This window comes from Streptomyces drozdowiczii (assembly GCF_026167665.1).
Classification (GTDB): Bacteria; Actinomycetota; Actinomycetes; order Streptomycetales; family Streptomycetaceae; genus Streptomyces; species Streptomyces drozdowiczii_A.
This window is the reverse complement of sequence record NZ_CP098740.1, coordinates 3,149,006-3,260,312: the sequence shown is the minus strand read 5'-3', so window position 1 is coordinate 3,260,312 and position 111,307 is coordinate 3,149,006. Positions and strand designations below refer to the sequence as shown.

Annotated in this window: 105 protein-coding genes, 1 tRNA gene, 11 pseudogenes and 1 riboswitch (2 of these 118 cut by a window edge); of the genes and pseudogenes, 63 read left to right on the top strand and 54 right to left on the bottom strand. The window is 71.7% G+C overall.

Going from position 1 to position 111,307, the window contains the following annotated elements; all coding sequences use genetic code 11:
- The 5 genes and pseudogenes from NEH16_RS14785 to NEH16_RS14765 form a co-directional block, all read left to right on the top strand.
- Positions 1-1,178, top strand: the 3' portion of a protein-coding gene (locus tag NEH16_RS14785; protein ID WP_265542770.1) for a hypothetical protein. Its footprint begins 580 nt before the window's first position; only the last 1,178 of its 1,758 coding nucleotides appear in the window; its start codon lies beyond the left edge, outside the window; the stop codon is at positions 1,176-1,178.
- Between the two features lie 165 nt (positions 1,179-1,343).
- The gene (locus NEH16_RS14780) at positions 1,344-1,730 is read left to right on the top strand and encodes a hypothetical protein (protein ID WP_265542768.1); all 387 of its coding nucleotides are present in this window, start codon (positions 1,344-1,346) and stop codon (positions 1,728-1,730) included.
- On the top strand, positions 1,727-3,604 hold the full coding sequence (locus NEH16_RS14775; RefSeq protein WP_265542766.1) for an alpha/beta hydrolase: 1,878 nt from the start codon (positions 1,727-1,729) through the stop codon (positions 3,602-3,604). Before NEH16_RS14780 ends, NEH16_RS14775 begins: the two co-directional genes overlap by 4 nt.
- 646 nt (positions 3,605-4,250) lie before the next feature.
- A pseudogene (locus NEH16_RS14770) lies at positions 4,251-5,239 on the top strand (NlpC/P60 family protein).
- A 244-nt stretch (positions 5,240-5,483) separates the two neighbouring features.
- Positions 5,484-6,211, top strand: a pseudogene (locus tag NEH16_RS14765) (phosphatase PAP2 family protein).
- 72 nt (positions 6,212-6,283) lie between these two features.
- Here the strand turns inward: NEH16_RS14765 and NEH16_RS14760 are convergent.
- Positions 6,284-7,879, bottom strand: a complete 1,596-nt coding sequence (locus NEH16_RS14760; protein ID WP_265542764.1) for an FAD-binding oxidoreductase — start codon at positions 7,877-7,879, stop codon at positions 6,284-6,286.
- A 40-nt stretch (positions 7,880-7,919) separates the two neighbouring features.
- A complete protein-coding gene (locus tag NEH16_RS14755; protein WP_199879033.1) occupies positions 7,920-8,093 on the bottom strand; it encodes a hypothetical protein in 174 nt (57 codons plus the stop codon).
- 167 nt (positions 8,094-8,260) lie between these two features.
- On the opposite strand from NEH16_RS14755, the gene NEH16_RS14750 reads away from it, so the two are divergent.
- On the top strand, positions 8,261-9,121 hold the full coding sequence (locus NEH16_RS14750) for a hypothetical protein (RefSeq protein WP_073964813.1): 861 nt from the start codon (positions 8,261-8,263) through the stop codon (positions 9,119-9,121).
- 115 nt (positions 9,122-9,236) lie between these two features.
- On the top strand, positions 9,237-9,428 hold the full coding sequence (locus NEH16_RS14745) for a hypothetical protein (protein WP_018101681.1): 192 nt from the start codon (positions 9,237-9,239) through the stop codon (positions 9,426-9,428).
- A gap of 15 nt (positions 9,429-9,443) precedes the next feature.
- Here NEH16_RS14745 and NEH16_RS14740 read toward each other — a convergent pair whose 3' ends face one another.
- Entirely contained in the window at positions 9,444-9,821 is a 378-nt protein-coding gene (locus NEH16_RS14740) for a metal-sensitive transcriptional regulator (protein WP_073964812.1), read from the bottom strand.
- Positions 9,822-10,022: 201 nt separating this feature from the next.
- Between NEH16_RS14740 and NEH16_RS14735 the strand changes: the two genes are divergently transcribed.
- Positions 10,023-10,643: a DUF47 domain-containing protein gene (locus NEH16_RS14735; RefSeq protein ID WP_026171331.1), complete on the top strand. Its 621-nt coding sequence runs from the start codon at positions 10,023-10,025 to the stop codon at positions 10,641-10,643.
- A gap of 6 nt (positions 10,644-10,649) precedes the next feature.
- Positions 10,650-11,648: an inorganic phosphate transporter gene (locus NEH16_RS14730; RefSeq protein ID WP_073964811.1), complete on the top strand. Its 999-nt coding sequence runs from the start codon at positions 10,650-10,652 to the stop codon at positions 11,646-11,648.
- A gap of 122 nt (positions 11,649-11,770) precedes the next feature.
- Here NEH16_RS14730 and pstB read toward each other — a convergent pair whose 3' ends face one another.
- From pstB to mshD, 11 genes and pseudogenes are all read right to left on the bottom strand, one after another.
- Complete coding sequence (gene pstB, locus NEH16_RS14725) at positions 11,771-12,547, bottom strand: phosphate ABC transporter ATP-binding protein PstB (protein WP_073964810.1); 777 nt, start codon at positions 12,545-12,547, stop codon at positions 11,771-11,773.
- A gap of 27 nt (positions 12,548-12,574) precedes the next feature.
- The gene (gene pstA / locus NEH16_RS14720) at positions 12,575-13,663 is read right to left on the bottom strand and encodes a phosphate ABC transporter permease PstA (protein WP_265542761.1); all 1,089 of its coding nucleotides are present in this window, start codon (positions 13,661-13,663) and stop codon (positions 12,575-12,577) included.
- On the bottom strand, positions 13,660-14,646 hold the full coding sequence (gene pstC / locus NEH16_RS14715; RefSeq protein ID WP_073964808.1) for a phosphate ABC transporter permease subunit PstC: 987 nt from the start codon (positions 14,644-14,646) through the stop codon (positions 13,660-13,662). Before pstC ends, pstA begins: the two co-directional genes overlap by 4 nt.
- A gap of 126 nt (positions 14,647-14,772) precedes the next feature.
- Positions 14,773-15,909, bottom strand: a complete 1,137-nt coding sequence (pstS, locus tag NEH16_RS14710) for a phosphate ABC transporter substrate-binding protein PstS (RefSeq protein ID WP_073964807.1) — start codon at positions 15,907-15,909, stop codon at positions 14,773-14,775.
- A gap of 175 nt (positions 15,910-16,084) precedes the next feature.
- On the bottom strand, positions 16,085-16,498 hold the full coding sequence (locus NEH16_RS14705; RefSeq protein WP_073964806.1) for an NUDIX hydrolase: 414 nt from the start codon (positions 16,496-16,498) through the stop codon (positions 16,085-16,087).
- The gene (locus NEH16_RS14700; protein WP_265542759.1) at positions 16,495-17,532 is read right to left on the bottom strand and encodes a CHAD domain-containing protein; all 1,038 of its coding nucleotides are present in this window, start codon (positions 17,530-17,532) and stop codon (positions 16,495-16,497) included. Before NEH16_RS14700 ends, NEH16_RS14705 begins: the two co-directional genes overlap by 4 nt.
- Positions 17,498-19,750, bottom strand: coding sequence for an RNA degradosome polyphosphate kinase (locus tag NEH16_RS14695; RefSeq protein WP_073964804.1), 2,253 nt, complete (start codon positions 19,748-19,750; stop codon positions 17,498-17,500). The genes NEH16_RS14700 and NEH16_RS14695 overlap by 35 nt, the downstream gene beginning before the upstream one ends.
- Positions 19,751-20,001: 251 nt before the next feature.
- Positions 20,002-21,018 carry a hypothetical protein gene (locus NEH16_RS14690; protein ID WP_265547499.1) on the bottom strand — a complete coding sequence of 339 codons (1,017 nt, stop codon included), beginning with the start codon at positions 21,016-21,018 and terminating at the stop codon, positions 20,002-20,004.
- On the bottom strand, positions 21,015-21,905 hold the full coding sequence (locus tag NEH16_RS14685) for an ABC transporter ATP-binding protein (protein ID WP_265542757.1): 891 nt from the start codon (positions 21,903-21,905) through the stop codon (positions 21,015-21,017). The genes NEH16_RS14690 and NEH16_RS14685 overlap by 4 nt, the downstream gene beginning before the upstream one ends.
- Before the next feature lie 10 nt (positions 21,906-21,915).
- Positions 21,916-22,311: pseudogene (locus tag NEH16_RS14680) on the bottom strand (GntR family transcriptional regulator); the annotation flags it as partial.
- 90 nt (positions 22,312-22,401) lie between these two features.
- Positions 22,402-23,340 carry a mycothiol synthase gene (gene mshD / locus NEH16_RS14675; protein WP_265542754.1) on the bottom strand — a complete coding sequence of 313 codons (939 nt, stop codon included), beginning with the start codon at positions 23,338-23,340 and terminating at the stop codon, positions 22,402-22,404.
- 131 nt (positions 23,341-23,471) lie between these two features.
- On the opposite strand from mshD, the gene NEH16_RS14670 reads away from it, so the two are divergent.
- On the top strand, positions 23,472-25,355 hold the full coding sequence (locus NEH16_RS14670; protein WP_265542752.1) for a bifunctional metallophosphatase/5'-nucleotidase: 1,884 nt from the start codon (positions 23,472-23,474) through the stop codon (positions 25,353-25,355).
- An 87-nt stretch (positions 25,356-25,442) separates the two neighbouring features.
- On the opposite strand, the gene NEH16_RS14665 is transcribed toward NEH16_RS14670, so the two are convergent.
- The 5 genes and pseudogenes from NEH16_RS14665 to NEH16_RS14645 form a co-directional block, all read right to left on the bottom strand.
- Positions 25,443-26,858: a sensor histidine kinase gene (locus NEH16_RS14665; RefSeq protein WP_265542750.1), complete on the bottom strand. Its 1,416-nt coding sequence runs from the start codon at positions 26,856-26,858 to the stop codon at positions 25,443-25,445.
- The gene (locus NEH16_RS14660) at positions 26,855-27,586 is read right to left on the bottom strand and encodes a response regulator transcription factor (RefSeq protein ID WP_265542748.1); all 732 of its coding nucleotides are present in this window, start codon (positions 27,584-27,586) and stop codon (positions 26,855-26,857) included. Before NEH16_RS14660 ends, NEH16_RS14665 begins: the two co-directional genes overlap by 4 nt.
- A gap of 70 nt (positions 27,587-27,656) precedes the next feature.
- A pseudogene (locus NEH16_RS33575) lies at positions 27,657-28,723 on the bottom strand (S1C family serine protease).
- A gap of 112 nt (positions 28,724-28,835) precedes the next feature.
- Positions 28,836-29,876, bottom strand: a complete 1,041-nt coding sequence (locus tag NEH16_RS14650; protein WP_073964795.1) for a LacI family DNA-binding transcriptional regulator — start codon at positions 29,874-29,876, stop codon at positions 28,836-28,838.
- Positions 29,877-29,900: 24 nt separating this feature from the next.
- Complete coding sequence (locus NEH16_RS14645; protein ID WP_265542746.1) at positions 29,901-30,686, bottom strand: response regulator transcription factor; 786 nt, start codon at positions 30,684-30,686, stop codon at positions 29,901-29,903.
- A gap of 239 nt (positions 30,687-30,925) precedes the next feature.
- On the opposite strand from NEH16_RS14645, the gene NEH16_RS14640 reads away from it, so the two are divergent.
- From NEH16_RS14640 to NEH16_RS14610, 8 genes are all read left to right on the top strand, one after another.
- A complete protein-coding gene (locus tag NEH16_RS14640; protein ID WP_374215654.1) occupies positions 30,926-31,810 on the top strand; it encodes an alpha/beta hydrolase family protein in 885 nt (294 codons plus the stop codon).
- A 63-nt stretch (positions 31,811-31,873) separates the two neighbouring features.
- Complete coding sequence (locus NEH16_RS14635) at positions 31,874-32,128, top strand: MoaD/ThiS family protein (RefSeq protein WP_073964792.1); 255 nt, start codon at positions 31,874-31,876, stop codon at positions 32,126-32,128.
- Between the two features lie 10 nt (positions 32,129-32,138).
- A complete protein-coding gene (locus NEH16_RS14630; protein ID WP_265542744.1) occupies positions 32,139-33,326 on the top strand; it encodes a hypothetical protein in 1,188 nt (395 codons plus the stop codon).
- 121 nt (positions 33,327-33,447) lie between these two features.
- Entirely contained in the window at positions 33,448-34,137 is a 690-nt protein-coding gene (locus NEH16_RS14625; protein ID WP_265542742.1) for an LmeA family phospholipid-binding protein, read from the top strand.
- A gap of 207 nt (positions 34,138-34,344) precedes the next feature.
- On the top strand, positions 34,345-34,452 hold the full coding sequence (locus NEH16_RS33905; RefSeq protein WP_365679305.1) for a putative leader peptide: 108 nt from the start codon (positions 34,345-34,347) through the stop codon (positions 34,450-34,452).
- Positions 34,453-34,612: 160 nt separating this feature from the next.
- Entirely contained in the window at positions 34,613-35,458 is an 846-nt protein-coding gene (locus tag NEH16_RS14620) for a sulfurtransferase (RefSeq protein ID WP_073964789.1), read from the top strand.
- Between the two features lie 48 nt (positions 35,459-35,506).
- Positions 35,507-35,794, top strand: coding sequence for a DUF1416 domain-containing protein (locus NEH16_RS14615; RefSeq protein ID WP_018101653.1), 288 nt, complete (start codon positions 35,507-35,509; stop codon positions 35,792-35,794).
- Between the two features lie 158 nt (positions 35,795-35,952).
- The gene (locus tag NEH16_RS14610; protein ID WP_073964788.1) at positions 35,953-36,279 is read left to right on the top strand and encodes a DUF3099 domain-containing protein; all 327 of its coding nucleotides are present in this window, start codon (positions 35,953-35,955) and stop codon (positions 36,277-36,279) included.
- Positions 36,280-36,303: 24 nt separating this feature from the next.
- On the opposite strand, the gene NEH16_RS14605 is transcribed toward NEH16_RS14610, so the two are convergent.
- Positions 36,304-36,666, bottom strand: coding sequence for a DsrE family protein (locus NEH16_RS14605; RefSeq protein WP_018101651.1), 363 nt, complete (start codon positions 36,664-36,666; stop codon positions 36,304-36,306).
- A gap of 106 nt (positions 36,667-36,772) precedes the next feature.
- On the opposite strand from NEH16_RS14605, the gene NEH16_RS14600 reads away from it, so the two are divergent.
- From NEH16_RS14600 to NEH16_RS14575, 6 genes and pseudogenes are all read left to right on the top strand, one after another.
- Entirely contained in the window at positions 36,773-37,639 is an 867-nt protein-coding gene (locus tag NEH16_RS14600; RefSeq protein ID WP_265542737.1) for a hypothetical protein, read from the top strand.
- A complete protein-coding gene (locus NEH16_RS14595) occupies positions 37,636-38,421 on the top strand; it encodes a hypothetical protein (protein WP_073964786.1) in 786 nt (261 codons plus the stop codon). The genes NEH16_RS14600 and NEH16_RS14595 overlap by 4 nt, the downstream gene beginning before the upstream one ends.
- Positions 38,418-39,292: pseudogene (locus tag NEH16_RS14590) on the top strand (hypothetical protein). The gene NEH16_RS14595 and the pseudogene NEH16_RS14590 overlap by 4 nt, the downstream one beginning before the upstream one ends.
- A 259-nt stretch (positions 39,293-39,551) precedes the next feature.
- Positions 39,552-40,124, top strand: a complete 573-nt coding sequence (locus tag NEH16_RS14585; protein ID WP_073964783.1) for an FABP family protein — start codon at positions 39,552-39,554, stop codon at positions 40,122-40,124.
- Positions 40,125-40,172: 48 nt separating this feature from the next.
- Positions 40,173-40,643 (top strand): Fur family transcriptional regulator, encoded by a 471-nt coding sequence (locus tag NEH16_RS14580; RefSeq protein ID WP_265542732.1) that lies wholly within the window; start codon positions 40,173-40,175, stop codon positions 40,641-40,643.
- 68 nt (positions 40,644-40,711) lie between these two features.
- On the top strand, positions 40,712-41,677 hold the full coding sequence (locus NEH16_RS14575; protein ID WP_265542730.1) for a YgfZ/GcvT domain-containing protein: 966 nt from the start codon (positions 40,712-40,714) through the stop codon (positions 41,675-41,677).
- A 19-nt stretch (positions 41,678-41,696) separates the two neighbouring features.
- Here NEH16_RS14575 and dtd read toward each other — a convergent pair whose 3' ends face one another.
- Positions 41,697-42,146, bottom strand: a complete 450-nt coding sequence (gene dtd / locus NEH16_RS14570; protein WP_265542729.1) for a D-aminoacyl-tRNA deacylase — start codon at positions 42,144-42,146, stop codon at positions 41,697-41,699.
- Between the two features lie 118 nt (positions 42,147-42,264).
- Between dtd and NEH16_RS14565 the strand changes: the two genes are divergently transcribed.
- The 3 genes from NEH16_RS14565 to NEH16_RS14555 all read left to right on the top strand — a co-directional run bounded on the left by NEH16_RS14565 (position 42,265) and on the right by NEH16_RS14555 (position 45,255).
- The gene (locus NEH16_RS14565; protein WP_199879032.1) at positions 42,265-42,894 is read left to right on the top strand and encodes an ABC transporter substrate-binding protein; all 630 of its coding nucleotides are present in this window, start codon (positions 42,265-42,267) and stop codon (positions 42,892-42,894) included.
- A 45-nt stretch (positions 42,895-42,939) separates the two neighbouring features.
- Positions 42,940-43,926 carry an asparaginase gene (locus NEH16_RS14560; RefSeq protein WP_265542727.1) on the top strand — a complete coding sequence of 329 codons (987 nt, stop codon included), beginning with the start codon at positions 42,940-42,942 and terminating at the stop codon, positions 43,924-43,926.
- Positions 43,927-44,001: 75 nt separating this feature from the next.
- Positions 44,002-45,255, top strand: a complete 1,254-nt coding sequence (locus NEH16_RS14555; protein WP_265542725.1) for a GNAT family N-acetyltransferase — start codon at positions 44,002-44,004, stop codon at positions 45,253-45,255.
- 83 nt (positions 45,256-45,338) lie between these two features.
- On the opposite strand, the gene NEH16_RS14550 is transcribed toward NEH16_RS14555, so the two are convergent.
- Entirely contained in the window at positions 45,339-45,965 is a 627-nt protein-coding gene (locus tag NEH16_RS14550; RefSeq protein WP_265542722.1) for a sigma-70 family RNA polymerase sigma factor, read from the bottom strand.
- A gap of 68 nt (positions 45,966-46,033) precedes the next feature.
- Between NEH16_RS14550 and NEH16_RS14545 the strand changes: the two genes are divergently transcribed.
- Positions 46,034-46,882: an alpha/beta fold hydrolase gene (locus NEH16_RS14545; protein WP_265542720.1), complete on the top strand. Its 849-nt coding sequence runs from the start codon at positions 46,034-46,036 to the stop codon at positions 46,880-46,882.
- A gap of 92 nt (positions 46,883-46,974) precedes the next feature.
- Here NEH16_RS14545 and NEH16_RS14540 read toward each other — a convergent pair.
- Positions 46,975-47,675, bottom strand: a pseudogene (locus NEH16_RS14540) (N-acyl homoserine lactonase family protein).
- A gap of 196 nt (positions 47,676-47,871) precedes the next feature.
- Entirely contained in the window at positions 47,872-48,561 is a 690-nt protein-coding gene (locus tag NEH16_RS14535; RefSeq protein ID WP_265542718.1) for an SMI1/KNR4 family protein, read from the bottom strand.
- 125 nt (positions 48,562-48,686) lie between these two features.
- Between NEH16_RS14535 and NEH16_RS14530 the strand changes: the two genes are divergently transcribed.
- The 3 genes and pseudogenes from NEH16_RS14530 to NEH16_RS14520 all read left to right on the top strand — a co-directional run bounded on the left by NEH16_RS14530 (position 48,687) and on the right by NEH16_RS14520 (position 50,264).
- Entirely contained in the window at positions 48,687-49,094 is a 408-nt protein-coding gene (locus tag NEH16_RS14530) for a helix-turn-helix domain-containing protein (protein WP_073964772.1), read from the top strand.
- 50 nt (positions 49,095-49,144) lie between these two features.
- A pseudogene (locus NEH16_RS14525) lies at positions 49,145-49,812 on the top strand (hypothetical protein).
- Positions 49,813-49,928: 116 nt separating this feature from the next.
- Positions 49,929-50,264 carry a DUF2516 family protein gene (locus tag NEH16_RS14520; protein WP_073964919.1) on the top strand — a complete coding sequence of 112 codons (336 nt, stop codon included), beginning with the start codon at positions 49,929-49,931 and terminating at the stop codon, positions 50,262-50,264.
- Here NEH16_RS14520 and NEH16_RS14515 read toward each other — a convergent pair.
- The 3 genes from NEH16_RS14515 to NEH16_RS14505 form a co-directional block, all read right to left on the bottom strand.
- Positions 50,246-51,583, bottom strand: coding sequence for a PP2C family protein-serine/threonine phosphatase (locus tag NEH16_RS14515; RefSeq protein ID WP_265542716.1), 1,338 nt, complete (start codon positions 51,581-51,583; stop codon positions 50,246-50,248). The genes NEH16_RS14520 and NEH16_RS14515 overlap by 19 nt on opposite strands.
- Before the next feature lie 319 nt (positions 51,584-51,902).
- Positions 51,903-52,955 carry a C40 family peptidase gene (locus NEH16_RS14510; protein ID WP_265542714.1) on the bottom strand — a complete coding sequence of 351 codons (1,053 nt, stop codon included), beginning with the start codon at positions 52,953-52,955 and terminating at the stop codon, positions 51,903-51,905.
- A 300-nt stretch (positions 52,956-53,255) separates the two neighbouring features.
- Complete coding sequence (locus NEH16_RS14505) at positions 53,256-54,035, bottom strand: class I SAM-dependent methyltransferase (RefSeq protein WP_265542712.1); 780 nt, start codon at positions 54,033-54,035, stop codon at positions 53,256-53,258.
- Positions 54,036-54,245: 210 nt separating this feature from the next.
- Here NEH16_RS14505 and mshA point away from each other — a divergent pair, with 210 nt between their 5' ends.
- From mshA to NEH16_RS14490, 3 genes and pseudogenes are all read left to right on the top strand, one after another.
- Entirely contained in the window at positions 54,246-55,607 is a 1,362-nt protein-coding gene (gene mshA, locus NEH16_RS14500) for a D-inositol-3-phosphate glycosyltransferase (protein ID WP_265542710.1), read from the top strand.
- Positions 55,608-55,658: 51 nt separating this feature from the next.
- A complete protein-coding gene (locus NEH16_RS14495; RefSeq protein WP_265542708.1) occupies positions 55,659-56,183 on the top strand; it encodes a YbjN domain-containing protein in 525 nt (174 codons plus the stop codon).
- A gap of 294 nt (positions 56,184-56,477) precedes the next feature.
- Positions 56,478-57,277, top strand: a pseudogene (locus tag NEH16_RS14490) (hypothetical protein).
- A 7-nt stretch (positions 57,278-57,284) separates the two neighbouring features.
- On the opposite strand, the gene NEH16_RS14485 reads toward NEH16_RS14490, so the two are convergent.
- The 3 genes from NEH16_RS14485 to NEH16_RS14475 form a co-directional block, all read right to left on the bottom strand.
- Positions 57,285-57,527 (bottom strand): hypothetical protein, encoded by a 243-nt coding sequence (locus NEH16_RS14485; RefSeq protein WP_073964764.1) that lies wholly within the window; start codon positions 57,525-57,527, stop codon positions 57,285-57,287.
- Positions 57,524-57,772 (bottom strand): hypothetical protein, encoded by a 249-nt coding sequence (locus NEH16_RS14480; RefSeq protein WP_073964763.1) that lies wholly within the window; start codon positions 57,770-57,772, stop codon positions 57,524-57,526. The genes NEH16_RS14485 and NEH16_RS14480 overlap by 4 nt, the downstream gene beginning before the upstream one ends.
- A gap of 136 nt (positions 57,773-57,908) precedes the next feature.
- Positions 57,909-58,667, bottom strand: a complete 759-nt coding sequence (locus NEH16_RS14475; protein WP_265542705.1) for a phosphoglyceromutase — start codon at positions 58,665-58,667, stop codon at positions 57,909-57,911.
- Between the two features lie 184 nt (positions 58,668-58,851).
- On the opposite strand from NEH16_RS14475, the gene NEH16_RS14470 reads away from it, so the two are divergent.
- The gene (locus tag NEH16_RS14470; RefSeq protein ID WP_265542703.1) at positions 58,852-60,156 is read left to right on the top strand and encodes an MDR family MFS transporter; all 1,305 of its coding nucleotides are present in this window, start codon (positions 58,852-58,854) and stop codon (positions 60,154-60,156) included.
- Positions 60,157-60,182: 26 nt separating this feature from the next.
- On the opposite strand, the gene NEH16_RS14465 is transcribed toward NEH16_RS14470, so the two are convergent.
- Both NEH16_RS14465 and phoU read right to left on the bottom strand, forming a co-directional pair.
- Positions 60,183-60,332 carry a hypothetical protein gene (locus NEH16_RS14465; RefSeq protein WP_199879031.1) on the bottom strand — a complete coding sequence of 50 codons (150 nt, stop codon included), beginning with the start codon at positions 60,330-60,332 and terminating at the stop codon, positions 60,183-60,185.
- Positions 60,333-60,542: 210 nt separating this feature from the next.
- Positions 60,543-61,220: a phosphate signaling complex protein PhoU gene (gene phoU, locus NEH16_RS14460; RefSeq protein ID WP_073964760.1), complete on the bottom strand. Its 678-nt coding sequence runs from the start codon at positions 61,218-61,220 to the stop codon at positions 60,543-60,545.
- Between the two features lie 208 nt (positions 61,221-61,428).
- Here phoU and NEH16_RS14455 point away from each other — a divergent pair, with 208 nt between their 5' ends.
- Positions 61,429-62,703, top strand: a complete 1,275-nt coding sequence (locus NEH16_RS14455) for a sensor histidine kinase (protein ID WP_265542697.1) — start codon at positions 61,429-61,431, stop codon at positions 62,701-62,703.
- Positions 62,700-63,380, top strand: coding sequence for a response regulator transcription factor (locus NEH16_RS14450; protein ID WP_018519642.1), 681 nt, complete (start codon positions 62,700-62,702; stop codon positions 63,378-63,380). The genes NEH16_RS14455 and NEH16_RS14450 overlap by 4 nt, the downstream gene beginning before the upstream one ends.
- Before the next feature lie 82 nt (positions 63,381-63,462).
- Here NEH16_RS14450 and NEH16_RS14445 read toward each other — a convergent pair whose 3' ends face one another.
- On the bottom strand, positions 63,463-64,125 hold the full coding sequence (locus tag NEH16_RS14445; protein WP_073964758.1) for a DUF461 domain-containing protein: 663 nt from the start codon (positions 64,123-64,125) through the stop codon (positions 63,463-63,465).
- 610 nt (positions 64,126-64,735) lie between these two features.
- Between NEH16_RS14445 and NEH16_RS14440 the strand changes: the two genes are divergently transcribed.
- The 6 genes and pseudogenes from NEH16_RS14440 to NEH16_RS14415 all read left to right on the top strand — a co-directional run bounded on the left by NEH16_RS14440 (position 64,736) and on the right by NEH16_RS14415 (position 71,179).
- Entirely contained in the window at positions 64,736-65,218 is a 483-nt protein-coding gene (locus NEH16_RS14440) for a CarD family transcriptional regulator (protein WP_006380568.1), read from the top strand.
- A 367-nt stretch (positions 65,219-65,585) separates the two neighbouring features.
- On the top strand, positions 65,586-66,332 hold the full coding sequence (gene ispD / locus NEH16_RS14435) for a 2-C-methyl-D-erythritol 4-phosphate cytidylyltransferase (protein ID WP_265542684.1): 747 nt from the start codon (positions 65,586-65,588) through the stop codon (positions 66,330-66,332).
- On the top strand, positions 66,322-66,840 hold the full coding sequence (ispF, locus tag NEH16_RS14430) for a 2-C-methyl-D-erythritol 2,4-cyclodiphosphate synthase (protein WP_265542682.1): 519 nt from the start codon (positions 66,322-66,324) through the stop codon (positions 66,838-66,840). The genes ispD and ispF overlap by 11 nt, the downstream gene beginning before the upstream one ends.
- Positions 66,841-66,938: 98 nt before the next feature.
- A complete protein-coding gene (cysS, locus tag NEH16_RS14425) occupies positions 66,939-68,342 on the top strand; it encodes a cysteine--tRNA ligase (RefSeq protein WP_073964754.1) in 1,404 nt (467 codons plus the stop codon).
- A gap of 80 nt (positions 68,343-68,422) precedes the next feature.
- A complete protein-coding gene (rlmB, locus tag NEH16_RS14420; protein WP_073964753.1) occupies positions 68,423-69,379 on the top strand; it encodes a 23S rRNA (guanosine(2251)-2'-O)-methyltransferase RlmB in 957 nt (318 codons plus the stop codon).
- A gap of 178 nt (positions 69,380-69,557) precedes the next feature.
- A pseudogene (locus tag NEH16_RS14415) lies at positions 69,558-71,179 on the top strand (DoxX family membrane protein).
- Between the two features lie 71 nt (positions 71,180-71,250).
- Here the strand turns inward: NEH16_RS14415 and NEH16_RS14410 are convergent.
- The 3 genes and pseudogenes from NEH16_RS14410 to NEH16_RS14400 all read right to left on the bottom strand — a co-directional run bounded on the left by NEH16_RS14410 (position 71,251) and on the right by NEH16_RS14400 (position 73,794).
- A complete protein-coding gene (locus tag NEH16_RS14410) occupies positions 71,251-71,961 on the bottom strand; it encodes a nucleotidyltransferase family protein (protein WP_164638746.1) in 711 nt (236 codons plus the stop codon).
- Between the two features lie 58 nt (positions 71,962-72,019).
- On the bottom strand, positions 72,020-72,451 hold the full coding sequence (locus tag NEH16_RS14405) for a hypothetical protein (RefSeq protein WP_073964750.1): 432 nt from the start codon (positions 72,449-72,451) through the stop codon (positions 72,020-72,022).
- A gap of 207 nt (positions 72,452-72,658) precedes the next feature.
- Positions 72,659-73,794, bottom strand: a pseudogene (locus NEH16_RS14400) (ABC transporter ATP-binding protein).
- Positions 73,795-73,974: 180 nt separating this feature from the next.
- Here NEH16_RS14400 and NEH16_RS14395 point away from each other — a divergent pair.
- Positions 73,975-74,051 (top strand) — tRNA-Thr (locus NEH16_RS14395).
- Positions 74,052-74,084: 33 nt separating this feature from the next.
- Here NEH16_RS14395 and NEH16_RS14390 read toward each other — a convergent pair.
- Complete coding sequence (locus tag NEH16_RS14390) at positions 74,085-74,744, bottom strand: rhomboid-like protein (RefSeq protein ID WP_265547191.1); 660 nt, start codon at positions 74,742-74,744, stop codon at positions 74,085-74,087.
- 33 nt (positions 74,745-74,777) lie between these two features.
- On the opposite strand from NEH16_RS14390, the gene NEH16_RS14385 reads away from it, so the two are divergent.
- Both NEH16_RS14385 and NEH16_RS14380 read left to right on the top strand, forming a co-directional pair.
- The gene (locus NEH16_RS14385) at positions 74,778-75,755 is read left to right on the top strand and encodes an aminoglycoside phosphotransferase family protein (RefSeq protein ID WP_265542679.1); all 978 of its coding nucleotides are present in this window, start codon (positions 74,778-74,780) and stop codon (positions 75,753-75,755) included.
- A gap of 31 nt (positions 75,756-75,786) precedes the next feature.
- Positions 75,787-76,263, top strand: coding sequence for a GNAT family N-acetyltransferase (locus NEH16_RS14380; RefSeq protein ID WP_265542677.1), 477 nt, complete (start codon positions 75,787-75,789; stop codon positions 76,261-76,263).
- 42 nt (positions 76,264-76,305) lie between these two features.
- On the opposite strand, the gene NEH16_RS14375 is transcribed toward NEH16_RS14380, so the two are convergent.
- Positions 76,306-77,295, bottom strand: coding sequence for a zinc-binding dehydrogenase (locus NEH16_RS14375; protein ID WP_265542675.1), 990 nt, complete (start codon positions 77,293-77,295; stop codon positions 76,306-76,308).
- A gap of 112 nt (positions 77,296-77,407) precedes the next feature.
- Here NEH16_RS14375 and NEH16_RS14370 point away from each other — a divergent pair, with 112 nt between their 5' ends.
- Positions 77,408-78,088, top strand: coding sequence for a pentapeptide repeat-containing protein (locus NEH16_RS14370; protein ID WP_265542673.1), 681 nt, complete (start codon positions 77,408-77,410; stop codon positions 78,086-78,088).
- A gap of 60 nt (positions 78,089-78,148) precedes the next feature.
- Here NEH16_RS14370 and NEH16_RS14365 read toward each other — a convergent pair whose 3' ends face one another.
- The 3 genes from NEH16_RS14365 to NEH16_RS14355 are packed head-to-tail and all read right to left on the bottom strand — an operon-like array spanning position 78,149 to position 80,577.
- Positions 78,149-78,646, bottom strand: coding sequence for a hypothetical protein (locus NEH16_RS14365; protein WP_265542672.1), 498 nt, complete (start codon positions 78,644-78,646; stop codon positions 78,149-78,151).
- Between the two features lie 33 nt (positions 78,647-78,679).
- Entirely contained in the window at positions 78,680-79,345 is a 666-nt protein-coding gene (locus NEH16_RS14360) for a response regulator (RefSeq protein ID WP_265542670.1), read from the bottom strand.
- Positions 79,342-80,577, bottom strand: coding sequence for a sensor histidine kinase (locus NEH16_RS14355; protein WP_265547190.1), 1,236 nt, complete (start codon positions 80,575-80,577; stop codon positions 79,342-79,344). Before NEH16_RS14355 ends, NEH16_RS14360 begins: the two co-directional genes overlap by 4 nt.
- A gap of 231 nt (positions 80,578-80,808) precedes the next feature.
- Here NEH16_RS14355 and NEH16_RS14350 point away from each other — a divergent pair, with 231 nt between their 5' ends.
- The 4 genes from NEH16_RS14350 to NEH16_RS14335 are packed head-to-tail and all read left to right on the top strand — an operon-like array spanning position 80,809 to position 84,572.
- On the top strand, positions 80,809-81,366 hold the full coding sequence (locus NEH16_RS14350; RefSeq protein WP_265542668.1) for a GlcG/HbpS family heme-binding protein: 558 nt from the start codon (positions 80,809-80,811) through the stop codon (positions 81,364-81,366).
- Positions 81,367-81,396: 30 nt separating this feature from the next.
- Entirely contained in the window at positions 81,397-81,993 is a 597-nt protein-coding gene (locus NEH16_RS14345) for an ankyrin repeat domain-containing protein (protein ID WP_265542665.1), read from the top strand.
- Positions 81,990-83,105: a YncE family protein gene (locus NEH16_RS14340; RefSeq protein ID WP_265542663.1), complete on the top strand. Its 1,116-nt coding sequence runs from the start codon at positions 81,990-81,992 to the stop codon at positions 83,103-83,105. Before NEH16_RS14345 ends, NEH16_RS14340 begins: the two co-directional genes overlap by 4 nt.
- Before the next feature lie 51 nt (positions 83,106-83,156).
- Positions 83,157-84,572, top strand: a complete 1,416-nt coding sequence (locus NEH16_RS14335; protein ID WP_265542661.1) for a M1 family metallopeptidase — start codon at positions 83,157-83,159, stop codon at positions 84,570-84,572.
- Between the two features lie 30 nt (positions 84,573-84,602).
- Here NEH16_RS14335 and NEH16_RS14330 read toward each other — a convergent pair whose 3' ends face one another.
- Positions 84,603-86,159 carry a M4 family metallopeptidase gene (locus NEH16_RS14330; protein ID WP_265542660.1) on the bottom strand — a complete coding sequence of 519 codons (1,557 nt, stop codon included), beginning with the start codon at positions 86,157-86,159 and terminating at the stop codon, positions 84,603-84,605.
- Between the two features lie 249 nt (positions 86,160-86,408).
- Entirely contained in the window at positions 86,409-86,984 is a 576-nt protein-coding gene (locus tag NEH16_RS14325; protein WP_073964738.1) for a TerD family protein, read from the bottom strand.
- A 169-nt stretch (positions 86,985-87,153) separates the two neighbouring features.
- On the opposite strand from NEH16_RS14325, the gene arfB reads away from it, so the two are divergent.
- Entirely contained in the window at positions 87,154-87,588 is a 435-nt protein-coding gene (gene arfB, locus NEH16_RS14320; protein ID WP_073964737.1) for an alternative ribosome rescue aminoacyl-tRNA hydrolase ArfB, read from the top strand.
- 108 nt (positions 87,589-87,696) lie between these two features.
- Here arfB and NEH16_RS14315 read toward each other — a convergent pair whose 3' ends face one another.
- On the bottom strand, positions 87,697-88,203 hold the full coding sequence (locus NEH16_RS14315) for a flavin reductase family protein (protein ID WP_073964736.1): 507 nt from the start codon (positions 88,201-88,203) through the stop codon (positions 87,697-87,699).
- Between the two features lie 324 nt (positions 88,204-88,527).
- On the opposite strand from NEH16_RS14315, the gene cdgB reads away from it, so the two are divergent.
- Positions 88,528-90,162: a diguanylate cyclase CdgB gene (gene cdgB, locus NEH16_RS14310; protein WP_073964735.1), complete on the top strand. Its 1,635-nt coding sequence runs from the start codon at positions 88,528-88,530 to the stop codon at positions 90,160-90,162.
- Positions 90,163-90,305: 143 nt separating this feature from the next.
- The gene (locus NEH16_RS14305) at positions 90,306-91,280 is read left to right on the top strand and encodes a carbohydrate-binding protein (protein WP_265542653.1); all 975 of its coding nucleotides are present in this window, start codon (positions 90,306-90,308) and stop codon (positions 91,278-91,280) included.
- Between the two features lie 70 nt (positions 91,281-91,350).
- Here the strand turns inward: NEH16_RS14305 and NEH16_RS14300 are convergent, their stop codons facing one another.
- The 5 genes from NEH16_RS14300 to NEH16_RS14280 form a co-directional block, all read right to left on the bottom strand.
- Positions 91,351-92,202 (bottom strand): class II fructose-bisphosphate aldolase, encoded by an 852-nt coding sequence (locus NEH16_RS14300; RefSeq protein ID WP_073964733.1) that lies wholly within the window; start codon positions 92,200-92,202, stop codon positions 91,351-91,353.
- 63 nt (positions 92,203-92,265) lie between these two features.
- Complete coding sequence (locus NEH16_RS14295; protein ID WP_265547189.1) at positions 92,266-93,210, bottom strand: 1-phosphofructokinase family hexose kinase; 945 nt, start codon at positions 93,208-93,210, stop codon at positions 92,266-92,268.
- A gap of 149 nt (positions 93,211-93,359) precedes the next feature.
- Positions 93,360-94,520 carry an N-acetylglucosamine-6-phosphate deacetylase gene (gene nagA, locus NEH16_RS14290; RefSeq protein ID WP_073964732.1) on the bottom strand — a complete coding sequence of 387 codons (1,161 nt, stop codon included), beginning with the start codon at positions 94,518-94,520 and terminating at the stop codon, positions 93,360-93,362.
- Complete coding sequence (locus tag NEH16_RS14285) at positions 94,520-95,413, bottom strand: ROK family protein (RefSeq protein ID WP_242441995.1); 894 nt, start codon at positions 95,411-95,413, stop codon at positions 94,520-94,522. Before NEH16_RS14285 ends, nagA begins: the two co-directional genes overlap by 1 nt.
- Before the next feature lie 131 nt (positions 95,414-95,544).
- Positions 95,545-96,453, bottom strand: a complete 909-nt coding sequence (locus tag NEH16_RS14280) for an SIS domain-containing protein (protein WP_265542648.1) — start codon at positions 96,451-96,453, stop codon at positions 95,545-95,547.
- Between the two features lie 327 nt (positions 96,454-96,780).
- Between NEH16_RS14280 and NEH16_RS14275 the strand changes: the two genes are divergently transcribed.
- From NEH16_RS14275 to otsB, 3 genes are all read left to right on the top strand, one after another.
- Positions 96,781-97,998, top strand: coding sequence for an ABC transporter substrate-binding protein (locus tag NEH16_RS14275; protein WP_073964729.1), 1,218 nt, complete (start codon positions 96,781-96,783; stop codon positions 97,996-97,998).
- A gap of 115 nt (positions 97,999-98,113) precedes the next feature.
- Positions 98,114-98,302, top strand: a complete 189-nt coding sequence (locus NEH16_RS14270) for a DUF3263 domain-containing protein (RefSeq protein ID WP_430523753.1) — start codon at positions 98,114-98,116, stop codon at positions 98,300-98,302.
- 145 nt (positions 98,303-98,447) lie between these two features.
- Positions 98,448-99,266 (top strand): trehalose-phosphatase, encoded by an 819-nt coding sequence (gene otsB, locus NEH16_RS14265; protein WP_265542644.1) that lies wholly within the window; start codon positions 98,448-98,450, stop codon positions 99,264-99,266.
- A gap of 9 nt (positions 99,267-99,275) precedes the next feature.
- On the opposite strand, the gene NEH16_RS14260 is transcribed toward otsB, so the two are convergent.
- Positions 99,276-100,667: an alpha,alpha-trehalose-phosphate synthase (UDP-forming) gene (locus NEH16_RS14260; RefSeq protein ID WP_265542642.1), complete on the bottom strand. Its 1,392-nt coding sequence runs from the start codon at positions 100,665-100,667 to the stop codon at positions 99,276-99,278.
- A gap of 64 nt (positions 100,668-100,731) precedes the next feature.
- Positions 100,732-101,670, bottom strand: a complete 939-nt coding sequence (locus tag NEH16_RS14255) for a glucosyl-3-phosphoglycerate synthase (protein WP_265542640.1) — start codon at positions 101,668-101,670, stop codon at positions 100,732-100,734.
- A gap of 153 nt (positions 101,671-101,823) precedes the next feature.
- Positions 101,824-101,950, top strand: a riboswitch (SAM riboswitch).
- A 17-nt stretch (positions 101,951-101,967) separates the two neighbouring features.
- Here NEH16_RS14255 and thrC point away from each other — a divergent pair.
- The 4 genes from thrC (at position 101,968) to groL (ending at position 106,080) form a co-directional block, all read left to right on the top strand.
- Positions 101,968-103,260 carry a threonine synthase gene (thrC, locus tag NEH16_RS14250; RefSeq protein ID WP_073964724.1) on the top strand — a complete coding sequence of 431 codons (1,293 nt, stop codon included), beginning with the start codon at positions 101,968-101,970 and terminating at the stop codon, positions 103,258-103,260.
- Positions 103,261-103,289: 29 nt separating this feature from the next.
- Positions 103,290-103,568, top strand: coding sequence for a MoaD/ThiS family protein (locus NEH16_RS14245; protein ID WP_018101573.1), 279 nt, complete (start codon positions 103,290-103,292; stop codon positions 103,566-103,568).
- A 366-nt stretch (positions 103,569-103,934) separates the two neighbouring features.
- Positions 103,935-104,141, top strand: a complete 207-nt coding sequence (locus NEH16_RS14240; RefSeq protein WP_003967346.1) for a cold-shock protein — start codon at positions 103,935-103,937, stop codon at positions 104,139-104,141.
- Between the two features lie 316 nt (positions 104,142-104,457).
- Entirely contained in the window at positions 104,458-106,080 is a 1,623-nt protein-coding gene (gene groL, locus NEH16_RS14235; protein ID WP_018101572.1) for a chaperonin GroEL, read from the top strand.
- A 100-nt stretch (positions 106,081-106,180) separates the two neighbouring features.
- Here groL and NEH16_RS14230 read toward each other — a convergent pair whose 3' ends face one another.
- On the bottom strand, positions 106,181-107,101 hold the full coding sequence (locus NEH16_RS14230; RefSeq protein ID WP_265547187.1) for an SGNH/GDSL hydrolase family protein: 921 nt from the start codon (positions 107,099-107,101) through the stop codon (positions 106,181-106,183).
- 375 nt (positions 107,102-107,476) lie between these two features.
- On the opposite strand from NEH16_RS14230, the gene NEH16_RS14225 reads away from it, so the two are divergent.
- Positions 107,477-109,537, top strand: a complete 2,061-nt coding sequence (locus NEH16_RS14225) for a glycosyl hydrolase family 28-related protein (protein ID WP_265542595.1) — start codon at positions 107,477-107,479, stop codon at positions 109,535-109,537.
- Between the two features lie 10 nt (positions 109,538-109,547).
- Here the strand turns inward: NEH16_RS14225 and NEH16_RS14220 are convergent, their stop codons facing one another.
- Positions 109,548-110,243: a VOC family protein gene (locus NEH16_RS14220; RefSeq protein ID WP_265542593.1), complete on the bottom strand. Its 696-nt coding sequence runs from the start codon at positions 110,241-110,243 to the stop codon at positions 109,548-109,550.
- A gap of 84 nt (positions 110,244-110,327) precedes the next feature.
- Between NEH16_RS14220 and NEH16_RS14215 the strand changes: the two genes are divergently transcribed.
- Positions 110,328-110,960, top strand: coding sequence for a maltokinase N-terminal cap-like domain-containing protein (locus NEH16_RS14215; protein WP_265542591.1), 633 nt, complete (start codon positions 110,328-110,330; stop codon positions 110,958-110,960).
- On the opposite strand, the pseudogene NEH16_RS14210 reads toward NEH16_RS14215, so the two are convergent.
- Positions 110,957-111,307 (bottom strand): annotated as a pseudogene (locus NEH16_RS14210) (MFS transporter) (it continues 1,208 nt past the right edge of the window). The gene NEH16_RS14215 and the pseudogene NEH16_RS14210 sit on opposite strands and share 4 nt — an antisense overlap.

The following is a 111,307-nucleotide window of genomic DNA, read 5'->3' as shown; positions in this document are numbered from 1 at the left end:
CCCTCGACGCCGGTGACCGTGACGCCGTACGGGAACGGCTGGTCGCGCTGCCGGACGACCTGACGCCCGAGGTGGCGCGGCGGGTGGCGGAGGCGTCCCGGCTCACCGATCTGCTGACGGAGGTCCCCGGGCTGCCGACGGCCGAGGGCGCCGGACTGGTCGCCCGGACCGGGCGGCTGCTGTTCCGCATGACCAGCCTCCGCGACTATCAGCCCGAGATCCTTGCCTACCCGGACGCCCCTCGCGCGTACGAAGCGTTCGCGCGGGGCGCCGGGCTCCTTCCCCGCACGCTCGACCACCATGCGCTGCTCCTGTCCGCCGTTCAGGAGCTGAGCACGGGGCCCGCCGTGCTGCACGACTGGGGGCCCGGGCGGCGCGAGGCGGCGCTGTCGGAGCTGACGGCCGTCCTGGGGCGGCCGGAGTGGCGTGTGGTCCCGGACGTCGGCGAGGACGACGGTGTGCGGTGGCGTGCCGCGTGGGTGCGGCGTACGCGGGCGCAGGTGCTCGGTGCTCCGCGCTCCCCGGGGGCGCGGTTGCGGATCGCGGTCCATGAGCGCGATCCCGGGGATCCGGCCACCGTGGAGGCGCGCGTCCTGGTCGACGGGCGGCCGCTGGTCCCGGAGTACTTCGGGCGGGGGCCTGCCCACTCTCCCGAGGAGTTGCTGTTCCCCGGCACGTTGCGGGCCACGGACGAACCGCGCGAGGTGCGGCTCGCGGAGGCGTACTGCACGGAGGGCTGTTGCGGGGCGCTGTACGTCACCGTCCGGCGGGACGGGGATCAGGTGGTCTGGTCCGGCTGGCGATGCCCCGTTCCGCCCGGCGGCAAACGCGAGCTGCCCGAACTCCATTTCGACGCGGCGGCGTACGACGCGGAGGTCGCCCGTGCGGAAGGCGACCGGAGCTGGATGTGGCCGGCCCGCCGGACCGCCCGGCTGATCGCCGCCGGGCTGCGCGGCAGGCCGGACCTCCTCGCGCGTTGGAGCGTCCGGCTCGACTGGGCCGGGACGGTCTTCCGTAACCCGGACGAGACGCTGGTCAGCCTCTCGTACGACGCCGAGGGCGGCCACGTACGGCAGATCCTCTGGTGCATTCCGGAGGACGGCACGTCGCCGGAGGACCGTGCGGCGGCCGCGTTGCGGCGGCTGGGCGAGGAGGACCCGAGGGCGTACGGGCGTTAGCGCCGGTCCATCGTTCGGGTGATCCCCGGGCGGGGGCGGGGCGTTGGCAGGGCCGGGGAGCGGGGGTGTGCCCGCTCCCCGGCCGCTGTGTGTCCGGCGTGTCGCGGTTGCCGGGTTTGGCACAGTGCCGCTCCACGATCTTCGTGATCAAGAACGGGGTGGACGATGAGTGGTGCGCGGCTGAGGCTGGTCGATCTGGCGGGCGGTGCGGGTGGCGGCTCCGCCGGTGGGGAAGAGCTGCGGCACAGCGGTGGTGCGTGGTTGCGGGCGGCCGGGGGTGCGGAGGGGATGGGGGCCCATCTCGGGCCCGTACGCGCGGAGCTGGCGACGGCGCACGAGGGGGTGGTCGCCGGTACCGCCGGTCTGAACTCCCTGGCCGAGCTGGGTGCCGTGCGGGAGTCCTGGGTACGCCGTGTCGAGTCCGCCCGTCATGAGTGCGGGGCGCTCGCGGGCAGCCTGCGCGCTGTCGCGCGGGCGCAGGGCGAGACGAACGAGTCCGTGCGGTCGTCGTTCTCGCCCGTCGCGCGTCTGACCCACGGGGTCGAGCGGTGACGGCGCTGTCCTCCACGTTGACGTGGGCTCAGTTACGCGATCTCGAGTGCGCCGAGCTGGAGAGCGCGGCGGACGGGTGGGGCAAGGCGAGCAACCGCGCGGATGCGGGGCGCGACCGGATCGAGAAGCAGCTGCTCGTCGGGTTGCGTGAGTCGCAGCGGGGTGCGGCGGCCGAGGCGGCGGCGGGGCGGTTGCGGCGGATGAGCCGGAACTTGCAGTACGTGTACACCGAGTGCGGGTTGATCCGGACCGCGTTGAACAGCCTCGCGCACGAGATGCGGGTGCAGCAGGGGGTGCTGCGGCGTGCGTTGGAGGAGGCGGAGTCGCTGAAGTTCACCGTGCACGCGGATGGGTCGGTGTCGTATCCGCCGGGGCCCGGGGGGCTGTTCGACGGTGATCCGCTGCCCGGGGGCACGGCTCGGGCGTCCGGTGTGCCCGGGCTGCTGCCCTCCTCGGGGCTGGTCGCCCCGCACACCCATGCCGCGGCGGCGCGGGACATCTCGGACCGGGTCACGGGGGCGGTGCGGGCGGCCGCCCGGATCGACTGGCGCTTCACGAGGATCCTGCGGCGGCTCCGGGCGGAGGAGGGGCTGAAGGTCCCGGACCGCGCGTGGACCGATGCGGCGGGGGACGCTGCGGCGGTCCGGGAGGCGGCGCGCGGGTACCTCGAGTCCCGCATCCCGCGTGGGGGGGCGCCTGCGGCGGTGCGGGAGTGGTGGGCGCACCTGACGGACGAACAGCGCGAGGAGTACCTCGCGGTGTACCCGGACCGGATCGGCAACTTGGACGGCATCCCGTCCCTGATCCGCGACACGGCCAACCGCGACAACCTCCAGCTGCTGATCGGCAAGCTGGAGGGGCGGGATGACGAGGTGTCGCGGGTGCGGTTGGCGGGGTTGCGGGAGATCGGCCGGCAACTGGAGGCGGGCGGCCAGCCGCCGATGTATCTGTTGGGCATCGGGGACGAGGGGAACGGGCGGGCGATTGTGTCGTACGGGAATCCGGATACGGCGCGGAATGTGGCGGCGTATGTGCCGGGGTTGAATACTTCGTTGGATGAGGAATTTGCTAGGGGGGACCTCAAGCGGGCACGGGACACCGCCATCGGCGCCAAGGAGATGGATCCTGACGCGTCGGTGGCGTCGATTGTGTGGCTCGGTTACGACGCGCCGCAAACATCGATGGATGACCCGCTGGGCGTGACGGGTCAGTCGGACGCGAAGGCCGGTGCGGCTGCCTACAATCAGTTCATGGCCGGCATTTCGGCAACGAATCAGCATGCAGACCCTCATGTAACTGCGATCGGGCACTCGTACGGTTCGCTGACAGTGGGTCTCGCTGCGCAGGAGAAGGCCGGGATCCCGGGAGCTGACGACGTGGTCTTGGTTGGAAGCCCGGGGACGGGTGCACGATTTGCAGATGAACTCGGGGTGGGCAGAGGGCACGTCTTCGTCGGTGCCGCTGAGAATGACCCTGTCACGAAGTTGCCCAACGATCGGGAAGCGAGTGGCTTGGGTGCTGGGATTGTCGGGGGCGCGTCGGCGGGGTTTTCGCTGGGGCTGAGCGGGGGACCTGTTGGGGCGGCGGTCGGTGGTGTAGCGGGTGGCGTGGCCGGCGGCGCTATGGGTTTTGCGGCGCAAGATGCCCAGAGCGAAGAAAGTGACGTTTGGTTCGGCACCGATCCCGCGCACCGAGATTTCGGGGCAACCCGGTTTGCCGTAAGCGAAGGCCCTCGGCCCTTGGAGTGGGGTCACAGTCCCGGGGAAGCGCACTCCAACTACTTCGACCCGGCGAAAGACCAAGTCTCTGCGGACAACATTGCGAGAATCGTTGCCGGGAAATCGGACGAAATCGAGCGGGAGCGTCCAAGGTGAGGGTACGAGTAGCTGCCGCAGTAGCTGCTGTGTGGTTGGTCTCAAGCTGTGCAGCGGCAGGTGAGTCTGGCGTTTCGCAGGATGGCGAGAGGAGCAGTGGATTGAACATGCAAGAGGCTGCCGATCGAGCTGACAGGATCCTGGACGAGACGTTTTCTGGGATTAGACCTCCGGTGGAGTGGGTCCACGGGGAAACAACGGCAGGGAGTTGTGACGTTTCACGCAGAAGGGCAGTTACCACGGTGATCTCCGAGGAGCGACGGGGAAGCTTCCTGGGTGTTGTTGAACGGCAGTGGCAGAGGGCCGGCTATCGCCAGGTCGGCGTAAACGCCAGCGAGCAGAGCCCGGCAACATACTTTGAGACGCCGGACCGGTTTCGCGTGAGGCTGCTCATTGGGGGGCGTGGGCAGGCGTTCTTTGAGGTCGCTACGCCCTGCGTGGATCGGTCCTCGGTTACCGAACCCACTCCGCGTGCCGGTCGGGACGAGCATATGGGTGAGCCGGTACCGGCCCCCAACGTCCGCGATCGCTTCTGGTCGGGGGGTGCTTCCTGAGCGCCCCGTGTGACTCGTACACACCCTCGAAAACGCTCCCGAACCATGCCCCGATGGGGGATGGTTGACGGGTGCGCAGATTCTGGGTGGCCATGGGGGTCGGGGTCGGGGGAGCCCTGTGCTTTGTGGCGCTGCTTGTTGTGGGGACCTACTCCGCCGCCGCCGGGCTCGTCGGGGGGGCGGTGGGGGGGCCGTGGCGTTGGCCAAGGGGGCCGTGCCGGCCAAGTATCAGGGGCTGGTGCAGAAGTGGGGGAATCTGTGCTCCGCGATCAACCCGGCTCTCCTCGCCGCCCAGCTCTACCAGGAGAGCGGCTGGAACCCCCGCGCCCAGAGCTCCGCCGCCGCGCAGGGCATCGCGCAGTTCATCCCCGGGACCTGGGCGGGGCACGGGATCGACGGGGACGGGGACGGGGACCGGGACGTGTGGGACCCGGCCGACGCGATCCCCTCCGCCGCTTCGTACGACTGCGAGCTGGCCGGGTACGTGAAGAAGGTGCCCGGTGACCCCACCGACAACATGCTCGCCGCGTACAACGCGGGGGCGTACCGCGTGATCAAGTCCGGCGGGGTCCCGGACATCTCCGAGACCAGGAACTACGTCAAGATCATCCGGTCCCTGGAGAAGAGCTTCGCGCGGCCCGTGGGGCGGGTGCAGCCGTCCCAGCAGGCGGCCGGGGCCATCTACTTCGCGCAGAAGAAGCTCGGTACGAAGTACCTGTGGGGCGGCAACGGTACGCCCGAGCAGGGCGGCCGGTTCGACTGTTCCGGGCTGACCCAGGCCGCGTACCGGTCCGTGGACATCGAGCTGCCGCGCGTCGCGAACGACCAGTACAACGCCGGGCCGCATCCGTCCCGGGACGAACTGCTTCCCGGTGATCTGGTGTTCTTCTCCGACGATCTGACCAATTCCCGTGCCATTCATCACGTCGGCCTGTACGTCGGGGGCGGGTACATGATCAACGCTCCGTACACTGGGGCGGTCATTCGGTTCGACAAGATCGACTCGCCCGACTACTTCGGTGCCACACGCGTGACCAAGGACGGGGCCGCGGCGCTGCCGACCGCGCGGCCGGCGGCCTGAGGTGTGCGTGCCGGTGGCCGGAACCCTCCGTGAAGCCCAGGCCCTGAGCTGCGACGTTGTGTCACTCTTCGATAACGTCATGGTGATCATTCGGTGGAGAGTGGAACGTACGCACGGGGCGCGTCGTTCTCTGGCTGGGCGTGCGAGTGATCGACGTGGACGAACCGAACAACACGGGGGTTCGTGAATCGCGGCGCACAGGGACGTGTGCCGCAGCAGCAGACAAGGCAAGGGGCCGCAGCAGATGGCTGGACTCGCACTGGATGGGTCGAACCCCGACGTCAGCCTGCTCTACGACATCAACGGGCTCGCCAAGTCCGCTCCCACCTGGTTCGACCGGGTCATGGAGTTCGTCGGAGAGTACGGGATCATGTTCGGCATGGTCCTCGTGGTCCTGTGGTGCTGGTGGAGCGTCCGCCGGCGCGGCACGGCCGAGGACTCCGTGTCCGCGGTGGCCGGGCTCGTCTGGGCCCCGCTCGCGGCCGGGATCGCCCTGCTGATCAACATCCCGATCCGTGGATTCGTGGAGCGGCCGCGGCCGTTCAAGGACCACTCCGGGCTCGACGTCCTGGTCGACGGGAAGAACGACTTCTCGTTCGTCAGCGACCACGCCACGATGGCGATGGCCCTCGGCGTGGGACTCTTCGTGGCTCACCGGAAGTTCGGCATCGCGGCCATCGGGCTCGCCCTGCTGGAAGGCTTCTGCCGGGTCTACATGGGCGTCCACTACCCGACCGACGTCGTCGGCGGCTTCGCCCTCGGTACGGCCGTCGCGCTGCTCCTCGCGCCTCTGGCGATGATGCTGCTGACGCCCCTCGTGGCGACCGTCTCCCGGTCCGCCCGCCTCGGCCCCTCGTCCGCTCGCGCCGTCCCCGGGCGGCGGACGCCGGCCGGGGAGACGCGCTCGGGATCCCCGAGCCGCGCCCCGGTTCGCGCGGCGGTTCCGACGGCGAGAAGGGCCTCGCGGCCTGAGCCCGTACCCCTCACGCATGTGCCCCGGAGCCCGCCACAGCGGCCCGGGGCACAGGTGTATGCGGAGCCCCCTCACACCCCCTGCGCGTACGTGAACAGCCCCTCCGGGTCGTACCGCTTCTTCACCCGGGCCAGGCGCGCCGCCCCCGAGCCGTAGTACGCGGAGCGCCAGTTGGTCAGGGACGGGTCGGTGTAGTTCTGGTACGCCGCCCCGGAGGCGTACGGGCGCATCGCCGCATGGGTCTCTTTCAGCCACTTCTGCTGGGCGGTTCCCGGGGCCCCGGGCCGCCAGGCCCCGATGTACTGGGCGAGCATCCGGGAGCGGCGGTGGACGAACGCCGTGGCCTGTGGGTCCACCCGGTTCACCGCCCCGCCCAGCGCGGTCAGCGCGACCGAGCCGCCGCCGCCCTGGCCCGGGGCGAGGCGGGTGAACGCCTGGACCGCGTCGAGCAGGGCCGACACGCCCGCCGGGGGCAGTGAGCGGTCGTAGAAGTCGGAGGCGGCGGCGTACGTCTCGCGCTGGAGGGCGCCCTGCGGGGTGCGGCCCGGCGTGGTCCCCGGGAGGTGGCACTGCGCGTCCGTGAGGCCCGAGCAGCCCGCGTACACGAGCATCGCCTCGCGGTATCCGCGGCGGCGCAGCGAGACCGAGGCGGCGGGGGCGCCGATGCGGTCGGCGAGGCGGTCGACGGCGTTCTGCAGGTCCCCGTACGTGCCGAGGCTGAACGCCGAGACCGAGACCGTCGGGTTGCTGCCGCCCGGCCCGGCGTCGAGGTGCGCGGCGGACCAGATCTCGTCGGGCTGGTCCGGGCCCCACTCCTGCCAGGCGGTGACGACGTCCCGGGCGCGCGACCAGGGCCAGGACATGTACGCGGTGACGGTCCGCGGGGCGGAGTGCGTACGGAAGCGGAGGCCGGTGACCACGCCGAAGTTGCCGTTGCCCGCGCCGCGCAGCGCCCAGAAGAGGTCGGGGTCGTGCTTGGCGTCGGCGGTCACGGTGCGGCCGTCGGCCGTGACGAGGGTGGCGGCGGTGAGGCTGTCGCAGGTCAGGCCGTAGGCGCGGGCGGCGACGCCGTGGCCGCCGCCGAGGGTGAGACCGGAGATGCCGACCGTGGGGCAGGAGCCGCCGGGGATCGTCACGCCGTGCGCGGCCAGGCCCTCGTAGACGTCGAGGAGCTTGGCGCCGGCGCCGATCGTGCCGTTCGACTCGACGCGGTTGAGTGACGCGACGTCAATCACCAGGCGGCCGTTGCCGCTCGACCAGCCGGCGTACGAGTGGCCGCCGCTGCGGATCGCGACCGGCACGGAGGCGCGGCGGGCGAAGGCGAGGCACTCGCGGATGTCGTCCTCGTGCCGGACGTAGGCGATCCCGGCCGGTTTCTGGCCGTCGAAGCGGGTGTTGTAGAGCTGACGGGCGGTCGGGTACGCGCTGTCGCCGGGGCGGATCAGCGGCCCGTCGAGGCTCTTGGCCAGCGCGGACCAGTCCGCCGGGCCGGAGGGCTTGGAAGGTTTGGCCGCCGAGGGAGCGGGGGACGACGCGGGGCTGCTGGGGGCCGTGGTGTCGCCGGGGGCCGGGTCCGTCGTGTCGGTGCCCTCGCAGGCGGTGGCGGTGGCGCCGGTGAGGACGGCGGCGCCCGCCGCGAGGAGCGTGCGCCGGTTCGGCGGGGTCATCGGACCTCCGGTGTGGGGGAGAGAGGGGAGGGCCGGGTGGTCAGGCCGTGGTGCGGTGCTCGTCGGCGTCCGCGCGGGCGCGGTCGCGGGATCGGCGGGCGGGGCCGGACCAGCCGCAGGCGCAGCGGGCGGTGCAGAAGGAGCCGCGTTCGACGGTGGTGGGCTCATGGGCGGGGCGGGCCGGCGGGACGTCGGCGGTGTGTTGGTCGTACACGCGAACACGGTACTGGGCGGGGCGCCCCGGCCGGGAGGGGTCCGTCAACCGGGAGGGGGCGCTCGCGCCGACGGCGCCAATCGGGGGCGTGGACGTTACAGGGGGCACGGGCCGTCGTTATGCGAGGCGGACACGACCTCGGGCAAGCGGTTCGGGATGGGCAGGCGATGGTGGTGCAGCAGCACAGGTCCGGAGGCGGGGTGCGCGTCGTGCGCGCCCTCGTCGCGGTGGGTGTGACGGCGGCGGCCGCCGGGTGTGCCGGTGGCGGCGGCGTCGACCGGGCCGCGGCGGCCGCGGACGCCCGGGACGGCGGCGCGGAGGTGGTGCGGCGGGCGGCGGCGGTGCTCGCCGGGGACGGGGTCGCGAGCGCCGAGGTGAGTACGTCGATGGAGACGGCCGCCGGTGGCACCCGGGTCACGATCAGGGGCTCGGGGGCGTACGACTTCCGAGCCGGTTCGGGCCGGCTGAAGGTGGTGCTGCCGCCCGACGCGGCGGGCGAGGAGGAGCACCGGCCGATCACGGAGCTGCTGGCGCCGGGCGCGCTGTACATGATGAACCGGGGCGCGGGGGTGCCCGCCGGCAAGTGGGTGCGCATCGACACGACGGCCCTGGAGGACGGCAATCTCGTCACCGGCGGGGTGACCGATCCGCTGGCCGCCGCCGAGCTGCTGCGGGGTGCGGGGGCCGTGACGTACGTGGGTGAGACGGATGTGGCCGGGGTGGCCGTGCGGCACTACCGGGGGACCGCGGACATCGGCCGGGCGGCCCGGCTGGCGGCGCCCGGTGCGCGGGCCGCGCTGGTGGCGGCGGCGAAAGGGTTCCGCACGCGGGCCGTGCCGTTCGACGCGTATCTGGACGAGCGGGGGAGGCTGCGCAAGGTGCGCCACCGGTTCAGCTTCGCCAACGAGGGCCCGGCGGCGGAGGTGGTGTCCACGACGCTGCTCTACGGGTTCGGCGTGCCCGTCACCGTACGGCTGCCGCACGACCGGGACATCTACACCGGCGAGATCGAGCAGGGGCGGGCGTGAGATGAGTCGCACGGCCCCGCATGGGTGGGGGCGAAATGGCCCGTCCGTGCCATGCGCGGTGCGTGGCGGGCTCTCTACTCTAGGAAGCCGGTGACGGCAGTGAGAGGTGAGTGACGTGGTGACGCTCAGCCCGACCGTATCGGACCATGTGGCGCTCGCCGAGATCGAGCTGTGCGGGGAACTGATGATCGCGGCTTCGGCGGCGATCGGGGAACGGCTCAGCGCGGACCGTATCGACGAGGTGCTCGATGTGAAGGTGAGCACCGACCGCACCACCGTTCCCCGGCAGGGCGACCACCGGGGCTGACGGGCTCGCCAGGAGTCAGGTGCGCAGCAGGCGGGCGATGGCCTTGGTGGCCTCCTCGACCTTCGCGTCGACCTCGTCGCCGCCCTTGAGGGCCGCGTCGGCGACGCAGTGGCGCAGGTGCTCCTCCAGGAGCTGGAGCGCGAAGGACTGGAGCGCCTTGGTGGACGCCGAGACCTGGGTGAGTATGTCGATGCAGTAGACGTCCTCGTCGACCATGCGCTGGAGGCCGCGGATCTGGCCCTCGATGCGGCGCAGGCGCTTGAGGTGTTCGGCCTTCTGGTGGTGGTAGCCGTGTATGCCGCGGTCGTGGTCGGTGACGATCGCTTCCACGGGGGCGGCGCCGGGTACCGCGTCCGGTGAGGGCCCGGTCCCCATGGCCTCGGTGGTGGTCATTGCTGCCTCCCGTTTTCCCTTTGCCCTGCCGCTTTGAATACCCCTGGTGGGTATATCCTAACGAATTCAGCTGAAACGTGACCTGGGGCCCGTGCTGATCACTGTGCCCGATGGGCGACACTGAAGAATGCCGGTTAGCCGTGGCCGGATGATGCGCCTAGCATCAGCCTGACCGAATCCAAAGCACCCCGAGGACCCCACGTGCGCTTTCGTCTGACCCCCAGGGAGACGAGCTTCTACGACATGTTCTCCGCATCCGCGGACAACATCGTCACGGGCTCGAAACTCCTGATGGAACTGCTCGGGGCGGATTCGTCCTCCCGGGCCGAGATCGCGGAGCGCATGCGGGCAGCGGAGCACGCGGGGGACGATGCCACCCACGCGATCTTCCACCAGCTGAACTCCTCCTTCATTACGCCGTTCGACCGTGAGGACATTTACAACCTCGCGTCGTCGCTCGACGACATCATGGACTTCATGGAGGAGGCCGTCGATCTGGTCGTGCTGTATCAGATCGAGACGCTTCCCAAGGGTGTGGAGCAGCAGATCGAGGTGCTGGCGCGGGCGGCGGAACTGACCGCCGAGGCGATGCCGGGTCTGCGCACGATGGACAACCTCACCGAGTACTGGATCGAGGTCAACCGTCTGGAGAACCAGGCCGACCAGATCCACCGCAAGCTGCTCGCCCACCTCTTCAACGGCAAGTACGACGCCATAGAGGTGCTGAAGCTGAAGCAGATCGTGGACGTGCTGGAAGAGGCTGCCGACGCGTTCGAGCACGTCGCGAACACGGTGGAGACCATCGCGGTCAAGGAGTCCTGAACCACTGTGGACACCTTCGTACTGATCGTGACCATCGGCGTCGCGCTCGGCTTCACCTATACCAACGGCTTCCACGACTCGGCGAACGCGATCGCCACGTCGGTCTCGACCCGGGCGCTGACGCCGCGTGCGGCGCTGGCGATGGCGGCCGTGATGAACCTCGCGGGCGCGTTCCTCGGCAGCGGGGTCGCCAAGACCGTCAGTGAGGGCCTGATCGCGACGCCCGAGGGCAACAAGGGGATGGGCATCCTCTTCGCCGCGCTCGTCGGTGCCGTCATCTGGAATCTGGTCACCTGGTACTTCGGCCTGCCCTCGTCGTCCTCGCACGCGCTGTTCGGCGGGATGGTCGGCGCGGCGCTGGCCGGCGGGACGATGGTGCACTGGGACGGGGTGCTCGACAAGATCGTCATCCCGATGTTCCTGTCGCCGGTGATCGGCCTGGTGGTCGGTTATCTGGTGATGGTCGCCATCATGTGGATGTTCCGGAAGGCCAACCCGCACAAGGCCAAGCGCGGTTTCCGCATCGCGCAGACGGTCTCGGCCGCGGGCATGGCGCTCGGGCACGGTCTCCAGGACGCGCAGAAGACGATGGGCATCGTGGTGATGGCCCTGGTCATCGCCGACGTCGAGTCGCCGAGCGATCCGATCCCGGTCTGGGTGAAGCTGGTCTGCGCGCTGATGCTGTCGCTCGGTACGTACGCGGGCGGCTGGCGCATCATGCGTACGCTCGGCCGGAAGATCATCGAGCTGGACCCGCCGCAGGGCTTCGCCGCCGAGACGACGGGTGCGTCGATCATGTTCGGTTCGGCGTTCCTCTTCCACGCGCCGATCTCGACCACCCATGTGATCACCTCGGCGATCATGGGTGTGGGCGCCACGAAGCGGGTGAACGCGGTGCGGTGGGGTGTCGCGAAGAACATCATCCTGGGGTGGTTCATCACGATGCCGGCCGCGGCGCTGGTCGCTGCCGCGAGTTACGGGGTCGTCTACCTGATGTTCGGCTAGCCGGACGGGCTTGATCTCATGGGTCCGCCCCGCACTCCCGAGGGAGTGCGGGGCGGACCCTTTTCGCCTTGTGGTGGCACCGCCATGCAGCACCCCAAGGCCGTACGGGAGGGCCGGGCGGATCAGCCGAAGCGGCCCGAGATGTAGTCCTCGGTGGCCTGGACCGACGGGTTGGAGAAGATCCGTTCCGTCTCGTCGATCTCGATGAGCTTGCCGGGCTTGCCGACCGCCGCCAGGTTAAAGAACGCGGTGCGGTCCGAGACGCGGGCGGCCTGCTGCATGTTGTGCGTGACGATGACGATCGTGAACCGCTCCTTCAGCTCGCCGACCAGGTCCTCGATGGCGAGGGTGGAGATCGGGTCGAGGGCGGAGCACGGCTCGTCCATCAGCAGCACGTCCGGCTCGACGGCGATGGCGCGGGCGATGCACAGGCGCTGCTGCTGGCCGCCGGAGAGGCCGGAGCCGGGCTTGTTCAGCCGGTCCTTGACCTCGTTCCAGAGGTTCGCCCCGCGCAGCGACTTCTCCACGATGTCGCCCAGGGCGCTCTTGCGGTACGAGCCGTTGAGGCGCAGGCCCGCCGCCACGTTGTCGAAGATCGACATGGTGGGGAAGGGGTTCGGGCGCTGGAAGACCATGCCGACCGTACGGCGTACGGTCACCGGGTCGACGTTCGTCCCGTACAGGTTCTCGTCGTCCAGGAGCACCTTGCCCTCGACGCGGCCGCCGGGGGTGACCTCGTGCATACGGTTCAGGGTGCGCAGGAAGGTGGACTTGCCGCAGCCGGAGGGGCCGATGAAGGCGGTCACCGAGCGGGGCTCGATGGTCATGGAGATGTCGTCTATCGCCTTGTGGCTGCCGTAGTAGGCCGACAGTCCGCTGACGTCGATGCGCTTGGCCATCTGAATCACTGCTGCTTTCCGGCGGGCCTAGCGCCCGGCCTTGGGGGCCTTCCAGCGGGCGATGCCGCGGGCCACCAGGTTGAGGATCATGACGAAGGCGATCAGGACCAGGGCCGCTGCCCAGGCGCGGTCGTAGGACGCGGCCTCCCCGATCTTGTACTGCTCGTAGATGTAGAAGGGCAGTGACGACTGGGCGCCTTCGAAGGGGTTGGTGTTGATCAGCTGGCTGCCGAAGACCAGCAGGATGATCGGGGCGGTCTCGCCGGCGATGCGGGCGACGGCGAGCATGACGCCGGTCGCGATGCCGCCGATCGCGGTGGGCAGGACCACCTTCAGGATCGTGCGCCATTTCGGGATGCCGAGGGCGAGCGATGCCTCGCGGAGCTCGTTCGGGACGAGCTTCAGCATCTCCTCGGTGGAGCGGACGACGACCGGGATCATCAGGATCGTCAGGGCGAGCGAGCCCATCAGGCCGGACGGTTCCAGGCCCGCGATGAGCATGATCGAGAGGATGAAGAGACCGGCCACGATCGACGGGATGCCGGTCATGACGTCCACGAAGAAGGTGACGGCCCTGGCCAGCCCGCCCTTGCCGTACTCCACCAGGTAGACGGCGGTGAGCAGGCCGAGGGGGGCGGAGATCAGGGTGGCGATGCCGACCTGTTCGAGGGTGCCGATCAGCGCGTGGTAGACGCCGCCGCTGGCCTCGGGGCCGAGGACCCCGGCCATCGAGTGGGTCAGGAAGTAGCCGTCCAGGCGCTCCGAGCCGCGGCTGACGGTCGTCCAGAGCAGCGAGGCCAGCGGGACGACGGCGAGCAGGAAGCACACCCAGACCAGGCTGGTGGCGAGGCGGTCGCGGGCCTGGCGCTGGTTCTCGACCACGCTGGTGGCGACGTACGAGATGGCCAGGAAGAGCAGCGCGGAGATCAGGCCCCACTGCACCCGGCTCTGCCAGCCGGCGGCGAGGCCGATGCCTACGCCGAGGGCGACCGCGACGACGGCGAAGGTGAGCGGCGCGAAGCGCGGCAGGGACCGGCTGCTGAGGCTGCCCTTCGGGGCGGCCGGCGCGGGCGTCGGGAGTTCCTGGACGCCGGGGGTGGTGGTGGCGTGGCTCATGCGTTGGCCCCCGAGTACTCCTTGCGGCGGGCGATGATGAGCCGGGCCGCGCCGTTGACCAGCAGGGTGAGGACGAAGAGGACCAGGCCGGAGGCGATCAGGGCATCCCGCCCGAACGCGTCGGCCTCGCCGAACTTCGCCGCGATGTTCTGGGCGAACGTCCCGCCGCCCGGGTTGAGTACGTGCAGCGAGATCAGGAAGTTCGGCGACAGGACGGTGGCGACGGCCATCGTCTCGCCGAGCGCGCGGCCGAGGCCCAGCATCGAGGCGGAGATGATGCCGGAGCGGCCGAACGGCAGGACCGAGAGGCGGATGACCTCCCAGCGCGTGGCGCCGAGGGCGAGGGCGGCTTCCTCGTTCATCCGGGGGACCTGGAGGAAGACCTCGCGGCTGACGCTGGTCACGATCGGCAGGATCATGATCGCGAGCAGGATGCCGACGGTGAAGAGGGAGCGGGCGACGCCGATCTCGGTCTTCTCGAAGACGTAGGTCCAGCCGAAGAACTGGTCGAGCCAGAGGTTGAGCCCCTCCAGGTACGGCACGAGGACGAGGGCGCCCCAGATGCCGTAGACGATGCTGGGGACGGCGGCGAGCAGGTCGATGACGTACGCGATCGGGCCGGCCAGCTTGCGCGGGGCGTAGTGCGAGATGAACAGGGCGATGCCGACGGCGACCGGGACCGCGATGGCCATCGCGATGACGGAGCTGACGACGGTCCCGAAGAGCAGGACGGCGATGCCGAAGACGGGCGGGTCACCGGCCGGGTTCCAGTCGAAGGTGGTGAGGAAGTTGCCCTCGTCCTTCGAGATGGCGATCGCGGCGCGGTAGGTGAGGAACACGGCGATCGACGCCATGATCACCAGGAGCAGGATGCCGGAGCCGCGGGAGAGGCCGAGGAAGATCCGGTCGCCGGCGCGGCCCGTGGACCGAGGGCGAGACCGCCTGCCCGGTGGGGTTTGTATCTGTTGTGTGGTGGAAGCCATGGTCTTTCCGGTCTGTGTGGGGGAGCCGGGGCTCCCCTGGCGGCGGTGCACCGGAGGGGCGGTGGCGGTCCGGTCCGGAGGGGTGTTCCGGACCGGCCGCCGGTTGCGCTGGGGTCGTACGGCTGGTTACGAGAGGCCGGCGACGGTCTCGCGGACCTTGGCGTTGATCTCCTCGGGGATCGGCGCGTAGCCGGCCTCGGTGAGGAGCTTCTGGCCGTCCGCGGAGGCGGTGTAGGTCAGGAAGGACTTGACGGTGCCGAGGGTGTCGGCCTTGTTGCCGGTGTCGCAGACGACCTCGTAGGTGACGAGGACCAGCGGGTAGGCGCCGTCGGCCTTGGTGGTGTAGTCGAGGTCGAGCGCCAGGTCCTTGCCGGTGCCCTTGACCTTGGCGGCGGCGATGGCCTTCGAGGCGTTCTCGGAGGACGCCTTGACCGGGGCGGAGCCGCCGGTGTCGATGTCGACCGTGGAGATCTGCTGCGAGGTGGCGTAGGACAGCTCGAAGTAGCCGATGGCGCCGTCGACCTGCTTGACCTGGGTGGCGACGCCGGAGGAGCCGGACGCGGCCTGGCCGCCGGGGGCGGGCCACTTCTTCTCGGCCTCGTACTTCCAGTCCTTCGGGGCCGCGGCGCCGAGGTACTTGCCGAGGTTCTGCGTGGTGCCGGAGTCCTCGGAGCGGTGGAAGGGCTGGATCGCCTTGTCCGGCAGCTTGGCGTCGGGGTTGAGCTTGGCGATCGCCTCGTCGTTCCACTTCTTGATCTTCGTGTCGAAGATCTTGGCGAGGGTGGGGGCGTCCAGGGTCAGGCTGTCGACGCCTTCGAGGTGGAAGCCGACGGCGATCGGGCCGCCGACCATCGGGAGGTTGATGCCCTGGCCGGACTTGCAGATCTTCTTGGAGTCGGCGACCTCCTCGGGCTTCAGCGCCGAGTCGGAGCCGGCGAAGCCGACGGTGCCCTGGTTGAAGGCGACGATGCCCTCGCCGGACGAGGAGGAGTTGTAGTTGATCTCCACGCCGGAGCAGGCGGCCATGTACTCCTTGACCCAGAGGTCCATGGCGTTCTTCTGCGCGCTGGAGCCGGAGGCGCGCAGCTGGCCCTTCGCGCCGTCGCACTTGACGTTGGACGCGGCCTTCGTCTTCGCGCCGCCGGTGGCGGAGGTGTCGCCGCTGTTGTCGTCCGAACCGCACGCCGTGAGGACCAGGGCGCCGGAGACGGCGAGGGCACCGAGCGCGGTGGCACGAAGCCGGTTCTTGCGCTGAAGCTTCACTTTCGGGTGTTCCTTCCAGAAGCCGCCGCGGCTGCTTGCGGGCGGCGTGCGACGCGGGCGGTGCAGTGGCTGATCGCTGCACCCGGTAGGTCTGAAATTAGGCAGAACAGGTGACGTGGTTTACGGGGGTGAGTGAACGGGGGGTGAACCGTGAAGGGCCCTTGGGTTCCGGGCGCTACGCCTGCGGCAGTGTCTTCAGCGCCGCTGCCAGCACCTCGCGGTCGCGGGGCTGGGTCAGCGTTTCGCGGGCGGCCGTCGGGGAAAGCCACAGCACCGCGTCCACCTCGTCGTTCGGGGCGAAGGAGCCCGTCGTGGCCTCGGCGGACCAGTACGTGACCTCCTTCGGGCGGCCGTTCGCGACGTACCGCACCAGGGGCAGCACGGCCCCCGGCACACAGTGGTGGCCCGTCTCCTCCAGGACCTCGCGGACCGCCGCCTCCCGAAGGGACTCGCCGCGCTTCAGCTTGCCCTTGGGGAACGACCAGTCGTCGTAACGCGGCCGGTGTACGAGGCACAGCTCCACGCCCCCGGCGGGCGCGGGCGGCCGGCGCCACAGGACGCAGCCCGCCGCCCGCACCGTGCCGCTCACGACCGCGCCGCCCCCGTCGTCGCGTAGGGCCAGCTCGCGCGGAAGAGCGTGCGCGCCGCCTCCACCTCGTGGCGCTGGTCGGCGTGGAGCACGCCCAAGGCGTACGCGGTGGCCGGGGCGATGCGCGGGGTGCGGGCGGCCGAGGCCGCCGCGCCGGCCGCCTCCGCCGCGTCCCGGTGCAGGTCGAGGGCGTGGCCCGGGGCGGCCAGGACCGGGTCGGGGGCGCCGTGCACCACCTCGTGGGCGTAGCGGTGGAGCCGGAGGAGCAGGCGGGTCTGGTGCCAGGGCGCGTCGTGCGCCTCGTTGTACGGCTCCGCCGACTCGTCGGAGGGCAGCGCGGCGACGGCCCCGAGCAGCCGCTGCTCCGCCCGGTCCGCGGGCTCGGCGAGCAGTTCACCGGCGGGGCCGGCCGCGGCGGGCGAGAGCGGGACCTCGGAGGCGAGCAGCGCGACCGCGTCGGCCACCGCGTGGAAGCGGGCCGAGCCGAGGGCCTGGAGGGCGGCGGAGTGGGCGCGGGTCCGGGCGAGGGTGAGCTGTCGCTCCAGCAGGGCGCCGGCCCGGGCGGCGCCGACGCCGAGGACGGGGCGGCCCGTTCCCGGGGTGTCGCCGGTGCGGGCGGCCGGGAGGACGGGGTCGCCGGAGAGGCCGTGCAGGGCTTCCAGAAGCCGGGTGAGCCGGTCCGCGTACGCGTGTTCACGGGCGAGGGTGCCGGAGAGCCAGGAGAGTTCGGTGCGCAGCTGCTCCGCCCAGAGCGGGTCGAGTGCGGTGCGGAAGGTGCGCAGGGTGGCGCCGATCCGGCGGGAGGAGCGGCGCAGCGCGGTGGCGGCCTGTTCGGCGGCGCGCGATCCGGCGTCCGTGGGGGCGGTGCTCTCGCGGTGCAGGCGCAGGCTGCGCAGGAAGTCGGCGGCCTGGGTGCGCAGATAGGGGCCGAGGACCGACCCCGCGCTCACGCCGGTGATGCCGGGGGCGTGGGCCGGGGCCGCGGCCTGGGTGTGCTGGTCAGGGCGTCGCACGCCGGCGCCTCCGGGCGTCAATGAGCATTTCCTGTACGTGCCGCAGGGGTTTGCCGTCCGCGTCGACGGAGTGCCGGGTCCAGTCGCCGTCGGGGCCGAGGTGCCAGGAGGAGGTGGTGTCGGCCATGCCGGTCTCCAGGAGGCGGCTGAGCGCGGCGCGGTGGGCGGGGTCGGTGACCCGGACCAGGGCCTCGATGCGGCGGTCGAGGTTGCGGTGCATCATGTCGGCGCTGCCGAACCAGACTTCGGGTTCGCCGCCGTTGCCGAAGGCGAAGACCCGGGAGTGTTCGAGGAAGCGGCCGAGGACCGAGCGGACCCGGATGTTCTCGGAGAGGCCGGTGACGCCGGGGCGGATCGCGCAGATGCCGCGGACCCAGATGTCGACGGGGACGCCGGCCTGGGCGGCCCGGTAGCAGGCGTCGATGATCGCCTCGTCCACCATCGAGTTGACCTTGATGCGGACGTAGGCGGGGCGGCCCGCGCGGTGGTGCGTGACTTCCTTGGTGATGCGGGCGACCAGGCCGTCGCGCAGCGACTTGGGGGCGACGAGGAGGCGGCGGTAGGTCTCGCGGCGGGAGTAGCCGGAGAGCCGGTTGAAGAGGTCGGAGAGGTCGGCGCCGACCTGCGGGTCGGCGGTGAGCAGGCCGAGGTCCTCGTAGAGCCGGGCCGTCTTCGGGTGGTAGTTGCCGGTGCCGACGTGCGAGTAGCGGCGCAGGGTGTCGCCCTCCTGGCGGACGACGAGGGAGAGCTTGCAGTGGGTCTTCAGGCCGACGAGCCCGTAGACGACGTGGCAGCCCGCCTCTTCCAGCTTGCGCGCCCACTTGATGTTGGCCTGCTCGTCGAAGCGGGCCTTGATCTCGACCAGGACGAGGACCTGTTTGCCGGACTCGGCGGCGTCGATGAGGGCGTCCACTATCGGTGAGTCGCCGGAGGTCCGGTACAGGGTCTGCTTGATCGCGAGGACGTCAGGGTCGCCCGCCGCCTGTTCCAGGAACGCCTGGACGGAGGTGGAGAAGGAGTCGTACGGGTGGTGCAGCAGCACGTCCCGCTCGCGTACGGCGGCGAAGATGTCCGGCGCGGACGCGGACTCGACCTCGGCGAGGTCGCGGTGGGTGCCGGCGATGAACTTGGGGTACTTCAGCTCGGGGCGGTCCAGCGACGCTATGCCGAAGAGGCCGGTGAGGTCGAGGGGTCCGGGCAGCGGGTAGACCTCGGCGTCGGACACCTTCAGCTCGCGGACCAGCAGGTCCAGCACGTACGGGTCGATGGACTCCTCGACCTCCAGGCGGACCGGCGGGCCGAAGCGGCGCCGCATGAGTTCCTTCTCCAGGGCCTTGAGGAGGTTCTCGGCGTCGTCCTCCTCGACCTCCAGGTCCTCGTTCCTGGTGACCCGGAACATGTGGTGCGCCAGCACCTCCATCCCCGGAAACAGCTCCTCCAGGTGGGCCGCGATGACGTCCTCTATGGGGACGTAGCGCTGCGGCGACGCCTCCAGGAAGCGGGTCAGCAGCGGCGGCACCTTGACCCGGGCGAAGTGGCGGTGGCCGCTGACCGGGTTGCGTACGACGACGGCGAGGTTCAGCGAGAGGCCGGAGATGTACGGGAAGGGGTGGGCCGGGTCCACGGCGAGGGGGGTGAGGACGGGGAAGACGCGCTGCCGGAAGAAGGTGAACAGGCGGGCCTGCTCCTTGTCGGTCAGCTCCGGCCAGCGGATCAGCTGGATGCCCTCGTCGGAGAGGGCCGGGGCGACGTCCTGCTGGTAGCAGGCGGCGTGCCGGGCCATGAGTTCGCGCGAGCGGGTCCAGATCAGGTCCAGCACCTCGCGGGGCTGGAGGCCGGACGCGGACCGGGTGGCGACCCCGGTCGCGATGCGGCGCTTCAGTCCCGCGACCCGGACCATGAAGAACTCGTCCAGGTTCGACGCGAAGATCGCCAGGAAGTTGGCCCGCTCCAGGAGGGGCGTGGTCGGGTCCTCGGCCAGTTCGAGGACGCGTTCGTTGAACGCGAGCCAGCTGCGTTCGCGGTCCAGGAAGCGGCCCGCGGGCAGCTCGTCGCCGTCCACCTCGGGTTCGTAGGCGTCGGCGTCCGCGTCGATGTCGGGGTCGAAATCGGCGGCGGTGGACAGGGCCGTGCCCCTCCCGGAGGGGGCGACGGCGTGCGGCCGGTGTGCGGCGAGGGCGCCGACGGACGGCTGGGCGGCGGGCTGGACCGGGACCTCGGAGCTGGGCTGCTGGCTCATGGATCCATTGTTCCGCCCGGAGCGCTTTGTAGGCGCGTCGGAGGTGGACGAGATCCCGGAAGCGGCGCGGTCGGGGCGCGTTCTGCCGGTATTTCGCCCGTTGCGGGGGGTCGGCACAGCTGGCTGCATCCTGAGAGGGTCGCAAGGCCGTCTGAATGCGTGGTTACGACGACATGACGCGCGGGAAGCGGTGAGTGGCCGTGTGTGGGGTTCCGTCCGGGGCCGGGGCCCCGGACGGGTTTGGGATCGCCTCAGGCGTGGTAGCGCCGCAGGACCCGGAAGGCGAGGGCGGTGACGGCTGCGGCGAGGGTGAGGAGGATGGCGGTTTCCATGAGCTGGAGGGGCCAGAAATGGGAGACGGGGTGGTGGTCGACGTAGTAGCCGGTGACGCCGCGGTCCGCGAGACAGCGGTCGGCCTTGGCGCCCGCGGCCCAGCAGGTGTCGACCGGCAGTCGGGCGCCGTCGCCGGTGAGCCGGCCGGTCTCGACGAGCCACGCGTCGTCGGGCGTCTGGGGCGGGACCGAGCCGGTGCTGGTCCGCGTGCTCAGCGGCCACAGTCCGCTGCGTACCCGGTTCAGCGCCACGGCCACCGCGGCGGTGGCGAGCAAGGCCACGCCCATGGCGGGCACGGTGCGGCGCGTCAGCAGTCCGGCGAGCGCCCCGAGGGCGAGCCCGAGCAGGGCGTACCCCACGGGCGCGGTTCCCAGCGCGCCGAAGGAGGTGTTGCCGAACCAGTGGACCGAGTACAGCCCCTCCGACCGCGCCCATGCCCAGGCGAAGACGGCGGACAGGACGGACACCCCCGCGACCAGCAGTGCGGCCGGAACCGCGAGCCTGGCCAGGAGCCAGTGGACGGGGGACACCGACTGCGTCCAGGAGAGCTTGTACGTACCGCTCTCGAACTCCTTGCCGATCATCGGGCCCGCGACGAACGCGGCGACGAGTCCGGGCAGGACGGTCAGGCAGAGCCCCGCGTAGCCGAGCACCGTCTGCCGGACCGACAGGGCGAGGTCGAACTTCTGCAACCGGTCGTCACAGGCGCGGTCGGTCACCAGCGACGTGCAGGGGCTCGCCTCGAACGCGTCGTTGACGTGGCCGGCCCACAGGGTGATGCCCACGACGACGGCGATCCAGATCAGGGCGAGGGCGCCCGTGCACCACAGGGCCCACCGGTGCTGGCGTACGAGGATGCGGGCACCGGCGCCCAGGGCGGGGCCGGGACGGGCCGTACGCGGCGTGGCGGGTGCGATGTCGGCCGGCGCGCTCATGCCGCCACCGCCTCGCGGGTCGTCGCGCTCGGGGTGAGCAGCGCGGGGGCTTCCGGGGAGCGGAGGTGCGCGAGCAGTAGCTCCTCCAAGGTGGGTTCGGAGCGGGTCCAGGTCGCGTCCACCGGGCCCTCCGGGCGGACCAGGGCGGTCAGGGTGCGGCCCGTCGTGCGGGATTCGACCACCGTGTGCGGGGCCAGGTCGCGGACCGGGCCCGTGAGGACGGCGTGGGCGGCGATGAGGTCGTCCGTCTCGCCGCCGAGGCGGACGTGGCCGCCGTCGATCAGGAGGAGGTGGTCGCAGGCGCCCTCCAGCTCGGTGAGGATGTGCGAGGACATCACGATGGTCGTCCGGTGCTCGGCGGCCTCGGCCATCAGGACGCCCATCAGCTGGTGGCGGGCGAGGGGGTCGAGGTCGGCCATCGGCTCGTCCAGGAGCAGGAGTTCGGCCCGCTTGCCCAGCGCCAGGGCGAGGGCGAGACGGCTGCGCTGCCCGCCGGAGAGGTCCCGGACCTTCGCGTCCGACGGCAGCGGTTCGGCGATGCGCGCCGCCGCCTCCCGGTCCCAGCCGTCCGGGTTCAGCTCCGCACCCGCCCACAGTGTTTCGGAGACCGTCAACTGCGGGTAGAGCGGCTTGTCCTGGGCCACGTACGCCATCCGGGCGCGCGTCTCGCCGGGTGCCGCGCCCAGGACCCGCAGCGTTCCCTCGGCCGGGCGGAGGAAACCCGCAGCCAGGGCGAGCAGCGTGGACTTGCCGGCGCCGTTGGGCCCGACGAGCGCGCAGACGGCGCCGGCGGGCAGCCGGAACGTGCAGTCCCGCAGCGCCCAGCCGCCCCCGCGGCCCCTGTACCTCATGCCGAGCCCCTCGGCCTCCAGCGCGGTACCTGTCATCGGTCCTGGCCCCCTCGAATGTGCTGTCCAGTACGGCGGTGAAGAGCGCGCTCACGTCGTCGCGTTCGAGTCCTGCCGCCCGCGCCCGGCCCGCCCAGGCGGCGAGTTCGGCGCGCAGCGGGGAGTCGTCGGCGGCCGCCGCGCCGCCGAGCGTTCCGGTGACGAAGGTGCCGAGGCCGCGACGGCCCTCGACCAGCCCTTCGCGTTCCAGCTCGCGGTACGCCTTGAGCACGGTGTTCGGGTTGATCGCGGTCGCCTCGACCACCTCTCGTGCGGTGGGCAGCCGGTCGCCCGGCTCCAGCAGGCCCAGGCGCAGCGCCTGTTTGGTCTGCTGGACGATCTGGAGGTACGTGGCGACGCCGCTGCGCCGGTCGATGCGGAACTCGACTGCCGCGGGCTCTGCCATCTTCACCCTTTCACTAATTGAGTAGTGAAAGGGTGGCGTAAGGAAGGGGCGGCGTCAAGCGTCGCCGCCCCTGAATGAGTTGAGGGGAGGTCAGGACTCCGTGCGGTACATCAGGTCGACCTCGTGCGTCGTGAAGCCCATCCGCTCGTACACGGCGAGCGCCGCCGGGTTGTCCGCGTCCACGTAGAGCATCGCGGTCGGCAGGCCCTCCGCCGCCAAGTGGTGCAGGCCGATCGCGGTGAGGGCCTTGCCGAGGCCGCCGCCCTGCGCGTCGGGCCTGATGCCGACCACGTACACCTCGCCGAGCTGCTCCTCGGCGTGCACCTTCGTCCAGTGGAAGCCGATCAGCTCCGTGGCGCCCGTGCCGTCCTCGCGCTCGGCCAGGAAGAAGCCCTTCGGGTCGAACCAGGACTCGGCCTTGCGGTCGTCCAGGTCGCGCTGGGTCAGCGAGCCCTGCTCCGGGTGGTGGGCGAAGGCCGCGCGGTTCACCGCGAGCCAGGCGGCGTCGTCCTCGCCCGGGACGAAGGTGCGCACGGTGACGCCCGGCGGGAGGACCGGCTCCGCGAGGTCCAGCGGGTTCAACGGGCGGCGCAGCTGGCGCAGTTCCCGGAACAGGGAGAGGCCGAGGACCTGGGCGAGGTGGCGCGCCGCGGCCTTCCCGCCGTGCGCCCAGACCCGCAGCCGCTTCCCGGTGGCGGCGAGCAGGGCGGCCCCGAGCGCGCGGCCGTGGCCGTGGCCCCGGTGCGCGGGGTGCACGACCAGCTCGGCGGCCGGTGCCTCCACGGGGTCGGTGTCCTCCAGCTGCGCGTATCCGGCGAGCACGCCTCCGGCGGACAGCAGGAAGTGCCGTACGCCTTCCCGCTGTCCGCCCCGCAGTTGCAGACGGCCCTGCTCCGACACGGCCTGCCGGCCGTCGGACCGCGCGGCCTCGGCGAGCAGGTCGAGCACGGCCGCGGCCTGGTCGGGGGAGAGGGTGTCGAGCGTCTGGATCTCGCGTCCGGGGGCGGGGAGGGGTGCGTCAGTCGTCATGCGTACGAGCGTAAGCGCCGCGGGCGCGCACCGGTTGGCAACCACTTCGTAACCCCGTACACCTGTCGCGCTACGCGCGTTGACTCTAGGCTGCGGCTCGTACTTCACCCGCTGAACTCACAAGGGGACCGATGTCAGCGACACCGCAGAAGAACCGGGCGTCACGGCGGGTGCTCGCCGCCGCGGCCGGTCTCGCCACCGTGGGCGCGCTCGTCGCCGCCATGCCGGCCGGCGCCCACGGGCGCGGCCATGGGCACGGCGGCGACCACGGCCACGGGCACCACACGCCGGCCCGGACCGTCGACGTACAGCTGCTGTCCTTCAACGACCTGCACGGCAACCTGGAGCCGCCGGCCGGCTCGGCCGGTACGGTCACCGAGACGCAGGCCGACGGCACGACGAAGGCGATTCCGGCCGGTGGCGTCGAGTACCTCGCCTCCTCGCTGCGTACCGCCCGCAAGGGCCACCCGTACTCGATCACCGCGGCCGGCGGCGACATGGTCGGCGCGAGCCCGCTGCTGTCGGGGCTCTTCCACGACGAGCCGACCATCGAGGCGCTGAACAAGATCGACCTCGATGTGACGAGCGTCGGCAACCACGAGTTCGACGAGGGCGCGACCGAGCTGGCGCGTCTTCAGAACGGCGGCTGCCACCCGGTCGAGGGGTGCTACGAGAAGGGCAAGAAGTTCCCGGGCGCAGACTTCCCGTACCTCGCGGCCAATGTGACGAGCGAGAAGACCGGGAAGCCCATCCTCAAGCCGTACACCGTATGGAAGAAGAACGGCGTCAAGATCGGCTTCATCGGGGTGACCCTGGAGGGCACGCCGAACATCGTGACGGCCAACGGCGTCAAGGGGCTCAAGTTCCACGACGAGGTCGAGACGATCAACAAGTACGCCAAGGAGCTGGACCGCCAGGGCGTGAAGTCGATCGTCGCGCTCATCCACGAGGGCGGCCTGCCCGCCTCCGCCTCGTACAACTACGACTGCGACAGCCCGGGCGCCGGTGACGGCATCTCCGGGCCGATCACGGACATCGCCAAGGGCATCACGCCGAAGGTGGACGCCCTGGTCACGGGCCACACCCACCAGGCGTACGTCTGCACCATCCCGGACCCCGCGGGCAACCCGCGCCTGGTCACCTCGGCGGCCTCCTTCGGCCGGCTGTACACGGACACGACGCTGACGTACGACCGCCGCACCGGCGACATCGTGCGCACGGCGGTGAAGGGCAGCGGCAAGCACGGCTCGAAGCACCACGGGTCGCAGCCGTCCAACCCCGTCTCCGCGAACCACCTGGTCAGCCGTGACCAGAAGCCCGCCAAGGACATGACGGACCTGATCGCCCGCTGGAACACGCTCGCGGCCCCGATCTCGAACCGGCCGCAGGGCTACATCTCCGCCGACATCAACGGGCGCGGCTCCACCGCCCCGGAGAAGCCGCTCGGTGACCTGATCGCCGACGCGCAGCTGGAGGGCCTGGCCCCGGCGGACAAGGGCGGGGCGGTCGTCGCCTTCATGAACCCGGGCGGCATCCGCGCGGACCTGGTCTACAAGGCGTCCGGCAGCGAGGGCGACGGCGTCGTCACCTACGGCGAGTCGTTCACCGTGCAGCCGTTCACCAACATGATGAATGTGGTGGACCTGACCGGCGCCCAGCTGATCAGCGCGCTCCAGCAGCAGGTCAGCGGCTCCAACGAGGCCAGCCCGAAGATCCTCCAGGTCTCCAAGGGCCTCACCTACACGCTGGACATGACCAAGTCCGGCGCGGACCGCGTCGTCACGGACACGATCAAGCTGAACGGTGAGGCGATCGACCCGGCCAAGACGTACCGCGTCGCGATGAACGAGTTCCTGGCGGGCGGCGGCGACGGCTTCGCGGCGCTCGGCGAGGGCACCAACAAGCTGGTCGGCGCCTCCGACCTGGACCTGTTCAACGCCTACCTGGCCGCACACTCCACGGCCTCGTCCCCGCTGGCCCCGCCGGCGACGGACCGGATCACGGTCGTGCAGTAGGAACAACAGCGCAGCACAAGGGGAGGGGCTGCGGACCGGTTCGGCCGGTCCGCAGCCCCTCCCCCCTTTTTCTGCCTACGCGGTTGCTCAGGCCGGCGGCGGCTGCGGGGCCCCCGGAAGGTTGATCACCGCCTCCGTGCCACCGCCCTCGGCCGGGGTGAGGGCGATGTCGCCGCCCGACTGCTGGACCGTACGGGCCACGATCGACAGGCCGAGGCCCGAGCCCGGGAGCTGGCGGGCCGACGGGGAGCGCCAGAAGCGTTCGAAGACGTGGGGGAGTTCGTCGGCGGGGATGCCGGGGCCGTGGTCCCGGACCGTGAGGCGGCCCCGGTGCAGCACCACGTCGATCGTGCCGTGCGACGGGCTGAACTTCACCGCGTTGTCCAGGACGTTGACGATCGCCCGTTCGAGGGCGGCCGGTTCGGCGCGTACGTACCAGGGGGCCAGGTCCTCGGTGATCGTCAGCTCCGGGCCGCGCAGCCGGGCGCGGCGGAGGGCGGCCCGGGTGATGTCGTGCAGGGCCACCACCTGGAGCGGGCCCGGCTGCGCGGCGTCCGGGCGGGCCAGTTCCTGGAGGTCGCCGATGAGCGCGGCCAGCTCCGTCATCTGCGCCTTCACCGAGGACATCAGGGCCCTGCGGTCGTCCGGCGGGATCGCCCGGCCGGTCTCGTCGCTGCGGGCCAGCAGCTCCACGTTGGTCCGCAGCGAGGTGAGCGGGGTGCGCAGCTCGTGGCCCGCGTCCGCGATGAGCTGGGCCTGCCGGTCGCGGGAGGTCGCCAGGGACGCGGTCATCGAGTTGAACGACCGGGACAGCCGGGCGATCTCGTCCTCGCCCTCGACGGGGATGCGGACGGTCAGGTCCTCGGTCCTGGCGACATGCTCGACGGCCTCGGTGAGTTCGTCCACGGGACGCAGACCGGACCGGGCGACCCAGAGCCCGGCGGCTCCGGCGCCGATGACGCCGATGCCGCCGACGAGGGCGAGGACCCAGGCCAGGGTGGAGAGCGGTGAGTCGATCTCGCTCATCGGCCGGGCCACGGAGATGGCGAGCTGATTGCCCGCCGCTCCCGCGCCGACCACGGGCAGCTTGCGGGTGTAGACCCGCATCTCCTTGCCGTCCTCGTTCTCGGTCGTGTGCAGCGTCTCCCGCTGCTGCCCGGCCGCCACCGCGACGTCGTCGCGCTGTACGGGGATGGGGGTGCTGTCCGGCGCGGGGCAGTAGGTGCCGTCCGCCGCCACCAGCTGCACGGTGTATTGGCTGGGGAACGGCTGATCGGGCAGCTTCCTGCCGGCCAGACACGCGTTCAGCAGGCTGTTCGTCTGGTCGGTGTCCAGCTTGGCGCTGCGCAGCGAGTCGTCCAGCTGCCCCTCCAACTGCTCCCGCGTCACGAACCAGCACGCCACCGCCACCGCCGCCACCGCCACCGCGACCGCCGTCGCGACCAGCAGGGCGAGGCGGGAGCGGAGCGGCAGCGCGCGGAAGCGCCGCACCGGGCCCGTCATCCGTCGCCCCCGCCGGAGCGGAGCGCGTATCCCACACCGCGCACGGTGTGCACGAGGCGCGGTTCGCCGCCGGCCTCCGTCTTGCGGCGCAGGTACATCACGTACACGTCCAGGGAGTTGGAGCTCGGCTCGAAGTCGAAGCCCCACACCGCCTTCAGGATCTGCTCGCGGGTCAGCACCTGGCGCGGGTGCGCGAGGAACATCTCCAGGAGCGTGAATTCGGTACGGGTCAGCTCCACGCGCCGGTCGCCGCGCATGACCTCGCGGGTCGACAGGTCCATGCGCAGGTCGGCGAAGGAGAGCACGTTGTCGTCGGGGACGGGGCCGCCCGAGGCCGTCGCGTACGAGCTGCGGCGCAGCAGCGCGCGGATGCGGGCGAACAGCTCGTCCAGTTCGAACGGTTTGACCAGGTAGTCGTCGGCGCCCGCGTCGAGTCCGGTGACGCGGTCGCCGACGGTGTCCCGGGCCGTGAGCATCAGGATGGGCGTGGTGGCGCCCGTGGCGCGGATGCGGCGGGCGGCGGTCAGGCCGTCCATGCGGGGCATCTGGATGTCCAGGACGATGAGGTCGGGGGCGTACGACTCCGCCTTGGCGAGGGCGTCGAGGCCGTCGACGGCGACCTCGGTGCCGTATCCCTCGAAGGCGAGGCTGCGTTGCAGGGCCTCGCGCACGGCGGGCTCGTCGTCGACGATCAGGATGCGCTGCGAATCGTCTTCGGCGGGGCTCATCGCTGTCTCGTCCTCTTCTCGGTCGTACGGGCCGGAGCGCTGAGGCCCCAGTTTCTCAGCCCCCGTACGGTCAGGAGCCGTTCCCGGCCCGCAGGGTGTCGAGGTCGGCCTTCAGGGTGTTCACCGGGATGGCGAAGCCGAGGCCCACGCTGCCCGCGCCGGAGCTGCCCTGGCCGGCGGCGGAGCTCGCCGAGTACATCGCGGAGTTGATGCCGATGATCTCGCCGTTCATGTTGATCAGCGCACCCCCGGAGTTGCCCGGGTTGAGCGAGGCGTCGGTCTGGATGGCCTTGTACGTGGTGGTGGACTCGCCGGTGTCGCCGTTGAACTGCTGTCCGCCGAACTCGAAGGGCCACTGCCGCCCGCCGCCCTGCTGCTCCTGGCCCTGACCCTGGCTCTGCCCGTTGCCGCCCTCCTTGGCGACCGTGACGTCGCGGTCGAGGGCGGAGACGATGCCGCTGGTGACGGTGCCGGTCAGGCCCTCGGGCGAGCCGATCGCGACGACCTCGTCGCCGACGGCGACCTGCGAGGAGTCGCCGAGCGTGGCCGTCTTCAGACCGCTCGCGCCCTGGAGCTTGATCAGCGCGAGGTCCTTGTCGGGGTCGGTGCCGACGACGTCCGCGGTGTACGTCTTGCCGGTGCTGAGGGTGACCTTGATCTGGGACGCGTCCGCGATGACGTGGTTGTTGGTGACGATCTCGCCGTCCGAGGTGATGACCACGCCCGAACCGGTGGACTGGCCGGCCGTCGAGGTCGCGCCGATCTCCACGATGGTGGGCGAGAGGGCCTTGGCCACACCGGACACCGTGCCCTTGTCGCTCTGCGAGACGGTGGTGCCCGGGACGACGCCGCTCCCGGCGGCCGTGGTGGCGGGGTCGTCCGCGAGCCTGCCGATCACCGTGGCGGTGCCGCCGCCGATGACCGCCGCGGCGATGGCCACCGCCGCGACGAGCGCGACCGGCTTGCGGGCCCGGCGCCGGGGCGTGGGCGGCTCGGGGCGGGGCCCGTCGGGTCCGGGAAGGCCGGGGGGACCGGGGGGCCGGGCTGGTATGACGGCGGCGGCGGGTAGGCCGCTTCGCCGTTGCCGTACGAGGGGTACATCGGGTACTCGCCGCTCGGGCGCTGGCTCTCTGTCATGTCTATGAGCCTGTCCGGCCAAGATGAGAGGAGCGTGAGGGCGCCCTGAGAAGCCCGGCAGAACCGCGTATGCCCGATATAAAGCCCGGGGCCCCGGCAGGGGGCCCGGGGCTCAGGCGGACGCCGGCGGCTCTCCGCAGCCGCACGAGCGGCGGACCACCAGCGCCGAGGGGAACTGCTTCAGCCGCTCCCGCCGCGACCCCGACACCCGCAGCGAGTCGTCGAGCACCAGGTCCACCGCCGCCCGCGCCATCGCCGGGCGGTCCGAGGAGACCGTGGTGAGCGGCGGATCGGTCAGCCCGGCCTCCTTGACGTCGTCGAATCCGGCGACGGCCAGCTCGCCCGGCACGTCGATGCGCAGCTCGCGGGCGGCCCGCAGCACGCCGATCGCCTGGTCGTCCGTGGCACAGAAGATGGCCGGCGGCCTGTCCGGCCCGGAGAGCAGTTCCAGGGCCACCTGATAGGCGTCGTAGCGGTTGTACGGGGCCTGGAAGAGCCGGCCCTCCGTCGAGCGGCCCGACTCGTGCATCGCGCGCCGCCACCCCTCGACGTGGTCGGCGACCGGGTCGCCGACGGACGGGGTCTCCTCGGTGCCGCCGAGGCAGGCCACGTACGCGTTGCCGTGTTCGAGGAGGTGGCGGGTGGCGAGCTGGGCGCCGCCGATGTCGTCCGTGACGACCGCGACGTCGTCGATGGCCTCGGGCCGCTCGTGGAGCAGCACGACCCGGGCGTCCCACGCCTCTATCTCGGCCGCCGCGCGCTCGCTGGGGCCCTGGCTGACCAGGATGAGACCGGAGACGCGCATGCCGAGGAAGGCCCGCAGATAGTGGACCTCGCGCTCGTCGCGGTAGTCGGAGTTGCCGACGAGGACCATTTTCCCGCGCTCGGCGGCGGCCTGTTCGACCGCGTGCGCCATCTCCGCGAAGAACGGCTGCCGGGCGTCGGGCACGATCATCCCTATGAGATCGGTCCGCCGCGAGGCCATGGCCTGGGCGACCCGGTCGGGCCGGTAGCCCAGCTCCTTGATCGCGGCGAGCACCCGCTCGCGCGTGGCCGGGGCGACCGGCCGGGGTCCGTTGTTGATGACGTAACTGACCACTGCGGTCGACGTCCCCGCCAGTCTCGCCACATCGTCCCGCGTCACCTTGGCCACGCGCGGCAGTCTACGCGGATGGAACTACCTCTTGGCAGGCCGGACCGGGGCTTCTTCCGTGACCTCGGCGACGGCCGGCTGCTCCGAACGGGTGACACCCCGCTGGGCCGCCTTGGCCTCCTCGGCCGCCCGCTCGACCTTCTCGGGGGCGACGAAGCGGTAGCCCACGTTCCGCACGGTTCCGATCAGGGACTCGTGCTCCGGGCCGAGCTTGGCGCGCAGCCGCCGTACGTGCACGTCGACCGTGCGCGTACCGCCGAAGTAGTCGTAGCCCCAGACCTCCTGGAGCAGCTGGGCGCGGGTGAAGACCCGGCCCGGGTGCTGCGCCAGGTACTTCAGCAGTTCGAATTCCTTGAAGGTGAGGTCGAGGACGCGGCCCTTCAGCTTCGCGCTGTACGTCGCCTCGTCGACGGAGAGATCGCCGTTGCGGATCTCCATCGGGGAGTCGTCGGCGGTGATCTGCTGGCGGCCGGTCGCCAGCCGCAGCCGGGCCTCGACCTCGGCGGGGCCCGCGGTGTCCAGCAGGACGTCGTCGATGCCCCAGTCGGCGGTGACGGCCGCGAGGCCGCCCTCCGTGACGACGAGGATCAGCGGACAGCCGGGCCCGGTGGACCGCAGCAGCTGGCAGAGCGAGCGGACCTGCGGGAGGTCGCGGCGCCCGTCCACGAGGATGACGTCGGCCCCCGGGGTGTCCACGAGCGCGGGGCCCTCGGCGGGCGCGACACGCACGCTGTGGAGCAGGAGACCGAGGGCGGGAAGCACCTCCGTCGACGGCTGGAGGGCATTCGTGAGGAGCAGCAGAGAGCTCATCGCCGCCCACCTGCCCGGTTCGTCGGTCGTTGATGGTGCGTGGTCGGCTCGCCCATGACGTTCGGTCCTCCTCGTTCCCTGCGAGAGGGGCACTCCCGGGCGGTGCCCGGGGGAGTATGCGGCTCTGCTTCGTACGGTTCCGCTGAGCTTGTCGAAACGTCGTCGTAACAACGTCCGGAAAGCACAAAAGGATCCGGGGGCTTCTCTGCCCGGATCCTCTTCACAGGAGAATAACCCACATGAGTTCTGTGTCAGAGGGGAGAATTCCGGATTTCGCTGTTCGCTCGGTCACGCGGGTGCCCCTGAGGGCCGCGTTGCGGGCGGATGACGGGACCTGGATCGAGGCGGTGTACGACCCGTGTACGGGGGATGACGGCGGGGAAACGGCGATCGTCGTCGCGCACGGATTCACCGGTTCGGTGGACCGCCCGGCGGTGCGGAGGGCGGTACGCGCGTTCTCCCGGTACGCGCCGGTGGTGACGTTCTCCTTCCGGGGTCACGGCAGGTCCGGGGGGTTCTCCACGGTCGGCGACCGCGAGGTGCTGGACCTGGCGGCGGCGGTCGCCTGGGCGCGCTCGCTGGGGCACCGGCGCGTGGTGACCGTCGGCTTCTCGATGGGCGGCTCGGTGGTGCTGCGGCACGGGGCGCTGTACGCCTCCCCGGGGGCGGCCGACGGGGACGGCGGCGCGGACCGGGACGTTGCGGAGCGCGTGGGGCGCGTGGGGGCGCGTTCGGGGGCGCACGCGGATGCGGTGGTGTCCGTGAGCGCCCCCGCGCGCTGGTACTACCGGGGGACGGCTCCGATGCGCCGCCTGCACTGGATGGTGACCCGGCCCGCCGGACGGCTCGTCGGGCGCTACGGCTTCCGCACGCGCATCCACCGCGAGGCGTGGGACCCGGTCCCGCTCTCCCCGGTGGCGGCCGCCGCTCTCGTCGCCCCGGCCCCGCTGCTGATCGTGCACGGCGACCGGGACCCGTACTTCCCGCTCGACCACCCCCGTATGCTCGCCGCCGCCGCGGGCGACGCGGCGGAGCTGTGGCTGGAGCGCGGAATGGGGCACGCGGAGAACGCGGCCGACGAGAGCTTGCTCACCCGCATCGCCGACTGGGTGGCGCGACGGTGAACCATGATGGGGGCCGGTGTCCCCGAACCGGCACCGGAGGAACGGAACGAAAGGAGCGCCGCCATGCCCGCGGGAACGATCCGTTACTGGGCGGCCGCCAAGGCCGCGGCCGGGACCGCGGAGGAGCCGTATGCCGCCGCGACCCTCAAGGAGGCGCTCGACGCGGTGCGCGAGCGGCACCCCGGCGAGCTGAGCCGCGTACTGCTCAGGTGCTCGTTCCTCATCGACGGCGACCCCGTCGGGACCCGGAGCCATGAGACCGTACGCCTTGCCGAGGGCGGCACGGTCGAGGTGCTCCCGCCGTTCGCAGGAGGGTGAACCCCAGCACATGAGCAACGATCAGCAGTATCCGTACCACCCGGGCGGCCAGGGCCCGGAAGAGCAGCCGCAGTACGGGTACGGGCAGGACCCGCAGCAGTACGGCTATCCGCAGCAGGGGTACCAGCAGCAGGGATACCCCCAGCAGGGCTATCCGCAGCAGGCGTATCCGGACGCCTCGGCCGGGCAGCCGGACCAGGGCGCCGCGCAGACCTGGCAGGGGCAGACCTGGGACACGCAGTACCAGCCGACGGTGCAGCGCACCGACGGGCCCGCGCCGCAGGGGGAGCACGCCGCCCCCGTCGGCACCGGCTCCTACCCGCTGCCGCCCGAGGTCCACGCGGAGCCCGCGCCGCCCGCGCCCGCGCCGCCCGCTCCCGCCGCCCCCGCCGCCTCCGGCGCCGACGGGTACAGCGCGCCGACCACCCTCGGCAACGCCCGGATCACCGACGCGCAGCGCGCCCGGGCCGAGGGGCGTTCCCCGATCATCGCGCCGGGAATCCAGCCGGCCGCGATCACCGCGGTGCTCGGGCTGCTGCTGGCGCTCGGCGCGGCGATCGGCTCGTACGCGCTGGCCGTGCCGCTGGTGCTGCTCCAGGCGGTGACGGCGGCGGGCTGGTTCCGGCTGAACGGCATGTGGCCGGCCCGGCAGGGCATCGCGCTGGCCTTCGCCGGCGGTCTGGTCGCCGATGTGGCGCTCCTCGCGGCGGGCCGGGAGAACGGTCCGGCCGCGATCATCGGCACGCTCGGCGTCTGGGTGCTGCTCACCGTGGTCCTCCAGCTGCGCAGCCGGGCCGGCGCCGACGAGCGGATGCAGGGCCTCATGGCCACCGTCGCCTCGGCCGCCCTCGCGGTGCTGGCGGCCGGCCACCTCGCGGCCGTCCCGGACGCCGTGACGGTGGGCGCGGTCGCCGTGGCCGCCGCCGTGCTCGTACGGGCGCTGCCGCTGCCCGCTCCGGTGTCCGTGGTGGCCGCGCTGGCCGTCGCGGCGGGGGCAGGCGCGGTGGCGGGGGCAGCCACGGACCTGGGGGCGAAGGGGGCGCTGCTCGGCCTCGCCGCCGGGGTCTGCGCGCTGATCGGGCTGCGGGTAGCGAGCTATGACTACCCGTCACGCTTCGTGCACATGACGGCGGGTGTGGCCCTGCCGCTGACCGCGGCGGCGCCGGCCGTCTATGTGCTGGGCCGCGTGCTGACGTAGTCCCGTACCGCTCGGATCCGTACCGCTCCATCCGCATGGCGAAGCCCTCCACGGGGAACCGTTGGGGGCTTTCGCACGTCGATCACGCCGTACGGGCGGCTGGGTGGGGGGAAGGACAGGCATGCGTGCACTGCGAATATGGGGCATCGCCCTGGTGGTCCTGGCGGCCTTGTTCGTGGCCGTGGACCGGGTGGCGGTGTACATCGCCGAGTCGCAGGCCGAGAACCGGGTGGAGATCCCGGGCACGCGGATCGGCTCCACCGACATCTCCGTCAGGGGCTTCCCGTTCCTCACCCAGCTCGCCGGCTCGGAGCTGGACGAGGTCGACGTGCGGCTCACCGGCATCGAGACCCGCGCCGGGGGACGCACGCTGCGGATCTCCACCCTGGACGCCGAACTGCGCGACGTGCGGCTGACCGACGGCTTCTCGGGCGCCGTCGCCGACCGCGCCACCGGGACGGTCGTCATCTCGTACGAGGACCTGACCAAGGCCGCCAGCGACGGCGTCAAGGTCGAGTACGGCGGCAAGAACAAGGTGAAGGTGACCGGCACGGTCAACGTCCTGGGACGCCCGATCTCGCGCAGCGTCCTGTCCACGGTCACGCTGCTCGACGGCCGCACCGTCCGCGTCCACGCGGACAAGGTGCCGGGCGAGGGCATTCCCGGCCTGGAGAAGCTGGTCCGCGAGAAGACCGACTTCGAGCGCGAGGTCGGCGGGCTGCCGAACGGCCTGAAACTGGAGAGGATCCAGCCGACCGAGGACGGTCTGGAGATCTCGGGGACCGGCACCGGGGTGCGCCTGGCGGGATGACCGGGTCCACGCGCGGGTAGGGATGGGTGGCCCGGCCACATAGTGAGACGGGCCGGTCCGGTCCGCAGATGGCCGACGGCTCCCGCGCCGCGCGCGACGGCGCAGGGCCTGCGCCGCAGAGGCAATCATTCCGCAATGCGGACGATCCTGTCTCAATATGCGACACGGCGGTGACATGTTCGCCCGTACCTCCCTACGATCGGTCCCATGCAGTGCTCTATTGGCGGCCTCCCTCAGGGTGGCCAGGCGGATCTCACGAAGCGGCGGGCAGTGGACCTGTGCCGCGTCGCCGCCATGCTCTGTCGCACTGTCTGAGCGGGACGCCCGGTTTCCCGCATTCCCAGGCCCTTCGACCGCACGTCGGGGCCGTCCCGCATGCCGCCCGTGGATACGGGTCCGGCCCGCGCCCCGCACATCCGCATCACGCACGACCCGTGCACCATCTCGCCGCAGACTGCCCCGGAGGAGAAACACAATGAGCCGCAGTGACGTCCTGGTAGACGCCGACTGGGTCGAGGCCCACATCGACGACCCGCAGGTCGCCATCGTCGAGGTCGACGAGGACACCTCCGCGTACGAGAAGAACCACATCAAGAACGCGATCCGGATCGACTGGACGAAGGACCTCCAGGACCCGGTCCGCCGCGACTTCATCGACCAGGCCGGTTTTGAGGCGCTGCTGTCCGCGAAGGGCATCGCCAACGACACCACGGTCGTCCTCTACGGCGGCAACAACAACTGGTTCGCGTCCTACGCGTTCTGGTACTTCAAGCTCTACGGCCACCAGGACGTCCGCCTGCTCGACGGCGGCCGCAAGAAGTGGGAGCTGGACTCCCGCGACCTCGTGGACGGCGACCAGGTCCCGTCCCGCCCGGCCACGCAGTACAAGGCGCAGCCTCAGGACGAGTCGATCCGCGCCTACCGCGACGACGTCGTGAAGGCCATCGGCACCCAGAACCTGGTCGACGTGCGGTCGCCCGACGAGTTCAGCGGCAAGCTGCTCGCCCCGGCGCACCTCCCGCAGGAGCAGTCGCAGCGCCCCGGCCACGTCCCGAGCGCCCGCAACATCCCGTGGTCGAAGAACGCCAACGACGACGGCACCTTCAAGTCGGACGACGAGCTGCGCGCCCTCTACGAGGCCGAGCAGGTCGACCTGTCGAAGGACACCATCGCGTACTGCCGCATCGGCGAGCGCTCCGCGCTCACCTGGTTCGTGCTGCACCAGCTGCTCGGCCAGGAGAACGTCAAGAACTACGACGGTTCGTGGACCGAGTACGGCTCCCTCGTCGGCGTGCCGATCGAGCTCGGCGCCAACAAGTAATCCGTACGACCCGGACCAGCACGTTCCCCCGACCAGAAGGACTGAACCATGTGTGGAGCAAAGGCCGGCGGCCCCGACGCTTCGACCATCAAGCCCGGTGAGACCACCATCCAGGGCAGCGTGACCCGCGACGGCGAGCCCGTCACCGGCTACGTCCGCCTGCTGGACTCGACCGGCGAGTTCACCGCCGAGGTCCCGACCTCGGCGACCGGCCAGTTCCGCTTCTACGCGGCCGAGGGCACCTGGACCGTTCGCGCCCTCGTCCCCGGCGGCACCGCCGACCGCACGGTCGTCGCGCAGACCGGTGGCCTGGCCGAGGTGGCCATCGCCGTCTGAGACGACGACCGTCGGCGCAGCCGATGACCGGCCGAAGGGCCGTACCCCAGGGGGTTTGGACGCTTGCCTGGCATGGGTACGGCCCTTCGCGCTGCGCGCCTGAAGTGCGGGTTTCCTCCGGACCGGCCGAGCGGGCCGATCGGGCCTACGCTGGACTCATGTACCGCCGACGCCGGCGCGCCTACTTCGTACTGATGGGCGTATGCCTCGTCCTCTTCGTCTCGGCCTGGGCCTTCGTGAGGCTCTGGTCGATGCCCGCCGCCATCGCGATGTGTGTGGTCGCGATGGTGATCCCGCCCGTCGCGGCGATGGTCGGCAACCGCAAGGGGCCGGAGGACCGCTGGTGGGACGAGCCCGGCGGGCAGGAGCAGCAGCAGCCGCCGCCCCGTGATGCGAAGAGCGGCGGCAAGGACGGCGGCGCCACCGGTGATCCGGAGTCGGACGCGTGGTGGGACGAGCTGGACGGCCGGAAGCGGCGCGGCTGAGAAGGTTCTCGGGGCCGGGCGCCTCTAGTAGACGAGCGCCTGTACGCCGTCGGCCATGATCTCGCTGACGAAGACCTGCGCCCCGGCGATCCGCACGCCCTCCAGGACGTCCTCCTCGGTGATGTCGCGCCGGGCCGCGCACTGCGTGCACAGGGTGATCCGGCCGCCCGCCTGGATGGACTCGATCAGGTCCGGCAGCGGTGCGGCGTGCGGCAGTTCGAACTCGGCGGCGCGGCCGGGGAGGGCGAACCACGCCGATTCCCCGGTCAGCCAGAGCGAAACCTCCACCCCGCTGGCGACGGCCACCGCCGCCACGGTGAACGCCTGCGAGCAGCGCTCGGCGGAGTCGGCACCTGCGGTCACCTTGATCACGAGCTTCTTCGGCATATACGGAACTGTAATCGTCGGCCGCACAACCCCACCCCGTACCTGTGGGTCAGTTGTGTGCGCGGATAACGGAATCCGTGCTTCAAGGTCTCGTGGGGGACCCATTTTGCATCCGAAAGACAGCATTTCCGACGGGCAGCCCGAGCCGCCCGTCGACGCGGCCGAGGTGGCCGAGGCGGGGGAGCATCCGGAGCCCATTGTGGAGCCCGCCGTGGAGCCGGCCGTGGAGCCCGCCGTCGCCGTGAAGCGGCGCCCGCGCGGGCGTACGACCCTGATCATCGCCGCCGCGCTCGTGCTCGGCATCGCCGGCGGCGTCGCGACCGGTTACGCGGTGCAGGCCGACCGCGCCCCGACGCCGCTCGCCGCGCTCTCGCAGCCGGGTCTGGCGTACCCGGCGAAGGCCCTGCCCGCAGGCAAGGAGCCCGACCCGCTGCCGGCCTCGCAGGACCGCCGGGTCCGCACCGACGGCGACCTGCGCAAGCTCATCGTGCCCCGGCCGAAGGGCTGGCAGGAGGACAAGAGCCTGACCGCCCTCACCCAGGACGGGTGGCTGGGGGTCGAGAGCTACGCCATGAACTTCGAGAACGAGGAGTACATGTTCAGCGACCTCCTCGACCAGGGCCTCCGCCGGGTGGCGGGCACGACCTGGAAGAAGGGCGAGTACCGCGCGGCCGACGTGTACCTGGTGCAGTTCACCTCGGGCGCGGCTGCCGCCGCGCACGCCGAGGACCAGCGCTCGTACATGCCCGAGAAGCGTGCTGCCGGCAACGAGGGCACCGCGATCAAGGGCAGCGCCGAGGGCCGCTATTACGTCTTCCCGGCCGAGCGCAAGGCCGGTTACCTGCCCTTCTACCAGGCCAGGGCGATCTTCAGCCGGGGTGACGTGATGGTCGACATCCATATCTTCGACAGCGCTCCGATCAGCAAGAAGGACATCCGGACGCTGGCCGAGCGACAGCTGGAGCGCCTGTGAACGACGACAATCCCTTCGAGGCGCCCGCTCCCGTGAGCAAGGGCCGGGCGCGCCGGGTGGTCCTCGCGGCCCTCCCCGTCGTGCTGGTGCTCGCCGCGGTCGGCGGCGCAGCCGCGTACACGAAGGTCACCGTCGATGACGCGGACCGCGCCGTTCCCACCCGGCTCTGGCAGAAACCCGCCCACGAGCCGGCCAAGGACCCCGCCGGGGACCTGGAGCGGGGACGGGCCACCACCGAGCTGAGCAAGCTGCTGCTGCCCGTCCCGGCCGGCTACCGGCTCGGCCCGGACTCCGGCACGTACGGCAACGACGCCGAGCTGAGCGGCGCTGCGGCCACCGCCGAGATGAAGGACGGCGGGCGCGGCCTGTCGGGCCGGCAGCGGCGGGAGTTCGAGAAGCGGATCGACAAGCTCCACATCCAGGGCCTGGCCGTCCGCACGTACGCCTCGCACGACAACGACCTGGTCGTCGACACCCAGCTGGTCCGGATGAAGGACAAGAAGGCCGTCCGGGACCTCTACACCTTCCGGCACGACCTCTTCGACAGCATCGACGTCCTGCGCGACGGCCCGAAGATCGCCGGCCACCCGAAGAACGCCTCCTGCTTCCTCGACCCGAAGGACGACGACCTGCGGATCGAGGGCATGTTCTGCATGGCGTACGAGGGCGAGGTGATGGTCACCTTCTCGGCGTCGGGCGTCGAGCCGTTCCGCAAGTCGGCCGTCGCCGAACTGGTGAAGGACCAGCTGAAGCACATCACGTCCCCGGGGGAGTACGTATGACCGAGCAGACGGCCGCGCCCGCGACCGGGCCGGAGCCCGTGGCGGCGCCACCGGCCCCGGACCTCCCGCCCATGCCGCTCCTGCCCCGGCCCCCGTGGTGCAGGGGCCCCGGCCCCCGCGCCGGGTGCTGCGGGCCGTGGCGCGGTGGACCGCCGCCGTGCTGGTTTTCGGCGCGGCCGGGGCGGGAACGGCGTACGGCATCACCTCGATGGAGCGCACCGACGTACCCGGTCTGGCCACCGAGGACGACGGGCGCTGGGACTACCCGGCACTCGCCCTTCCCGCGCTCCCGGCGGACAAACCGCGCCCCTACAGCGACGGCAACCCGTCCGAGATCCACCACGCCGACCTGCGCGAGCTGCTGCTGCCCGCCCCGGCCGGGGCCACGGTGGACAAGAAGCTCAAGGGCGGCTGGGTCAGCAACGAGCAGTTCGCGTCCGAGTTCACCGAGGGCGGGCGCGCCGGCATCGGCGACACCCTGCGCGAGGGCACCCTGCGGCACATCGCGGCACGCGGCTGGACCATGCCCGACGGCACGTCGAACCGGATCTACCTGCTCCAGTTCAGCTCGGCTGACGACGCCGACGCGTACCGCGACGACCGCTTCATCGGGGCGTCGGCCGGGGACGACATGCTCGGCGCGCACGAGATGGAGCTCGACGAGAGCTGGAAGGGCGGCGGGAAGGTGGAGGCCACGGCCTCGTACGTCTTCAGCGAGCCGAAGCCCTACGGCGCCGCGCAGGTGCGGACGGGCTTCGTCATCGCGGGGGACACCCTCGCCGTGGTCGTCCAGTCCCGCAAGGGCGGTGCCGGGACGCCCGGCGTGCCGTTCCACCAGACGCTCATCCTCCAGAACCAGCTCCTGGGCTGACCGGCCCCGGAACGGCAGGACCGGGCCCCACCTATTAGGCTGGGGCCCGGTCCTGTACTGCCCTGTACTGCCGCCAAACCGCTCGTCCGAGGAGCCCCCCGTGCTTGAGGCATTCTTCTCCGCCCTGCTGGTCCTGGTCTGCGTCGGCGTCCTCGCCTTCGCCGCCGTGACCGTGAAGAAGCTGTACCAGGGTCAGCGCTGACCACCTCCCCGTTCCCGGCGTTCCCGCCTCCCGCCTCACAGATCGACTGAGCCGCTCATGATCGAGATCCCGTCCGACCTCCACCCGGACCTCGTCCCGCTGGCCTTCCTCCTGGGCAACTGGGTGGGCGCGGGAGTCTCCGACTTCCCGGGCGCCGAGAAGTGCAACTTCGGTCAGGAGGTCACCTTCAGCCACGACGGCCGTGACTTCCTGGAGTACACCTCGCACTCCTGGGTCCTCGACGCCGATGGCAACAAGGCCCGCCCGCTGGAGACCGAGACCGGTTACTGGCGCATCGACAAGGACCGCAAGGTCGAGGTCGTCATGGCCCGCGACCAGGGCGTCATCGAGATCTGGTACGGCGAGCTGGCCGACAAGAAGCCGCAGATCGACCTGGTCACCGACGCGGTGGCCCGTACCGCGGCCTCCGGCCCGTACAGCGGTGGCAAGCGGCTCTACGGCTATGTGAACAGCGACCTGATGTGGGTCGGCGAGAAGGCGACGCCCGAGGTCGAGCTGCGTCCTTACATGTCGGCGCACCTGAAGAAGACCGTCACGCCCGAGGAGGTCGAGGCGATGGCCAAGAGCCTCGGCGACCTGCCGGACGACGGGATCGCCTTCTTCAAGTAGCCGTCCGTTCCGCCGAGTCGCCGTCCGCCCGGACCTACACTGGGGGCTGTGGTGAGCACCGACTGGAAGACCGATCTCCGGAAGCGCGGTTACCGGCTGACCCCGCAGCGCCAGCTGGTCCTGGAGGCCGTCGACACGCTCGAACACGCGACGCCCGACGACATCCTCTCCGAGGTGCGCCGGACCGCGTCGGGCGTGAACATCTCGACGGTCTACCGGACGCTGGAGCTCCTGGAGGAGCTGGAGCTGGTCAGCCACGCCCATCTGGGGCACGGCGCTCCCACGTACCACCTGGCGGACCGGCACCACCACATCCACCTGGTGTGCCGGGACTGCGCGGACGTGATCGAGGCCGATGTGAGCGTGGTCGCGGAGTTCACCGAGAAGCTGCGCGGCGCGTTCGGGTTCGAGACGGACATGAAGCACTTCGCGATCTTCGGCCGCTGCGCCGACTGCGCGGCGAAGGCGGCGGAGGACGGCGCGGACGCCGCCGCTCCGGCACCGGCGGACGGGGCCTGAGGCACCGGGCGGCCGGACCGTCGGGCACCGGGCCGCCGGGGCCCGAAAACCAGTCGTACGCTGGTCGCATGAAGAGCCCCCTGCTGTCCCTGCCCGGCGCCGTCCCCGCCGAGGGCCGCGACGAAGGCGTCGCCGCGCACTACGGCGACCTGTTCCGCGAGCAGCGCGCCCTCGCCGACGGTTCGGGCCTGGTCGACCTCTCGCACCGCGGCGTCGTCGCCGTCACCGGCAGCGACCGGCTGGCCTGGCTGCACCTCCTGATCACGCAGCACGTCACCGAGCTGGCCCCGGGCCAAGCCACCGAAGCGCTCATCCTCAGCGCGAACGGCCACATCGAACACGCCCTGTATCTCGTGGACGACGGCGAGACGGTGTGGATGCACGTCGAACCGGGTACGCAGGCCGACCTCATCGCCTACCTGGAGTCGATGAAGTTCTTCTACCGGGTGGAGGTCGCCGACCGCACCGAGGACTTCGCGGTGGTGTACCTCCCGGCCGGCTCGATCGCCGAGGTCCCGGACGGGGCCGTCGTACGCGAGACACCGCACGGCCGCGACCTGTTCCTGCCGCGCGCCGAGCTGGAGGCGTACGCGGCGGAGCACGGCCCGGTCGCCGGGGTGCTGGCGTACGAGGCGCTGCGCGTGGAGGCGCACCGGCCGCGGCTCGGCTTCGAGACCGACCACCGCACCATCCCGCACGAGCTGGGCCTGATCGGCGTCGCCGTGCACCTCCAGAAGGGCTGCTACCGGGGTCAGGAGACCGTCGCCCGGGTGCACAACCTGGGCAAGCCGCCGCGCCGCCTGGTCTTCCTGCACCTGGACGGCAGCGAGGTCCACCTGCCGGGCCCCGGCACCCCGGTCCGGCTCGCGTCGGACGGGCCGGAGGGGCGCCAGCTGGGTTTCGTCACCACGTCCGCCCGCCACCACGAGCTGGGCCCGATCGCCCTCGCCCTGGTGAAGCGGAACGTGGCGGTCGACGCCCACCTGCTGGCCGGGGACACGGCGGCGGCCCAGGAGACCGTCGTAGAGCCGTAAACGGGCCGGGGAGCGGGGTTCAGACCTCGACGATGACGGTGAACGGGCCGTGGTTGGTGAGCGAGACGCGCATGTCCGCCCCGAACCGGCCCGTCTCCACCGTCGCCCCGAGCGCCCGCAGTTGCGCCACCACCTCGTCCACCAGGGGCTCGGCGACCTCGCCGGGCGCGGCGGCGTTCCAGGTGGGGCGGCGGCCCTTCCGGGCGTCCCCGTAGAGGGTGAACTGCGAAATCACCAGAAGCGGCGCATTCACGTCGGAGCAGGACTTCTCGCCCTCCAGAATGCGGACCGACCAGAGCTTCCGGGCGAGCTGCGCCGCCTTCTCCGGGGTGTCCTCATGGGTCACCCCCACCAGGACACACAGGCCCTCGCCGGTTATCTCCCCGACGACGCGGGAACCGCCGTCGCCGTCCGCGGCGTCCGCCACCGTGACGCTCGCACCATCCACCCTCTGTACCACTGCACGCATACAGACCAACCTATCTTGGGCCGAACGGGTACAGAGCAACCTCAGAAGGCCCCTCGGGGTGGCACGATGCTCGGGAGGCGGTGCGCCGACGCACCGGGTCGAGGGGATGGACACAAGCATGAGCACGCATGGAACCGGGCAGTCCCCGGGCGCAGTGCCGGTCGCGCGCCCCGGTGTCAGCAGCAGCACGGGCAACGGTACGAGCATCAGCACCATGCGCCCACCCGTACAGCGGACCGGGCAGGGCGACGACACCGGCGACGGCGGGACCCGGGCCGAACTGGCCGCCCTGCGCCTGCCGGAGCTGCGCGCGCTGCGCCGCGACGCCCAGCGCGACGAGGCCGACCTCAGCTATGTGCGGCGGCTGGTGCAGGGGCGGATCGACATCCTGAAGGCCGAGCTGGCGCGGCGCCGGGACCCGGAGTCGCCGGTGGTGGACCGGCTGTCGGAGATCCTCGCCGACGCCCCGTCCCCGCAGCGCTCGTCCGCCCGGCACGTCACGCTGTCCACGCCGCGCAGCGACGAGTACCGCAAGCTGGCGGCCGAGACGCTGGCCGAGGTGGAGCTGTCCGACCTCGACGCCCGGACGGACGAAGAGCTGCACACCGCGATGGGGCGGCTGGTCCGCTACGAGCAGCAGGTCTCCCGGCGCAGGCACCGGCTCCAGCGCACGGCGGACGGTTGCGGCGCGGAGATCGCCCGCAGGTACCGTGACGGGGAAGCACAAGTAGACGACCTGCTCGCCTGAGGTGATCCCTCCGGGGGCGGTCCCGCCCGCCCCCGGAAGGCCACCATGACCTCCAGCGCAGCCCGTAACCCCGCCATATCCGACCCGGCCCCCGGCCTGCCCGTGCTGGCCGAGGTCGTGCGGTCCGGCTTCACCGAGGGCCACCACCGGGGCTCGCTGGTCCTGCTGGCCGCCGACGGCAGCGTGGAACTGTCCCTGGGCGACCCGGCGGCGCCGGTCTTCCCGCGTTCCTCGAACAAGCCGATGCAGGCGGCGGCGGTGCTGCGGGCCGGGCTCGACCTGTCGGGGGAGCGGCTGGCGCTGGCCGCCGCGAGCCATTCCGGCGAGGGCTTCCACCTCGATCTCGTACGCAAGATGCTCACCGAGCACGGGCTGTCGCCCGAGGACCTCCAGACCCCGCCGGACCTGCCGCTGGACGCGGTGGAGGCCGAGGCGTATCTGGCCGCCGGCCAGGTCCGCGAGTGCCTCACGATGAACTGCTCCGGCAAGCACGCGGCGATGCTCGCCGCCTGCGCGCACAAGGGCTGGGACATGGACGGCTATCTGGACCCGGCGCACCCCCTCCAGCAGTTGGTGCACCAGGTCGTGGAGGAGGCCGCGGGCGAGGAGGTCGCCGCCGTCGGTACGGACGGCTGCGGGGCGCCGCTGATGGCTGTCTCGCTGGTGGGCCTGGCGCGCGCGTTCCGTAGTTTCGTCCTGGCGGAGCCGGGTACGGCGGAGCGCCGGGTGGCGGACGCGATGCGCGCGCACCCGGAGTACGTGGCGGGCACCCGGCGTCCCGACACCTGGCTGATGCGCGAGGTGCCCGGCACCCTGTCGAAGATGGGCGCGGAGGCCGTGCAGGCGGTGGCCCTGGCGGACGGCCGGGCCCTGGCCTTCAAGATCGACGACGGCTCGACCCGGGCACTGGGCCCGGTCCTGGCCCGCGCGCTGGGGCTGCTGGGGGTCGACGCGCCGGTGGTCGGGCGGATCGGCCGGGCGCCGCTGCTGGGCGGCGGGGCCGAGGTGGGGGAGATCCGGGCGGCGTTCTGAGCCCTCGGCTCTTCCCGCGCGTGCGGGCGCCAAAACCGGGCGACATCCCGTATCGCGCTGCCTAGCGTGGGGCGCATGAACGCCCTCGATATCCGCCCCGTCACCCCGTCCGAGTTCCCCGACTGGCTGCGCGCCCTGAACACCGGCTTCCTCCGGCCGCCCACCCCGCCGGAGGAGGAGGTGTCGGGGCGCCTGGCGTACATGGACCTCTCGCGTACGCGCGGGGCGTTCGACGCGGGGCGGTGCGTGGCGACGTTCCGTTCGTTCGCGCAGGAGCTGACGGTGGTCGGCGGTGCCACGGTGCCGACCGACGCGGTCACCAACGTCACCGTCTCGCCGACGCACCGCCGGCGCGGACTGCTCACGCGGCTGATGGCCGACGACCTGGCGGAGGCGAAGGAGGGCGGGGACGTGGCGGCGACGCTGATCGCCGCCGAGTACCCGATCTACGGGCGGTACGGCTTCGGCCCGGCGGCCGGGGCCACCGTGTGGGAGATCGACGTCCACCGCACGGGCCTCGACCCGCACCGCCGGGTCCCGGCGGACGGCGACGGTGGCCGGATCGACCTGGTGGACGGCGCGGAGATCCGGAAGCTGGGCCCCGCGCTGCACGACCGGCTGCGGGCCCGGCAGCACGGTGCCGTGAGCCGGGACGGCCGCTGGTGGGACAAGAGCACGGGGGAGGGGGTCTTCGCCCAGGACCACTGGACCGAACCCTTCTACGCCGTGTACCGGGGCGCGGACGGCACGGTCGACGGGATGCTGGTCTACCGCGCCGACGACAACTGGGGCGACGCGAAGCAGCCGCTGAACGGGGCGAAGGTGCGCGACATGATCGCGGTGACCCCGGCGGCGGAGCGGGCGCTGTGGCACTTCCTGTGCTCGGTGGACTGGATCTCCACCATCCGTACCGGCATCCGCCCGGCGGACGACCTGCTCCCGCTGCTGCTGCCGGACCCGCGCGCGGCGCGTGTGGTGACGCAGGCGGACTTCCTGTGGGTGCGCGTCCTGGACGTCGTACGCGCCCTTGAGGCCCGTACGTACGCGGTGCCCGGGTCGCTGGTGCTGGAGATCCGGGACGCGGCGGGTTACGCGGCCGGCCGCTTCCACCTGGACGCCACGCCGGACGGCGCCACCTGCGCGCCGACGACGCGCTCGGCGGACCTGGCGCTGGACGTCCGGGAGCTGGGGACGCTGTGGCTCGGTGACGAATCGGTCCTGCGGCTGGCGGCGCTGGGCCGGGTCGATGAGCTGACCCCGGGCGCGGCGGCGAAGGCGGACCCGGTGTTCCGGGCGGCGCGGCGGGCGTGGTGCCCGGACGTGTTCTGAGGCGGGGTCAGCCCGTGTGCCACCGGCGGAGGAACGCCTTCCCAGGGCGCCACGCGTCGTCGGGCGAGGCCGTGCCGACGGGCCTAGGGGGTGTCCTCGGCCACTTCGCCTTGCAGCCGGTCGAGTTGCAGGCGGTGGGCGAGCGTACGGCGTACGGAAGCGGAGCCGGGCGGGGTGCCGGCGGCCCGCGACGGCACGTCGAGCGCGCGGCTGATCTCGTCGTACGCGGCCCGGTGCGCGGCCAACTCGCCCTCGTACCGCCGCAGGTCCTCCTCGACGAGCCGGCGCAGCGCGTCGACGGTCTCGGGTGTGAAGCGCTGCCGGCCGCGCGCGAGGGCGTCGACGGCGGGGCGGCAGTGCGCGGCGGAGCCGTACGTCTCCGCGATGTCCTCGGCCACGGCCCACAGCCGCCCCTCCAGCCACGGGGGATCGTCCTGGCCGAGCGCCAGGCCGAGAGGCCGGGGCGGTCCGGCGTCGCGGTGCTTGACCACCTGCTTGGAGACGGCGGGCTGGCTCATGTCGGTGAGGCGGGCGATGCGCTCCTGGGTCCAGCCGAGGTCCGCGAGCACCTTGATCATCTCGGTGCGCAGCCGACGCGTCTCCTCGCCCGCGCGGATGACCTCGTTCATCCCGGCGAGCATGCGCGCGGCCTGCGCCTCGGTGAGTGCGGGGGTGCTGCTGCCGTGTCTCTGCCTCTGATCGCCTGCCACGACCCAGTTATACACGCGGGCTTTACAACCAGGTTGTACAACCTGGTTATGGCTGTCATTCTGCCCTCATGACCACGCATACCTTCACCGCGCCCGACGGCACCCCGCTCGCCTACCGCGTGTACGGGGACGGCCCCGGCGACCCGCTCCTCTGCGTGCCGGGCGGCCCTACCGACTCCCGGTATCTGGGCGACCTCGGCGGTCTTTCGGCCCACCGCCGCTTGGTCGTCCCCGATCTGCGCGGCAACGGCGGCTCGGCGGTCCCGGAGGACGCCTCCACGTACCGCTGCGACCGCCTGGCCGAGGACGTGGAGGCGCTGCGCCGCCACCTCGGGCTCGCCCGCATCGACCTGCTGGGCCACTCCGCCGGGGCGAACATCGCGGTGCGGTACGCGGAGCGCCACCCGGACCGGATCGGCAGGCTGGCCCTGATCGCCCCGAGCACGCGGGCCGTCGGCATCGACCTCACCGGGGACGAGCGGCGGGCGCTCGCGCGGCTGAGGAGCGGTGAGCCGTGGTTCCCGGCGGCCTTCCCCGCGCTGGAGGCGATCACACGCGGGAACGGCACGGACTGGGCGGCCGTCGAACCGTTCTTCCACGGCCGCTGGGACGACGCGGCCCGCCGATTGCAGGAGCTGGGCCGCCCCGGCAACCCGGAGTCCGTCGCCCTCTTCGGCGCCGAGGGCGCGTTCGACCCACCGGCCACCCGCAAGGCCCTCGCCTCCCTCGCCGCCCCCGTCCTGCTGCTGGCCGGCGCGTACGACCTGAACAGCCCGCCGCGAGCGGTGGCCGCGCTCGGCGCTCTGTTCCGGGACGCCACGCTCGTGGTGCAGCCGGGGGCGGGGCACTATCCGTGGGCGGACGACGCGAAGGCGTTCGGGGCGGCGGTGGCGGGGTTCCTCGGGGGGCGCGGCTGAGGAGGGGGCTCCCGGTCCGGCACCCGTACCGACGGCAATCCATTCCGGTGTCGGGTAGTCGGCGCCCCGGCATGCAGGGGTCTCCGGTTCGTTCAGGAACGCGCCGGCTCCCATACCGAGCAGTCGTGCGCGAAGAGCACGCGACGCGGGTCGAATGCGGCCAGCCGGTCCAGCCAGGGGTGGTACGGCGGTAGCGGCGGCTCCACGCCTTCCCGGGCCGCGTGGCGGGCCAGCTGTGCGGACGCGAAGTGGGAGGCGAAGTCGTGCGCCTGCCCGGCGAGGACCACCGTGCCGTCATTCCGCCGGAGCACCAGCGACTGGTGCCCGTCGGTGTGCCCGGGCGTGGGCACGATCCGGATCCCCGGCCGGATTTCGACTTCGCCGGAGACTTCCTCGTACATCGCGCCGGGAAAGTCGATCAGCGCGTCGACGGTGTAGTCGCCGGCGCGGGCGGTGGCCAGTTCGACGTCCTGGACCAGAATGGGGCGGCCGGCCAGGAGGGGATTCCCGCCGCAATGGTCGAAGTGCAGATGGCAGTTGACGACCATGGAGATGTCGTCGAGCCCGACCCCGGCCCCGACAGGGCCTCCCGCAACGCCCGCCTCCGGGGCCGGTAGTGCGCCTCGGTCTCCGGACCCGCGTCGCCGATACCGGTATCGAAGAGAAGCAGCCCGTCGTCGTGCCGGACCAGATAAGCGAGGACCGGCTCGACGCGCGGCTGCGGGCCGCCCGTCTCCGAGGCGGGGCGGACGAAGTACCCGAGGTCGAGCCGGCGTACCGACATGTTTCCCATCCGCCCATCCTGGCCGTCCGACCCGCCTGGTTGGACCCCCGTACGACGGATTGGCCGCAACTCACCCAGCAACCGCGTGGAGCCGGAGCGAAGACCTGGCGTGGGGCCTGGGGAACGAGGAGTACGAGGTCGAGCGCCCCGGCGAACCCTGCTGACTCGCAGCGGCAACTGTCCCGGGCGGTGGGTCCGTCCCACGTCAGGCGTTCGTAGCCGGTTGGTGTGCGGTGAGCTCCGCCTCTCGCAGCCAGTCGTTGTACCAGCGGGCGAAGGTGACCGGCTTCCCGTCCTGGTCGAGGAGCGGGACGAGGTCGGCGTCGTCTGCCCGACAGTCGGACCAGATGCTGCCGCGGTGGGGGCCGCTGATGACCAGCCACTCCCTCTGGGCGCAGCCGAGGTGGGAGATCACGATGGCGCCGGCTGTGCGCTCGGGGGCGTACATCAGGGCTTCCCAGCGTTCGTCCCATGCCTCGATGGCGTCGTCGAAGTCCTCGATCTCCTCGAAGTCCTCTTCTTCCGGGCGTACGGCGAGAAGTGCGTCGAGGTCTTCGGGATCCGGACCGTGCTCAGGAAAGGGCCGGGCGAGCATGGCCAGGTCGGCCAGCTCGGCACCGTCCCCTTCCCAGCGCCAGCGGCCCCGCACACGGCGAACGGGGAAGAGGCCGTATGCGGGACCCGCGCCGCCGGCGCCCACGCGGGTGAGGAAGCTCCGGTAGCCATCCGGCAACCGCACGCCTATCTGCGCTTCGAGTTCGGCGAGCCCGTCATCGGTCAGCGGGTCTTCCAGGACCCACCTGTGCCCGAGCGAGCCGAACACCTTGCCGCTCGATGGCTGGGCGCGCAACGCGACCACACGCTGACGAACACCGCTCCACTGCTGATCAACCATGGGCAGACCGTACGGCGAGCCACTGACAGTCGTCGCTGCGAGTCACCATCAGGCCGACGGGTAAGACAGAACACTTTTGCAAGCGGGTGCTTGCAAAAGTTAGCAAGACGGGGCAGCATCGAGGCATGGCCTCACTCAGCGTCGGCAATCTCGGCGAGTATCTGCGGGAGCAGCGCCGCAGTGCGCAGCTCTCCCTGCGGCAGCTCGCCGATGCCGCCGGGGTGTCCAACCCGTACCTGAGCCAGATCGAGCGCGGGCTGCGCAAGCCCAGCGCCGAGGTGTTGCAGCAGGTCGCCAAGGCGCTGCGCATTTCCGCCGAGACCCTGTACGTAAGGGCCGGGATTCTGGACGAGCGGCAGCAGGACGAGCTGGAGACGCGGGCGGTGATCCTCGCCGATCCGTCGATCAACGAGCGCCAGAAGAGCGTGCTGCTCCAGATCTACGCGTCCTTCCGCAAGGAGAACGGGTTGGACGACGAGCCCGAGGCCGGAACTCCTGTCAATGCCGACGGCAGTGCTGCCGATACAGCTTGAGAGTTCCTTCACCCTCACACCCAGTCTGATGATCCGGGAGGACCACAGTCATGGCCATCACCGATGACCTGCGCAAGACCCTCACCGACCCGACCCCCTCTACTTCGCCGCCGGCACCGCCGACCTGGCCGTGCGCCAGGCCCGCAAGGTGCCCGCGCTGCTCGAACAGCTGCGGGCCGAGGCCCCGGAGCGGATCGAGGCCGTACGGAACACCGACCCCAAGGCCGTGCAGGAGAAGGTCGCCGAGCAGGCCCGTGAGGCGCAGGCGACGCTCCAGGCCAAGGTCACCGAGGTGATCGGCGCCTTCGACACCGACCTGAAGAAGCTCGGCGAGAACGCCCAGGACCTGGCGCTGCGCGGGGTGGGCGTGGCCGCCGAGTACGCCGTACGGGCCCGGGAGACGTACGAGAAGGTCGCCGAGCGCGGCGAGCGCACCGTGCGGACGTGGCGGGGCGAGACCGCCGACGAGATCGTGGAGATCGCCGTCGTCGTGGAGCCGCGCAAGGAGTCCGAGCCGGCCGCCGCCCCGAAGCCGGCCGCCCCCGCGAAGGCCGCTCCCGCCGCGAAGCCGGCCACGGCCAAGCCCGCCACCACGGCCAAGCCGGCCGCCGCGAAGCCGGTCGCCGCCAAGCCCGCCGCTGCCAAGCCGGCCGCCGCCAAGAAGGCGCCCGCGCGGAAGCCCGCCGCGACGAAGGCCACCCCGCCCTCCGGCAAGTAGCACCGGTGTCCCCGGCAGGTGTGCCGGGGCGGCGGGTGGGCACATTCCGGGTGGCCCGTTCGTTGTCCCGGTACCTTGGCCGCGAGGCGCTATCCACTGACTAGGCGGTGCACATCATGTTGCTCGAAGGCTTCAACTCGTTCCTCGGGCTGCTCTACACGGCCATGCTCGTCCTCGCCGTGGTCGCTCTGGTCATGGCCCTGATGGTCCGCGAGGACGCCTACCGCGCCGCGGACAAGCAGAAGAAGTCGTTCTGGCTGATCATCCTCGGCGTCGCGGTGGCGGTGAACCTCTGGGTGCCGTGGCTCTTCCTCCAGCTCGCCGGGCTGATCGCCACGATCGTCTTCTTCGTGGACGTACGGCCCGCCCTCAAGGCCGTCACCGGCGGCGGCCGCCGGCGCGGCGGCTCCAGCAGCGACGGCCCCTACGGCCCCTACAACGGCGGGCGTTGAGCCCTCGCCGGTGAGGCCGGGCGCGGGCGCGGGATGTGCACGCTCCGCGCGCCGCCCGGGGCCCGGTGCCGGGCGGTCTCCTGGTCGCGGTCGAGCAGCAGGACCGCGACGTCGTCCGTCAGCTCCCCGCCGTTCAGCTCCCGCACCTGGGTGACCGCCGCTTCCAGCAGCTCCTCGCCGGTCAGCCCCTCGGCGAGCTGGCGGTTGACCATCGCCACCATGCCGTCCTGGCCGAGGCGCTGCGTGCCGTCGCCGACCCGGCCCTCGATCAGGCCGTCCGTGTACATCATCAGGCTCCACGACCCGCCCAGCTCCACCTGCCGGCGGGGCCACCGCGCACGCGGCAGCAGGCCCAGGGCCGGTCCGCCGTCCTCGTACGGGAGCAGCTGCGCCGCCCGTCCCTGGCGGGCGATCAGCGGCGCGGGGTGTCCGGCCAGGCAGAGGCCCGCGCGGCGGCCGTCCGGGGCGATGTCCACCGTGCAGAGCGTCGCGAAGATCTCCTCGCTCTCCCGCTCGTGCTCCAGGACCTCCTGGAGCGTGGACAGCAGCTCGTCGCCGCACAGCCCCGCCAGCGTCAACGCGCGCCACGCTATGCGCAGTTCCACGCCGAGCGCGGCCTCGTCCGGGCCGTGGCCGCAGACGTCGCCGATCATCGCGTGCACCGTGCCGTCCGGGGTGCGGACCGTGTCGTAGAAGTCCCCGCCGAGCAGTGCGCGGCTGCGGCCCGGGCGGTAGCGGGCCGCGAAGCGCAGGTCGGAGCCGTCGAGGAGCGGGGTCGGGAGCAGCCCGCGTTCCAGCCGGGCGTTCTCCTGGGCGCGCAGCCGGGACTCGGTCAGCTGGTGCTGCGCGACGTCGGCCCGTTTGCGCTCGACGGCGTAGCGGACGGCCCGGCTCAGCAGTCTGCTGTCCAGCTCGCCCCGGAAGAGATAGTCCTGCGCGCCCACCCGGACCGCCTCGGCGGCCAGCTCGGCGTCGTCCTCCGCGGTGAGGGCGAGCACGGCGTGCCGGGGCGCGATCCGCAGGACGTGCTTGAGGGTGGCGAGCCGGTCCTCCTCGCCCTCCCCGTCGCCCCGCGCCTCGGCGCCGCCCGGCAGGGCCAGGTCCAGCAGGATGCAGTCCACGTCGTCGGTGAGGAGCCGGCCCGCCTCGGTGAGGTTCCGGGCGGCACGGATACGGACCCGGGCACCGGCCGCGGCGGAGAGTTCCGGGGCGGTGAAGGTGCCCGCAGGGTCGTCCTCGATGAAGAGGAGGGTGAGGCCGGCGCCGGAGCTGTTCTCCGCGGCGGGCGCGGAACACGGCTGCGGTACGGATACGGGCATCGGTTCGGGTTTCCTTCCCTCCCCCGAGGGCGCGGCGGAGCGACGATCGACGACCCGCCAGACGGGGACCATAGCGGTACGGACCAGGGGAACGGAATGCCGACCCGCCCGCCGGGCCCGGCATATGCACCGCCATAAGCCGCGTCCCACCACGGATCAGGCGTGGTCGGCCGCGCCGAGGCGCCCGATCCCGGCATGACAAAGGTCACGCCCCACTCACCGCCGCAGTGGCCCGCCTCACTTGGGGGTGACGCGTCCGGCGTGGCGTCGCGCCACCACATCCGCGGGAGCGTGCTCCGCCCCGCCGTCCGCCCGAGGGCTACGCGTCGGGGCGGACCACGCCGAGTATCTGCATGGAGCCCGCGCCCGCCAGGGTGACGTCGCGGCCGGGGCGGGGGGCGTGGATGATCTGGCCGTTGCCCACGTACATGCCGACGTGGGTGGCGTCGGCGTGGTAGATGATCAGGTCGCCCGGGCGCATGTCCTCGATCGCGATGTGCGGCAGCAGCCGCCACTGCTCCTGCGAGGTACGCGGGATCGGGCGGCCCGCCGCCGCCCACGCCTGGGACGTCAGCCCGGAGCAGTCGTACGACTTGGGGCCTTCCGCGCCCCATACGTACGGCTTGCCGATCTGCGCGGTCGCGAAGGCCACCGCCTTCTTGCCGAGCGGGCTCGCGTCCCGGTTGATCTCCTTCAGCGCGCCGGAGTCGAGCCACGCGGTCTGCGCCTGCCGCGCCGCCTCCCGCTCCATTTCGAGAAGCCGGGCCCGCTCCTCCTTCTCCAGCCGCGATTCCAGCTTCTTCGCCGCCGCTATCTGCGCGTTGATCTTCTTCTTGGCCTTGGCCTGCTTGACGCGGTTGGCTTCGAGCTTGGTCCAGTTGGTGCTGGCGTCCTTGGTGTACGTCTCCAGGTCCTGCTGCGTCCTGGTCAGTTCCTCCAGGAGCCCCTTGGTGGCCTGCTGGCCCTGGCGGGTGCGGCTGATGCCGTCGAGGAAGAGCTGCGGGTCGCCGCTGAGCATGAGGCGCGCGCCCGGCGGCAGCCCGGCGTTGCGGTACTCCTCGCGGGCCTGGGCGCCGGCCCGGTTCTTGAGGGCGGCGATCTTCGCCTGGCCCTCGACTATCGACTGCGCCAGCTCGACCAGCTCGCCCGACTGCTTCTTCGCCTTCTCCTCGGCGAGGTTGTACGCGTCCGTGGCGGCGCCCGCCTCCAGGTACAGCTCGTCGATCTCCGCGCGCACCTGTTCCAGGCTCTTCCCGCCGCCGTCGGCGGACTCCGGCGGTGTCGGTGCGGCGAACGCCTGGACCGGCGAGGCGAGGACCGCCAGCGCGCAGACCAGAGTCATCGCCGCGGCGGCACAGTGGCGTCGGTACACGAGCTCCCCCTCCGAGCAGTTCCCAACTGTTCGAGCAGATCCAGCAACCAGACCGGTCAATTGTCTGATTAACCGTCAGTAACATGTGGCGTCGACCAGATCGTGCCATGCCGTACTGAAAAGCAACAGAGGCAGACACACCCCGGCCTACGGGCGGCACTTCGCTCTTCCGTCACTCCCCACCCCCGCACCCCCGACGTCCCACTCACTCCGACGAACGGTGCCCGCCGGCCGTTCCCGCCGCGGGGGTGAATCCCGGCGCGATGAGGACGCGCCCTCGCGCCGCCCGAGTGCGCCCCCTCACCACCCCCGGGGCTCCAGCGCCTCCCACGCCACCGTGACCTCGCCCTGGCGCCACCGCCGCACCCCGTCCGTCAGCGGCCAGTCGCCCGAGAGCGCCCGCACCGCCGTGATCCAGCGCTGCCGGGCCCCCAGCGAGGCGTAGGGTGCCGCGGCCGCCCACGCCCGGTCGAAGTCGCGCAGGAAGGCGTGCACCCGCTCACCCGGGACGTTGCGGTGGATCAGCGCCTTCGGCAGCCGTTCGGCGAGATCGGACGGCCGGTCCAGCGAGCCGAGCCGGGTCGCGAAGGTCACCGTGCGCGGCCCCTCCGGCCCCAGCGCCACCCACACGTGCCGGCGCCCGATCTCGTCGCAGGTGCCCTCCACCAGCAGCCCGTCCGGCGCCAGCCGCTCGCACAGCCGCCGCCAGACGCCGGCCACCTCGCCCTCGTCGTACTGGCGCAGCACATTCGCCGCCCGGATCAGGGAGGGCCGCTCCGGCAACGGGATCTCGAAGCCGCCGTGCCGGAAGGTGAGGCCCTCGCGCGCGTACGGCTGCGCGGCGGCGACCCGCTCGGGGGAGATCTCGATGCCGACCACCGCCGTGCGCGGTTCGGCGGTGCGCAGGCGCTCCAGGAGCTCGACGGCGGTCCAGGGCGCGGCCCCGTAACCGAGGTCGACGGCGACGGGGCTCCCGGCGCGGCGCAGGGCGGGGCCGTGCGTGGCGGCGATCCAGCGGTCCATGCGGCGCAGCCGGTTCGGGTTGGTGGTCCCGCGCGTCGCGGTGCCGATCGGGCGCATGACACAGAGCGTAACGATCCGGGCGGATGCGGGCGCCGGGCGGGCGGGTGACCATCGGGTCGGCCCCCGCGTTTGCCCCGTAATGATTTGGCAAAGCGGAAATGAAAGGAGGGATTCCGCTGTTCCCCACCTTCGAAGGGACCGTGCGCCCCTTCGGTGCCTTGCCGTGAACCGCGTCGGCACCGGGGCCCAGCGAGGAGGACGGACGACGTGACCCAGTACGTCTCTCGGCTCGGCAGCAGTCGTGGCGCACCGCGTCGCAGGTTCCCCGCAGGTCTCACCGGCTCCTTCACCGCCGGACACCGCAGGCCCCGCCGCATCGCGATGCTCTCCGTGCACACCTCCCCGCTGCACCAGCCGGGGACGGGCGACGCCGGTGGCATGAACGTGTACATCGTGGAGCTGGCCAAGCGGCTCGCCGCGATCAACATCGAGGTCGAGATCTTCACCCGCTCCACCACCGGAGGGCTGCCCTCCGCCGTGGACCTGGCGCCCGGTGTCCTCGTCCGGCACATCGACGCGGGTCCGTACGAGGGCCTGGCCAAGGAGGAGCTGCCCGCGCAGCTCTGCGCCTTCACGCACGGTGTGATGCAGGCGTGGGCCGGCCAGCGACCCGGCTATTACGACCTCGTCCATTCCCACTACTGGCTCTCCGGACACGTCGGCTGGCTGGCCGCGCAGCGCTGGGGCGTTCCCCTCGTGCACGCCATGCACACCATGGCCAAGGTGAAGAACGCCGCGCTCGCCGAGGGCGACACCCCCGAGCCCGCCGCCCGGGTCATCGGCGAGACCCAGATCGTGGACGCCGCCGACCGGCTGATCGCCAACACCGCCGAGGAGGCGGGGGAGCTGGTCCGGTTCTACGACGCCGATCCGCGGGCCGTGGCCGTCGTCCACCCCGGCGTCAACCTCGACCGCTTCCGCCCCGGCGACGGCCGGGCCGCCGCCCGCGCCCGACTCGGGCTTCCGCAGGATGCCCTGATCCCCCTCTTCGCGGGCCGCATACAGCCGCTGAAGGCCCCCGACGTGCTGCTGCGCGCGGTCGCCGTGCTGCTCGACCGGGACCCCTCGCTGCGGTCGCGGATCGTGGTGCCCGTCGTCGGCGGCCCCAGCGGCAGCGGCCTCGCGAAGCCGGAGGGGCTGCAGAAGCTCGCGGCCCGGCTGGGCATCGCGGACGTCGTACGGTTCCACCCGCCGGTCGGGCAGGACCAGCTCGCCGACTGGTTCCGGGCCGCGTCCGTGCTGGTCATGCCCTCGTACAGCGAGTCCTTCGGGCTGGTCGCGGTCGAGGCCCAGGCGGCCGGGACGCCGGTCGTCGCGGCGGCCGTGGGCGGCCTGCCGGTGGCCGTGCGCGACGGGGTCAGCGGCTTCCTGATACCCGGGCACGATCCGGCCGCGTACGCCCAGGCGCTGGAGCGGTTCGCGCGGGCGCCGGAGCTGGTCGCCCGGATGGGCGGGGCGGCGGCGGAGCACGCCGAGCGGTTCGGCTGGGACACGGCGGCGGCCGCCACCGCCGAGGTGTACTCGGCGGCCGTTCAGGAACACCGCAGGCGGACGCGCACCCGCGTGTGACCCCGTACGCCCCCGACCGCGCGTCCTTACCGCCTGACGTACGCTCGAAACATGGCTGACGCACCCGTACCGGCGAAGAACGAGGTCACCCGGGCCGCCCAGGTCCTCGAAGCGAGCTTCGCCGACGCCGGGCTCGACTGGGAGAGCCCCGCACCCGGCAGCTACGTCGTCCAGCTCCCCGGCACCCGCAAGCTGGCGACCACCTGCTCACTGATCGTCGGCGCGCACAGCCTCTCGCTCAACGCCTTCGTCATCCGGCACCCCGACGAGAACGACGCGGCGGTCCACCGCTGGCTGCTGGAACGGAACCTGCGCCTGTTCGCCGTGAGCTACGCGATCGACCAGCTCGGGGACATCTACCTCACCGGCAAGCTGCCGCTGTCCGTCGTGACGCCCGAGGAGGTGGACCGGCTGCTCGGCTCCGTGCTGGAGGCGGCGGACGGCGCCTTCAACTCCCTGCTGGAGATCGGCTTCGCGACCGCGATCCGCAAGGAGTACGCCTGGCGGGTCTCGCGCGGCGAGTCCACGCGCAATCTCGACGCCTTCGCGCACCTCACCCAGCGCCCGGCGGACTGACCTCGCGTCACCCCCGTACGCGCGTCGCGGACTCGATCTCGTCAAGCGTGTCCTCGTCACCCAGCGGAGCGACACGAAGTCGGCGGCCGGGTCGCCCCAGAACATCCGCTCCCCGTCGGTGCGCGAAGTGATCACGACGTCGTCACGATCATGTGCGATGCCCAAGGTAAAGGATTGCCAAACCACAGCGGGCTCATAGAGTTGGCTCACCCCCACGCACCCCCATCTCAGCCGCGCCGAACCCGGCGGGGCTGCTCGCGTGCGGGCGGAACACTTTGAGCAGAAGGACGGGCCATGCGACCCACTGTCATACGCCGTACCGCCGTTGCCGCCACCGTGATGTCCCTGGCGCTGTTCACCGCCGCCTGCGGTTCGGACGGTGACGACAAGGACGGCGGCAAGGCGGCCGGCTCCTCGGCCCAGCCGTCGGAGAAGGGCGCCGACAAGGGCGCGGAGGCCCCGCGAAGGCGCTGTCCGCCGCCGAGCTGGAGCAGGTCTCGCTGGCGCAGGGCGACGTCAAGGACCACAAGATCACCAAGGCCGGTCCGGCCGACCTGGTCGACGCCAAGGACGTGACGGCGGACAAGGAGTCCTGCGACGTCTTCGGTGACGCGCTGATGGGCGCCAAGGCCGGTACGCCCGTCGCCAGCACGCAGCGCAAGGTGGCCAGCGTGCCGAAGAAGGGCGCGGACAAGGACATCGCGGACCCGGAGGAGGCGTTCAAGGCCGCCTTCGACATCACGACCACGATGACCACGCTCGCGTCGTACGACGGCAAGGGCGCCGAGGAGACGCTCGCCGCGCTGCGCACCGCCGCGACGGAGTGCGCGGGCGGCTTCACGCTCACCGTCGGCGGGGCCGAGCAGAAGGTCGCCAAGATCGCGGAGGAGCAGGTCAAGGGCGGCGACGAGGCGGCGGCCTGGACGGTGTCGGTGGAGTCGGACGGCGAGAAGAACTCGCTCAAGCTCACCGCGCTGCGTCAGGGCGCGACGCTCGCCACGCTCAGCTCGATGAACCTCGCGGCCGCGGGCTCCGGCGAGGACTTCGACCTGCCGACCGCGGTGATCGACGCCCAGGCGAAGAAGCTCGCCTGACCTTCCGTCAAGGAAGCGGAACGAGCCGTACGACGGTGACGGTGAGGACCGAACCGGAGACGTAATAGAGCACGATCGCCCCGGCGACCGTCGCCTCCCGGCGATCGTGCTCCCCCTTGACGGCGGTCGACCCGTGCCCATAGGGCTCACGCCCCAGGGTCGCCGCCATCTCGTCCCGGAATGTTTCACCGTCCGTCATCTTGGCAAGGGTGTCGTCGGCGGGCGGCGCGTAGGAGATCCGGAAGCTCAAGCGACGCTCCGCCTCTCGGCCTCGTCCCGCGCCAGCCGGTCGAGAATCCGCTCGGCCTCCGGATCGGGCACGGCCTCCAGCATCCAGTGCCGCATCACGGCCTGGATCTCATGCACCCCGGCCTCGTTGATGGCCCGCTCGAACTCCGCCCGCCGCCCCTCCGGCAACGCGTCGCGGATCGCCGGAATGCTGTTGGGCACCTCGACCTCGGCACCCCCGACAAAGGTCTTCAAAGGCTCACCCATAACCGCCCTCCCGCTCTTCCCCGCATGGGGCACAGGGTACGGGCCGGGGTGACGCGCGTCACTTCCGCATCGAGTTCCGGGGTACGAAGAAGCCCCCGCCTGACCGTGCAGGGCGGGGGCCTCCGTGGGGCAGGTGCTACTTCTTGCCCTGGTTCTTCACGGCCTCGATGGCCGCCTTCGCGGCGTCCGCGTCGAGGTACGTGCCGCCCGGGTTCAAGGGGCGGAACTCCGCGTCGAGTTCGTAGGTGAGCGGGATGCCCGTGGGGATGTTCAGGCCCGCGATGTCGGCGTCGGAGATGCCGTCGAGGTGCTTGACCAGGGCGCGGAGGCTGTTGCCGTGGGCGGCGACCAGGACCGTGCGGCCGGTCAGGAGGTCCGGGACGATGCCGTCGTACCAGTACGGCAGCATGCGCGTGACGACGTCCTTCAGGCACTCCGTGCGCGGGCGCAGCTCCGGCGGGATCGTCGCGTAGCGCGCGTCGTCGCTCTGGGAGAACTCGGTGCCGTCCTCGAGGGCGGGCGGCGGGGTGTCGTACGAGCGGCGCCAGAGCATGAACTGCTCCTCGCCGAACTCGGCGAGCGTCTGCGCCTTGTCCTTGCCCTGGAGCGCGCCGTAGTGGCGCTCGTTCAGACGCCAGGAGCGGTGGACGGGGATCCAGTGGCGGTCCGCGGCCTCCAGCGCGAGCTGGGCGGTGCGGATGGCGCGCTTCTGGAGGGAGGTGTGCAGCACGTCGGGGAGCAGGCCGGCGTCCTTCAGCAGCTCACCGCCGCGGACCGCCTCCTTCTCGCCCTTCTCGGTGAGGTTGACGTCCACCCATCCGGTGAACAGGTTCTTCGCGTTCCACTCGCTCTCGCCGTGGCGGAGGAGGATCAGCTTGTACGGTGCGTCGGCCATGAGTCCGAGCGTAATCGAACCCGTCCGAGCCGCGCGCGACCGGTCACAGAGCGGACAGCGCCGTCGTTTGACGGTGCGCGTCAATCGGGTGGCAGTCGGACCGCATGAATTCGTAATGTTCGGACCGTCGGTGGACCACTTACTTCCCCCGGCGCCATCCGTCGTACGTCCCTGGGGGAACCGTATGTCTGCCACCGGTCTCGGACGGGCCACCCGTGCCACCCGGGAAACCGTCTCCGGGCTCCCCAGGGAGTTCTGGTGGCTGTGGACCAGCACCCTGGTCAACCGCCTGGGCGGGTTCGTCGCCACCTTCATGGCCCTGTATCTGACCCTGGACCGCGGCTACTCCGCCTCGTACGCCGGTCTCGTCGCCGCCCTCCACGGGCTCGGCGGGGTCGTCTCCTCGCTCGGGGCCGGGGTGCTGACCGACCGCATCGGGCGGCGGCCCACCATGCTCGCCGCCCAGCTCTCCACCGCCGCCGCGGTCGCCGTGCTCGGCTTCATGACGCATCCGGTGGCCATCGCCGGGGTCGCCTTCCTCGTCGGCATGGCGAGCAACGCCTCCCGCCCGGCGGTCCAGGCGATGATCGCGGACATCGTCCCCGCGAAGGACCGGGTGCGGGCCTTCTCCCTCAACTACTGGGCCATCAACCTCGGCTTCGCGGTCTCCTCCGCCGGCGCCGGGTTCGTCGCCGAGTACAGCTACCGCGCGGGCTTCCTCGGCGAGGCCGCGCTGACCCTCGTCTGCGCCATCGTCGTCTTCCTGAAGGTGCCGGAGTCCCGCCCGGAGCGCTCCGCACCGGCCGTGCCCGGCGGGGCTCCCGCCGACGACGGCGTACGGCTCTCCACCGTGCTGCGCGACGGACGGTTCATGGGCGTCGTCGGCCTGTCGTTCGTGATCGCGCTGATCTTCCAGCAGGGTTACGTGGGCCTGCCGGTGGCCATGGGCGCGGACGGGCTCAGCAGCTCCGACTTCGGTACCGCGATCGCCGTCAACGGCGTCCTGATCGTCGTGCTCCAGATCCCCGTCACCCGGTTCATCGCGAGCCGCGACCCGCGCCGGCTGCTCGTCGCCTCCTCGCTGCTCGCGGGGTACGGGTTCGGGCTGACCGCGTTCGCCGGTTCCGTCGGGGTGTACGCGCTGACCATCAGCGTGTGGACGGTCGCCGAGATCATCAACGCGCCCGTGCAGAACGGCCTGGTGGTCCAGCTGTCCCCGGCCCACGGCAGGGGCCGCTACCAGGGGATGTACACCCTGTCCTGGTCGGCCGCCGCGCTCATCGCCCCGCTGATGTCCGGTGTGGTCATCGACCACTTCGGCGCCGGCTGGCTGTGGGCGACCACCGCCCTCCTGGGCACGGTGGCCTCCGCCGGCTACTGGCTGCTCATGCGCGGCCTGCCGAAGGCGGAGACCGCGGTGGCGGAGACCGCCGCACCGGCGCGCCCGGCCGGGGCACGGGTCACGAAGGCGGAGGCGTCGCCCTCGTAACCCGTACGGCCCGGCGGTCGGGGGCGTCAGCCGGAGCAGCCCCCGCACTGGCACGGCGCCCCGGACTGGCAGCCGCATCCGCAGCCCGATCCGCAGCCGCAGGCGCCGAGGACGGTCAGCGGCACCACCTCGGCGGGGGCATCCGGCTCCGGTTCGGTCATGGGGGAGTCGGCCATGGTTCCTCCTCAAGGCGTACGACAGGGCCGCACGTCCACGGAGGGACCCGCGACCGGGGCGTACGGACAGGTCGTGCCGCCCCAGCCCATTGCATGCCCACCCGGACGGGCGCATCAACGGCGCACACGCGCAGGAACGTGTGTGCGAGCCGTGCGCGCGGGCGTGCGCCCGGCCGCCGAGCGCCCCGCCCTTCCCGCGCCGGAGCCGTCCTAAGCGCCCTCGACCGGACCGGGCTGCTGAATCTCGTCCGCGTGCTCACCCGTCACCAGGTAGACCACCCGCTTCGCCACCGACACCGCGTGGTCCGCGAACCGCTCGTAGTAGCGGCCGAGCAGCGTCACGTCGACGGCCGTCTCGATGCCGTGCTTCCAGCGGTCGTCCATCAGGTGCTGGAACAGCGCGCGGTGCAGCAGGTCCATCTCGTCGTCGTCCTGCTCCAGCTGGAGGGCGAGGTCGACGTCCTTGGTGACGATGACCTCGGCCGCCTTCGCCATCAGGCGCTGCGCGAGCTGGCCCATCTCCAGGATGGTGGCGTGCAGGTCGTGCGGGACCGCGGACTGCGGGAAGCGCAGCCGGGCCAGCTTGGCGACGTGCTGGGCGAGGTCGCCCGAGCGCTCCAGGTCCGCGCTCATCCGCAGCGACGTCACCACGATCCGCAGATCCGTCGCCACCGGCTGCTGGCGGGCCAGGAGCGCGATGGCCCGCGCCTCCAGCTCGTGCTGGAGGTCGTCCACCTTCTGGTCGGCGGCGATCACCGACTCCGCCAGCTTCAGATCGGCGTCGAGCATCGCCGTCGTCGCCCGGCCTATCGCCGAGCCGACGAGCCGGGCCATCTCGACCAGGCCCTCGCCGATCGAGTCGAGTTCCTCGTGGTACGCGTCACGCATGGGTGTCCCTCTCCAGTCCTTGACCGAGGCCGGGGCCCGCCGACGACCGGCTCCGAACCCCACGCCGCCACCGTGACGGGCGTACGCGTCGGATTCCGACCGGCCAAGTGAACCGGCCCTTGCCCCTCGGTGAACTCTGGGCGACGAGTGGCCGAGGAGGCCCCCGGACGGCTGGGAGAGTGTCCGAGGTGCCGCATAACCTGGACACATGGACGTGAACGCGGCGGTCGCCGCAGCTGCCGCGATCGCCGGTGTCGGTACCGGCGTGATCGCCATGCTGGCGTTCCGCTGGAGCGAGCGCGACCAGAAGAAGCCGACGCGCACCTCCCTGCGGCCCGACAGCGGCGCACCCCTGCCCCCGGGCGTCGACACGGTCCTGTCCGTGCTCTCCTCCTCCGCGGTGGTGCTCGACGAGAGCGACAGCGTCGTCAAGGCCAGCTCCGCCGCGTACGCGCTGGGGCTCGTCCGGGGCGGCCGCCTCGCCGTCGAGCCGATGCTCAACATGGCGCGGGACACCCGCCGCGACGGCGAGATACGCCAGGTCGAGCTGGACCTCCCGCGCCGGGGTACCGGCCGGGGCGAGGCCCTGGCGGTCTCCGCGCGGGTCGCCCCGCTGGGGTCCCGCCTGGTGCTGCTGCTCGTGGAGGACCTCACGGAGGCCCGCCGCATCGAGGCGGTCCGGCGCGACTTCGTCGCCAACGTCAGCCATGAGCTCAAGACCCCGACCGGGGCCCTCTCCCTGCTCTCGGAGGCCGTGCTCGACGCCTCCAACGACCAGGAGGCCGTCGAGCACTTCGCCCGCCGCATGCAGATCGAGGCGACCCGGCTCACCAACCTCGTCCAGGAGCTGATCGACCTCTCCCGGGTGCAGAACGACGACCCGCTGGAGGACGCCGAGCCGGTGCGCGTGGACGAGCTGGTCGCCGAGGCCATCGACCGCTGCCGCCAGCAGGCCGGCTCCAAGCAGATCACCATGGCCGCCGGCGGCACCGCCGACCTGCGGATATGGGGGAACCGCGGCCAGCTCGCCGCGGCCCTCGGCAATCTGGTCGAGAACGCCGTCAACTACAGTCCCGCCCGCACCCGCGTCGGCATCGCCGCCCGCCGCGTGGTCGTGCCCGGCGGGGACGAGATCGAGATCGCCGTGACCGACCAGGGCATCGGCATCTCCGAGAAGGACCGGGAACGGGTCTTCGAACGCTTCTACCGCGTCGACCCGGCCCGCTCACGCGCCACCGGTGGTACGGGCCTCGGCCTGGCCATCGTCAAACACGTGGCCGCCTCGCACGGCGGGGAGGTCACCGTGTGGAGCTCGGAGGGACAGGGCTCCACCTTCACCCTGCGGCTGCCCGAAGCGGGCTCCGCACGCGGCCGGGACCGCGCGCCCGGCGGCCCGCTCATCGTCAACGGCGACGAGGCGTCCCACCCGGACGCCGTCCCCGACTCCTTCGATTCGTTCCCTTCCCCGGAGGCCCTTCCGTGACCCGAGTGCTTGTCGTCGAGGATGAGGAATCCTTCAGCGACGTCCTGTCCTACATGCTCCGCAAGGAAGGCTTCGAGGTCGCCATCGCGGCCACCGGACCCGACGGCCTGGACGAGTTCGAGCGCAACGGCGCCGACCTCGTGCTGCTCGACCTGATGCTGCCCGGACTCCCCGGCACCGAGGTCTGCCGCCAGCTGCGCAGCCGCTCCAACGTGCCCGTGATCATGGTGACCGCCAAGGACAGCGAGATCGACAAGGTCGTCGGCCTGGAGATAGGGGCCGACGACTACGTCACCAAGCCCTTCTCCTCCCGCGAGCTCGTCGCCCGCATCCGTGCCGTGCTGCGCCGGCGCGGCGAGCCCGAGGAGGTCGCCCCCGCCGCCCTGGAGGCCGGACCGGTCCGCATGGACGTCGACCGGCACGTCGTCACGGTCTCCGGCGGCAAGGTCGACCTGCCGCTGAAGGAGTTCGACCTGCTGGAGATGCTGCTGCGCAACGCGGGCCGGGTGCTGACGCGGATGCAGCTCATCGACCGGGTCTGGGGCGCGGACTACGTGGGCGACACCAAGACGCTCGACGTCCATGTGAAGCGGCTGCGCGCCAAGATCGAGCCGGACCCGGGCGCGCCCAGGTTCCTGGTGACGGTGCGGGGCCTCGGGTACAAGTTCGAGCCGTAGGCCGGCCCGTACGCATGACATGGCCGAGGCGCCTCCCCCCGGCGGGGAAGGCGCCTCGGCCATGTGCGGTGCGGGGTGCGGCTCAGCCGGGCTGGCCGGACTCGGAGGCCGAGGACGAGGCCGACGCCTCGCCGGACGGGCTCCCGGACGCGTCCGGCGACGCGGAGCCGCTCGGGGAGCCCGAGGGGGAACCGGACGGCGAGGCGTCCGGCGTCTCCGAGGGCTCGGGCAGCGCGCTCGGGCCGAAGCCCTTGAAGTAGTGCGTCGCCGGGACGACGGAGGCGCCCAGCGAGATGTCGCCGGAGCGGCTGAACTTGAAGACCAGCGGCTGCACGTTGCCGTTCTCCGTGGCCTCGTCGCCGTTCTCGATCACGGCGGAGGCGTTGCCCTGGCCGCCCAGGATCACCCGGCCGCCGGCCGGGACGACGACCGGACCCGAGCCCTTGGCGGGGTGCAGCTGCACGGTGCCGCTGCCGCCCTTCAGGGTGATGGAGTCCAGGGTCTCCGGCTTGGAGCCGTTGTTGAACAGCGTGGCGGTGACGACCGCCGGGCCCTTGGCCTCGCGCTCGGGCTGCGTGATGACGTTGGCGTTCTGGATCTTGATGGAGCCGGACCGGGTGGAGGCGTTGTCCGGCCGCACCCCGAGCGTCTGCGCGTTGTTGCCCGCGCCGCATGCGGTGAGCGCGGTGATCGAGAACGCGATGGCAGTGGCGGCGAGGGCGCCGTGTCGAAGGCTGCGGCTCACGGCGGCGGCAACTCCTTGAACGAGCGGACGGGTACGGACGGGTCGGGCGCCTGGGGTAAAGCCGCCCTAAGGGTCTGTCAGCCGTCAGGTTACCGAGCCCTTCTCGCCGCCTCGCACCCGACCCGCCCCTGACGGGCCCGTGATCGCGGGGCCCGGACACGTACGGACATTCGCTGTCTCTTCACATAACGCGCTTGATCAAATTCCGGCCACACGTTCGCCCCGGGCTTCCCGGCTGTTCACGGACGGTGGCGCATTCATTGCGCATAATCCCCGCCGGGGTCGTACGTTGATCAATTTCATTGGCCATCGGCACTTACGTCCGAACGAGTGATCCATCACCGAACGGACTACGGAAAGTTCAGCAAGCGGAACCCGACAAAACGGGACGTTCGACCCCTGCGGAGCCGACCGGAGTGCGTGTAACGTCCGCGTTTCTCCGTCGCCGGACAGCCGCTCCGACCTGCGAATACCGTCTTCCGGGGGCCCTCCGCAGCACGTCCGTGTCTCTCTTGTCAAGCCCCGAGATATGCCCTGACCTGCGAAAACGCCATTCAGGAGTAGCGATTCTCGTGTTACGCTTGATAGCCACGGAAGGGGTACCTGTCACATGACGTTCAAGGTTGGCGACACCGTGGTCTATCCCCATCACGGGGCCGCGCTGATCGAGGCTATCGAAACTCGCCAGATCAAAGGCGTGGACAAGACCTACTTGGTGCTCAAGGTCGCTCAGGGCGACTTGACGGTGCGTGTGCCGGCGGACAATGCGGAGTTCGTGGGTGTGCGCGACGTAGTCGGGCAGGAAGGGCTGGACCGCGTCTTCGAGGTGCTGCGCGCACCGTATGCCGAGGAACCGACGAACTGGTCCCGGCGCTACAAGGCAAATCTCGAGAAGCTCGCGTCCGGCGATGTCATCAAGGTCGCCGAAGTCGTTCGCGACCTGTGGCGTCGTGAGCGTGAGCGCGGACTTTCCGCAGGTGAGAAGCGCATGCTCGCCAAGGCGCGCCAGATCCTGGTGAGCGAGCTCGCCCTCGCGGAGAACACCAACGAGGACAAGGCCGAGGCTCTCCTCGACGAGGTCCTCGCATCCTGAACCGGATGGCGCCGGTCATGACGACCGGATCGCACCGGCCGTAGATAATGTGCCGCGGTGCCCGCTGACCAGCCGTATTCACGCTGTGTCGTCGGGCGCTGCGGCATGTTTGGACACACCGGACCGCAATCCAACGGCGAATTCCGGCCACCTGCCGACGATCCCCGGTACACGTCCTTGGTACGTTGCTCGCGATCTTGCCGAACCCGGCGTACGAGACCGACCCCGAACGGCCGCGGCGTGTCCCGGCTCGCCCGGGGTCACGGAAAGGGTCCCGGTCGAGCTGTGGCGCAGCGCCCCGGCTCGCTTGTGGCCATACCCACGTCGGCCGTGGACACAAACATGCCGAAGCCTCGGAGTGCAACCGATGTCTGAACAACCGCGTCCTTACCGCACGGCCGCCGTGATCCCTGCGGCCGGCCGAGGCGTACGGCTCGGCCCCGGCGCCCCCAAGGCGCTCCGCGCGCTCGGCGGGACGCCCATGCTCGTCCACGCCGTCCGCGCCATGGCGGCCTCCCGGCACGTCTCCCTGGTCGTCGTCGTCGCACCCCCCGAGGGCGTCGCCGAGGTCCGCAGCCTCCTGGACGAGTACGCCCTGCCGGAGCGCACCGACTTCCTCGTGGTGCCCGGTGCCGACACCCGCCAGGAATCCGTGCGGCGCGGCCTCGACGCGCTCCCCGACACCATCTCCGCCGTCCTGGTGCACGACGCGGCCCGGCCCCTCGTCCCGGTGGACACCGTCGACACGGTCGTCGAGGCCGTACGCGACGGCGCCCCCGCCGTCGTTCCCGCCCTGCCGCTCGCCGACACCGTCAAGGAGGTCGAGCCCGGGGCCCCCGGCGCGCCCGAGCCGGTGCTCTCCACCCCGGCCCGCGCCCGGCTCAGGGCCGTACAGACCCCGCAGGGCTTCGATCGCGCCACCCTGCTCCGCGCCCATGAGCAGGTCGCCGTCAGCGGGGAGGGCGCGACCGACGACGCCGGCATGGTCGAACAGCTCGGCGCGCCCGTCGTCGTCGTCCCCGGACACGAAGAGGCGTTCAAGGTCACCCGCCCCCTGGACCTGGTCCTGGCCGAGGCGGTTCTCGCACGCAGGAGGGCCAACGATGGCTTCTGAGACCCCCGGGCCCGACCGGGCCCCCGCGCCGGTGATCCCGCTCGTCGGCATCGGCACCGACATCCACGCCTTCGAAGAGGGCCGCGAGCTGTGGTGCGCCGGGCTGCGCTGGGACGGCGAGGGCCCCGGCCTGGCCGGCCACTCCGACGCGGACGTCGTCGCCCACGCCGCGTGCAACGCGCTCTTCTCCGCCGCCGGTCTCGGTGACCTCGGGCAGCACTTCGGCACGGGGCGCCCCGAATGGTCCGGCGCCGCCGGGGTCACGCTGCTCACCGAGGCCGCCCGCATCGTCCGCGCGGCCGGGTTCGAGATCGGCAACGTGGCCGTGCAGGTCGTCGGCGTACGACCGAAGATCGGCAAGCGACGCGAGGAGGCGCAGCGGGTGCTGTCCGACGCCGTCGGCGCCCCCGTCTCGCTGTCCGCCGCCACCTCCGACGGGCTCGGTTTCACCGGGCGCGGCGAGGGCATCGCGGGCCTCGCGACCGCCCTCGTCTACCGCACCGGCTGACCCCCGCGCGGGCAGGCCCGCACCGGCCCCCGTAACAACTGCGCCCGCAATATCCACAGGGGCGCGGGGCACTGGTGCGGGCCCACTACCCTTGAGGGGTGACTATTCGCCTGTACGACACCAGCGCCCGGCAGATCCGTGACTTCGTCCCGCTCACAGCGGGCTGTGTCTCGATCTACCTCTGTGGCGCTACCGTCCAGGCCGCCCCGCACATCGGGCACATCAGGTCCGGACTGAACTTCGACATCATGCGCCGCTGGTTCGCCCACCGCGGCTACGACGTGACGTTCGTCCGGAACGTCACGGACATCGACGACAAGATCATCGCCAAGTCCGCCGAGCAGGGCCGCCCCTGGTGGTCCATCGGTTACGAGAACGAGCGGGCGTTCAACGCGGGCTACGACGCGCTCGGCTGCCTGCCGCCCACCTACGAGCCGCGCGCGACCGGGCACGTCCCGGAGATGATCGAGATGATGCGGGGCCTCATCGAGCGCGGCCACGCGTACGCCGCCGACGGCAACGTCTACTTCGACGTGCGCTCGTTCCCCGGCTATCTGGAGCTGTCCAACCAGGACCTGGACGATCTGCGCCAGCCCTCCGGCGAGGGCGAGACCGGCAAGCGCGACCAGCGCGACTTCGCCATGTGGAAGGCGTCGAAGCCCGGCGAGCCCAGCTGGGAGACGCCCTGGGGCCGCGGCCGTCCCGGCTGGCACCTGGAGTGCTCCGCCATGGCGCACAAGTACCTCGGCACCGCCTTCGACATCCACGGCGGCGGCATCGACCTGATCTTCCCGCACCACGAGAACGAGATCGCCCAGGCCAAGGCGTTCGGCGACGACTTCGCGGGCTACTGGGTGCACAACGGCTGGGTCACCATGTCCGGCGAGAAGATGTCGAAGTCGCTGGGCAACTCCGTGCTCGTCAGCGAGATGGTCAAGACCTGGCGCCCCATCGTCCTGCGCTACTACCTGGGCACCCCGCACTACCGGTCCATGATCGAGTACAGCGAGGAGGCCCTGCGCGAGGCCGAGTCCGCGTTCGCCCGGATCGAGGGCTTCATCCAGCGCGTCACCGAGAAGGCCGGCGAGACCGTCGCGCCCGCCGCCGAGGTGCCGCCGGCCTTCGCCGAAGCCATGGACGACGACCTCGGCGTGCCCCAGGCGCTCGCGATCGTCCACACCACGGTCCGCCAGGGCAACTCGGCCCTCGCCGCCGACGACAAGGAAGCCGCCGTCGCGCGCCTCGCCGAGGTCCGCGCCATGCTCGGCGTCCTCGGCCTCGACCCGCTCGACGACCACTGGGCCGGCGAGAGCGACCGCGGCGACGACCTCCACGGCGTCGTGGACACGCTCGTCCGCCTCGTCCTCGACCAGCGGCAATCCGCCCGCGCCCGCAAGGACTGGGCCGCCGCCGACGCCATCCGCGACCAGCTCAACCAGTCCGGACTCGTCATCGAGGACAGCCCGTCCGGTCCCCGGTGGACACTCGGCCCGCGCCAGTAGCCACCACATGCCGCCCGGTCCGCCGGGCGGCACACTGCACTTATACGTACGCACGACCGAAGCAACGAAACAGGTAGGTCATGGCCGGGAACAGCCAGCGCAGGAACCGCCGCACGTCCAACAAGAAGGGCGCCACGGTCGGCAGCGGTGGCCAGCGACGCCGGGGCCTCGAAGGCAAGGGCCCCACCCCGCCCGCCGAGCAGCGCAAGAAGCACAAGAAGAACCGCATCGCGACCGCCAAGGCCAAGCAGGCCGCCAACCGCCGCCCGGCCCCCCGGCGCGGCGGCGTCAAGGGCACCTCGGAGATGGTCGTCGGCCGCAACCCGGTGTACGAGGCCCTGCGCGACGGCGTCCCCGCCACCACGCTCTACGTCCAGCAGTACATCGACAACGACGAGCGCGTCCGCGACGCCCTCCAGCTCGCCGGTGAGCGCGGCAACATCAACCTCATGGAGGCGCCGCGCCCCGAGCTCGACCGCATGACGGGCGGGCTCAACCACCAGGGCCTCGTCCTCCAGGTCCCGCCCTACGAGTACGCCGACCCGCAGGACCTCCTCGAAGCCGCGTACGACAACGGCGAGGACCCGCTGATCGTCGCCCTCGACGGCGTCACCGACCCGCGCAACCTCGGCGCGATCGTCCGCTCCGTCTCCGCCTTCGGCGGTCACGGCGTCGTCGTCCCGGAGCGCCGCGCGGCCGGTATGACCGCGGGGGCCTGGAAGTCCTCGGCCGGCACCGCCGCCCGTACCCCGGTCTCCAAGGTCACCAACCTGACCCGGGCCCTCGAAGCCTTCAAGAAGGAGGGCATCGCGGTCGTCGGCCTCGCCGCCGACGGGGAGCACACCGTCGAGGACCTCGAAGCGCTCGGCGGTCCCGTCGTCGTCGTCATCGGCAGCGAGGGCAAGGGCCTCGGCCGCCTCGTCGGCGAGACCTGCGACTACCGCGTCCGCATCAACATGCCGGGCGGCGCCGAGTCGCTCAACGCCGGTGTCGCCGCCGGCATCGTCATGTACGAGGTCGCGCGCCGCCGCGCCTGATCGGACCGCGTGGGGGCGCGTACGCACTGTGTGCGCGCCCCCACGCGACCCCCCACCACCTGTTGACGGGTCTCGGACACCTTCGGCACGGTCAAGGCAGTGTCCTAATCACACATCACTCGGTTAGATGAGTGTGGACACCAGAACGCCTCGGTTCGACGAACTACCCGCCCTGAGCATGACCAAGGTGGACTGCGACCCTGCGCAGGTCATCGTCAACCACGCCAGCTTCCGGGTGCAGCTCGCCCCCGGCCAGCGCGCACGGCTGCGCGGTGTGACCCCCGCCGGCGCGCCCAGGATCCCCGCCATGAGCGCCCCCGGAGCCGGACGCGGCCGGCGCGCCCCCGTCGTCTGGAGCGGCAAGTCCGCCCCCGGCGACCCCGGCGCCACCGGGCTCCTCCAGGCCGTACGCAACTCCACCGCCGGCCGCCCCGATACCGCGTACGACCCCTACGACCCGTACGCCTCCTACGAGTTCGACCAGGGACGCGGCGGTGCCGGCACCCAGGTCATCCCGCGCCTCGACGAGTCCCAGCTCGAAGAGACCCAGCCCAACCCCGTCATCGGCGCACCCCGCTCCGGCGGTCCCCTGCTGCCCCCCATGCGCCGGGCGGTCGGCGCCTACGACCCCGTCGACCCCGGCCCGTACGACCCGGACGGCTACGACGAGCGGGGCCCGTACGACGACGAGCCCGCCGTCGACCTCACCGACGAGGAGGCCCGCGGCCGGCGCCAGGGCGCCCCCGACGATGTCCGCCACGCGTACTACCCGGGCCGCCGGATGAACCTCGGCGTCGTGCTCCTGCCGATGCGGGTCTTCCTCGGCTTCATCTCCATCTACGCCGGCATGGGCAAGCTCTGCGACCCCGTCTACTTCGACGGCGGCGAGCGCGGCTCGATGGTCAAGTGGCTCAACTCGCTGCACCCGTGGGCGCTGGCCGAGCCGCTGCGCGAGTTCGCCCTCTCGCACCCGGTCGGTGCCGGGCTCTCGATCGCCTTCCTCCAGGTCGTCGTCGGTGTCCTCACCGTCCTCGGGCTCTGGCAGCGCGTCGCCGCCACCGTCGGCGCCCTGCTGTCCGCGGCCCTCCTGGTCACCGTCAGCTGGCGCACCGTCGCCGCCTACGACGCGCCGGACATCATCTACCTCGCCGCCTGGAGCCCCCTGATCATCGCGGGCGCCCCCGTCTACTCCATCGACGGGCGGCTCGCCGGGGAAGCCTGGCGCAAGCTCGGCCCCCGCTCGGAGATCTGGGACCTGCGCCGCCGCGTGCTGCGCCGGGGCGCGGTCGTCGCCAGCGTCGTCGTCGGCCTCACGCTGCTGATCGGCTCCGTTCTCGGCGGCGCCGTCCGCTCCACGGAGGTCGTCACCGTCCCGGGCCCGCACGGCGTCCCGACCAACCAGCTGCCCGGTTCGCCCCTCCCCGACAAGTCCCGCAAGGGCAAGGCGTCCAAGAGCCCCACCGGCCACCAGCCCACGCCCTCGCACAGCACCGCACCGCACACGCCGTCCGCCGACGCCTCCACCCCGTCCTCGGACGGCGTCCGGGAGACGGGCCAGGCGGCGGGCGCGAGCACCGGACAGCCCAGCCAGACCCAGGGCACCGGCCAGCAGCCGCCGCAGCAGACCACCCCCAGCAGCCCCCCGCCACCAGCTCCGGCCCCAGCTCCTCCGGGACCACCGGCACCGGCGGCGGCTCCAGCACCGGCGGCTCCGAGCCCGACCCCGGCGCCTCCTCGGGCGGCAGCGGCGACGGCGGCAGCGGTGGCGGCCGCAACCCGATCGGCGGCCTCCTCGGCTGACGGCGGGTACCCGCACAGGAAAGGGGCGGGCCCGGAGGGAAAACCTCCGGGCCCGCCCCTTTCCGTACGCCCTACCGCCCGTCCAGCTCCTTGGCGGCCTCCGTCAGGTCCTTCGCGGTGTCGATCGCCCGCCAGTACGCCCCGTGCGGCAGCGGATAACCGGCGAGCCGGCGTTCGCGGGCCAGCCGGGGGAACGTCGTCCGCTCGTGGTCGCCCCGGTCCGGCAGCAGTCCCGTGAACGCGGGGGAGAACACGTACACCCCCGCGTTGATCAGGTACGGCGACGGCGGGGCCTCGATGAAGTCGGTGATGTGCCCGAACGCGTCCGTCTCGACCGCGCCCCAGGGAATCCGGGGCCGGGCCAGCGCCAGGGTCGCGGTCGCGTCGCGCTCCGCGTGGAACGCCGCCATCTCGCGCAGCGAGAACCGCGTCCAGATGTCCCCGTTGGTCGCGTACCACGGCTCGTCCGGCGCGGGCAGCCGCGCCGCCGCGTACTTCAGGCCGCCGCCGCGTCCCAGCGGCTCGGACTCCACGACCGTCGTCACGCGCAGCGGCAGCACCGCGTCGGCCAGCCACTCCTGGAGCACTTCGGCCAGATGCCCGCACGACACCACGGCGTCGGTCACGCCTTCGGCGGCCAGCCAGGAAAGCTGATGGCCGATGATCGGCGTCCCGGTACCCGGGATCTCGACCATCGGCTTGGGGCGGTCATCGGTGTACGGGCGCAGCCGTGACCCCTGGCCACCCGCCAGGATCACGGCCTGCGTCGGAAACGTATGCATGCCAGGCACGATAGGCCGTGCCCGGCAGCGGGGAGTGTCGCGTCGGTTGTCGCGCCGGTCAGCTGAACTGGGCGACGCCGGAGGCGAACGAGGTGTCGCAGACGGGGCGCGAGAAGCGGTGCGCGCGCGTCGGGCCGTACTTGTCGACGGCGGCCTTGCCCAGGGTCTTCGCGATGGACATGCAGTGCTTGGCGAGCGACGGGCGTCCCTCGACGGCGCGCTGGAGGTCCGTCAGCGCGACGCCCGGGTCCTTGGCGCGGAGCTCCTGGAGGAGCCGGTCGCGCAGGACGTCCTGCGGGGCGCGCGGCTTCACGGCGGCGTCGGCACCCTTGGCGTCGGAGACGGTGCGGGCCGACGCGGCGAGGAGCTGCGAGTCGGAGTTGCTGGCTGCCCACGGCACGGCGGTGACCGCGAGGGTCCCGGACAGCACCATGACGACGGGCAGTACGAAAGCGAGAGTTCGGCCGATACGGCGCACGGTGTGGGTCACGCAGCGAGCGTAGCGGCCGGTGATGGCGTGGCGACATTACGTCACTCTCGCGGGGGACGGTTCGAGTGTGCTTTTCGAATCGCGTGTTGACGAACCGGAGCGAAATGACCGTTGTGCCGGGGAATTCGCCTCCGCCGTTTCAAACCCCGCACAACGCGGTGGCCCCGCACGGAGATCGTGCGGGGCCACCGTACAGCGTGTGCGACGTCAGTCGGTGAGGCGCTCACCGGTCGACGTGGCGAAGACGTGCAGCTCGTCCGGGCGGGGCACGACGTGCAGCTTGGTGCCCTTCTCCGGGACGGCGCGGCCGCCGACGCGGACGACCAGGTCCTTGTGCTCGCCACCGACCTCGGCGGCACCGTAGACGAAGCCGTCGGCGCCGAGCTCCTCGACCACGTTGACCGAGACGGCCAGGCCGGCCGGGGCGTCCGAGGAGTCCTTGGTGAGGGTCTTCGCGGCGGCGCCGCCGTGCTCGACGATGTCGAAGTGCTCGGGGCGGATGCCGACCGTGACGGTGGTGTCGCCGCGGTTCGCGGCGGCGGTCAGCGCCTCGCGGGAGACCGGGACGACGCTGTTGCCGAACTTCACGCCGCCGTCGGTGATCGGGACCTCGACCAGGTTCATCGCGGGGGAGCCGATGAAGCCGGCCACGAAGAGGTTCGCCGGGCGGTCGTACATGTTGCGCGGCGAGTCGACCTGCTGGAGGAGGCCGTCCTTGAGGACCGCGACGCGGTCGCCCATGGTGAGGGCCTCGACCTGGTCGTGGGTGACGTACACGGTCGTGATGCCCAGGCGGCGCTGGAGCGAGGCGATCTGCGTACGGGTGGAGACACGGAGCTTGGCGTCGAGGTTCGACAGCGGCTCGTCCATGAGGAAGACCTGCGGCTCACGCACGATCGCGCGGCCCATCGCGACACGCTGGCGCTGACCACCGGAGAGCGCCTTCGGCTTGCGGTCCAGGTAGTCGGTGAGGTCCAGCATCTTGGCGGCCTCTTCGACCTTCGCCCGGATGTCGGTCTTGTTCACACCGGCGATCTTGAGCGCGAAGCCCATGTTGTCCGCGACGGTCATGTGCGGGTACAGGGCGTAGTTCTGGAACACCATGGCGATGTCCCGGTCCTTCGGGGCAGGTGCGTGACGTCGCGGTCGCCGATGCGGATCGCACCGCCGTTGACGTCCTCAAGACCCGCGAGCATGCGGAGCGAGGTGGACTTGCCACAACCGGAGGGACCGACGAGGACGAGGAACTCACCGTCCGCGATGTCGATCTCGAGCTGGTCGACCGCGGGCTTCGTGGAGCCGGGGTAGACGCGGGACGCCTTGTCGAACGTGACACTGGCCATGCTGATTCTTCTCCTCCACCGGCAGGAACGTGCCGGACGATCCGTTGTAAGGGAGTGGTCTGGTCCAAACGAGTGAACCTGCAAGGACGCTACCTGGAGGTTTCGAATCTGTCAGTAGTTCACCGGCTGTGAAATTTCGGCACGGTGCCGGGGGCCGGGTTGGTTAGACTGCTCCGGCACGCCTCCTTAGCTCAGCTGGCCAGAGCAACGCACTTGTAATGCGTAGGTCGTCGGTTCGAATCCGACAGGGGGCTCCACCGCCAGGCCGGTCTTCCCCGGCCTGGCTTTTTTCATGCCTCTGTTCCGCGTCGCGTCAGCGGGTAGCAGCCCAATCCGATCAGTGCCGCTGTCAGGTGGCCGATGTCCGTGAAGGTCGGGTTGGTGATCAGGGGGACCGTGTAGATCACCAGGACCGCGAAGAGGTAGGCCGGGCGCCAGGGGCGGGGGACGTAGTAGGTGAGGACCGCGACCACGCCGGCGAGGGCGTAGCTGACGCCCACGTCGAGGGTGTTGGCGGCGGCGGCCGGGGCGTGGCCGTGGCTGATGGCCCAGGCCAGGACGGACTCGCTGACGAGGGTGGCGAGGACGTGCGCGGTCGCGGCGACGGCGAGCCAGCGCAGGGTGCCGAGGCGGCGTTCGGCGGGGGCGTGGAAGACCGTGTAGAGGACGGCGTAGGGCAGCCACTGTCCGCTGTCGATCCAGAAGGCGCTGGTGATGAGGACGCGGACGGGGTTGCGGGACAGCTCGTGGATGTTGGTGGAGCGCTGGCGGAGGAACTCCTCCTCGAAGGCCGGTGACATCTGGTGGACGATCACCGTGGTGACGAAGAGGGCGGTCAGCCAGAGGTACGTGCCGGGGGCGCTGCGGATCCAGGAGCCGAGGGCGCGGAGCAGTCGCCCGGCGGGGGCGGTGCGGGGCCGGGCGGGCGGGGCTGGGTGGCCGGAGGGCATGCCCGATTGACGCACGCTCCTACGATCGGGGGCGTGATCGACATTCCGGATGCGCTCATCGCTACTCAGTCCGCATACAACGGGGAGGCGGGCCGGGCGTTCGTGGCCGCGCTGCCGGGGCTGGCGGCGGAGTTCCTGGAGCGGTGGGGGCTGCGCCGGGACGGCGAGGCGATGTACGGGGTGTGCGCGCTGGTCCTGCCGGTGGTGCGGGCGGGGGACGGGCGGCGGGCGGTGCTGAAGCTCCAGCCGGTGGACGCGGAGACGGCGGGGGAGCCGGTCGCGCTGCGGCTGTGGGGTGCGGCGGGGGCCGGGGCGGTGCGGTTGCTGGCGCACGATCCGGCGACCGGGTCGATGCTCCTGGAACGGCTGGACGGACGCCGTTCGCTGGAGGGCGAGCCGGACGCGGACCGGGCGGTCCGGGTGATCGCGGGGCTGCTGGCGGGGCTGACGGCGGTGCGGCCGGGGTCGGGGGCGCGGATGGGGATGGATGCGGCGGGGGCCGGGGGCGGGGCCGGGGCCGGGGCTGGGGCTGGGCTGCGGGGGCTCGGGGAGGCCGTCGCGCGGATGCTGGCCGCCGCGCCGGACGTCGTGGCGGCGCTGGTGGACGAGGAGGAGCGGGGGCTCGTACGGGACTGTGCGGCGGCGGTGCGTGAGGTGGCGGGGGAGCCGGGGGACCGGCTGCTGCACTGGGACCTGCACTTCGGGAACGTGCTGGCGGGGGAGGGCGGGGCCTGGGTGGCCATCGACCCGAAGCCGTTGGTGGGGGACCCGGGGTTCGAGCTGCTGCCCGCGCTGGTGAACCGTTTCGAGGCGGGCGCGGTGGGGAAGCGGTTCGACGCGATGACCGGGGTGCTGGAGCTGGACCGCGCGCGGGCGGCGGCGTGGACGCTGGGGCGGGTGCTCCAGAACGCGTGCTGGTCGGTGGAGAGCGGGGCGCGGCGGCTGGCGCCGGAGCAGGCGGAGATCGCGCGGGTGGTGCGGGGGTCTGTCCGATCAATGGGCCGGGGGTAGTTGTCGCCGGGGCGATGTTTACGCTGAACGCATGATTCGTACCGCTACCCCCGCCGATGTCCCCGTCATCCACGCCATGGTGCGTGAGCTGGCCGATTACGAGAAGGCGTTGCACGAGGTGCGTGCGACGGAGGAGCAGTTGCGGGAGGCGCTGTTCGGCGAGCACCCGGCCGCGTTCGCGCACATCGCGGAGTCGGACGAGGACGGCGAGGTCGTCGGCTTCGCGATCTGGTTCCTGAACTTCTCGACGTGGCGCGGGGTGCACGGCATCTACCTGGAGGACCTGTACGTACGCCCGGACCGTCGGGGCGGCGGGCACGGGAAGGCGCTGCTGAGGGAGTTGGCGCGGATCTGTGTGGAGCGGGGTTACGAGCGCCTGGAGTGGTCGGTGCTGAACTGGAACGCCCCGTCGATCGCGTTCTACGAGTCGCTGGGCGCGCGTCCGCAGGACGAGTGGACGGTGTACCGGCTGACCGACGGGGCGCTGGCGAAGCTGGGCGGGGCGTGAGGCGGGCGGGGCTTGCCGTCAGGGCCGTGACCGGGCCCGCCGTCAGGGGATGAGGACCACCTTGCCGACGGTGCCCCGGGTCTCCAGGTCGCGGTGGGCGTCGGCGGCGCGGGCGAGCGGGTAGCTCTGGATCGCCGGGCGCAGGTGGCCGGCGGCGGCTTCGGCGAGGGCGCGGGCCTCCAGGGCACGCAGTCCGCCGCCCCGCTTCAGCAGGCCGGGCCCGAGGACGTTCTCGGAGGTGAGGGAGCGGGCGGCGAGTTCACCGGCGGACGGGGTGAACGGGCCGTTGTTGCCGGACCAGCCGTAGACGACGTGCTGCCCGCCCTCGCCGAGGAGGCCGAAGGCGGCGCGGGCGGTGGTGGAGCCGACGGAGTCGTAGAGGACGGTGGCGCGCCGGCCGAGGGCGTCCAGGTGAATGCGGACGTGGCGCGGCCAGTCGGGGCGGGTGTAGTCGACGGCGAGGTCGGCGCCGTTGTCCCGGACGCGGGCGGTCTTGGCGGGTCCGCCGGCCAGGCCGATGACGGTGGCCCCGGCCTTCTTCGCGTACTGGACGATCAGCGTGCCGATGCCTCCGGCGGCCGCGGTGACGAGGGCGACGGAGTCCGGGCCGAGCGGGGTGGCGGCGAGGATGCCGAGGGTGGTGCGGCCGGTGCCGATCATGGCGACGGCCTCCGCGTGGCCCAGTCCCTCGGGCACGGGGTGGAGCCGGTCGGCGTCGGTGACGGCGAGTTCGGCGTAGCCGCCGGGGACGTTGCCGAGGTGGGCGACGACATCGCGGCCGAGCCAGGCGGGGTCGGTGCCTTCGCCGAGGGCGTCGACGGTGCCGGCGACCTCGCGCCCGGGGATGGTGGGCAGCGTGGCGGGGGCCGGGTTGGGGCCGGGGAGTCCTTGGCGTAGCACGGTGTCGAGGAGGTGGACGCCGGCGGCGCGGACGGCGATGCGGACCTGGCCGGGTGCGGGAACGGGGTCCTCGGTCCGCTCGTGGCGGAGTTTCTCGGCGGGGCCGAAGGCGTGGAGGCGTACGGCGTGCATGGCGGGTCCCCCGGGGTGGTGTGGGTGCTGGTGGCCCCAGCCTTTGGCCTCAAGCGCGGTTGAGGTCAAGCGCGGACGGGGCGTTGTCAGTGGCGTGCGTCACGATGGGGGCATGGTGCGCAGTGGTGGTCGGAGCGGTGGGGTGAAGGCGGCGCGGCGGCCGGAGGTGCGGTTGCCGCCGCTGGTGGATTTCGCGCAGGGCGGGCTCGAACCGGACGGGGATTACGACGGGGTGCGGTTCGGGGCGTCGGTGGACCTGGCGGACGCGTCGGGGCGGGGTGCGCGGTTCATGGACTGCGCGCTGGAGGGCTGCGCCCTGGACCGGGCGGAGCTGGTGCGGGCGCGGTTCATCGACTCGGTGCTGACGGGCGTACGGGGTGTGGGCACCGATCTCGCGGAGGCGTCGCTGCGGGACGTCGAGGTGGTGGACGCGCGGCTGGGCGGGACGCAGCTGCACGGCGCGGTGCTGGAGCGGGTGGTGGTGCGGGGCGGGAAGATCGACTATCTGAATCTGCGGGAGGCCCGGCTGACGGATGTCGTCTTCGAGGGCTGTGTGCTGGCTGAGCCGGACTTCGGGGGTGCGCGGCTGACGCGGGTGGAGTTCCGGGACTGCGCGCTGAAGCGGGCGGACTTCAGCGCGGCGCGGATGGATTCGGTGGACTTCCGGGCGGTCGCGGAGCTGGACATCGCGCGCGGGGTGGAACGGCTGGCGGGTGCGGTGATCAGCCCGGTGCAGCTGATGGAGCTGGCGCCGGCGTTCGCGGCGCAGATCGGGGTGCGGGTGGAGGCGTGAGACGCGCGTGGTTCCCCGCCGCCCAGGTCAGAGGCGTGAGACGCGCGACCGGGGGGCCGGTCAGAGGCGAGGGAAGCGGGCCTGGAGGTCCCAGACGGCCGGGTTGTCGGCCAGGCCCTCGTGCATGTCGGCGAGGTCGGCGATCAGGTCGTGCAGGAAGTCGCGGGCCTCGCGGCGCAGCAGGGAGTGGCTGAAGGTGAGGGGAGGTTCTTCGGGGTCCATCCAGTCGGCCTCGATGTCGACCCAGCCGAAGCGGCGCTCGAAGAGCATGCGGTCGGTGGACTCGGTGAAGTCGAGTTCGGCCTGCTGGCGGCGGTGCGAGCGGCTGCCGCGCGGGTCCTGGTCGATCCGTTCCACGATGTCGCACAGCGCCCAGGCGAAGTCGAGCACCGGCACCCATCCCCAGGCTGTGGACACTTCGCGGTCCGCCTTGGTGTCCGCGAGGTAGACGTCCCCGGAGAACAGGTCGTGCCGCAGCGCGCGGACGTCCGCGCGGCGGTAGTCGGTCTGCGGGGGGTCGGGGAAGCGGCGGGAGAGGGAGTAGCCGATGTCGAGCACGGTTCGATGGTGTCATGCCCGGCGTGTCGCCCGTTACGGCAGCAGGCGCTGTTCCTTGGCGACGGCGACGGCGCCCGCGCGGGTGTCGACGCCGAGCTTGTCGTAGATGCGGCCGAGGTGCGTCTTGACCGTGGCCTCGCTGATGAAGAGGGCGCGGGCGATCTCGCGGTTGCCGAGGCCCCGGGAGAGCTGGCCGAGGATGTCGCGTTCGCGGTCGGTGAGGGTGGGGAGGGGTGCGCGCATGCGGGCCATCACGCGGCTGGCGACGGGCGGTGAGAGCGCGGTGCGGCCCTGGGCGGCGGAGCGGATCGCGGCGAACAGCTCCTCGGGGCGCTCGGCCTTGAGCAGATAGCCGGTGGCCCCGGCCTCGATGGCGCGCGTGATGTCGGCGTCGGTGTCGTACGTGGTGAGGACGAGGACGTGGGTGCCGGGGCCGGCCACGATGCGGCGGGTCGCTTCGACGCCGTCGATGCCGCTGCCGAGCTGGAGGTCCATCAGGACGACGTCCGGGGTGAGCCGGGCGGCGAGCGCGACGGCCTCCTCGCCGCTGCCCGCCTCGCCGACGACCTCGATGTCGGGTTCGCTGCCGAGGAGGGCGAGGAGCCCGGCGCGTACGACGGCGTGGTCGTCGCAGAGCAGGATGCGGATGCGGTCTCCGGTCGGGCCGGTGGTCGTGTCCGGGGGCAGGTCGGCGGTCATGCGGGGTCCTGGGGGGTGGGGGCGACGGGGACGGTGGCGGTGACGACGGTGCCTTCGCCGGGGGCCGATTCGATGGTGAGGGTGCCGCCGAGCTGGCGGAGGCGGGCGCGCATGGCGGGCAGCCCGTGGCCGCGCACCCCGCCGGAGGCCGTGGCGGTGGGCGTGAAGCCGTGGCCGTTGTCCGCGATGTCGAGGACGGTGCGGTCGTCCAGGTGCGTCAGCGTGAGGGCGGCCTCGGTGGCGCCCGCGTGCTCGGTGACGTTGGCCAGGGCGCCCTGGGCGATCCGCAGCAGGGCGGACTGGGTGCGGTCGGGCAGGACGGTGTGCGGCGCGCCCTCGATGTGGCAGCGGACGGTGAGCCTGCCCTGCGCCTGGGCCGTTTCGCGGGCGGCGAGCGCGTGCAGGGCCGCGTCGAGGCCGCCGCCCTCGGCCAGGTCGGCGGGGGCCAGGTCGTGGACGAAGCGGCGGGCCTCGGCGAGGTTGCGTTCGGCGATGCCTTCGGCGGTACGGATGTGGCGCCGGGCGGCGGCCGGGTCGGAGTCCCAGGTGCGGTCGGCGGCCTGGAGGAGCATCTGCTGGCTGGACAGGCCCTGGGCGAGCGTGTCGTGGATCTCCATGGACAGCCGCTGGCGTTCGGCGAGGGTGCCTTCGCGGCGCTCGGTGGCGGCGAGTTCGCGGCGGGTGCGGAGCAGGTCGTCGATGAGTTTGCCCTGCCGTACCGCCTGGCGCCGCATGTGGACGAACACGGCGGTGGCGACGGCGGCCACGGCGGGCGGGGCGAGCACCAGGTTGGGGTCGAAGCCGTGCGCGAGGCGGAGCTGCGCGGCGACGACGAACAGGGTCAGCAGGGCGACGAGCGCGTACGCGGCGCGGGGCGGCAGGATGCGCAGCCCGGTGTAGAAGAGCGGCACCGCGCACCAGGCGAAGCTGGGCGCGAGGACGACCACCACCATCCACACGACGACGAGCCCGCCGAGCCAGACGAGGCTGCGGGCGGTGGGGCGCGAGCCGAGCACGGGCCCGACGACGTAGAGCACGGCCAGGGCGACCGAGAGCCCGATGATCCAGGGCGTGCGCGCCTCCCCGGGGTGCCGGAGCAGGAACCGGGCGAGCGAGGCGCCGAGAAGCAGGAAGAACGCGGCGTGCATGAGGAGGGCGAGGGAGCGGGTGTCCCCGTCGTCGTTGCTCCGCTCCGGTACGGGCCGGAGCCCGTCCGCGTACCGCTGCTCCACCTCGTACCCCTGCTCTCCGGTCCCGAAGGGACCCCCGCTGACCTGCGTGGACATTCCATCGTCCCCCGGACGGGCGGCCGCGCATCAACCGATCGGCCGATGGGGACGTCAGCCGTCCCGGGCGCCGGGTCGAGCCGGTACGACGACCGTTCGGGGGCGGTCGCGGGCCAACGATGGATGCAGGACGCGGGAACGACCCCGCTTCCGGATCCCCCCGCTGAGGAGCCCCTGATGAAGAAGATGTCGCTGCGTACCCGTGTCCTGACCGGTGCCGTCGCCGCCGCCGCCCTCGGGGCCGGCACCTTCGGCGCGATGTCCGCGAACGCGTCGACCCCGGCCGCTGCCCCCGCGACCACCGTCAAGGCGGACACCGCGCACCGCAACCTCCAGCAGACGACGCACCTGACGCTCGACGCCGCGACGAAGGCCGCGAAGGCCGCCCTGGACGCGGCGAAGAAGGAGAACCAGCGCGTCGCGGTCTCGGTGGTCGACCGCAACGGCAACACGATCCTGACCCTGCGCGGCGACGGCTCGGGCCCGCAGGCGTACGAGTCGGCCGAGAAGAAGGCGTACACCGCCGTGTCGTGGAACGCCCCGACCTCCGAGCTGGCCAAGCGGCTCGCCCAGGCCCCGAACCTGAAGGACATCCCTGGCACGCTGTTCCTCGCGGGCGGCGCCCCCGTGCAGGTCAAGGGCGCCCCGGTGGCGGGCATCGGTGTCGCGGGCGCCCCGAGCGGCGACCTGGACGAGAAGTTCGCGCAGGCCGGCGTCGCCGCCCTCGCCAAGTAGTACGTACGCACACCTCCCCGGGAGACGGACATGAACGCCCTCGATCACCAGTTGCTCGACGCCGCGCGCACCGGCGACACCGACGGAGTGCGGACCGCGATCGAGGGCGGCGCCCGGGTCGACGCCCGCGACGAGGAGCTGCGCACCCCGCTGCTCCTGGCCGTCCACGGGGACCACGTCGGGGCCGCCCGGCTGCTCGTCGCGGCGGGGGCCGACCCGGACGCGCAGGACCGGCGCGAGGAGAGCCCCTGGTTGGCCACCGGTGTCACGGGCAGCGTGGCGATGATGCGCGTCCTGCTGCCCGCCGGACCCGATCTGAAGCTGCGGAACCGGTTCGGCGGGATCGCGCTGATCCCGGCGAGCGAGCGCGGTCATGTCGCGTACGTACGGGAGCTGCTGAGGGTCACCGACATCGACGTCGACCACGTCAACCGGCTGGGCTGGACCGCCCTGCTGGAGGCCGTGATCCTCGGCGACGGCGGCCGGGCGCACCAGGAGATCGTGGAGCTGCTGCTCGCGGCGGGCGCGACGCCGGGGCTGCCGGACGGCGACGGGGTGACGGCGCTGGAGCACGCGGAGCGGCGCGGGTTCGCGGAGATCGCGGCGCTGCTGCGGGAAGCGTCGTGAGAGCCCGCCCGGCGGCCCTCCTGGCCGCCGTTGCCGCCGCCGCCGTGCTCGCCGGGTGCGCCGCCACCGACGCGCCCGCGTCGCCCGCCACCCCGTCCGCCACTTCTCCCGCCGCGCAGCCGCCCGCCCCGCGCACCACCCCCGAAGGGACCCTGCTCGTCGCCGACTTCGGGGCCGACACCGTGTCCTTCGTGGACCCGGTACGCGGCGCCTTCGACCGGGTGAAGGTCGGCACCGCCCCCTACGGCGTCGCCGTCGGCACGGACGGGCGGGCCTGGGTCACCACCGCCGAGGGCGTCGCGGTCGTGGACACCGGGAAGCGGACGCGGCTGGCCCTGATCCCGTACAGGACGCGGACCGGCCCCGCGACCACCGGTGAATACCGGGGCGGCGGAATGGGTATCGCGCTGGCCCCCGACGGCAGGCACGCGTACGTCGGCGTCAACGTGCCGGACGGCAACGGGGTCCTCGAGGTCATCGACACCGCGACCCGGAAGGTGACCGGCACGGCCCCCGTCGGGCGTCGGCCCTTCGACGTGGACGTGTCGCGCGACGGCTCGGAGGCGTACGCCACCGGGCACGACTCCTTCGACGTGACGTCCGTCCGTACGGACACGCTCCGCGCGCGCCGCATGGAGGTCGCCCCGTACGGCACCGAGGGCGGGCTCGGGTCCTGGCTGAAGCCGCACTACGCGGTGGTCCGGCCGTCCGACGGGAAGCTGCTGCTGCCGTTCGAGGGCGAGCGGCTGGCCGTCCTCGACCCGCGCACCGGGAAGGTCGCCGTCGAGCGGATGACGGCCAACACCCACCAGCACGGCGCGGCGCTCGCCCCGGACGGCACGCTGCTCGTCGTCGGCACCGGCCCGATCGCGTCCGACGACGAGGAAGCCTCACTGACGATCCGAGAACCGGACGGCTCCGAGCGCGTCGTGAAGCTGGACGGCCCGCACGAGGACGTCGCCGTATCGCAGGACGGCCGTACGGCATACGTCACAGGGGGCTTCACCCGGGACGGCTACTGGAACGGCATCACGGTCGTCGCCCTCGACGGGAAGACGCCGCCGGTCCGTCTGGCGGCGGGGGAACGGCCGCTGGGGATCGCGGTGCTGTGAGCCCGGCGCACCACCTCCGGATTACGACATTCCGCACATAGGATCATCGGTGTGGATCATCGAACCCCGGCACGCCGCAGGGCGGCCCGCGCCGCGCTCCCCCTGCTCGCCCTCGCCCTCCTCGCGCCCGCCTGCACGGGCGGGGTGGAGGGCAAGCCGGGTGCGGCCGGGGTGCGCGATCCGTACTTCCCGAAGCTGGGCAACGGGGGCTACGACGTCACGCACTACGCCCTCACGCTCGACGTGGACCCGGACGAGCAGACCCTGCGCGGGACGGCCGAGATCACCGCGCGGGCCACGCAGGACCTCAGCTCGTTCAATCTGGACCTGGCCGGACTGACCGTGGAGTCGGCGACCGTGGAAGGGCGTCCGGCCGCCGTGAACCGGGCGGGCAACGAGCTGACGCTCCGTACGGACGCGAAGGTCGAGGACCGGCTGCGCAAGGGCGAGACGTTCCGTGCCGTCGTGCGCTACTCGGGCTCCCCGAAGACGATCACCGACCCGGACGAGTCCGAGGAGGGCTGGCTGCCGACCGACGACGGGGCGCTGGCCCTCGGTGAGCCGACCGGGTCGATGGCCTGGTTCCCGGGCAATCACCACCCGGGCGACAAGGCCGCGTACGACCTGGCGGTCACCGTCCCGAAGGGGCTGACGGCGGTCTCCAACGGGGTGATGGCGGGTCCGCCGGTCACGGAGAAGGGCCGCACGACCTTCCGCTGGCACACCGCCGAGCCGATGGCGAGCTATCTCGCGACCCTGGCCGTCGGGGAATTCGAGACGAAGACGTCCACGATGGCGGGCGGCATCACGGTGTTCACGGCCGTGGACCCGGAGGTGGCGAAGGCGAGCGCGCGGACGGTCGCCCGGGTCCCGGAGGTCGTGGCATGGGAGGCGGAGCACTTCGGTCCGTATCCGTTCTCCGCGACCGGCGCGATCGTGGAACGCGAGGACGACGCCGGGTACGCGCTGGAGACGCAGAACCGGCCCTTCTTCCCGGGCCCGCCGAGCGTCGGGCTGCTCGTCCACGAGATGGCGCACCAGTGGTTCGGCGACTCGGTGACGCCGGAGAGCTGGCGCGACATGTGGCTGAACGAGGGCCTGGCGACGTACGCGGAGTGGCTGTGGGAGGAGGAGAAGAACGACACCCCGGCCGAGGAGTCGTTCGAGGACGCCTACGAGGACAAGGCCAACTGGGCTTTCCCGCCCGCCGATCCGCCGTCCGCCGCCGCCATCTCGGACGATCCGGTGTACGGGCGCGGGGCGATGGTCATCCACAAGATCCGTGAGGCGGTGGACGACGACGAGGAGTTCTTCGCGCTGCTGCGGGGCTGGACGAAGAAGTACCGGCACCGCAACGCGTCGACGGCCGACTTCACGGCGTACGTGGAGGAGGAGACCGGCCAGGACCTGTCGGACCTGTGGAAGGCGTGGCTGTACGGCAGGAGCCGGCCCGCCGCGGACGGCTGACCGGCTCCCGCTTCTGCTCCCGCGTACGGGTTACTTCACGTTGACGCCGGTCCAGGCGGCGTCGACGGCCTTGAGCTCGGCGCTGTCGGCGCCGTAGAGGTCGGTCGCCGCCTTCTCGGTGGCGGTGCGGGCGTCCGCGTAGTCGGTGGTGGAGGTCATGTACTCGGACAGGGCCTTGTACCAGATCTGGACGGCCTTGTCCCGGCCGATGCCGGTGACGGTGGAGCCGTCGGAGGTCGGGGAGTCATAGTCCACGCCGTTGATGGTCTTCGCGCCGCTGCCCTCGGACAGCAGGTAGAAGAAGTGGTTGGCGACGCCCGAGGAGTAGTGGACGTCGAGGTCGCCGACACCGCTGTCCCAGTAGTCGGCCGAGCCGCCGTCCTTGCTGGGCTTGTCCATGTAGCGCAGCGGGCTGCCGTCGCCGTTGATGTCGATCTTCTCGCCGATGAGGTAGTCGCCGACGTCGGTGGAGTTGTCGGCGAAGAACTCGACGGAGGTGCCGAGGATGTCGCTGGTGGCCTCGTTGAGCCCGCCGGACTCGCCGGAGTAGTTCAGGTTGGCGGTGGACGAGGTGAGGCCGTGGCTCATCTCGTGGCCGGCGACGTCGAGGGCGGTGAGGGCGCTCTTGTTGTCGGCGCCGTCGCCGTACGTCATGCAGAAGCAGCTGTCGTCCCAGAAGGCGTTGACGTACGCGTCGCCGTAGTGGACCCGGGAGTACGCGGCCTTGCCGTCGCCCGCGATGCCGTCGCGGCCGAAGGCGGACTTGTAGAAGTCCCAGGTCTTCGCGGCGCCGTAGTGCGCGTCGACGGCGGCGGTCTGGCGGTCGTTGCCGGTGCCGTCGCCCCAGGTGTCGTCGTCGTCCGTGACGAGGTCGCCGGTGCCGCTCTCACCCTGGTTCAGGTCGTACGTCTTGTGGCCGCCCCGGTCGCCGTCGGTCAGCTCGAAGCCGGAGCCCGACGAGGTGGTGGAGAGGTCGACCTTGCCGCTGTACTGGCTGTTGCCGACGCCGGCGGTCTCGATCTCCTCGTAGCTCTGGAGGACCTTGCCGGTGGTGGCGTCGGTGATGACGCGCTTGCGGCTGGGGGTGCCGTCCTTCTGGACGCCGGTCTTCACGGATTCCAGGGCGAGGACGGGGGTGTCGTCGCCGGCCCAGATCACCTTGCGGGCGCTCGCCGCGGTCTTGATCTTCGGCGTGGTGGACGGCACGGATATGCGGGCGGTGGTCGCCTTGGTGACGCTCTTCAGCTTGCCGTCGGCGGCGGTGTGGGTGACGAGGTCGCCGCCGAGGACGGGCAGCCCGGCGTAGGTGCGCTCGTAGCGGGTGTGGACGGTGCCGTTGGCGTCCTTGATCACGTCACGCGCGATCAGCTTCTCCTCGGCGCCGAGCTTCAGCGCGGAGGCGGTGGTGGAGGCGTCGGACTGGGCGGACTTGATGGCGGCGGTGCGGGCCGAGGCGCTGCTGAAGGCCGAGGTGGCGGAGGAGGAGTCGCCGGGGGTGTTCGGGTGGGCATTCGCCGCACCGGTCTGCATTCCGACGACGACCATCGCGGCCACGGCGGCCAGGGCTGCGGCGCGACGGGTGTTCATGTGGGGGTCATGCAAACTCCGTTGCTCGTTCCGTGGGGGTTACGAGCCGGGAGCCTGCCACCGAATCGGTGCTATTGACGGTGCACCAACAAATGCCTCACATTTCTTTGACCAGTTCTTGTCCGACTGAGGGGCTGTCATGTCCGTTATTCGGCGGCCTTCGACCGGTCATGACCGGATGTCCGGACACGCGGGAGCCCCCGGCCGCAGGACGTTCGGCCGGGGGCTCCTTGTGAGGGCTTGGTGGCGTCAGAGGGTGACGCCGAAGTCCTGGGCGATGCCGCGCAGGCCGGAGGCGTAGCCCTGGCCCACGGCGCGGAACTTCCAGTCGGCGCCGTTGCGGTACAGCTCGCCGAAGACCATGGCGGTCTCGGTGGCGGCGTCCTCGCTCAGGTCGTAGCGGGCGATCTCGGCGCCGCCGGCCTGGTTGAGGATGCGGATGTACGCGTTGCGCACCTGGCCGAAGTTCTGGCTGCGGGTCTCGGCGTCGTAGATGGAGACCGGGAAGACGATCTTGTCGACGTCGGCCGGCAGGCCCGCCAGGTTGACGTTGATCTGCTCGTCGTCGCCCTCGCCGGCACCCGTGAGGTTGTCACCGGTGTGCACGATGGTCTGGTCCGGGGTCGCCTTGTTGTTGAAGAAGACGAAGTGGGCGTCGGAGTAGACCTTGCCGCCGGCGTTGACCGCGATCGCCGAGGCGTCGAGGTCGAAGTCGGTGCCCGTGGTGGTGCGGACGTCCCAGCCGAGGCCGACCGTGACGGCGGTGAGGCCGGGGGCCTCCTTGGTGAGGGAGACGTTGCCGCCCTTGGACAGGCTTACTGCCATGGGAAGTCCCTTTCATCTGTCGGGTGCGGGCTTCGCGGTCACGAAGCTACCGTCACAGGTCATAACGCCGACAGGGGACCGAGAGGTTCCGTCCGCCTTTACTTTCTTTGCCGAATGGCTGCCGGGCCACCGCAAAAAGAGGTGACGAACAGCTGGTGGGGCGGGGAACATGGATGCCATGTCCGGGCCCTATGTCATCCGCGGTTCGGTCTCCCTGCCGGAGGCCGAGCTGATGTGGCGTTTCTCGCGCTCCTCCGGGCCCGGTGGCCAGCACGTCAACACCAGCGACTCGCAGGTCGAGCTGCGCTTCGACCTCGCCGCCACCGAGGCGCTGCCCGAGGTGTGGAAGGAACGCGCGCTGGAAAGGCTGGCGGGCCGGCTGACCGGCGGTGTGATCGCGGTACGCGCGTCCGAGCACCGCTCGCAGTGGCGCAACCGGGAGACGGCCGCCGTGCGCCTCGCGGCCCTCCTGGCGGAGGCGTCCGCCCCGCCGCCCAGGCCGCGCGTGAAGAAGAAGATCCCCCGCGGGATCAACGAACGACGGCTGCGCGAGAAGAAGCAGCGCAGCGATACGAAGAGGGGTCGCTCGGGGCGCGACTGGTAGGGCGGTCTCCGGGCCGGCACCCGGCGCCGCGGCCTGCCCGGCCCGGCGCTGCGGCCTCCGGCGCTGCGGCCTCCGGCGCTGCGGCCCACCCGGCCCCGGCTCCCCGGCTCAGCCCAGCTGCCGGTACTTGCCCCGGAAGTACGTCAGCGGTCCGCCGTCCCCGCTCGGCACCCGCGCCCCCAGCACCCGACCGATCACCAGCGTGTGGTCGCCCGCGACCACCCGCTGCTCCGTGCGGCACTCCAGCGTCGCGAGCGCGCCGCCCGCCAGCGGGGCACCGGTCACCTCGCCGCGTACGTACGGGATGTCCTCGAAGAGCAGCCGGTCGCTGATCCGGCCCTTCATCGCGAACCGGCCCGCGATGTGCCGCTGGCTCTCCGCCAGCACGGACACCGCCCACAGCGGCTGCTCCGCGAGCAGGTCGTCCATCCGGGAGTCGTTGCGCAGGCTCACCATGACCAGCGGCGGGTCCAGGGACACGGACATGAAGGCGGTCGCGGTCATGCCGACGTCCTCACCGCGTCCGCCCTCGTCGAGCGGCGGCTCCTGGGCGGTGACCAGCACCACGCCGGCCGCCAGCCGGGACAGGGCGGCACGGAACTCTTCGTTGCTCACCCCCTCAGCATGGGGGACGGGCTCGGTGCGCGGGGTGGGGGGTTTCGTCTGCAACACACAGGGAACGCTAGCCGCGCCCCGCGCACCCCCGCATCGGGCCAGGGGACCAGCCTGGTCCTAGGACCGCCCGTTTCCGGCACCCTCTGACCTGCCGTGACCACTTCCCGCTCGTTTGTGACTTGAGTCACAGAGTGCAATATTTGCTGACCCTGTGTACCGGGTGCACAGCTCGCTGTGATTCAGTGGCCGTGACACTGCAGTAAGTACGTCACGTACGTCGATATGAATTCTGGAGTGCTGTCGAGGTCTCGGGGAGTGCGAGCGATGGACGCCGAGTCGGAGCCCTACGTCCGTCTCGCGACGATGCGGCAGCTGCACCAGGCGGTCGCCGATCTCAACACGGCGCGGAGCCTGGCCGACACCTTGCAGACGGTGGCCGACGGGATCGTCGCCAATCTCGGCTACGAGCTTGCCTGCGTCAACCTCGTCCGCCCCGACGGCGACCTCGTCGTCGCCGCCCTCGCCGGGAACCACGCCGCCGAGGCCCTGATCACCGGCCGGGTCGGCTCCCGCGCCTCCTGGGAGCGCCGGCTCCTCATGGGCGAGGCATGGGGCGGGCTCCGGTTCATACCGCACACCGAGGGCTGGGTCCTCCTCGACGACGACGTGCCGCAGTGGCACACGGAGGGCCCCGAGCCCCGCTTCGAGGACGAGTGGCACCCCCAGGACCGGCTGTACGCCCCGATGTACGCGTCCGGCGGCGGCTCGGACCTCCTGGGCGTCATATCCGTCGACCGGCCGCGCAACGGACGCCGCCCGGGCGCCTGGGGCCGCGAGGCGCTCCATATGTACGCCTCGCAGTCCGCCATCGCGATCAGCAACGCCAGGCTCCGGGCCAACATGCAGCGGGCCCTGGTCCGGCTGGAGCGCGAGCAGCAGGCGCTCCGGGCCAGTGAGGAATCCTTCCGCCAGGCATTCGAGTACGCCCCCAGCGGCATGGCGATCGCCGAGCTGGGCGGCGACCAGCAGGGGCGGCTGCTGCGGACGAACGACGCGCTGTGCCGGCTGCTCGGCCGCCCCGCGTCGGTGCTGCGCCGCTACTCCTTCGCCGACCTGGTCCACCCCGAGGACATCGGCACCCTGCTCCGTACCTCCGCCGAGGGCGGCCGGGCCGAGCTGCGGCTGGGCCGGCGGGACGGCTCCTACCTGTGGGTGTCGCTGCGCAACTCCGTGGTCGCGGACACGGCGGACGGGCCGCGCTTCCTGCTGACGCACGTCGAGGACATCGAGGAGCGCAAGCGCCATGAGCTGAACCTCGCCCACCGCGCCTCGCACGACGCGCTCACCGGTCTGCCCAACAGCGCGGAGCTGCGGACCCGGCTCGGCGCCCGGCTGTGCGCCCGCCCGGACGCGGCGGCGACGACGGACGTGGAGGCGGTGGACGCGGCGTACGGGGACGTGGACGAGGCGCGGGGGCACTACCCGGTCGGCGGTCCGGGTGCGCATCCCTTCGACCACCATGTGCACGCCGTGGCGCCGGACACATCGCGGGACGACGGGGCGAAGGGGCTCGCGGTCCTCTTCTGCGACCTGGACGGCTTCAAGTCGATCAACGACCGCTTCGGGCACCACACGGGCGACGCGGTGCTCATCGAGGTGGCCCGGCGGCTGACCACCTGCGTCCGGGACGGGGACACCGTCGCCCGGCTCGGGGGTGACGAATTCGTCGTCCTCGCGGACGGGCTGGGCGCGGCGGACGCGGCTGACCTGGCCGTTCGCCTGCGAAATGCCATCATTCCGCCCATTCGGGTCGACGGTCGCGCGGTGCGCGTGGGAGCGAGTTTCGGCATCGGCTGGGCGGCCTGCGGGATGACCGCGGAAGAGGTGCTGCGCTCCGCCGACCAGCGGATGTACGTGGAGAAGCGGTCGCGGTCGAAGGTTCACCGCAGAGCCGGCTGACGTTCTTCCGCGCGTCCCCGCCCGGGTTCCCGCCGAGGTCCTTGTCAATTCTTGACATCGTCCATTCGAGGTAGGCTCGGCCGGTCGGCGACGGCCGGCGCTATTCGGCGACGGCTGACGACATGGTGAGGAGTGACCCAGGGATGGCCGGGAACAACGGCGCGAGCACACCCGAGGACGACGATCCGTTCGGCTACCTCTACGCGGACGGGCAGGCGGCCGGTGCGCAGCCGCCGGGGCAGGGCGGCTACGGCTACCCGGGTCCCGCCGCCCAGCCGGGTGTGCCCCGGACCTCGTACAACCAAGTGCGGACCGTCGGCGAGCGCCAGTACGGGCAGCAGGTGCCGCAGCAGCAGGCGTACGGCTACCCTCCGCAGGCGCCCCAGGGCCAGTACGGTCAGCCCAGCCCGCAGTACGCCGCTCCGGAGACGTATCCCGGCGGCGCGGCCACCACGCAGGTGCCGCAGCAGGGCGGTCGCGGCGGCGGTTCCGGCAAGGGCGGCCCGAACACCAAGGGCCTGCTGATCGCGGCGGTCGCGGTCGTCGCGGTGGTGCTCATCGGCATCGGCGCGGCGCTGATGACGAGCGACGGCGACAAGGACAAGAAGGCCGAGGCGAACTCCTCGCAGGAGCCCGGCTCGCAGGTCGAGGAGTCCCCGACCCCGAAGCCGTCCCAGTCCTCCTCGGCCCCGGCGGAGCTGCCGAAGCAGGACGCGGCCTCGCTGCACCTGGGCGGCACGGCGCAGCTCGACAACTCCGTGAAGGGCGCCAAGAGCGCGAACGGGCAGTACATCAACCTCAACGAGGTGGGCCGTTCCGCGACCTGGACGGTGGAGGTGCCGGAGGCCGGTGAGTACACGCTGTTCGTGACGTACGGCGTGCCGGGCAAGGACGCCAAGACCTCGCTGACGGTCAACTCCGAGGACCCGCGCGCCATCAACATGAAGAACTTCGCCAACGCCCCCGAGGGCGATCTGGAGAAGGGCTGGACGACGACGTACGCCTACGTCAACCTCGTCAAGGGCCAGAACACGCTGATGATCTCGTGCAACGAGGGTGATCAGTGCGACGCCAACCTGGACCAGCTGTCGCTGAAGGCCGGTCACCAGACCCGCTGACCGTACGGCGCACGACGTGCACGGCCCCCTCGCCTCCGGGCGAGGGGGCCGGTGCGTTTTCCGGGTCCGCTCAGCCCATCAGGGCGAGGAAGGCGGCGACCGTGGCGGCCATGGCCTCGCGGCCGGGGGCGATGTACTTGCGGGGGTCGACGCCCGTGGTGTTCTCGGCCAGGTGGGCGCGGACGGCGCCGGTGAACGCGGTGTTCAGGGCGGTGCCGACGTTGATCTTGACCATGCCGGAGGCGGCGACGGCCTGGCGGATCTCCTCGTCCGGGACGCCGCTGGAGCCGTGCAGGACGAGCGGGACGGGGACGGCGGCGCGGAGCCGGCCGATCAGCTCGTGGTCCAGGGCGGCGGTGCGCTCGGTCATGGCGTGCGAGGAGCCGACCGCGACGGCGAGGGCGTCCACGCCGGTCGCGGCGACGTACGCCGCGGCCTCGTCCGGGTCGGTGCGGACGCCGGGGGCGTGGGCGTCGAGCGGGGCCTCGCCCTCCTTGCCGCCGACCTTGCCCAGCTCGGCCTCGATCCAGATGCCGCGCTCGTGGCCCCAGGCGACGGCCTCGGCGGTGGCCCGGACGTTGTCCTCGTAGGTGAGCTTGGACGCGTCGAACATCACGGAGCCGAAGCCCTCGTCGTGAGCCTGGTGGAGCAGGTCCACGGACTCGACGTGGTCGAGGTGCAGGGCGAGCGGCGCGGAGGAGGTCCGGGCGACGGCGGCGGCGGCCGCGGCTATGGCGGTGAGCCGGCCGCCGTGGAACTTCACGGCGTTCTCGGAGATCTGGAGGATGGCGGGCGCGCCGGCGCGCTCGGCGCCGGTGGCGATGGCCTCCGCGTGTTCCAGGGTGATGACGTTGAAGGCGGCGATCCCGCGTCCCCGGGCCTGGGCGGCCGAGACGAGTTCACCGGTGCTGACGAGCGGCATTGCTGACCTCTGTGGTTTCTCCGGGCCCGGCGGACGGGCCCGGTGCGGGGCGGGGCTCGGCGCTCAGGCCGCCCCCGCTGCGTGTTCCTCGATGGCGACGCGCGGCAGCAGCTCCTCGTACGCCGTGCGGTCGAAGTCGCCCGCCGTGGGGGCCAGCACGGTCGCCGTCGACAGTGCCACCGCCCGGCGCAGCCGGTCCGGCCAGCTCAGGGACTCCGCGAGCCCGGAGAGCAGCCCGGCCACGGCGGAGTCGCCGGCTCCGGTCGGGTTGCCCTTGACGGGCGCGGGCGGCGAGGCCCGCCAGACGCCGTCCGGGGTGACGGCGAGCATGCCGTCCGGGCCGAGCGAGGCGATGACGCCGTGGGCGCCCCGGCGGCGGGCGTCGCGGGTGGCGCGCAGGGGCTCGCGGGAGCCGGTGAGCTGGGCGAGCTCGTCGGCGTTCGGCTTGATCAGGTCGGGGCGGGCGGCGATGCCCCGGCGCAGCGGTTCGCCGCTGGTGTCCAGGAGGACGGGGACGCCGGCGGTGCGGGCGAGCCGGACGAGTTCGCCGTACGCGCCGACGTGGATGCCGGGCGGGAGGCTGCCGCACAGGGCGACGGCGTCGGCGGTCTTCAGCAGCTCCGCGTACGCGCCGAGGAGGGCGGTCCACTCGTCGGCGGTGACGTGCGGTCCGGCCTCGTTGAACTGGGTGGTGTCGCCGGTGGCCGCGTCGACCACGGCGAGGGTGCGGCGGGTGTCGCCGGAGACGGGGACGAGCGCGTCGGTGAGGGTGGCCTTCTGCCGGGGGAGTGCGGCGAGCAGGTCGCGCAGGACGGTCCCGGTGGCGCCGCCGGCGAAGCCGGTGACGACGGTGTCGTGGCCGAGGGCGGTGAGGACGCGGGCGACGTTGAGGCCCTTGCCGCCGGGGCGCTCGGAGAGGTCGGTGACCCGGTGGCTGGAGTGCGGCACGAGGGCGGGGACGGAGTAGGTGAGGTCGAGTGCCGTGTTCAGCGTGACCGTGAGGATCACCGCGGCCGCCCTTTCGCGTTCGTTCCGTGCCAAGCGCTGTTTCCTTGCCGGAACGCGCTTTCCGTGCTGGTTTCCCAGGCGATCATGCCAAAGAGGGGGCGGTCGGCCCAGACCTCGGGGCCAACCGCCGTCTCTTCGTTACGTGGGGGTCAGCTCGTCGCGGTCTCGGGGCGGACGATCCACTCGCCCTTGCGCATGACGCCCTTGAGGCGGAAGTCCTCGTCGAGAACGACCAGGTCGGCGTCCTTGCCGGGCTCCAGCGAGCCGACCTTGTCGTACACGCCGAGGAGTCGCGCCGGGTTGGCGGAGATGGACGTGACCACGTCCTCGACCGGGATGCGGTCGATGGTCACGGCGCGGTGGAAGGCGGTGTCCAGGGTGAGGGTGGAGCCGGCGATGGAGTTGCCCTCGACCAGCCGGGCGACGCCGTTCTCGACGTTCACGGCGAGCGGGCCGAGCTGGTAGCGGCCGTCGCCGAAGCCGGCCGCGTCCATGGCGTCGGTGATGAGGGCGACACGGTCGGCGCCCGCGTGGTGGTAGGCCAGTTCGAGCGCGGCCGGGTGCAGGTGCGTGCCGTCGTTGATCAGCTCGACGGTGACCCGCTCGTCCTCCAGGAGGGCGGCGATCGGGCCGGGCGCGCGGTGGCCGATGGCCGGCATCGCGTTGTAGAGGTGCGTGGCGACGGTGGCCCCGGCGTCGATCGCCTCGACGGTCTGCTCGTACGTGGCGTCGGTGTGGCCGATGGCCGCGATGACGCCGTGCTCGGCGAGCAGCCGTACGGAGTCGATGCCGCCGGGCAGCTCGGTCGCGAGGGTGAACATCTTCGCGGTGCCGCGCGCCGCGTCCATCAGCTTGCGGACCTCGGCCGGGTCCGGGTGGCGCAGCAGGGCCTCGCTGTGGGCGCCCTTGCGGCAGGGGGAGATGAAGGGGCCCTCGAAGTGGATGCCGGCGAGGTCGCCCTGTTCGACCAGTTCCGAGAGGATGCCGGCGCGCTCGGCGAGGAAGTCCATCTCGCCGGTGACCGTGGAGGCGACGAGGGTGGTGGTGCCGTGCTCGCGGTGGGTGCGGACGCCGGTCAGGACCTCGTCCACGGTGCCGGAGGTGAAGGACGCGCCGCCGCCGCCGTGGTTGTGCATGTCCACGAAGCCGGGGACGATCCAGTGCCCGGAGAGGTCCAGGACCGGGGCGTTCTCGGCCTGGGTGCCGGAGATGCGGGTGCCTTCGACGGTCACCCGGCCGTTCTCGACGGTGCCGGTGGGCAGTACCACCCGGGCCCCTGCGAGAACGGTGCTTTCTGCGCGTCCGGCCATCAGGCGGATACCTCCGTGGAGAGTAGATCCCAGGCGAGCAGCCCTGCGCCCAGGCATCCGGCGGTGTCCCCGAGGGCCGCCGGGACGATGTGGGGCAGCTTCTGGAACGTGACGCGTTCCTCGACGGCCGCACGGAGTGGTGTGAACAAGGTTTCCCCGGCCTCGGCGAGCCCGCCACCGATGATGAGCGTGCGCGGGTCCAGCAGGGTGAGCGCGGTGACGAGTCCGGCGGCGAGCGCGTCGACGGCGTTCTGCCAGACCTCGACGGCCTTCGGGTCGCCGGATTCGACGGCCTTGGCGCAGTCGGCGGCGTCCGCCGTCGGGTCGCCGGAGGCGGCCGCCCAGGCGCGGCTGACGGCGGAGGCGGAGGCCAGGGTCTCCAGGCAGCCGCGCTGGCCGCAGCCGCAGTCCGGGCCGTCCGGCCGGATCACGATGTGGCCGATCTCGCCCGCGTAGCCGTGGGCGCCCTCCTCGATCGCACCGGCGATGCCGATGGCTCCGGCGATCCCGGTGCCGAGCGGGATGAAGAGGAAGCGGTCGGCGCCCTGACCCGCGCCGATCCGGCCCTCGGCGAGCCCGCCGGTGCGCACGTCGTGGCCGAGCGCCACGGGCACACCGCCGAGCCGTTCGCCGAGCAGCTGCCGCATGGGCACGTCGCGCCAGCCCAGGTTCGCCGCGTAGACGGCGATGCCCTTCTCCGCGTCCACGATGCCGGGCACGGCGACACCGGCCGCGAGGGCGCTCTCGCCGAAGTGCTCCTCGCCGTACGCGCGGAGGTCGGCGGCGAAGGCGAGGATCGACTCCACGACGGCGTCGGGGCCGCGCTCTCTGCCGGTCGCGCGCCGTGCCTCGTGGAGCAGGGCGCCGTCGGCCCCGACCAGTGCGGCCTTCATCCCGGTGCCGCCCACATCGAGGGCGATGACGTGTTTCACGTGGAACAGTTTCGCCCGAGCGACCCAAAAGGTCTAGTCCACTAGTGCTGTTTGTTGCGCATCCATACAAAATCCCGGGTACCCGGTGACGGCTACTCCGGCAGGATCACGCTGCGCGAGAGGTTGCGCGGGTGGTCGGGGTCGTAGCCCTTGGTCTCGGCCAGGACCACCGCGAGCCGCTGCGCGCGGATCAGGTCGGCCATCGGGTCCGCCGTCCCGTGGGCGACCAGCGTCCCGCCGACCGCCGCGACCTCGCCGGCCAGGCCCTCGGGCAGGGCGCCGAAGACCCAGGCCACCCGGTTCGGGCCGGTGATCGCGATCGGGCCGTGGCGGTACTCCATCGCCGGGTACGACTCGGTCCAGGCGCCCGCCGCCTCGCGCATCTTCAGCCCGGCCTCCTGGGCGAGGCCGTAGGTCCAGCCGCGCCCCAGGAACGTCCACTGCTCGGCCGCGACCACCGCCTCGGCCAGCGGCTCGGTCACCGCCAGCTCCGCGTCGACCGCCGCCTCGGCCACGGTCTTCACGCCCGCCGGAAGCGGACCGGCCGCCTCCAGGCCCGCCCGCAGGAAGGCGAGCGCGGTCGTCGCGAACCGGGTCTGGACCACGGACTCCTCGTCCGCCCAGTCCAGCACCGCGACCGCGTCGGCGGCCTCCATGACCGGCGTCTTCGGGTCGCCGGTCAGCGCGACGGTGGGGACGCGCCCGCGCAGCTCGCCGAGGAGCGCCAGCACCTCGCTCGTCGTACCGGAGCGGGTGATCGCGACGACCCGGTCGTACGGCCGTCCCACCGGGAACTCCGAGGAGGCGTACGCGTCCGTCTCGCCCTGCCCCGCGGCCTCCCGCAGGGCCGCGTAGGCGATGGCCATGAACCACGAGGTGCCGCACCCGGTGACGGCGACACGCTCGCCCGGCTTCGGCAGCCCCTCGAACTCCGCGCCCGCCTGTGCGGCGCGCCGCCAGCAGCTGGGCTGGGTGGCAATCTCGGATGCGGTACGCGACATGCGGAGCGGCTCCTTGCGGCTGGGCGCGGTCGGGGCGACGGGGCGGACCGGTACGGGAACTGACGTACCGTCGGTTAAAGGTCTGGACCAATAAGGCCCTTGCGTCGAGACCTACTTAGCAGCCGCCGCGGGCCCCGTGCAATGCTGCTGCGTTGTGGAAGCGATACCTCCGTGGTGTAGACCTCTATGCCGGTGGCGGGCAAAATCGCAGCTCACCCGGAGTGCCCCGTACGGATGCGGGAACTGCGGGCAGTGCAATCGACGAGGACGGACTGAGCTGTGCAGCGGCGTTACTTGGGACTGACGGCGGCTGTCGCCGTACTGGGGATGACGGCGACGCTGTCGGGCTGTGGCGCGAGCGGCGGCTCCGGCGATGTGACGCTGAAGCTGGTCGCGGCCGACTACGGGACGAGCGCGGCGAACAAGTCCGACAAGTACTGGGACGACGTCGCCCGCGGCTTCGAGTCGTCCCACCCCGGCATCAAGGTCGACGTGACCGTCCTGCCCTGGACCGACATCGACCGCGAGGTCGCCAAGATGGTCAAGGACGGCAAGGCCCCCGACATCGCGCAGATCGGCGCCTACGCCGACTACGCGAAGGCCGGGAAGCTCTACTCCGCCGACGAGATGCTGAGCATCCCCACCCAGGCCAACTTCCTGCCGAAGCTGATCGACGCGGGGCAGGTCAACCGCATTCAGTACGGGCTGCCGTTCGTCGCCTCCACCCGGCTGCTCTTCTACAACAAGAAGCTCTTCTCGCAGGCCGGCCTCGACGCCCCCGAGACCTGGAGCGACATAGCCTCCGACGCCGCCGCGCTCAAGCAGCGCGGGGTGTCCTACCCCTTCGCGCTGCCGCTCGGTCCGGAGGAGTCCCAGGCCGAGACCCTGATGTGGATGCTCAGCGGGGGCGGCGGCTACACGGACGAGGTCGGCTCGTACGACATCGCCTCCGAGGAGAACGTCAAGACGTTCGACTGGCTGAAGTCGCACCTCGTGGACAAGGGCCTCGTCGGACCGGTCGCCCCCGGCAAGCTGAACCGCGCCAAGGCGTTCGAGGAGTTCTCGAAGGGGAAGGTCGGCATGCTCAACGGCCACCCCACGCTGATGGAGGAGGCGCAGAAGCAGGGCGTCCAGGTCGGCATGGTCCCGCTGCCCGGCGAGAACGGTCCCACCGACGGGTCGATGGGCGTCGCCGACTGGATCATGGGCTTCAAGCAGAACGATCACCGGGTCGAGATCGGCAAGTTCTTCGACTACCTGTTCACCGACAAGAACGTGATCGAGTTCGCCGACATGTACGACCTGCTGCCGCCCACGAACAGCGCGTCCGCGGCGATGGAGGACGACGCGAAGTACAAGCCGCTGCACCAGTTCCTGGCGGCGCTGCCGGAGTCGGAGTTCTACCCGTTCGGCAAGACGTCCTGGGCGGCGGCGAGCGAGTCGATCAAGGAGAACATCGGCAAGGCGGTCGAGCCGGGGGGCAGCCCGCGGAGCGTGCTGGAGCGGATAGCGCGGGATGCGACGCAGGCGGAGGCGGCGGAGTAGCCTCCGCGTTCCGTGGGGGTGGGGCGCGCCATATATTGGCTGATATGACCGCCCACCCCCGAATGGCCCCGCCGAGTCCGCGCCGCTCTCCGACCGCGACCGCGCGGTCCTCGCGGTGGAGCGGCAGTCGTGGGCGGGGGCGGGGGCGAAGGAGCGGGCGATCCGGGAGCGGCTGGGGCTGTCGCCGACGCGGTATTACCAGCTGCTGAATGCGTTGCTGGATGATCGGCGGGCGCTGGAGGAGGACCCGGTGACGGTAAACCGCCTTCGCCGCGTGCGGGACGCTCGGCGCGGACGGCGGTAACCGGGGCTCCGCCCCGGACCCCGCGCCTCAAACGCCGGCGAGGCTGGATAGTGCGGCGGCGAAATCAAGCCCCTGCGGCGATTGAGCAGCGGGGGTGCGGGGGCAGCGCCCCGCATCGGGGACGCGCGGGGATACGCTCAAGCGCATGCGCACCCCACAGACACCCGCCGGCCGCACCGGCCTCGACGCCATCCTCGCCCGGCCGGCCGAGGCCCTGGTCGCGCTCGACTTCGACGGAACGCTGGCGGACATCGTGCCGGACCCGGAACAGGCGCGCGCACACCCCGGTGCCGTGGCGGCGCTCGCCGCCCTCGCGCCGAAGGTCGCGGCCGTGGCCGTGATCACCGGGCGCCCCGCCGACGTCGCCGTGCGGTTTGCCGGGGTCGCCGGGGTGGAAGGGCTCGACCACCTCGTCGTGCTCGGGCACTACGGCGCCGAGCGCTGGGACGCCGTGACCGGAGCCGTGCACGCCCCCGAACCGCACCCGGGCGTCGCGGCCGTGCGCGCCGAACTCCCCGGCGTATTGGGGGAGTACGAGACCTGGACCGAGGACAAGGGCCACGCCCTCGCCGTGCACACCCGCCGCGCCGCCGACCCGCAGGCCGCGTTCGACGCGCTGCGCGGGCCCCTCGGCGAGCTGGCCGCGCGCCACGGGCTGATCGTCGAACCGGGGCGGCTGGTCCTGGAGTTGCGCCCGCCGGGCATGGACAAGGGCGTCGCGCTCACCGAGTACGTGCGCGAGATCGGCGCCACGTCCGTGCTGTACGCGGGCGACGACCTGGGCGACCTCGCCGCGTACGCGGCCGTGGAGAAGCTGCGGGTACAGGACGAGGACGCCGTCCCGGGTCTGCTCATCTGCAGCGGCGCCGAGGTGCCGGAGCTCGCCGCCCGCGCCGACCTGGCCCTGTCCGGGCCCGGCGAGGTCGTCGCGTACCTGCGGGGCCTCGCCGACCGGCTCGCGTAAGGCCCTGGCCTAGTCGCGCCGCAGCGCGTCCAGCTGGTCCAGGAACCACTGCTGCGGGGGCAGCGCGGTGGCCGCCTCGGCCAGGCGTTCCGTGCGGGCGGCCCGGACGTCGTCCGGGAGCGTCAGCGCCTCGTGCAGCGCGTCGGCCGTGGCGGAGACGTCGTACGGGTTGACCGTGAACGCGTGCTCGCCCAGCTCCTCGTACGCACCGGCCTCCCGCGAGAGGACCAGCGCGCAGCCCTCGTCGGAGACGACCGGGACCTCCTTGGCGACCAGGTTCATGCCGTCCCGGATCGGGTTGACGAGGGCCACGTCGGCCAGCCGGTACGCGGCGAGCGAGCGGGCGAAGTCGTCCTTGACGTGCAGGACGACCGGGGTCCAGTCGGCCGTGCCGTACGTCTTGTTGATCGCGTCGGCGACCTGCTGGACCTCCGCGGTGTACTCCCGGTAGACCGCGAGGTCCTGGCGCGAGGGGTAGGCGAAGGCGACGTGCACGACGCGTTCGCGCCACTCGGGGCGCTCGTCCAGGAGCGTGCGGTAGGCGTGGAGGCCCCGGACGATGTTCTTGGACAGCTCCGTGCGGTCGACCCGGACGACGGTCTTCCGGTCGGGCCCGATCTGCTCGCGGAGGGCCGCCATCCGCTCGTCCACGTCCGCCTCGTGCGACCGGCTCCGCAGGAAGCCGGCGTCGGCGCCCAGGCCGTGGACGCCGATGCGGGTGCGGCCCGTGCCGCCCAGGATCTCCGTACAGCAGCCGATGAAGGCGTCCGCCCAGCGGCGGGTCAGGAAGGCGGCGCGGTCGGCGCCGAGGATGCCGCGCAGCAGCTGCTCGGCGATGTCGTCGGGGAGCAGCCGGAAGTAGTCGACGGGCGCCCACGGGGTGTGCGAGAAGTGGCCGATCCGCAGGTCGGGGCGGAGCTCGCGGAGCATGCCGGGCACCAGCGAGAGGTGGTAGTCCTGCACCAGGACGGCCGCGCCCTCGCCCGCCTCCTCGGCCAGCGCCTCGGCGAAGGCCCGGTTGTACGTCTCGAAGGAGGCCCACTGCCTGCGGAACTCCGCGTCGAAGACGGGCTCGACGGGCGTCTGGTACAGCATGTGGTGGACGAACCACAGCACGGAGTTGGCGATGCCGTTGTACGCGTCGGCGTGCACCGCGGCGTCGATGTCGAGCATCCGGACACCCGGCTCGCCGACGCCCCGGCGCACCGCCTCGCGGTCGCCGTCGCCGAGGGCGGCGCAGACCCACATCTTGTCGTCGACGGCGCTGAGGCCGGAGACGAGTCCGCCTCCGCCCCGTTTCGCTTCGAGGGTGCCGTCGTCGCCCAGGGCGTACGAGATGGGGCCGCGGTTGGAAGCGACGAGGACCTGGGCGGCGGACGAGGGGGCGTGCTCGGAGACCATGGCCGGAATCTAGCCCGAACCCGATCCGTCCAAACGTACGAAGTCGGACCGCGTGGGGTCGTGATCAGGCCGCGTGGCGTGCCACGTACTCCTCGATCTCGCACATGGGCGGCCTCTCCTGCGTGTCGACGGGGTACGTGCGGGGAACGAACCCGCCCGGTCCGCGTTCGTACTGGGTCAGCGAGGGGCGCACCAGATGGCCCCGGGAGAGCCGCACCTGCGCGGTGCGGTAGATCGCGGCGGCCATCCGGCCGAGCGCCCGGCCGTCCTGGTGGCGGTGGACGCGGACGCCGACGTCGACCTGGGCGAGGGCGTCGAGGCCCACGGTGTGCAGCGCGTCCACGAGCAGGCCGAGCTCGACCCCGTAACCGACCGGGAACGGCAGCCGCTCCAGGAGCGAGCGGCGTACGGCGTACTCGCCGCCCAGCGGCTGCACGAAGCCCGCGAGGAGCGGCCAGTGCAGGTTCAGCAGCGGCCGGGCCACCAGTTCGGTCACGCGGCCGCCCTGGCCGGGCGCCTCGCCGAGCGGCCGGTCGTACATCGCCTTGACGAACTGCACCTCGGGGTGGGCGAGCAGCGGACCGACGATCCCGGAGACGAAGTCGGCCGAGAAGTCCTGGAGGTCCGCGTCGATGAAGCACACGATGTCGCCGCTGGTCACCAGGAGCGACCGCCACAGCACCTCGCCCTTGCCGGGTACGGCCGGGAGGCGGGGCAGGATCGCGTCGCGGTGGACCACCCGGGCGCCCGCGCGGCGGGCGACCTCGGCGGTGGCGTCCGTGGAGCCCGAGTCGATCACGACCAGCTCGTCCACCAGCGGAACGCGCTCCATCAGCTCGCGCCGGATCGTCGCGACGATGTCGCCGACGGTCGCGGCCTCGTTGAGGGCCGGTAGAACGACGCTCACGCCCGTACCGCCGGCGGCGGCCCGCACACTGTCCGGCGGGTGGTCGGCGGCCGACCAGGAACGCCTGGTCAGCCAGCGTTCGACCTCTTCGAGCACGGTCGATACTCCCTGTATGTGATCCATCTCGCGGTACGGACGGCTATCTCACCCGTCCGGTCCTTCGGTTACAGTCTTGAACAACGCGGACGGCCATCGCATGCCGGGGTCGGTCCGCCGACAAACGCACGGATCCATGATCCGTTGCCACAGCGCTCATCCAGAGGGACAGAGGGAACGGCCCGTTGAAGTCCCGGCAACCCTCCTGCCGACCGCGAGGTCAGGTGGGGAAGGTGCCAATTCCGTCTCGCGGCGAAACGCGCCGTGAGGAAGATGAGGAGAAAGGGCCTCGCCATCATGGCTGTTGAAACCGTCGCAGCACACACCGAATCTTCCGTGGACCTCGGTCCCGCCGCGGCTCTTTCCTGCCGCGAATGCGGTGAGCGGTTCGCACTCGGCCCCATTTTCGCCTGCGCGTCCTGTTTCGGGCCGCTCGAAGTGGCGTACGACCTGCCGAGCGGCTCCCCCGATGAGCTGAAGAAGCGCATCGAGGCCGGCCCGAACAGCATCTGGCGTTACGCGCCGCTGCTGCCGGTGCCCGCCGATGTGGCCGACAAGCCCAATCTCAACCCCGGCTTCACCAAGCTGGTCAAGGCCGACAACCTCGCCCGCGAGCTGGGTGTGACCGGCGGCCTGTACGTGAAGGACGACTCCGGCAACCCGACGCACTCCTTCAAGGACCGCGTCGTCGCCATCGCCGTCGAGGCCGCCCGTGCCTTCGGCTTCACCACGCTCTCCTGCTCCTCGACCGGCAACCTCGCCGGTGCGGTCGGCGCCGCCGCCTCGCGGGCCGGCCTGCGCTCCTGCGTGTTCATCCCGCACGACCTGGAGCAGGGCAAGGTCGTCATGGCCGCGGTGTACGGCGGTGAGCTGGTCGGCATCGAGGGCAATTACGACGACGTCAACCGCTTCTGCTCCGAGCTCATCGGCGACCCGCTCGGCGAGGGCTGGGGGTTCGTCAACGTAAACTTGCGTCCGTACTACGGTGAGGGCTCGAAGACGCTCGCGTACGAGATCTGCGAGCAGCTCGGCTGGCAGCTGCCCGACCAGATCGTCATCCCGATCGCGTCCGGCTCGCAGCTCACGAAGATCGACAAGGGCCTCCAGGAGCTGATCAAGCTCGGCCTGGTCGAGGACAAGCCGTACAAGATCTTCGGCGCCCAGGCCGAGGGCTGCTCCCCGGTCTCCACCGCCTTCAAGGCCGGTCACGACGTGGTCCGCCCGCAGAAGCCGAACACGATCGCCAAGTCCCTCGCGATCGGCAACCCGGCCGACGGCCCGTATGTCCTGGACATCGCCCGCCGCACCGGCGGTGCCGTCGAGGACGTCAACGACGAGCAGGTCGTGGACGCGATCAAGCTGCTGGCCCGCACCGAGGGCATCTTCGCCGAGACGGCGGGCGGGGTGACGGTCGGCGTGACGAAGAAGCTGATCGACGCCGGTCTGCTCGACCCGGCGCTCACCACCGTCGTCCTGAACACGGGTGACGGCCTCAAGACGCTGGACGCGGTGGCCGACACCTCGCAGGCGACCGCCACGATCCGCCCGAGCCTGGACGCCTTCCGCGCCGCCGGACTCGCCACCAGCTGACCACCCGAGACTTCCAGGAAGGCACCGCCATGAGCGTCAAGGTCCGCATTCCCACCATCCTCCGCACCTACACCGGCGGCCAGGCCGAGGTTCCGGCCGAGGGCGCGACCCTCTCCGAGGTCATCGCCTCGCTGGAGAAGGACCACCCGGGCATCGCCGCCCGCGTGCTGGACGACCAGGGCAAGCTGCGCCGCTTCGTCAACGTGTACGTCAACGACGACGACGTGCGCTTTGAAGGCGGCCTCGACGCGGCGACCCCGGACGGTGCCGGCGTCTCGATCATCCCCGCCGTGGCCGGCGGCTGCTGAGCCTTGGCTCCGCCCAAGGCTCCGTAGCGTCACCGCGATTGCCCCCTCCGCGAGAGAAGCGGAGGGGGCAATTCTGCATGGTTGAGCGGGGTAGAGTGTGGGAAGTCCCCTTCGCTGCCCGTGCCCCTCGCATATGAGAATGCGCCGCGCCACGATCAGAAGCAGCCAATGTGCCTGTGCCTCTTGCGCCTTAAGTCGCCTTTGCCGGGCCCGACTTGCCCCGCAACCTCATGAATTCCTCATATTCGGGCGATCGGTGCCGCCCAGAATTGTCGTCCAATTGACCTGTTGCAGAGGGCAGTTGGGCAGATACATTCAGCCGCGGTCGACGCGCTTCGGCGCACACACGTTACAGGGGAGTTAGGCATGGCTCAGGGCACCGTCAAGTGGTTCAACGCGGAGAAGGGGTACGGCTTCATCGCGGTCGACGGTGGTGCGGATGTATTCGTCCACTACAGCGCGATCCAGATGGACGGTTACCGCACCCTCGAAGAAGGTCAGCGGGTCGAGTTCGAGATCTCGCAGGGCCAGAAGGGGCCGCAGGCGGACATGGTCAAGCTCGCCGTCGGCTGAGCCCGGCACGGCACGTCGGCCGCGACGCCACGCACGTACGAGGGGTCCGTACCTAGGGGTACGGGCCCTTCGCGTGTCCGGGGTCGGTCGAGTGTCGCCGGGGTTGTCCACACTCCGGCCGGGGGCGCTTGCACTCTCGGGGGTCGAGTGCTAATCATTGGGCTTAGCACTCTCCAGGTGAGAGTGACAGAATTTTGGACCGGGCCGGTGAGGCCCGCACGCCGGGCGGGGAAGGAACCGCAAGGCACGCAGGCCGTCCGTCGCGGGCGCCACTCGGTCCGGAGCAATCCACCCCTGTCCGGGAGGACCACTTCACATGGCCAAGATCATCGCGTTCGACGAGGAGGCCCGGCGCGGTCTCGAGCGCGGCATGAACCAGCTCGCCGACGCCGTCAAGGTCACCCTTGGCCCCAAGGGTCGCAACGTCGTCCTCGAGAAGAAGTGGGGCGCCCCCACGATCACCAACGATGGTGTGTCCATCGCCAAGGAGATCGAGCTGGAGGACCCGTACGAGAAGATCGGTGCGGAGCTGGTCAAGGAGGTCGCCAAGAAGACGGACGACGTCGCCGGCGACGGTACGACCACCGCCACCGTTCTCGCCCAGGCGCTCGTCCGCGAGGGCCTGCGCAACGTGGCCGCGGGTGCGAACCCGATGGCTCTCAAGCGGGGCATCGAGAAGGCCGTCGAGGCCGTCTCCGCCGCCCTCCTGGAGCAGGCCAAGGACGTGGAGACCAAGGAGCAGATCGCTTCGACCGCCTCCATCTCCGCCGCCGACACCCAGATCGGCGAGCTCATCGCCGAGGCCATGGACAAGGTCGGCAAGGAAGGCGTCATCACCGTCGAGGAGTCCCAGACCTTCGGTCTGGAGCTGGAGCTCACCGAGGGTATGCGCTTCGACAAGGGCTACATCTCGGCGTACTTCGCCACCGACATGGAGCGCATGGAGTCGTCCCTGGACGACCCGTACATCCTGATCGTCAACTCCAAGGTCAGCAACGTGAAGGACCTCCTTCCGCTGCTGGAGAAGGTCATGCAGTCCGGCAAGCCGCTGCTGATCATCGCCGAGGACGTCGAGGGCGAGGCCCTGTCGACCCTGGTCGTCAACAAGATCCGCGGCACCTTCAAGTCCGTCGCCGTCAAGGCCCCGGGCTTCGGCGACCGCCGCAAGGCCATGCTCGGTGACATCGCCATCCTCACGGGCGGCACCGTCATCTCCGAGGAGGTCGGCCTCAAGCTGGAGAACGCCGGTCTCGACCTGCTCGGCCGCGCCCGCAAGGTCGTCATCACCAAGGACGAGACGACCATCGTCGACGGCGCCGGTGACAGCGACCAGGTCCAGGGCCGCGTCAACCAGATCCGTGCCGAGATCGAGAACTCCGACTCGGACTACGACCGCGAGAAGCTCCAGGAGCGCCTGGCGAAGCTGGCCGGCGGCGTGGCCGTCATCAAGGCCGGTGCCGCGACCGAGGTCGAGCTGAAGGAGCGCAAGCACCGCATCGAGGACGCGGTGCGCAACGCCAAGGCCGCCGTCGAGGAGGGCATCGTCGCCGGTGGTGGCGTGGCTCTGCTCCAGGCTTCGGCCGTCTTCGAGAAGCTGGAGCTCTCGGGCGACGAGGCGACCGGCGCCAACGCCGTCAAGCTCGCGCTGGAGGCCCCGCTGAAGCAGATCGCCGTCAACGGTGGTCTTGAGGGTGGCGTCGTCGTGGAGAAGGTCCGCAACCTTCCGGTCGGCAACGGCCTGAACGCCGCGACCGGCGAGTACGTCGACATGATCGCCGAGGGCATTCTCGACCCGGCGAAGGTCACGCGCTCCGCGCTGCAGAACGCCGCGTCGATCGCCGCGCTGTTCCTCACCACCGAGGCCGTCATCGCCGACAAGCCGGAGAAGGCCGCCGCGGCCGCTCCGGGCGGCATGCCGGGCGGTGACATGGACTTCTGATCCTGACGGATCGGCAGTTCCAGCAGTACCGAGACACCGGCCCCCGGGGATGCGTCCCCGGGGGCCGGTGTCGTTGTGTGTACGTGTGCGAGTACGGGGGTCAGTGGCGCCCGGGACCCCGGCCGAGGGTCTTGAGGAGGGCCTGTGCCATGACCTCCTCGCCCTTCGCGTTGGGGTGGGCCGGGGCGGCGGGAGCCGCCGGGCTCAGCGGCTCGATCCACCGGTCGGCGGGCGCCTTGCACATGTCGTGGCCCACCGTCGGCCCGTACGTGTCCACGTAGTCGGCCCGGTTCAGCAGCGCCACCGCGCGCAGCATCAGGTTGAGGCGCTTCTCCGTGTCCCGCAGGTACGGGAAGTCCTTCGCGGCGAACGGCACCTGGGGGTAGCAGCCGGTGCCGTCCTCGGGAAGGAGGTCCGGGTAGCCGACGACGACCACGCGCGCGTGGGGCGCCTTGCGGTGCACCTCCCGCAGGACGCGGGCGATCTTGGGGGCCGTTTCAAGGATCTTCAGCGTCAACTGGTCGTAGCCCTTGGCCCCGTAGTACTGCTTGCAGGGACTGCCGGCGAGGTCCTTGGCGCTGAGGGTGGCGCAGGTGCCGATGATGGAGCCGAAGCCGACGTCGTTGCCGCCGATCTGAAGGGTCACGAGGTCCGTGTCCTTCTTCACCGCGTCCAGTTGCGGCCCGTTGGTGCCCTGTGCCTGCCACATCTCGGCGGTCGTCGCACCGCCGCAGCTCACGTCGGTGAACGAGGCGACGTGGCGCTCGCGCGCGGTGATCGACGGGTAGTTGTGGTCGGAACGGGCGCAGTTGGCGTCGACCTGCGTGGGTATCAGCGGGCCGGACGTGTAGGAGTCGCCCAGCGCCACGTAGGAGGAGCGGGGGGTTCCGTGCGCGCCCCCCGTCGCGGCCGAGGCCGTGCCGGTGAAGCCGGCGGTGAGCGCGCAGCTGCTCAGCGCGGCCAGCGCGATGGCGGTGCGTCGCTTGGATACGGCCCTGCCCGGACGCGTCCGATGCATCATCATGCCCTCCCCAGAGAATTCGACAGTCCGCGGGCGGGCGGCGGCGACCGGGGCGCGCGGGGTGCCGCGAGGCGCCCGGCCGCTCGGCGGCTCGTGCCCGGCGGACCCAACCTCGCCTGTATACCGGCCAGTAGGTCATGAGACCAGTGATCGGACGGACAAGGTCGGAACAGGCTCGGCGCCCGAGGAACCCTTGCGCCCCTTGCGCAAAAAAGTGACAGCACAGCGCACTTGTTCTGCACTCCCTCGAAAAAATGGCTGCACGGAGCTTGTGGGCAGGCGGGTCGCCGCCCTACTGTCGGCTCACTCATGACGGCGGCGACTCCCCACGCGCACACGGCCGTTGACACCAGAACTCAGAGAAACGGGCATGCGATGTCACGGAAGTTCGCCGCTGTCGCGACGGCGGTGCGAAGACCGCGTCGGGCCGGGCTGTACGCGTCCACGGTCGCCTCGGTGACCGCGGCCGCCGTCGGGTTCGGGGTGCTGGCCGGTGCGCCCGCGCTCGCCGGGCCCCGGCCCGCCGCCGCCCCGGCCCCGGTCGTCACGCGCGCCGCGCTTGACCCCGCGCTGGTGCGGGGGCGCGGCGCGGAGGTGGCCTTCGCCGAGCAGGAGGCCGAGAACGCGGTCACCGACGGCACGGTCGTCGGCCCGGGCCGGGACGCGTACACGCTGCCGTCCGAGGCGTCCGGCCGGAAGGCGGTGAAGCTGGCGCCCGGGCAGTACGTGGAGTTCACGCTGCCCGCCGCGGCCAACGCGATCACCGTGCGCTACAGCATCCCGGACGCACCGGGCGGCGGAGGGATCACGGCGCCGCTGGACGTCTCGGTGAACGGTTCCAAGCGGTCCACGATGACGCTGACCTCGCAGTACTCCTGGCTGTACAACCAGTACCCGTTCTCCAACGACCCGGGTGCCGGGCTCCTCCACCCCGACTGGTGGATCACCGAGTGCGGCTGCGTGCCCGCCGACACATCGCCCGCCCCGGTCGTGGACAAGCCGTTCCGGCCGAGCCACTTCTACGACGAGCAGCGCCTCCTGCTCGGCCGTACGTACCGGGCGGGCGACACCGTACGGCTGACCGTGCCGGCCGGGAGCCGGGCCGCGTGGACGGCGATCGACCTGCTGGACTCCGAGCGCGTCGGGCTGCCGCACGTCGAACTCCTCGCCGCCAACGTCCTGGCGTTCGGCGCCGATCCGACCGGGCGGCGCGACGCGGCCGGGGCGATCGAGAAGGCGATCGCCTTCGCCCGGCGCACCCATCTGAAGGTGTACATCCCGCCGGGGACGTACCGCGTGGACCGGCACATCGTCGTGGACGACGTCACGATCACCGGTGCGGGGAGCTGGTACACGAAGATCAAGGGCCGTGAGGTGGCGCTCGACGAGCCCGCCGCCGACGGGTCCACGCACACCGGCGTCGGCTTCTACGGGAAGACGGCGGCCGAGGGCGGCAGCCGGAACGTGCATCTGTCCGGCTTCGCCATCGAGGGCGACGTGCGCGAGCGCATCGACACCGATCAGGTCAACGCGATCGGCGGCGCGATGAGCGATTCGACCATCTCGGGCCTGCACATCAGCCACACCAAGGTCGGCATGTGGTTCGACGGCCCGATGAAGAACCTGAAGGTCTCCGACACCGTGATCGTGGACCAGATCGCGGACGCCATCAACTTCCACACAGGCGTGACCGATTCACGCGTCACCAACACCTTCGTGCGGAACTCGGGCGACGACGGCCTCGCCATGTGGGCCGAGAAGACCACCAACGCCCGCAACACCTTCGACCACAACACCGTGCAGACCCCGGTCCTCGCCAACGGCATCGCGATCTACGGCGGCAGCGACATCACCGTCTCCGACAACCTCGTCGCCGACCCGGTCCGCGAGGGCAGCGCGCTGCACCTCGGCTCCCGCTTCGGTGCCGAGCCGTTCGCCGGGAAGGTGGAGCTCGCGCGCAACACCACGGTCCGGGCGGGCACGTTCGAGCTGAACTGGAAGATCGGGCTCGGCGCGCTGTGGGTCTACGCGCTGGACCGGAGCATCGACGGCGCCGATATCCGGGTCACCGGAAACGACTTCCTGGACAGCACGTACAACGCGGTCATGCTGGTCTCGGACTGGGGGGTGAAGGACCAGTACGTCATCAAGAACATCCACTTCAAGGACATCAGGGTGGACGGCACGGGCACCTCGGTGCTGAGCGCCCGCGCGGCGGGCGGCGCCACCTTCGAGAACGTGGACGCGCGCAACGTGGGCGCGGTGGGCGTCAACAACTGCGGCTCGTTCAACTTCCCCTCCACGGGGTCGGAGTTCGGCCTCACGGACCTGGGCGGCAACGACGGCGGCTGGCTCGCGCCGTGGCTGCTGCCCAACACGATCACCTGCGACGACCGCCCGGCGGTGGTCCCGCCTCCCGCTCCCTCCGGGTGGTGACGCGCAGGTCCTAGTCGGTGGCCGGTCCGGGCGGACCGGCCACCCCTATGCACGCCTCGTTGCCCTCGGGGTCGGCGAGGACCCAGTTGTGCGGGGCGTCCGCGTCGTTCAGCAGCCGGCCCCCGGCGGCCAGGGCGGCGGCGATCCGGGCCTCGGCCTGGTCGTACGGCACCCATACGTCGACGTGGACGCGGTTGCGCTGGGGGCGCGGGGCGTCCATCCGCTGGAAGTAGAAGGGGGCGCCGCGCCGACGCGGGTCGACCAGGTCCTCGGGGCTGCCGGCGCGGTGTTCGTAGCCGAGCAGGGCGCGCCAGAACGCGACCACGGCGGGGCCGTCGAGCGCGTCCACGGTGACCTGCACGGTCTGGATGAAGGACGGGTCGGCGGTCAGGCCCTGGGCCCGGGCCGTCTCCGATATCCGTCGGGCCACCTCGACATGACGGCTGGTCATCCCGAAATACTCGTCGGTGAGCGTGATCAGCCGTACGGTCACGCCGTCCCGCCGCACGTCGATGTCCGGGTGCTCGTCACCGAGGTCCGGCAGCTCGGCGACGGCCTGGACGAAGCGCGTACCGGCCGCGAACGATCCGCCGGTGCGGAAGTACGCGCACGCGCCCTCGCCGACGACGCGCCAGTCGTCGAGGCCGGCGGTCTCGTGGAACTGCTGTGGCCTGATACGTACGGTGGTGCTGCCCCCAGAGGTCATAGGCTCAACCTAGCGCGCGGGTCTGACAACGCCCCCGCGCGCAGGGAAAGCAGCTGTTCACGCGACCCACGGGAGACCTCCGGCATGGCCGTCATCCACCGCACCACCCTGTCGCCGACCAAGCTCGAACTGCTCACCACCTGGCTTCCCACCCGCCCCTGGTACGCGGGCCCCACTCGCCCCTCCCTCGTCAGGTCCGGCGGTTTCCGCCTGGACGACCCGCAGGGCGAGGTGGGCATCGAGTTCATGGTGGCCACCGACACCTCGGGCGCCGAGCCGGTGCCGTACTTCGTGCCGCTCACCTACCGGAGCGCCGCGCTCGCGGGCGCCGAGGACGCCTTCATCGGCATGACCACGCACGGCGTGCTGGGGAAGCGCTGGGTGTACGACGGCTGCCACGACCCGGTCCTGGTGGCCCAGCTCTTCGCCCTCCTCGACGGCCGCGCCGAGCCGCAGGCGCAGAGCGTCAGCGACACCCCGGACCGGACGATCACCCATTCCGGCACCGGCAGCCCCCTCGGCGTGGCGGCTGCCAGGGCCACGGACGACCCCACGGGCACGTACCTGACGACAAGGGACGTGACCCTCCGCGTGAACCGCCTCCTGCGACCCGCCGCGGACGGCCCGGAGGGCGCGCGGGGTTACGTCTCCGGTCCCTGGCGTACGCCGGAGGACGCGGAGGTCCGAGGCGTGTTCGCGGAGCTGCGCACGCCCTAGATCCGTCGTTCCCCGCGGGCCAGGGCGATGACGGCCAGGGCAAGTGCCGCGCAGACGGCCGCCATCACCCAGAGCAGCGTGTGGAAAGCGGAGTCGTAGGCGGCGGCGGGGGACGTTCCGCTGTCCTGCCGCCCGGCGGCGAGGCCCGCGACCGCCGAGCCGAAGACGGCCACGGCGACGGCCTCGCTGCCCAGGCGCAGGGTGTTGAGGAAGCCCGCCGCCATGCCGGCCTTCGCGGGGTCGACCAGGGCGAGCGCCTGGGCGTCCACCAGCCCGGCCGAAAGGCCCATGCCCGCCCCGGTGAGCAGCATGGGTACGGCCATGGCGAGGGCGGAGGTGTCCGGGCC

Coding starts and splice junctions, on each gene's coding strand:
- NEH16_RS14305 (WP_265542653.1), top strand. CDS start 90,306: ATGGCCGGGAACAACGGCGCGAGCACACCCGAGGACGACGATCCGTTC.
- NEH16_RS14625 (WP_265542742.1), top strand. CDS start 33,448: ATGCGTGCACTGCGAATATGGGGCATCGCCCTGGTGGTCCTGGCGGCC.
- pstC (WP_073964808.1), bottom strand. CDS start 14,646: ATGGCTTCCACCACACAACAGATACAAACCCCACCGGGCAGGCGGTCT.
- NEH16_RS14215 (WP_265542591.1), top strand. CDS start 110,328: ATGGCCGTCATCCACCGCACCACCCTGTCGCCGACCAAGCTCGAACTG.
- NEH16_RS14610 (WP_073964788.1), top strand. CDS start 35,953: ATGTACCGCCGACGCCGGCGCGCCTACTTCGTACTGATGGGCGTATGC.
- NEH16_RS14410 (WP_164638746.1), bottom strand. CDS start 71,961: ATGCATACGTTTCCGACGCAGGCCGTGATCCTGGCGGGTGGCCAGGGG.
- NEH16_RS14380 (WP_265542677.1), top strand. CDS start 75,787: ATGATTCGTACCGCTACCCCCGCCGATGTCCCCGTCATCCACGCCATG.
- ispF (WP_265542682.1), top strand. CDS start 66,322: ATGGCTTCTGAGACCCCCGGGCCCGACCGGGCCCCCGCGCCGGTGATC.
- nagA (WP_073964732.1), bottom strand. CDS start 94,520: ATGGCCGGACGCGCAGAAAGCACCGTTCTCGCAGGGGCCCGGGTGGTA.
- NEH16_RS14280 (WP_265542648.1), bottom strand. CDS start 96,453: ATGTCGCGTACCGCATCCGAGATTGCCACCCAGCCCAGCTGCTGGCGG.
- NEH16_RS14520 (WP_073964919.1), top strand. CDS start 49,929: ATGTTGCTCGAAGGCTTCAACTCGTTCCTCGGGCTGCTCTACACGGCC.
- NEH16_RS14220 (WP_265542593.1), bottom strand. CDS start 110,243: ATGACCTCTGGGGGCAGCACCACCGTACGTATCAGGCCACAGCAGTTC.
- NEH16_RS14605 (WP_018101651.1), bottom strand. CDS start 36,666: ATGCCGAAGAAGCTCGTGATCAAGGTGACCGCAGGTGCCGACTCCGCC.
- NEH16_RS14480 (WP_073964763.1), bottom strand. CDS start 57,772: ATGGGTGAGCCTTTGAAGACCTTTGTCGGGGGTGCCGAGGTCGAGGTG.
- dtd (WP_265542729.1), bottom strand. CDS start 42,146: ATGCGTGCAGTGGTACAGAGGGTGGATGGTGCGAGCGTCACGGTGGCG.
- NEH16_RS14515 (WP_265542716.1), bottom strand. CDS start 51,583: ATGCCCGTATCCGTACCGCAGCCGTGTTCCGCGCCCGCCGCGGAGAAC.
- NEH16_RS14230 (WP_265547187.1), bottom strand. CDS start 107,101: ATGATGCATCGGACGCGTCCGGGCAGGGCCGTATCCAAGCGACGCACC.
- phoU (WP_073964760.1), bottom strand. CDS start 61,220: ATGCGTGACGCGTACCACGAGGAACTCGACTCGATCGGCGAGGGCCTG.
- NEH16_RS14375 (WP_265542675.1), bottom strand. CDS start 77,295: ATGCACGCCGTACGCCTCCACGCCTTCGGCCCCGCCGAGAAACTCCGC.
- NEH16_RS14370 (WP_265542673.1), top strand. CDS start 77,408: ATGGTGCGCAGTGGTGGTCGGAGCGGTGGGGTGAAGGCGGCGCGGCGG.
- NEH16_RS14660 (WP_265542748.1), bottom strand. CDS start 27,586: ATGAGCCCCGCCGAAGACGATTCGCAGCGCATCCTGATCGTCGACGAC.
- NEH16_RS33905 (WP_365679305.1), top strand. CDS start 34,345: ATGCAGTGCTCTATTGGCGGCCTCCCTCAGGGTGGCCAGGCGGATCTC.
- NEH16_RS14505 (WP_265542712.1), bottom strand. CDS start 54,035: ATGCGCCCGATCGGCACCGCGACGCGCGGGACCACCAACCCGAACCGG.
- NEH16_RS14630 (WP_265542744.1), top strand. CDS start 32,139: ATGAGCAACGATCAGCAGTATCCGTACCACCCGGGCGGCCAGGGCCCG.
- NEH16_RS14615 (WP_018101653.1), top strand. CDS start 35,507: ATGTGTGGAGCAAAGGCCGGCGGCCCCGACGCTTCGACCATCAAGCCC.
- NEH16_RS14440 (WP_006380568.1), top strand. CDS start 64,736: ATGACGTTCAAGGTTGGCGACACCGTGGTCTATCCCCATCACGGGGCC.
- NEH16_RS14575 (WP_265542730.1), top strand. CDS start 40,712: ATGAAGAGCCCCCTGCTGTCCCTGCCCGGCGCCGTCCCCGCCGAGGGC.
- NEH16_RS14750 (WP_073964813.1), top strand. CDS start 8,261: ATGGTGGTGCAGCAGCACAGGTCCGGAGGCGGGGTGCGCGTCGTGCGC.
- NEH16_RS14645 (WP_265542746.1), bottom strand. CDS start 30,686: ATGAGCTCTCTGCTGCTCCTCACGAATGCCCTCCAGCCGTCGACGGAG.
- NEH16_RS14530 (WP_073964772.1), top strand. CDS start 48,687: ATGGCCTCACTCAGCGTCGGCAATCTCGGCGAGTATCTGCGGGAGCAG.
- NEH16_RS14695 (WP_073964804.1), bottom strand. CDS start 19,750: ATGAGCCAGCAGCCCAGCTCCGAGGTCCCGGTCCAGCCCGCCGCCCAG.
- arfB (WP_073964737.1), top strand. CDS start 87,154: ATGGATGCCATGTCCGGGCCCTATGTCATCCGCGGTTCGGTCTCCCTG.
- NEH16_RS14465 (WP_199879031.1), bottom strand. CDS start 60,332: ATGGCCGACTCCCCCATGACCGAACCGGAGCCGGATGCCCCCGCCGAG.
- NEH16_RS14640 (WP_374215654.1), top strand. CDS start 30,926: ATGAGTTCTGTGTCAGAGGGGAGAATTCCGGATTTCGCTGTTCGCTCG.
- NEH16_RS14240 (WP_003967346.1), top strand. CDS start 103,935: ATGGCTCAGGGCACCGTCAAGTGGTTCAACGCGGAGAAGGGGTACGGC.
- mshD (WP_265542754.1), bottom strand. CDS start 23,340: ATGACGACTGACGCACCCCTCCCCGCCCCCGGACGCGAGATCCAGACG.
- thrC (WP_073964724.1), top strand. CDS start 101,968: ATGGCTGTTGAAACCGTCGCAGCACACACCGAATCTTCCGTGGACCTC.
- NEH16_RS14635 (WP_073964792.1), top strand. CDS start 31,874: ATGCCCGCGGGAACGATCCGTTACTGGGCGGCCGCCAAGGCCGCGGCC.
- NEH16_RS14760 (WP_265542764.1), bottom strand. CDS start 7,879: ATGACCCCGCCGAACCGGCGCACGCTCCTCGCGGCGGGCGCCGCCGTC.
- NEH16_RS14475 (WP_265542705.1), bottom strand. CDS start 58,667: ATGGCCGACGCACCGTACAAGCTGATCCTCCTCCGCCACGGCGAGAGC.
- NEH16_RS14565 (WP_199879032.1), top strand. CDS start 42,265: ATGAGCACGCATGGAACCGGGCAGTCCCCGGGCGCAGTGCCGGTCGCG.
- NEH16_RS14555 (WP_265542725.1), top strand. CDS start 44,002: ATGAACGCCCTCGATATCCGCCCCGTCACCCCGTCCGAGTTCCCCGAC.
- NEH16_RS14470 (WP_265542703.1), top strand. CDS start 58,852: ATGTCTGCCACCGGTCTCGGACGGGCCACCCGTGCCACCCGGGAAACC.
- pstB (WP_073964810.1), bottom strand. CDS start 12,547: ATGGCCAAGCGCATCGACGTCAGCGGACTGTCGGCCTACTACGGCAGC.
- NEH16_RS14260 (WP_265542642.1), bottom strand. CDS start 100,667: ATGGTCTCCGAGCACGCCCCCTCGTCCGCCGCCCAGGTCCTCGTCGCT.
- NEH16_RS14455 (WP_265542697.1), top strand. CDS start 61,429: ATGGACGTGAACGCGGCGGTCGCCGCAGCTGCCGCGATCGCCGGTGTC.
- NEH16_RS14275 (WP_073964729.1), top strand. CDS start 96,781: ATGACGGCGACGCTGTCGGGCTGTGGCGCGAGCGGCGGCTCCGGCGAT.
- NEH16_RS14300 (WP_073964733.1), bottom strand. CDS start 92,202: ATGCCGCTCGTCAGCACCGGTGAACTCGTCTCGGCCGCCCAGGCCCGG.
- groL (WP_018101572.1), top strand. CDS start 104,458: ATGGCCAAGATCATCGCGTTCGACGAGGAGGCCCGGCGCGGTCTCGAG.
- NEH16_RS14620 (WP_073964789.1), top strand. CDS start 34,613: ATGAGCCGCAGTGACGTCCTGGTAGACGCCGACTGGGTCGAGGCCCAC.
- NEH16_RS14535 (WP_265542718.1), bottom strand. CDS start 48,561: ATGGTTGATCAGCAGTGGAGCGGTGTTCGTCAGCGTGTGGTCGCGTTG.
- NEH16_RS14285 (WP_242441995.1), bottom strand. CDS start 95,413: ATGAAGGCCGCACTGGTCGGGGCCGACGGCGCCCTGCTCCACGAGGCA.
- pstA (WP_265542761.1), bottom strand. CDS start 13,663: ATGAGCCACGCCACCACCACCCCCGGCGTCCAGGAACTCCCGACGCCC.
- NEH16_RS14350 (WP_265542668.1), top strand. CDS start 80,809: ATGAAGAAGATGTCGCTGCGTACCCGTGTCCTGACCGGTGCCGTCGCC.
- NEH16_RS14740 (WP_073964812.1), bottom strand. CDS start 9,821: ATGACCACCACCGAGGCCATGGGGACCGGGCCCTCACCGGACGCGGTA.
- NEH16_RS14780 (WP_265542768.1), top strand. CDS start 1,344: ATGAGTGGTGCGCGGCTGAGGCTGGTCGATCTGGCGGGCGGTGCGGGT.
- ispD (WP_265542684.1), top strand. CDS start 65,586: ATGTCTGAACAACCGCGTCCTTACCGCACGGCCGCCGTGATCCCTGCG.
- rlmB (WP_073964753.1), top strand. CDS start 68,423: ATGGCCGGGAACAGCCAGCGCAGGAACCGCCGCACGTCCAACAAGAAG.
- NEH16_RS14670 (WP_265542752.1), top strand. CDS start 23,472: ATGTCAGCGACACCGCAGAAGAACCGGGCGTCACGGCGGGTGCTCGCC.
- NEH16_RS14360 (WP_265542670.1), bottom strand. CDS start 79,345: ATGACCGCCGACCTGCCCCCGGACACGACCACCGGCCCGACCGGAGAC.
- NEH16_RS14390 (WP_265547191.1), bottom strand. CDS start 74,744: ATGCCCTCCGGCCACCCAGCCCCGCCCGCCCGGCCCCGCACCGCCCCC.
- NEH16_RS14225 (WP_265542595.1), top strand. CDS start 107,477: ATGTCACGGAAGTTCGCCGCTGTCGCGACGGCGGTGCGAAGACCGCGT.
- cdgB (WP_073964735.1), top strand. CDS start 88,528: ATGGACGCCGAGTCGGAGCCCTACGTCCGTCTCGCGACGATGCGGCAG.
- NEH16_RS14325 (WP_073964738.1), bottom strand. CDS start 86,984: ATGGCAGTAAGCCTGTCCAAGGGCGGCAACGTCTCCCTCACCAAGGAG.
- NEH16_RS14685 (WP_265542757.1), bottom strand. CDS start 21,905: ATGACAGGTACCGCGCTGGAGGCCGAGGGGCTCGGCATGAGGTACAGG.
- NEH16_RS14545 (WP_265542720.1), top strand. CDS start 46,034: ATGACCACGCATACCTTCACCGCGCCCGACGGCACCCCGCTCGCCTAC.
- NEH16_RS14495 (WP_265542708.1), top strand. CDS start 55,659: ATGGCTGACGCACCCGTACCGGCGAAGAACGAGGTCACCCGGGCCGCC.
- NEH16_RS14345 (WP_265542665.1), top strand. CDS start 81,397: ATGAACGCCCTCGATCACCAGTTGCTCGACGCCGCGCGCACCGGCGAC.
- NEH16_RS14560 (WP_265542727.1), top strand. CDS start 42,940: ATGACCTCCAGCGCAGCCCGTAACCCCGCCATATCCGACCCGGCCCCC.
- otsB (WP_265542644.1), top strand. CDS start 98,448: ATGCGCACCCCACAGACACCCGCCGGCCGCACCGGCCTCGACGCCATC.
- NEH16_RS14585 (WP_073964783.1), top strand. CDS start 39,552: ATGATCGAGATCCCGTCCGACCTCCACCCGGACCTCGTCCCGCTGGCC.
- NEH16_RS14690 (WP_265547499.1), bottom strand. CDS start 21,018: ATGAGCGCGCCGGCCGACATCGCACCCGCCACGCCGCGTACGGCCCGT.
- NEH16_RS14330 (WP_265542660.1), bottom strand. CDS start 86,159: ATGAACACCCGTCGCGCCGCAGCCCTGGCCGCCGTGGCCGCGATGGTC.
- NEH16_RS14245 (WP_018101573.1), top strand. CDS start 103,290: ATGAGCGTCAAGGTCCGCATTCCCACCATCCTCCGCACCTACACCGGC.
- NEH16_RS14665 (WP_265542750.1), bottom strand. CDS start 26,858: ATGACGGGCCCGGTGCGGCGCTTCCGCGCGCTGCCGCTCCGCTCCCGC.